This window comes from Streptomyces sp. NPDC090994, from assembly GCF_044768905.1.
Classification (GTDB): Bacteria; Actinomycetota; Actinomycetes; order Streptomycetales; family Streptomycetaceae; genus Streptomyces.
Genome location: NZ_JBIVWS010000002.1, coordinates 225740 through 337651, shown reverse-complemented (window position 1 = coordinate 337651; position 111912 = coordinate 225740). Strand labels below are relative to the sequence as shown.

Below are 111912 nucleotides of genomic sequence, written 5' to 3'. Positions count from 1 at the left end.
GCCGAGGTTGTAGACGTAGAGCGGCCCGGAGCGGCCGGAGTCGTTGGTGATCTGGAGGGGGATCGTCGCGGGGACCGCTGCGTCGGCGGGGGCGGCGGCACCGGTCGCGAGGAGGGCGCCCGCCACGGTGGTGGCCAGGGCGGTCGCCGTCGCGGCGATCCGGTGCCGGAGTCGTCTGTGGAGTCCTCTGAACATGCGCAACCTCCGTACGGGTCCTGGGGACAGGACCGCGGAGACGTGGGGGGAGGGTGGAACGTGTTGGTCCGGACCTGTTGAGAGCGCTCTCAGAGTGCCGGTGGGGTGTGCCCATGTCAACAGTGTGGGCTGGTCCGCGTGCGCGGGCTGCTCCTGATACGTACCGGGACAGGAACGCGGAGCAGCCCGCGCCGCCCTTCTGCCCGGGGACCGGAGCGGCACACCTCGGCGGTGTCCGGAAAAACCGCGGAACGGGCGCGAGTTGCGGCAAGCGAATCGCAAGCGCCCGTTCGCTGCGTATCGTGAGGTGCCGCGGGCTTCTGCTTCCGCTACTCGGCCCCGGACCGGACGGTGAGGCTCTGTATGACTCCGGCGCGCAGACCCGATGCCGCGGGTTCGTCCGTCCTGTCCACGGTGGTGGACTTCAGGGGCGGATCGGCGAGGATCCCCGCCTCCCGCGACATCGTCCAGGGATTCGTCGGACGGCTCGCCGAGGCGGGGGTGACGACGTCCGCCGAGTTCCTGGACGCCGCGCGCCTGGTCACCAGCGAGCTGGTCACCAACGCCCTGCGGCACGCGCCGGGCCCCTGCCGGCTGGTGCTGACCCTGGTGGAGGACCAGGTGGAGATCGCGGTGTCGGACACCGGGGAGGGCTTCCCCACGTTCCTGCCCCGCGACCCGCTGCGGGTCGGGCGGCACGGGCTGGAGATCGTGACCCGGCTGTGCGACGAGGTGATCACCAAGCCGCACGCCCAGGGGAAGACCGTGTACGCGCGGCTTCCCCTGTCGTGAGGGCCGGCCCCGCTGCCGACGTGAGGGCCGCCGGCCCCGCCGCCGTCAGTCGGCGAGTGCCTGCTCGACCGTCGGATAACAGGCGATCAGGATGTCCACGCCGACGAGCTGGAGCACCCGCCGGACGGCCTGCCGGGGGGCGGCCAGCCGCAGCCAGCCGCCGCCGGCCTCCGCCGCCTGGTGCGCCGCTATGAACACGTTGATGCCGCTGGAGTCCATGAAGCCCACGTCCGCCAGATCGACCACCGTGCCCCGGGCACCCTCCAGGCCCGACAGCAGTACGTCGCGCAGCTGGGCGCTGCCGTCGAGATCCACTTCGCCCGCGAGGGTGACGACACAGACGCCGTCGTCCGTGGTGGTACGGGTGATCAGCAGCCGCTCAGGCACCGCCGCTCCCTCGGTGTCCGACACGCTTCCTCACTTCTCGTGCAGGTCCGGCCATGGTTGGTGACCATGATGTTAAGGGTCCGAGGGCCCTTGGTGGGCAACTTGTGGAGGACCGGTTCGACGCGCGCGGGAGTCCCGCCGTGACTAGGGTCTTCTCCCGTGGCGTACACATTCGACGAACTCGTGCACAAGCGGCGCGCGGCGGACCTGGCGCAGAGCCGGGTCGAACAGTTGCGTGACGCGTACGGTCCGCCCACCCAGCAGCAGTGGACCCCGCGGCAGTCCAGTACCTACGAGACCGCCGTCCGGGCCTGGCGCGACCTCGACCGCGACTGGCGCACCGCGCTCGCCGAGTACGTCAGGCGGCACGGGCAGACGCCCCGCGAGGTGGAGGCGGAGGTGGGCCGGGCCCTGCGGCCGGACGGCGGCGACGGGGCGGCCCCGCCCGGCTAGGCCCCTGCCCGGCCAGGACCCCGCCCGCCTTCCGGCACGGACCGCCATGAGAGAACTGTGCGGCACCGTCCGTCAGCCCGGAAGGCACACCGATGCGCCAGTTCACCGCCGTCGTCAACCCGGCCGCGGGCGGGGCCGCGACCCTGCACCGCCTGGCTCCGCTGCTGCGCGCGGCGGGGGCCGGGCTGGAGACGGAGTACAGCCGGGACCTCGCGCACGCCGGGGAACTGGCCCGGCGGGCCGGGCTGCGCGGCAGAGCCGTGCTCGCCGTCGGCGGGGACGGCGTCGTCGGAGCCGTCGGCGGGGCCCTCAGCGGGACCGGCACCCCGCTCGGCCTCGTTCCCTCCGGACGCGGCAACGACTTCGCGCGCGCCCTCCGGCTCCCCGCCTCCCCCGGCGCACTCGCCCGCCTGCTCCTGCACGGCGAGCCGCGCCCCGTCGACACCGTCGAGCTGACCTCCGCCGTCCACGACCGCACCGTGGTGCTGGGCAGCGTCTACGCGGGCGTCGACGCGGTCGCCAACCGGCACGCCAACCGGGCCCGGCTGCTGCGCGGCACCGCCTCGTACTACGCCGGCGCGCTGCGTGCCGTGGCCGGCTGGAGCCCGGCCGGCTACCGCGTCACCGTCGACGGCGAGGAACACCTGTGCCGCGGCTACACGGTGGTGGCCGCCAACTCCGGCTACTACGGCTCGGGCCGCCGCATCGCGCCCGGCGCCCGGGTCGACGACGGCCTGCTGGACGTCGTCATGGTCCGGCACACCCCGCGCAGGCTGTTCTTCGCCCTGATGCGGGAACTGGACGCGGGCACCCACGTCCACCGGCCCCAGGTACGGGTCCTGCGCGGCCGGGAGATACGCATCGAGGCCGACCGGAACGTGCCCTACGGCGCCGACGGCGAGGTCGACGCCGTGCTGCCGGTCACGGCCCGGGTGCTGCCCGGGGCACTGGGCGTCCTGTACTGAGACCCGTACCGGACCCGCCGTGCCCGCCGGACAGCACCCGCCGCCGCTGCCTCAGACCTGCGTGGTGAAGCGTTCCCACACCCGGTGGCTGCCCAGGAGCCCGGTCACCTGCTCCAGGGCCGAGGTCCCGGAGGTGGCCAGGACGACGCCCGGCGCGTCGGCGGGCACCCCGGACGCCTCCAGCGCCGCCTCGCCGCCCGCCCAGACACCGATCGCCTTGCCGTGCCGGAACGCCTCCGACAGCAGCAGCGCCACCCGCGGATCGGTGACGGCCGGACCCGCGGGCGCCGGGTCGGACTTGGCGTCCCGCGCGGTGTACGCGTCGCTGCCCACACCGGGCACCCCGGCCAGCAGCACGGCGTCGAACTCCACCGAACGCGCCGTCACGAAGGTCCGCTGCACGGTCAGCGCGCCGTCGCCGAGCGTGCCGCCGGTGGGCGCGACGACCAGCGGGACCATGCCCGCGCCCAGCACCGCCTCCCGTACGGCCGCGACCCCGTCCAGGTCGTCCCCGCCGGTCACGATGCCGATCACCCGCCCCTCGGTGGGCCAGGTCCGCCCGATCTGGGAGAGGGCCGGGCTGGGCTCCACGTCGGCCAGCGGCACCGTCGGTGCCGGCGCAGGCAGGCCGAGCCCCGTGGCGACCTGCTCGCACAGCTCGGGATCGATGTTGGCCAGCACCTGGAGGGTGCGTTCCCGGACCGCCTGCTCGTAGCACTTGCCCAGTTCGAAGGTGTAGGCGCCGACGATGTGCTCCTTCTCCACCGGGCTCATGCTCAGCCAGAACCGGCGGGGCTGGCTGAAGTGGTCCGCGAACGACTCGGGCGCCTCGCGCACCTTGCGGCTCTCCGGCACCCGCACCGGCGCCTCGACGAACGCCCCGGCGTCCGCTCCGGCCGTGAACGGACAGCCCCCGTCCAGGGAGTTGGGCCGGTAGGGCGCGACGCCCCGGTGGACCGCCGTCTGGTGCATGCCGTCCCGCAGCATGTCGTTGACCGGCGCGTGCGGCCGGTTGATCGGCAGCTGCGGGAAGTTGGGGCCGCCGAGCCGGGTGATCTGCGTGTCCAGGTACGAGAAGAGCCGGCCCGCGAGCAGCGGGTCGTCGGTGACGTCGATGCCGGGGACGAGGTGGCCGACGTGGAAGGCGACCTGCTCGGTCTCGGCGAAGAAGTTCGACGGGTTGCGGTCCAGGGTCAGCAGTCCGACCGGCTGCACCGGCGCCAGCTCCTCGGGCACCAGGTTGGTCGGGTCCAGCAGGTCGATGCCCTCGAAGGTCTGCTCCGGGGTGTCGGGGAAGGTCTGGATGCCCAGCTCCCACTGCGGGTAGGCGCCCGCCTCGATGGCGTCGGCCAGGTCCCGGCGGTGGAAGTCCGGGTCGACGCCGTTGATGAGCTGCGCCTCGTCCCACACCAGGGAGTGCACGCCCAGCTTCGGCTTCCAGTGGAACTTCACCAGCGTCGTCTCGCCCGCGGCGTTCACCAGCCGGAAGGTGTGGACGCCGAAGCCCTCCATCATCCGGTAGGAGCGCGGGATGCCCCGGTCGCCCATGAAGAAGATGGTGTGGTGGGTCGCCTCGGTGTGCAGCGAGACGAAGTCCCAGAACGTGTCGTGCGCGCTCTGCGCCTGCGGGATCTCCCGGTCCGGGTGCGGCTTCGCGGCGTGCACGACGTCCGGGAACTTGATGGCGTCCTGGATGAAGAAGACCGGGATGTTGTTGCCGACCAGGTCGAAGACGCCCTCGCTGGTGTAGAACTTCGTCGCGAAGCCGCGGGTGTCCCGCACGGTGTCGGAGGAGCCCCGCGAACCCACCACCGTGGAGAACCGCGTGAACACCGGCGTCTCCACGTCCGGCCCGAGGAACGCCGCCTTGGTGACGTTCGCCGCGGTGCCGTAGCTGCGGAAGGTGCCGTGCGCGCCCGCGCCCCGGGCGTGGACCACGCGCTCCGGGATGCGCTCGTGGTCGAAGTGCATGATCTTCTCGCGCAGATGGTGGTCCTGGAGCAGCACCGGGCCGCGCGGACCGGCCTTGAGCGAGTGATCGGTGTCGTACAGCCGCGTGCCCTGCGCGTCCGTCAGATACGCCCCGGACTGCGCGTTGCGCGCCTGGTCGGCGCCGGTCGGCTGCCCGGTGGGCGACACGGTGTCCGGGCCGCTCTGGTCGGCCTTGGGCGGCAGCGGCTCGCGGGGCTCGGTGGGTTCGGCGACGGCCGGCGACTCGGGTCCCGGCTTGCCGGGGACGCCGTCTGCCGGTCCGTCGCCCCGCAGGGCGTCGCTGACCTTGCCGGCTACCCGCTTGAGGGGGTTGGCCTCGCTCATACGTCTCATTCCTCCGATGTCGGCCGGCGGCCGGTCGTTGTCGTCACGGCCGGGGCCACGCGTCCCCGGCCGCGCGGCGGGTACCCACGGATGCCGGGATCAGCGCCCCGGTTCGGCGGCGAGCGGGGAGACGGGGCGGGGGACGAGCGTCTCGCCGTCGTGGACGCCGCCCTGGCACCGCCGGGTGAACCCGCCCTGCCCGTCCCACTCCACGAGGAGCGACCCGCCGCCTCGCAGGCACTCGACGGCGGTGACGTCACCGGGGGCGCGCGGCAGCGCGGCGGCGTCCGCCGACGGAACGGGGAAGACGAGGACGACGGCCAGCGCCGCGACCAGCGCGCAGGACGACTTGTGCATGGCAGCTCCCGGCTCCGGTGACCCGTGCCGTACCAGCCTCACGGCCCCGGGCGCGGGCCGCGACCGGACACGGGCGGGCGGGGGACACCCGCCCGCCCGGGGCGGTTCAGCCCGCCTCGTGCGTCACCCGGAGCGGATCGAAGGAGACCTTGGTGCGCCCGCCGCCGTCGGCCCAGGCCAGCTCGACGCCGGTCGTGCCGTCCGCCGTGAACTCCGTGACGGCCTCCGCGAGCGGCCCCGGCCCCGGCGCGGCGGTGAGGGCGGCCAGACAGACGTGCAGGGACGTGCCGACCGCCGGACCGGCGAGGCGGGGCACCCGCGCCCAGCGGGTGTACGCGGTGCCCTGCGGGGCACGCAGCGGCTCGGGCTCCGGGTCGAAGCCGTGCAGCGCGTGCAGCGACGAGACGAGGGGCTCGTCGGGACCGGTGGCCCACCCGGTCTGGGTGACCCGGCTCCCGGCGGGCGCCCCGGCCACCCGGTGCACCCGCAGCTCGTACGCGCCGCGCACGACGGTCACGCTGTCCACCCGCAGCCCCGGCACCATCGGGGGCCCGCTCGCGAAGACCGGCCGGTGCCGGGACGCCGCCCAGCCCCAGCCGTCACCGTGCCCGGCGCCGAGCGGCTCGATACGACGCCGCACGCTCGGCCGGCCGGCCACCTCCACCGACAGGTGGTTGTCGGCGACGTTCCCGGGCGCCGTCGGCCCGGTCCGGGTCGAGTACGCCTGCCGCCCGTAGTGCGGGTCGTCCTCGGCGGCCGACTCGCCCTCGTGCGGCCGGACATGGTCGCTGCCGTGGTTGTGCAGCCGTACGATCCCGTCCGCGCGGGTCGCCTGCACCAGCAGCCCGGGGGAGGGGAGGGCCAGCACCCGGTCGGACACCTCCGCCGGGGCCGGCTCCTCGGCCGCCGTCCACAGCGGGTGGTCCGCCGGCGCCAGCAGCGACACGAACGCCTTCGACGCCCAGTACGGGGAGGCGGGACCGGAGTACGACTGGAGGACGGCCTCGTGCGGGCCGTGCCAGCCCAGGCTCAGCAGCCCGTCGCCGGTCAGCGCCCCGCGGTCCAGGAAGTACCGCAGGCTGCCGCTGGCCAGCCGCCGGGAGACGCCCGGCGCCAGCGGGGTGTGCCCGGTCAGCGCGCCGAGCCCGACGGCCGCCGACGCGGCGAAGCGGTACGTCAGCGACCGGCCGAAGTGCAGCGGCGCCCCGTCCCCGCCGAACAGCAGACAGAAGCCGTCGAGGTGGGCGCGCAGCCGCTCCCCGTACCGCGCGGCGGCCTCCGGGTCGTCGCCGAGGTGGGCGTCGAGCACCGGGTACAGGTGCAGCGCCCAGCCGTTGTAGTGGTCGAAGGCCCGGCCGTCGCCGTCGGCGTACCAGCCGCCGCCCCGGTACCAGCCCTCCAGCAGCTCCAGCGCCCGGCGCCGGGCCGCCGCGGTCTCGGCGTCGCCGCGGCCCACCGACTCCAGGAAACCGGCGACCGTGTACGGGAAGAGGTACCAGTTGTTGGGCGCCGGGGTGTGCCGCAGCGCCCCGCGCAGCCACTCCTCCGCCCGGTCCTGGACGCCCGCGTCGAGGTGCTTCCACAGCCAGGGCGCGGTCAGCCGCAGGCCCAGGGCGACCGAGGCCGACTCGACCATGGGCTGGCCCTGCACGTCGTGGTCGAGGATCAGCGGCCAGGACTCGGCGTCGTCGCGGCCCGGGGTGCGGGTGCCCGAGGCGAGGCCCTCGGCGTAGCGGTCCAGCCAGCCGTGCGGATCGTCGCCGCCCGCGCCCGCCACCCGGAACGCGGCGGCCAGGAACGTACGGGCGTACCCCTCCAGGCCGTCCGAGCGCACCCCCGAGCGGGACGGCCGGCCCGGCAGGTCGAGCAGGGCGCCGCCCGGGCCGGCCCAGCGCCAGGCGGCGGCCAGCAGCCCGTCGGCCACCGCCTCCCAGTGGGCCCGGGTGTAGCCGGTGTACGGGCTGGACGCGCGGTCCTCGGCGGGGAGTTCGAACGGGATGCTCATGCCAGGAAGGCCAGCCTTTCGCGTCGTACGGGGTGGAGGAATCCCTCGCCGGACGCCCAGCGGGCGGTCTCGGCGAGGGCCAGGTCGGCCAGCCGCCGCCACTCGTTGCCGACGGAACCGGCGAGGTGCGGGGTGATGAGCGCGTTCTCGCAGTCCCACAGCGGGTGGTCGGGCGGCAGGGGCTCGGGGTCGGTCACGTCCAGGACGGCCCGGACGCGGCCCGCCCGGACGGCGTCGGTCAGCGCGTCCTGGTCGACGACCGGACCCCGGGAGGTGTTGATGAGCACCGCGTCGTCCGGCATCGCGTCGATCAGGTCCCGGCTCACCAGCCCCCGGGTCTCGGGCAGCAGCGGGGTGTGCACGCTGACCGTGTCGCAGCGCGCGAACAGGTCGGCCAGCCCGACGCGCTCCACGCCCAGTTCGGCCGCGTCGGCGTCGGACACGTACGGGTCGTGCAGCAGCACCTCCAGGTCGTGCGGGCGCAGCAGTTCGATGACGCGGCGGCCGATCAGGGAGGCCGAGAGGATGCCGACGGTACGGCGGTGGTTGCCGACGGTGCGCGGGGTGCGCAGCCAGTCGTCGCGCCGGCGGGCCGCCCGGTAGGCACGGGCCTGTTCCAGCGCCCGCTTGCCGGTGAGCAGGATCATGCCGAGGGTGTACTCGGCCACCGGCACGGCGTTGGCCGCGGCGGCCGAGGACACCTCGACGCCGCGCTCCCAGCAGGCGTCGGTGACGTGCCCGCGGACGCTGCCCGCCGTGTGCACCACCGCCCGCAGCCGTGGCGCCGCCCGCAGCACCTCCGCGTCCAGCGGCGGGCACCCCCAGCCGGTGACCAGCAGGTCGACGCCGGCCAGCACCTCTCTCGCCCGCGGGGTGGACAGGTCGTCCAGGACCGGGAAGGGGGCGAGGTCGCAGAGCGTACCCAGCGCGGCGCGGGACTCCGGATCGAGGACGGCCTCGGCGGCCGCCGGGGACATGGCCACGGCCGCGCGGGGCCGGAAGCCGGGACCAGGGACGTGCGGACTCACTTGACGGCTCCGGCGGTCAGTCCGCTGCGCCAGAAACGCTGGAGCAGCACGAAGGCGAGGATGAGGGGGACGACGGCGAGCAGCGACCCCATGATGACCACGGGGTAGTACTCCGGCGAGACCGAGGCGGAACTGTTCCACTGGTACAGGCCGAGGCTGACGGGATAGAGGTCCTGGTTCGACAGCATCACCATGGGCAGGAAGAAGTTGTTCCAGATCGCGGTGAGCTGGAAGAGGAAGACGGTGACCAGCCCGGGGCCGAGCATCCGCAGCGCCACCCGGGCGTACGTGGTCAGCTCGCCCGCGCCGTCCACCCGCGCCGCCTCCAGCACCTCGTCGGGGACGTAGCCCCGGCTGAAGATCCGGCCGAGGTAGACCCCGAACGGGTTGAACAGCACGGGGACGAACACCGCCCAGAAGGTGTTCACCAGGCCCGCCTCGGAGGCCATCAGGTACAGCGGCAGCGCGAGCACCGTCTGCGGCACCATGACCGCCGCCAGCACCAGGCCGAACAGCTTCTCCTTGTGCCGGAAGCGGTACTTGTCGAAGGCGTAGCCGCAGGCCACGCTCACCAGCGCGCCGACAGCGGCGCCCAGCACCGCGTACAGCAGGCTGTTGAGGTACCAGCGGCCGTACAGCCCGCCGTCCATGGCGAACAGGTCCTCGAGGTTCTGCACGAAGGAGAAGTCGGCGAAGGAGAGCAGGTCGCTGCTGAACAGCGCGTCCCGGGTCTTGGTGGAGGCCAGCAGCAGCCACAGCACCGGCAGCAGCGTGTAGAGGACGGAGACCGCGACGACCACGTTGACGGTGAGGCGGCCCAGCAGGTTCGGGCGCGGCGGGGTGGTGCCGCCGACGGCGCTCATCGGACCTCCTCGGCGGTGTCGGCGCGGCCGGTGAAGCGGGTGACGCCGTAGGACAGGGCGATGGTGCAGGCCAGCAGGACCACGGAGGCGGCCGCCGCCAGGCTGTAGTTGTTGCGGTTGAAGGCCGCGTCGTAGATGTACATGCTCGGCGAGAACCGGGAGTTGATCATCGGGGAGGACTGGCTGAGCAGCATCGGCTCGGTGAAGAGCTGGAGCGCCCAGATGAGGGTGAAGATGGCCACCATCACGATGGAGGCGCGCACCAGCGGGGTCTTGACCTGGAGCGCGGTGCGCACCGGCCCGGCGCCGTCGACGACCGACGCCTCGATCACCTCGCGGGGGACGGCCTGCAGGGCGGCGTAGAAGACCACCATGTTGTAGCCGAGGTTGCTCCACAAGGCGATGTTCACGATCGACGGGATCACGGTGTGCACGCCGAAGAAGTCGATGGTGATGTCGGCGTGGGCGAACAGGTCGATGACCGGGCTGATGCCGGGCGTGTAGAGGTACAGCCAGATCAGCGCCGCGATGATGCCGGGCACGGCGTGCGGCAGGAACAGGCCGAGCTGGGCGAAGGCGCGCAGCCGGGCCATGCCGGAGTCGAGGAGCAGGGCGAGGGCGAGCGCGCCGACGACCATCAGCGGGATGTAGATCAGGCAGTACAGCGCGACCGTGCCGAGCCCGCCGAGGAAGGTCGGGTCGGTGAGGACGGCCGCGTAGGAGCGCAGGCCGACGAAGACGGTGCGTTCGGGGCCGAAGCCGAGGCCGGGCTGGTCGTCGCTGTAGAAACTGAGGTAGACGGCGGTGCCGACCGGGATCAGGAAGACGGTCAGCAGCAGCGCGAAGAACGGCGTCATGAGCACGCCGCAGGCGGCCAGTCGACGGCGCTCGGCCGCCTTGCGGGCGCGCAGGCCGGCGGCGGCGGGGTCCGGGACGGCCGGGCGGGGGGTGCCGGCCGGCACCCGTTCGTGGGTGGTCGCGGTCATGGGGTGTCACCTGCCTCTCGACGGCTCAGGTGCTGTGCTGGGTGGTGGCCAGGCCCAGGGCCTTGAGGTCGGGCATGGTGCCCTCCTGCGCGGTGCGCAGCGACTGGACGAGGCTGCCCTGTCCGCCGCTCACCCGGGCGAAGGAGTCCTGCATGACCTTCTGGGTGGCGGTCATCCGGGGGCCCCACAGCCACTGTTCGCCGATCTTCTCGGCCTCCTGTTCGAACAGGGCGTAGATGTCCTGCCCGCCGTAGTACGAGCGGTCGAACGCCTCCCGGCCGACGGGGACCAGGCCGGGAGCGGCCGGGTACTGGCTGCTGGTGCCGCTGGACAGGCGGGCGCGCAGCGCGTCCGGGTGGGAGACCTGCCAGGCGATGAACTCCATCGCGGCCTCGGGATGCCGGCTGTCCTTGGTGACGGCGAAGGTGGAGCCGCCGTGGGTGCCGACACAGGGGCGGGCGGTGTCCCACTGCGGCAGCGGCGCGATCCGCCACTGCCCCTTCTGCCCGGGGCGCGCGTTCATCTGCGCCCCGGCGTCCCAGGCCCCGCTGAGCCGGGTGAGGACCAGGCCGTTGCCGATCTGCGCGTCCGCCTGACGGCTCTCGACGGCGTTCATGAACACGTCGTCGGCGTCGATGAGCCGCTGCCAGTAGCCGGCGACGCGCCGGGACGGGGCGTCGGCGAGGGAGACGTTCCACGCGCCGCGCGCGGTGTCGAACCACTGGGCACCGGCCTGCCACACATAGGCGGCCATCTGGGTCATGCCGTCGGTCGGGAACAGCACCAGCCGCCGGTCGGCCGCCTTCCGCCGCACGGTGCGCGCCTGCTCGGCGAACTCGTCCCAGGTGCGGGCGGGCGAGAGCCCGTAGCGGTCGAACAGGTCGGCGCGGTAGTGCATCACCATGGGCTCTATGTCCAGCGGCACGCTGAACACCCGGCCCTCGAAGGTGGTCAGCCCGAGCGCCTGCGGCAGCAGTTCGCGCCGCAGCCGGTCGTCGACCAGGTCGGTGATGTCGCGGGCGACGCCGTCGATGGCGTACCCCGGGACCTGCGGATACTCGATGGTGGCGACGTCGGGGGCGTTGCCGGCCCGGGCGGCGTTGCTGAGCTTGGCGTAACCGCCCTGCCCGCCGGAGGGGATCTGCTGGAAATCGACCTGGATGCGGTCGTGGGTGCGGTTGAACGCGTCGACCACCTCCTGGCTGCCGCGCAGGGCGGACCAGAAGGTGATGCGCGTGGTACTGCTCGTGCCGCTCGACCGGCTGCCGCCACTTCCTCCGCTGCAGGCGCCCACGGCTCCTGTCAGCGGCACTGCGGCCATCGCGGCGAGCACGGATCGACGACTGTGTCGACCGGGCATGGCGCCTCCCGCGGCTCCTGCGTGCCGTCGTCCGGCGGCACGACTCTTGGGGACACGGGAATCCTGGACGCCCTGACTCAAACGGTCAATAGATCGATCAGAGGAAACTCAAACGCTCAAACGATCACTCGGTGAAGGCCGGCTCCCGCGTCGAGCCGCGCACCGTCAGCCGGGGCAGCAGTTCCACCCGCCGCGCCGACCGCTCCGGCTCGTCCCGCAGCCGGTGCAGCAGCAGCTCCGCGGCCACCCGCCCGACCTCCGCCTTGGGCGGCGACACGGCCGTCAGCGGCGGCGTGCCGAGGCCGGCCATCACGTCGTCGTACGCCACCACCGAGCAGTCCCCGGGCACCCGCACCCCCTCCTGGGCCAGCCGCTGGACGATCATCAGGGTGTCCTCGTCGCCGTGCCCGACCAGCGCGGTGGCCCCCACCTCGCGCAGCAGCGCGGGCACGTCGGCCGTCTCGTCCGCCGCGTACGGCCCCTCCTGCCCGATCCCCGGCGCGCTCAGCGCCCACGCCCACTCCTCGACCAGGGGGTGGTCGCGGGCTATCCCGGAGAAGGCGGCCCGCAGCGTGCGCGCGGTCGGACTGTCGTCCCGCGTCGCGAACACGATGCGCCGGTGGCCGAGCCCCACCAAGTGCTCCACGGCCAGATGCGCGCCGTACCAGTGGTCGGAGCAGACCGAGTCCAGCGCGTGCGGCGCGCTGCCCGGCCGGGGGCGCCGCTCCATGAGCACCGTCGGCACGTCCAGCGCGGCGAGCCAGCCGTGGTCGGCCTCCTCGTCGGCCAGGCGGAGCCAGCGGGGCGCGAGCAGCAGTCCCCGGGCGCCGTCCGCGAGCGCCCGCTCCACCAGCGGCCGCTCGGCGCCCGCCCCCCGGGGCGCGATGTGCAGGGCGAACGGCACGCCGGCCTCCTCCAGGACCGTCCGGGCGCCGTGCAGGACCTCCGTCAGGTACGCGTGCCGCTCCGGCACCACCAGCGCCACCCGGCCCCCGTCCCGCGCGCCCGCGGCGGGCGCCTCCTCGGCGGGCGCCGTCGAGCGCACCACCCCGTGGCCGCGCCGCAGTCTGCCCTCCCGGGTCAGCTCCTCCACGTCCCGGCGCACCGTCACCACCGAGACCTGCAACTCCTCGGCGAGGTCGCGCACCCGCGCGGTGCCGCGCGCCCGGACCGCCGCCAGGATCCGCTGCCGCCTGGAATCGACCGGCTCCCGCACCTGGGCCTCCCCACCCACCCGAGTCGCACCCGAGAATGTTCGTTTGAGCGTTTCGGGTCATCATAGCGATCGTCCGAGGCGCGCAGCGGCCTCGTCGGGCTGAGCGGTGATCACACGGGCGGGGGCCTCTCCGGGAGCGGAAGCCCGGAGTCCGTCGGCCTCCGTGCCGTGCCGTGCCTCAGCCGGCCGGGAGGGTGTCCGCGCGCCGGCAGTGCAGGAAGAGCTGCGGTTCCGGGACGGCGTCCGGGTGCGCGGGCGTGAACAGCACGTCCTCCCGGCCCAGGACCTCCAGACCGGCCTCCTCCACCACGGCCGTCAGGTCCGCCGCGGCGAAGCTGGTCACCCGTACGGGCTGCCCCATGAAGACGCCCTCGGCGGCCTCCACGTCCAGCGGCACGGTGGCCAGCACCAGGTGCCCGCCCGGCTTCAGCGCCCGCGACAGCCGCCGGACCACGTCCGTCTGCTCGGCCCGGCCCATCTGGAGCAGCGCGAAGTACACGCAGACCGCGTCGAAGGAGCCGTCGGCGAGCGGCAGTTCGCGGATGTCGGCGCACCGGAAGGCGGCGGCGGGCACCTGCCGGGCCGCCAGCTCGACCATGACGGGGGAGACGTCCACCCCCAGCACCTCGTGGCCCGCCCGCACCAGCGTCTGCGCCGTCGGCCGCCCCGTCCCGCTGCCCACGTCCAGCACCCGGCTGCCGGGCGCGAGCCGGCCGAGCAGCCACTCCAGCGACCGGTGGTGCGCCTCGGAACCGGCGAACGCCTGCTCGTAGGCGGCGCCCAGCGCGTCGAACACGGCGGCGGCCCGCGCCCGCTGCTGCTCGTCGGTCACGATCGGCCTTTCGGTGGTCGGTACGGGCATCGTTCCACCAGGGGCGAGGGCGGGCAAGGCCCCTCGAAGTCCGCCTCGGCGCCTGCCGGGACTTCAGCGCGGCGGCCCGTGCGCCGCCGCCCACCACGGCCGCCCCGCCGGCAGCGGCCCGCCGCCGCGTCGCAGCAGCCGGTACGCCGCGCCGACACCGGTACGCCGACGCCGGTACGCCGACGTGGACGAGCGGCGCCCCGGAGGCCTGCTCGTGGTGGGCTTTCGACTCCCTCGTCGTCCAGCCCGACACCCGTGGCCTGCGGCTGGACTGCTCACCGGCCCTCGGCGACACCGTCCGCCCGCCCGGCCGCGCCCGTCCCGGGCCGGCCCCCGTCCCTGGGCGACGCCTTACCCGGCTGCCCGTTCGTGTCCCGCTGCCCGTACGTCGCCCTCGACCCGCGCCTCACCGCCGCCCAGTGCCTGCGCACCACCCCTGCGCCTGCACGGCCGGGACGAGTCCCTCGCCGGGCACCTCCTGGAACGCGTCGGCCTCGGGGAGCGGGAGGCCGGCGCCCGGCCCCGGCGCCTCTCCGGCGGCCGGCGGCAGTGGCTCGCCATCGCACGGGCGCTCGCCGTGGAACCGGGCATCCTTGCCCTGGACGAAGGCGGTGGCCGCCCTGGACGTGTCGATCCAGGCCCGGATCCCCCAACTCCTCGACACCGTCCGCCGGGACACGGGCGTCGCCCTGGCCTTCGTCAGCCACGACCTGGCCGTCGTCCAGCACATCACCGACGAGGTACTGGTCATGCGCCGGGGGAGCGTCGTGAGGCAGGGACCCACCCCCAGGGTCCCCGCCGATCCGGCGCACGCGTACACGCGGCTCCTGCCGGCCGCCGTGCCCCGCGAGGGCCGGGACCCGGAGCGGGCGGTACCGGCGCGTGTCCGAGCCCGGCATCCCCCAGCGCGCCGGGCGTCCCTGAGCGGGAGTGCGGAGCGGGCGCCGGCCCTGCGCGGCCGGACGCCCCTCAGCGAGGCCGCGCCCCGTCCAGCGCCAGTTCCACCAGCCCCGCCACCAGCCCCTCGTCCAGCGGCGCCCCGCTGAGCAGCGCCCGTACGAACAGCGGCCCGCTCACCGCCTCGATCAGCAGACCGGCATCGGTGCCGGGGGCCAGCTCACCGCGCTCGGCACCGCGCCGGACCATCACCACCGCGCGGTCCAGCCGGTCCCGCCAGTACGGGCCGCGCCGGTCGTCCAGCGTGACGTCGCGCTCGACGCTCAGCCGCAGCAGGGCCTGCCCCTGCGGGGTGGCGAGCAGCCGCGCCAACTGGGTGAAGAAGGCCAGCAGGTCGTCCCGCAGCCGCCCGGTGTCGGGGATCGGCAGGGCGGAGTCCAGGCCCTCGGTCAGTGCGTCGAGGATCAGGTTCTCGCGGGTCTTCCAGCGGCGGTAGACCGACGTCTCGTGCACCCCGGCCGCACGGGCGACGGCGGCGACCGTCGCCCCCGCCAGGCCCTCGCTCGACAACAGGTGCACGGCGGCGGCCAGCACCGCCTGCCGCATCGGCTCCCCCCGTCGGCGCAACGGCGGGGCGGCGGAAACGGGGGAGTCCTTCGGCGCGGTCATCACCCCAGCCTAAAGCAACTCGGCTTGCATTGGGTGTACGGTCAACGCAAGACGACCTGCGATACGCGTGGGGTCGCCGCCGTACCGAGGAGGTCCTGTCATGGCGCGGATGCTCGCCGCCCGTCTGCACGTCCCGAGCCGCACCCTGCGGCTGGAGGAGGTGCCCCGCCCCCAGCCCGGTCCGGGTGAGGTGCTGGTCAAGGTGGAGGCGGCCGGGGTCTGCCTCTCCGACGTCCATCTCATCGACGGCACGCTCACCCCGCTGTTCCTCCGGGGCGACACCGTGACCCTCGGCCACGAGGTGTCCGGCACGATCGCAGAGGCCGGCGAGGGCGTCACCGCCTGGACGCCCGGACAGCGCGTGGTCCTGTATGCGGGCGAGGTCCGCGACGGCGTCACCTACACCAGGGGTGTCGACTACGACGGCGGCTGGGCCGAGTACGCCCTGTCCGCCGCGGACGCGCTGACCCTGCTGCCCGACGCCATCCCCTTCGACCAGGGCGCGATCATCCCCGACGCGGTGTCCACGCCGTGGGGCGCGATCACCGAGACCGGCGCGGTCCGGCCCGCCGAGGCGGTCGGCGTCTGGGGGGCCGGCGGGCTCGGTGTGCACGCCGTGCGGTTGCTCCGGGCCGTCGGCGCCTGCCCGGTGATCGCCGTCGACCCCAACCCCGTCGCCCGCGCCCGCGCCCTCGCCGCCGGTGCCGACCTCGCCCTCGACTCCGCCGACCCCGGCCTGCGCGAGGCCGTCGGCAAGGCGACCAGCGGGGCCGGGATCGCCGCCGCCTTCGACTTCGCGGGCGTGCCCGCCGTGCGCGAGCAGGCCGTCTCCGTCCTCGCACCCAAGGGCCGCCTCGTCCTGGCGGGGCTGACGGACAAGCCGCTCACCGTCGCCGACGGCACCCGCTTCAGCTACCTCCAGCAGCGCATCCTCGGTCACTACGGCTCCGACATGCCGGTGGCGCTGCCGCAGTTGCTGCGGCTGATCGAGGGCGGCCGGCTGGACTTCTCCGAGTCCATCAGCGGCGTACTGCCGCTGGCCGAGGCCGCCGAGGCGGTCGCGCGGCTGGAGACGAAGGAAGGTGACCCGATCCGGCTGATCCTGCGCCCCTGAGCCGACCGGACCGCGCCCTGTCGAAAACGCGCGTCGAACACGCCAACGCGTCGCCGGAACTGGCGCAAACGAATGTTGCGGCCGTGTTTCACAGGGCGCAACCTGTGCGTCAGGAGCACATTGGGAGCGCTCCCATGGCGACGCTCCCGCGCTCCCGCACCCCACCCTCCTCATCGGCCCCCCACCCGGAAGAAGGAGATCATGACTTGTCATGAGCCCGACATTAGTGCCGTGTCGCGGACCGGACGGCGCCGCGTCCTGACGCTCGCCCTCAGCGCGTTCGCCGCCGCCCTGCTCGCCCTGATCCCCTGGAGCGGCACCGCCGTCGCACACGGTTCCGTCGTCGACCCCGCCTCCCGCAACTACGGCTGCTGGCTGCGCTGGGGCAGCGACTTCCAGAACCCCGCCATGGCCGAGCAGGACCCCATGTGCTGGCAGGCGTGGCAGGCCGACCCCAACGCCATGTGGAACTGGAACGGCCTGTACCGCAACGGCTCCGCCGGGAACTTCCAGGCGGTGGTCCCCGACGGACAGCTGTGCAGCGGCGGCCGGACCGAGGGCGGGCGGTACAACGCCTTGGACGCGGTGGGCGCCTGGAAGACCACGGACATCGCGACCGGCGACTTCACCGTCCACCTGTACGACCAGGCCAGCCACGGCGCGGACTACTTCCTCGTCTACGTCACCAAGCAGGGCTTCGACCCCGCCACCCAGCCCCTGACCTGGAGCAGCCTCCAACTCGTCGCCCAGACCGGAAAGTACGCCCCCGCCAACACCTACGACATCCCGGTCAGCACCTCGGGCCTGAGCGGCCGGCACGTCGTGTACACGATCTGGCAGGCGTCGCACATGGACCAGACGTACTTCCTGTGCAGTGACGTGAACTTCACCTGAGCCCGGTGCCCGGCGGGCGGGGCCGTACACGATGCGGCGCACTTGTGCCGGAAGACGACGGTCCCGCCCGTGCCGTGCGCTATACGTCCAGCATGGACGACTACTACGACCTGGGAACCCACGGCCGGCCCGTGACGACGACGTCACGCGAGGCCCAGACCTGGTTCGACCGGGGCCTGGTGTGGACGTACGCCTTCCACCACGAGGAGGCCGTCGCCTGCTTCGAGGCCGCCGCGGCGGCCGACCCGGACTGCGCCATGGCGTACTGGGGCATCGCCTACGCGCTCGGGCCCAACTACAACAAGCCCTGGGAGGCGTTCGACGGCCGGGAGCTGGCGCTGACGGTGGAGCGGACCCACGCCGCCGTGGAGCGCGCCCACGCGAAGGCCGGTGCGGCCACCCCCGTCGAGCGCGCCCTGATCGGCGCCCTGCGCGCCCGCTACCCGAGGGCCGAGGCCGTCGAGGACTGCGCGGTGTGGAACCCGCCGTACGCCGACGCCATGCGCGCCGTCCACGAACTCGCCCCCGACGACCTGGACGTCGCCGCCCTCTGCGCCGACGCGCTGATGAACCTGACGCCGTGGCGGCTGTGGGACCTGCGCACCGGCCGCCCGGCCGAGGGGGCCCGCACCCTGGAGGCCAAGGCGGTCCTCGACCGCGCCCTCGCCACCGAGGCCGGCCGCGACCACCCGGGCGTCGTGCACTTCTACGTCCACCTGATGGAGATGTCCCCCACCCCCGAGGCGGCCCTGACCGTCGCCGACCGGCTGCGCCACCTGGTCCCCGACGCCGGGCACCTGCTGCACATGCCCTCGCACCTGGAGGTCCTGTGCGGTGACTACCGGCGCGTGGTCTCGGACAACGCCGCGGCGATCGCCGCCGACGAGAAGTACCGGGCCCGGGCCGGATCGATGAACTTCTACACCCTCTACCGGTCGCACGACTACCACTTCAAGGTCTACGGCGCGATGTTCCTCGGCCGCCTCCAGGACGCCCTGGAGACCGTGGACCGCCTGGAGGCGTCCATTCCGGAGGAGTTGCTGCGGGTGGAGAGCCCGCCGATGGCCGACTGGCTGGAGGGCTTCCTCGCCCTGCGCGCGCACGTACTGATCCGGTTCGGCCGCTGGGCGGACATCCTCGCCCTGCCGCTGCCCGCCGACCCGCGGCTGTACTGCGTGACGACCGCGATGCTGCGCTACGCGCGCGGGGTGGCCCTCTCCGCCACCGGCCGCGTCACCGAGGCCGAGCGCGAGCGGGAGCTGTTCCGGGAGGCCCGCGCGCGCGTGCCCGCCTCCCGCACCCTGTTCAACAACACCTGCGCCGACCTCCTCGCCATCGCCTCCGCGATGCTCGACGGCGAACTGGAGTACCGCAAGGGCGACCACGAGGCCGCGTTCGAAGCCCTGCGGCGCTCCGTAGAACTGGACGACGGCCTCCCGTACGACGAGCCGTGGGGCTGGATGCAGCCCACCCGGCACGCGTACGGCGCCCTGCTCCTGGAACAGGGGCGGGTGGCGGAGGCCGAGGCGGTGTACCGGGCCGACCTGGGCCTGGACGACACCCTGCCGCGCGCCCTCCAGCACCCCGGCAACGTCTGGGCGCTGCACGGGCTGCACGAGTGCCTGGTGCGGCGCGGCAAGGACGGCGAGGCCCGGATCGTGGCCCAGCAGCTGCGGACGGCGACCGCGCTGGCGGACGTGCCGGTCGAGGCGTCCTGCTTCTGCCGCCTCGACCGGAACTCCTGCTGCGCCTGACGGCACCCGTCCGGTGCCCGACGGCAGCCGTCAGTCGTCGAGCGCGTCCTTCACGTCCCCGAGGTCGACGAACTTGAAGTTGGTGACGGCCGTCTCGCCGTCCCCGGGGGCGTCATGGCCGTCCTGCACGACGAGCAGCCCGTCCGGGTAGCGCGACCCGAGCGGCTGGTCGAGCACGGCCGCCCCGTCGCACTCCTCGGAGCCGTCCAGCGCGGCCGAGGCGGCGGTGACCCGGAAGCCGCCCTCGTACTCGTTGCCCTCACCGGTCTCGCGGTCGTACGCGGCGAAGGAGTCGTCGCCCTGGCTGGAGGCGAACAGGTAGCCGTCGCCGTCGTCCTCCTGGAGCAGCGTCAGCCCCTCGACGTCGGCGGAGATCCGGGTGCCGCCGTAGCCGGGGTCGGTGCCCGCGACGCACTCCTCGGTGCTCTCGTCGTACGTGCCCGGTACCCCGTACTCCCGCACCTTGTCCAGCAGCCGGGGCGTGCCGGTGAGGTCGGCGCGCAGCCGCCAGATGCCGACGTCCTCCTGACCGGCGTACAGGACGCCGTCGGCCGGGTCGACGACCATGCCCTCGACCTGGGGGAGTTCGTCGGGTTCCGCGCACGGGGACCAGGCGGTGCCGTCGGGCAGGCGGAAGGAGGACGGCAGGTCGAGGGTGCGCACCTCGCGGTAGCCGACGGTGCCGGAGGCGGTGGGGGTCAGCTCCAGCAGGGCGAGGGTGGTGCGCTCGCGGCGGCTGACCAGGGCGTAGGAGCGGCCGGTGGAGCGGTCGGTCCAGGTGGCCAGGCCGTACGCCGTGCGCTCCTCGTTGATCTCGGCCTGGTCGGCGGAGAACACCGGGGCGGCGGCCGGGTCGGTGACGTCCGTCAGCGGACCGGCGGGGGAGGAGGGGTCGATGCGGTAGATCCGCAGACGGTCGTTGCCGCGGTCGGTGGTGACCGCGAGGTCGGCGCGGCCGGTGCCCAGCTTCACGCCGTGCACCAGGTCCACGTTGTTGAAGCGGCCGGGCGCGTCCTCGGGCGTCGGACCGGCCGGCGCCGCGATCGACTGCACCAGCCGCGCGTCGAGGTCGTAGACCCGCAGCCCGCCCTCCTTGGCCGTGGCGACGACCAGGCTGCGGTCCGGGTCGGCCGCGTTCCGCCAGATCGCGGGGTCGTCCGCGTCGGCGTTGCCGCCGGCCTCGTCGTCGCTCAGCGGGGCCGTCTCGGCGCGGGGGTGTACGGTCGGCAGGGCCGTGGCCTGGCCGTGCCGCGCGACGGCCGGGCCGGCCGGAAGGACGACGGCGGCCGCGGTCAGGACGGAGACGGCCAGCCGTCCGAAGGGGTGCCTCACCGGTACTCCTCGTAGGTCGGAGACATGACAACACGGTACGTCTTGTGATCTTGGTGGCGCAGGGGGTCGGCCGGGCGTTCTCCCGGTGACGGGACGATGTCCGGAGGGGGAACGGAGCGCGTCCCGCCGTGGCGTCTATACGATGGCGCCTCGGGAAACGGACGGCGGCGGAAGGGAGACGGACCGTGGCGGATCACCCGCGTCCCCGCAGGGGGCAGGGCGAACTGGAGGCGCTGGTGCTGTCGGCGCTGGCCGAGGCGGACGGTCCGGCGACGGCCGGCTGGGTGCAGGAGCGCCTGGGCGGCGGCCTCGCCTACACGACCGTCATCACCATCCTGACCCGGCTGCTGGACAAGGGCGCGGTCACCCGGGAACGGGCCGGCCGCTCCTTCGCCTGGACCCCCGCGGCGGACCAGGCGGGCCTGGCCGCCCGCAAGATGCGCAAGGTCCTGGACGGGGAGAGCGACCGCGAGGCCGTCCTGGCCAGCTTCGTCACCGGCCTCGACCCCGACGACGAGCGGCTGCTGCGCGACCTGCTGGGACAGTCCCCGGACGAAGGGGAAGACTGACGCCTCATGGGGCTCTTCGTCTTTCTTCCGCTGGTCCTGCCGCTGACGGCATGGCCGGTCGCCCGCCTGGCCGAACAGCATCTGCACCCCCGGACCGCGACCCGGCTGCTGACCGCCGTGGCCGCGGTGATGGCGCTGTGCAGCACGGTCTGCCTGGGGCTGGTGATGGTGGTCGGCACCGCCCAGCTCCCCGGCAACCCGCTGCCCGACGGCTGGTCCGACCCGGAGGTGCGGGCCGCCGTGCCCTTCGACGAGGTGGCCGGCAAGGCGGCGATCCCCGCGCTGTGCGCCGTCGTCGTGGCCTGCGCACGGGCGCTGTGGCGGCACGGCCGGGTACGCCGCCGCGCTCATGGCGCGCTGGCCGGACTCCCCGGCACCTCGGTGGCCGTCCTGCCGGACGACGTCCCCTACGCCTACGCGCTGCCCGGCGGCCGGCGCGACCGGGTGGTCGTCACCACCGCCCTGCTGGAGCGGCTCGAACCCGCCGAGCGGCGGGCCCTGTTCGCCCACGAACGGGCCCACCTGGCCGGCCGGCACCACCGCTTCCTGCTCGCGGTCCGGCTCGCCGCGCTGGCCAACCCGTTCCTGAGGCCGCTGCGCACGGCGGTGGCGTACACCGCCGAGCGCTGGGCCGACGAGGAGGCCGCCCGGGTCACCGGCAGCCGCCGGGCGGTGGCCACCGCCATCGGCAAGGCGGCCCTCGTCTCCCGCGGCACCCCGGTCGCCACCCTGGCCGGCCTCGCCGCGCCGGGCCCGGTGCCGCGCCGGGTGGCGGCCCTGCTCGGGCCCGCCCCGGTGGCACGCCGCCGCCCGTCGGTCTTCACCTCGGTGGGCCTGGCGGCGTGGGCCGCGGCGGCGGGCACCGCCGCGTCCGTGATGTCGTCCGCGAACGCGACGGTGACGATGTTCCTGATCTTCCGGGCGGCCTTCTGAGGAGGTTCTGACGAGGCCGGTGCCCAGGCGCTCAGTACGCGCGCACGGCGACCACCCGGGCGTGCCGTGCGCCGTGGGTGGCGTCGACCCGTAGCCGCAGGGCACGGACACCGCGCAGGCCGTTCCCGTCGAAGCGATGGACGCGGTGGCGGCGGTTGTCCCGCTCGGTGACCACGGTCCGCCAGACGTCCCGCGCGTCCAGCGCCTGCAGACGGTAGTGGCGCACCAGTTCCGGCATGGGTGAGCAGGCCGGGTCGCCGGCGGGCGAGGAGTCGGGGGGCGGGGGGATGCCGTCGCGGACGCACAGGGCGGCGGCGGTCCCCGCGGCCTCGCCGTAGGTGGCGCAGGTGGCCATGACCCGGGTGGCGCCGAAGGCGATGTGGGTGGCGGAGATGTTGCGGCCGGCGAACAGGAGGTTGTCGACGTCGACGGAGTACAGGCAGCGCAGCGGGATGTGGAAGATGCCGTCGGCGTGCCGCTGGCGTGCTCCGGGGCCCTCGGCGTACATCCCGGCGACGGGGTGCAGGTCGACGGACCAGCGGCCGAAGGCGACCCGGTCCTCGAACTGCCGCTGCTGCAGGATGTCCTGCTGGGGCAGGGTGTGGTCGCCCACGAAGCGGCGGTACTCGCGTTTGCCGGGCAGCGAGCCGACCCGTTCCAGGGTGAGGGTGTCGGCCTCGAACCGGCCGGAGTTCTTGATGTGGTCCCAGATCCCCATGACCAGGGACTGCTGGGCCGGCCGTGGTGGTGCGTCCGGGACCGCCGGGCCGGTCGCGGGGGTGCGTCTAGGCATCGCAGGGCCGGACCGGTGCCGGGTCGGCGGCTGCCGGGACGGCAGCGGTGGTGGGGACCCGGAACACGCCGCGCCCGGCGCGCGCGACGAGCAGCGCCAGCAGTACGAGGGCCCCGCTCGCCCACAGCGGGCCGGATGCCCCGGTGCCGAGGGTGGCCGCGGCGACGACCGGGCCGGTGGCGGCGCCGACGTTGAGCGCGGCGGTCGCGCAGGAGCCGGCCATGGTGGGGGCCGCCGCGGCCTCGTACAGGACCCGGGTGATCAGCGTGCCGCCCAGCGCGAAGGACAGCGCGCCCTGGAGGAAGACGAGGGCGAGCAGCGCGGCCGGCCGCTCGGCCAGCAGGGCCAGGGCGGGCCAGCCGGCGAGCAGCAGGGGGCCGCAGACCGCGACGACCGGGCCGGGGCGGCGGTCGGCGAGCCGCCCGGCGACGGTGATCCCGGCGAAGGAACCGGCGCCGAAGAGGACCAGGGCGACGGAGATCCACAGCTCGCCCAGTCCGGCGGGGCCGGTCACGACGGGGGCGAGGAAGGTGAAGCCGGCGAAGGTGGCGGCGTTCACCAGGGCGCCGAGCAGCATGACCAGGAGCAGCCGCGGACGCGCCAGCTGGGCCAGCTCCGCGCGCAGCGCCGGCCGGCCGGCCGTGTCCTGCCGCACCCGGCGGGCCGGGAGCGCGGTGAGCACACCGACGGCCGCGGGCAGGCAGAGCGCGGCGACGGCCCAGAAGACGGCCCGCCAGCCGAGCAGCGTGCCGAGTGCGGAGCCCCCGGGGACACCGGCGACCATGGCGACCGTGGTGCCGGACAGCAGTACCGCGAGGGCGCGGCCCTTCCGGTCGGGGGAGACCAGGGTGACGGCGGTGGTCAGGGCCACGGCGAGGAACCCGGCGTTCGCGAGGGCCGCGGCCACCCGGGTCGCGAACAGGACCGGGAAGCCGGCGGTGACGGCGCCCACGGCGTGGGCCGCCGCGAACACGAGGACGGACCCGAGCAGGCTGGAGCGTCCGGACCGGTCGCGGGCGAAGGCGGCCATGAGCGGGGCGCCGACGACCATGCCGATCGCGAACGCCGGGGTGAGCATGGCCGCGGTGCCGACGGAGACACCGAGGTCCGAGGCGATGTCCGGCAGCAGGCCGGCGAGCATGAACTCCGAGGTGCCCATGGCGAAGACGGCCAGGGCGAGCAGGTACAGGGCAAGAGGCATCGAGTGGCTCCGAGGTGAGGGCGAGCAGGAGAAGGCCGGCTCGTCACCGCGGTCAGCACCCGACCAGGAGTGCGGTGGTGCGCGTACTCAGTGGTGCAGGGGGCTGACGGCGTGACCGAAAGCCCCCACCTCGTCCGACTCGGGGCTCGACATGGGCCGCACGGTACCCGAGCGGCGCCGCACTGGGCACCTCGGTTTCACGACGACGGTGCGGGGCGGACGGCCAGGACGGCGATGTCGTCGGCGCTGTCGGCGCCCAGGCCGATCAGCAGTTCGTCGCAGAACGTCTCCAGCGGCTCGCGGGCCAGCGCCGCCGCGTGCCGGCGCAGCCGGTCGAGGCCGCGGTCGAGGGGTTCGTCGCGGCGCTCGATCAGGCCGTCGGTGTACAGCAGCAGGGTCGAGCGGGCCGGCAGTGCGGTGCGCGCCGTGCGGCGGGGCATCGTGGGGTCCATGCCGAGCAGCAGACCTGACCCCTCCTCCAGGTAGCGGGCCTCGCCGTTCCAGGTGGTCAGCAGGGGCGGCGGATGACCGGCGGCGGAGTGCTTCAGCTCCCACGGGCCCCGCGCGGGTCCCTTGACGAGACCGTAGAGGCAGGTGGCGGTGGCCTCCCGGTACAGACTGTGGTTGGCCAGGTCAAGCCGGCGCAGCACCACCTCGGGCGGTTCCTGCCGGTCCACGGCGATGCCGCGGAGCATGCTGCGCAGCTGGCTCATGGAGATGGCCGCGTCCAGGTTGTGCCCGGTGACGTCGCCGATGACCACGGCGGTGTCACCGTTGGGGACGACGAAGCTGTCGTACCAGTCGCCGCCGACCTGCGCGGTGGTGGAGGACGCGGCGTAGCGGGCGGCCAGCTGGAGGTTCTCGACCTCCGGCAGCACGGGCAGCAGGGAACGCTGGAGGCGCTGCGCGATGTTGCGGGTCTCCTGGTACAGGCGGGCGTTGTCCACCCCCAGGGCCAGCCCGCGCACCAGGTCGTCGACGAGCACCAGGTCGTCCTCCGTGAACGGCCGCCGCCCGGCCGTACGGGCCACCGTCAGGGCGCCGAAGATCTCCCGGCGGGCCCGCAGCGGCGCGACGACGGCGCTGCCCGCGCCGAGCCCGCGGAACAGCTCCCGGTAGTCGGCGTCCAGCGCGCTGCCGACCTGACCCGCAGGCGGGGCGTCGGCGAGCAGCAGCGGCCCCGCGCCGCGCAGCACCCGGGCCAGCGGGCCCCGGGACGACTCGGACACCGGGGGGAGCCGGCCCTCGTACGCCCCGGGACGCAGCCCGCGGGGGTCGCGGTGGACCACACAGGCCCGTTCCACCCGGGCGTCCTCGGTGAACAGATCCACCGCGCACCAGTCGGCCAGCCGCCGGGTCAGCAGCCGGCCGACCGAGCGCAGCCCCTCGCCCAGGTCCAGCGTGTTGTTCAGCGCGGCTCCCGTGTCGGCCAGCAGGGCGAGCCGTTCCAGCGCGCTCAGGTCCGTCCGCCCGCCGCCCGTGCTCCGGCGGGGCTCCGGGGCGGCCGGCGCGGACGCCCCGCCGTCCTCGGGGAGCGACGGCTGCGCGCTCCGGCCGGGCGGGGCCGGCGCGTCGACGGACGTGGTGGCCCGGGGCGAGAGCTGGGCGACGAAGACGGTCCGGCCGTCGGCCATCTCCTGGGTCTCGATGTACAGCCGTACGGGCACCACCCGGCCGTCGCGGTGCAGCGCCGGCAGCGGCACGGAGCGGCCCACGATGCGTGCCCGTCCGGTGAGCAGCAGCGAGCTGAAGGCCACGCTGTGGCGGCGGCGCAGATGCTCGGGGATGAGTGTGGTGAGCCGCCGTCCGACGAGTTCGTCCGGCTGCCAGCCGAGCAGGTCCGCGGCGGGCCCGTTCACCGCGATGATCCGGTTCCCGGCGTCGGCGGCGATGACCGGGGACCTGCCGGCCCGCACGGCTCCGGGGTCCCAGGGCACCAGCTCCGAGGCGCTGGCGTCCGGCTCGCGGGGCACCACGGTCCACGCCGTGGGGCGTTCCCCGGCGAGCTGGCCCAGGATCTGTTCGAACATCCAGTCCTGGAAGGCCCGGCCGCGCGGCAGCGCCGGCAGGGTGAGCAGACGTTCTTCCCGGGCCGCCTCCTCGGCCAGGTCCAGCACCTGGCGCAGGGTCCGCACCGCCGGCGCGGCGTCGGCCGGCAGCGGCAGGCGCAGGGTGGCCAGATGCGCCTCCTGGGGCGGCCGCTCCGACGCGGCCGCGACACAGGCGCTGAGCACGTGGTCGATGTCGGCGGCGGTGACGAGGTCCTCGGCGCGCACCCCCGGCACGTCACCGGCCGACGCGACGAGGGCCAGTTCGCGCAGCACCGCGTGCCGGTGCTGCTGGGCCGCCGAGCACAGGGCGCTCGGCACGTCGACGAGCGTCACCGTCGTACCGGAGCCGCCGCACGGCTCGGCCGTGACCCATCCGGGCGACGGCGCCGGCGGGCCGTCCGGCCACAGCTCGAACCACACCGTCTTGCGCCGGCCGCCGGTCTCCGCCTCCGCCCCGTGGCGCGACGCCAGCCGCTCCACCAGGGCCAGACCCTGCCCGGTACCGGCGTACGGCGGGTAGCGCCGCGGTACGGGGCCGCGGCCCGGCCGGTCGTCACTGACCCGCACCCTCACCCTGCCGTCGTCGACGCCCACCGCCACCTCGGCGGCCGTGCGCGCGTGCAGCACCGCGTTGGTCACCAGCTCGCCGGTCAGGAACTGGGCGGTGTCGGCCAGCTCCGGCGCTACGCCGTCCAGCGCGGCCCGTACGAACCGCCGGGCCGCCGCCGCGCTCCGGGGCGCCTCGGGGAACCACCGTGACACGCTCTCCGGCCGGTCGACGTCGCCCATGACACCAGTGTGCCGCGCGGTGCCCGGCCCGCACCTCGGGTTCCGGCGCCGCTCGCGGACCCGGCCCGGTTCATTCCATCAGCCCGGCGGCGAGCGCCGCCCCCAGTTCCCAGCAGGCCTCCAGGTCGGCCTTGCCGGGGTCGCCGGTGACGGTCACCGGCGGTGCCGCGCGCCGCCAGCCGAGCCCGGTGGTGACCGTGTCGAGGGCGCGCACCGCGCCCGTGGTGTCGCTGCCGCCGTGCACGTACGCGCCGAACGGCCGGCCGCGCGTCTCGTCCAGGCACGGGTAGTAGACCTGGTCGAAGAAGTGCTTGAGGGCGCCGGACATGTAGCCCAGGTTGGCCGGCGTGCCCAGCAGGTAGGCGTCGGCCGCCAGTGCGTCGGACACGGTGGCCGCCAGCGCCGCCCGCCGCACCACGCGGACGCCCTCGATCTCCGGCGCGGACGCCCCGGCCACCACGGCTTCCAGCAGGGCCTGGCAGTTGGGTGACGGGGTGTGATGCACGATCAGCAAAGTGGCCATCCCCGCAGCCTGCCGCTCCCCACCCGGCGTCGGCAAGGAACGGGGGCATCGCGTCGGGGGCCGGCGTCCGCGTCCGCGGCCGTAGGCCCGGCCTCTCGTACGTTCGTACGCCCTTCCCCTCGGCCCACCGCCCCCTAAACTGACGCGCGCCCGCCCACCGCCCCGAGGAACGGACCGTCTGCCGCATGCCCCAGCACTGGACCACGCGGGTCGAGACCGCCGCCGATGTCCCCGCCGTCCGCGACGTCGTTCTCGACGCCTTTCCCACGGCGGAGGAGGCCGATCTCGTGGACGCGCTCCGGGCCGATCCGGACGCCTGGATCGAGGGACTGTCCCTCGTCGCCGTCGACGGTGACGACCGTCCCGTCGGCTACGCCCTGCTGACCCGCTGCCACATCGGCGGGAGCCCGGCGCTCTGCCTGGCGCCGTGCGCCGTCCGCCCGGAACGGCAGCGCGAGGGCGCCGGGTCGGCGGCCGTCCGGGCGGCCCTCGACGCCGCCCGGCGCGCGGGCGAGGCCCACGTCGTCGTCCTCGGGCATCCGGAGTACTACCCCCGGTTCGGCTTCGGCCGTGCCTCGGCGCACGGCATCGGCCTGAGCATCGAGGTCCCGGACGAGGCGCTCATGGCCCTCACCCTCGACCCCGGCCGGCCGCTGCCCGCGGGGACCGTCCGCTACGCCGCGCCGTTCGGGATCTGACGCCGGCCACACCCCGGAACCCCGGCGTACGAGCGCGCGGGGCCGCACGCCCAGGACGGGCGTGCGGCCCCGCGCGGCGTGTCCGCGGCGGCTCAGTGGACCGGAGCCGCCGGGCCCTTGTCGGTCGGGGCGGCGTCGCCCGCCTCCTCGGCGAGCCGCTCCATACCGCTGGTGGTCTTCAGCGGCTTCTCCTTGATGAAGACCACGGCGACCAGCGCCAGCAGGGCGAACGGCGTGGCGACGAGGAACAGGTCGGCGGTGGCGACCCCGTACGCGTGCTCCACGATCTCCCGCATCGGACCGGCCAGCGTCGACATGTCCGGGAGGCTCTCACCGCCGCCCGACTCGCCGCCGGCCGCGCCGGCGACGCCGGCCTTCTCCAGGCTCTTGGTCATCTCGTCGGTGACCCGGTTGGCCAGGATCGCGCCGAGCACCGAGGTACCGATGGTGCCGCCCATGCTGCGGAAGAAGGACAGCACGGAGGTCGCGGCGCCCAGTTCGGCGGCGGGGACGTCGTTCTGGGCGGCCAGCACCAGGTTCTGCATCAGCATGCCGACGCCGATACCGAGGACCGCCATGTAGAGGCTGAGCAGCCCGAAGTGGGTGTCGGCGCCGATCAGGGAGAGCAGCGCCAGGCCGGCGGTCATGATGACGGCGCCCGCCACCAGGTACCGCTTCCACTTGCCGGTGCGGCTGATGATCTGGCCGGCCACGGTGGACGACACCAGCAGGCCGAGGATCATCGGCAGGCTCATCAGACCGGCCACCGTCGGCGACTTGCCCAGGGATACCTGGAAGTACTGGGAGAGGAAGACCGTACCGCCGAACATGGCGACACCGACCAGGAGGCTGGCGACCGTGGTCAGCGTGACCGTGCGGTTCTTGAAGATGTCCAGCGGGATGACCGGTTCGGCGGCGCGCATCTCCACCAGGACCGCCAGGGCCAGCAGCAGCACACCGCCGATGACGAGCGCGGCGGTCTGCCAGGAGGCCCAGTCGAACTGGTTGCCGGCCAGCGAGACCCAGATGAGCAGCGCGCAGACACCGGCCACGATGAGGAAGGCGCCGAGCCAGTCGATCTTCACCTGGCGCTTGACGGTGGGCAGCTTCAGCGTGTGCTGCAACAGGAAGATGGCGAGCAGCGCGAACGGCACGCCGATGAAGAAGCACCAGCGCCAGCCCAGCCAGTCGGTGTCCACCAGGACTCCGCCGATGAGCGGACCGGCCACCGTGCCGACGGCGAAGACGGCACCGAAGATGCCGGAGTACTTGCCCAGTTCACGGGGCGGGATGACGGAGGCCATGACGACCTGGGCGAGGGCGGTCAGCCCGCCGGCGCCGATGCCCTGCACGACCCGGCTGAAGATCAGCAGCGCGGCGTCGTGGGAGAAGCCCGCGAGCAGCGAGCCGACCACGAACATGCACAGCGAGAGCTGGAGCAGCAGCTTCTTGTTGAACAGGTCGGACAGCTTGCCCCACAGCGGGACCGTCGCGGTCATCGCCAGCAGTTCGGCGGTGACGACCCAGGTGTAGGAGGACTGGCTGGCGCCCAGGTCGGCGATGATCGTCGGCAGCGCGTTGGACACCACGGTGCCCGCGAGGATCGCGACGAACATGCCGGCCATCAGGCCGGACATGGCCTGGAGTATCTGCTTCTGCGTCATGGAACTGGGCGGCGCGGCGGCGGGCGCCTGCGATGCGGTCACGACAACTCTTTCGACGGTGATGAACGGTGATGAACGGTGCTGGACGGTGTGGAACTGTGGTGATCGGTGCTGACGGTGTGGAACGGGGTGGAACGGCCTGGAACGGTGGTCTCGCGCGTACCGGGCCGGCGGCCTGGTGCCGGTGTCGGGGTCGGGGTGCGCGGTCGGACGGTGGGCGGCGGCGGGGGCCGGGCGGGGCGGGGGAGGACTACGCGGGCGGCGCCGGCAGTCCGGCGGCCAGGAGCGCGAAGACCTCCTGGAACACCTCGCGGAAGGCGCGCTCCTCCTGGCGGGCGCACCAGTGGTCGACGCTCACCCGGACGGCGGTGACCGCCACCGCGGCCAGCAGTCGCGGGTACAGGTCCAGCTCCTTGCGGCGTTCCTCGTGGGAGGCGGCCGGGTCCGGCGGGGCGCCGCCGGGGCCGGAGCGGATCCGTTCGGTGAGGGCCTCGGCCAGTTCGGTCTCGTCGGCCAGATGCGCGCCGAGACTGCGGACGAGGAGGTGCGGCGCCGCGCGCAGCACCTCACCGTGCAGCCGCCACAGCTCGTGCTGCTGCTCGGCCTCGGCCAGCTCGGCGGACATGGCGTCGTGCAGCGCCTGGAGGGGGGACAGTGCGGCCGGCGCGGCGAGCAGCGCCCGACGTACGCGGGCGCCGCTCTCGGCGCCCACCAGGACGAAGACGTCGTCGCGGGTGTCGAAGTAGTTGAAGAACGTCCGCACGGACACTCCGGCCGCGGCGCTGATCGCCTCGACGGTGACTTTCTCCGCCCCGTGCTCCGCCGCCAGACGCACCGCGGCCTCGGTGAGAGCGGCCCGTGTGGCCCGCTTCTTCCGCTCGCGCAGTCCGCCCCCCGCGGCACTCCCCTCCGACATAACTTGCATGCTATGCAAAGATGCACGACATGCAAAATTCGTCCTGTCCGGTCGGGTCGGCCGCGGGGGAGTGACCCGAACGGCCCTGTCGGGTACCCGGCCGGTCCGCGCAGGGTGGTGGGATGTGCACCGGGCGCCGCGGCCGGCCGGTCCCGTCGGCCGCGCGGTCCGGCGGCACCGCGGTCCGCCCCCGGCCCGACCGCCGTCCCGACACGGAAAGGACCCCGGATGTCCGCCGACCCGCACGAGGCGCCCGACCGGCCGACCGACGACCAGTTGACCGGCAACGAACCGACCGGCAACGAACCGACCGGCACCGGACCGACCGGCGGCGACCTGGTCGGCACCGAACCGACCGGCACCGAACCGACCGGCGGCGACCTGGTCGGCGACGGCCTGACCGACGAGGAACTGGCCGCCCTGGACGCCCACTGGCGCGCCGCGAACTACCTCTCCGTCGGCCAGATCTACCTGATGGACAACCCCCTGCTCACCGAGGACCTGCGCCCGGAGCACGTCAAGCCCCGGCTGCTCGGCCACTGGGGCACCTCACCCGGCCTCAACCTGGTCCACACCCACCTCAACCGGGTGATCAAGGCCCGTGACCTGGACGCCCTGTGCGTCTGGGGCCCCGGCCACGGCGGCCCCGCCGTGCTGGCCAACTCCTGGCTGGAGGGCACGTACACCGAGACGTACCCGGACATCACCCGGGACGCGGCCGGGATGGCGCGGCTGTTCCGGCAGTTCTCCTTCCCCGGCGGCGTGCCCAGCCACGTCGCCCCCGAGACCCCGGGCTCCATCCACGAGGGCGGTGAGCTGGGCTACTCCCTCTCGCATGCCTACGGCGCCGCCTTCGACCACCCGGACCTGGTGGTCGCCTGTGTCATCGGCGACGGCGAGGCGGAGACGGGTCCGCTGGCCGCCTCCTGGCACTCCAACAAGTTCCTGGACCCCGTGCACGACGGCGCCGTCCTGCCGGTCCTGCACCTCAACGGCTACAAGATCGCCAACCCGACGGTGCTCGCCCGGCTCCCCGAGGCCGAACTCGACGAACTCCTGCGCGGCTACGGCCACGACCCGCTCCACGTCACCGGCGACGACCCGGCCACCGTCCACCGTGCCATGGCCCGCGCCCTGGACACCGCCCTGGACCGCATCGCCGCGATCCAGCGCGCCGCCCGCCACGACGGCGCCACCGGACGCCCCCGCTGGCCGGTGATCGTGCTGCGCACCCCGAAGGGCTGGACCGGCCCCGCCGAGGTCGACGGCCTCCCCGTCGAGGGCACCTGGCGCGCCCACCAGGTCCCGATGGCCGCCGTCCGGGACAACCCCGACCACCTGCGCCGGCTGGAGCGCTGGCTGCGGTCCTACCGGCCCGGGGAACTCTTCGACGCGAACGGCGCCCCGCGCCCCGCCGTGCTGCGCTGCGTCCCCGAGGGCACCCGCCGCCTGGGCGCCACCCCGTACGCCAACGGCGGACTGCTGCTGCGCGAACTCCCGCTGCCGCCGCTGGACACCTACGCCGTCCCCGTCGGCAAACCCGGCGCCACCCTCCACGAACCCACCCGGGTCCTCGGCGACCTGCTGCGCGACGTCATGGCCGCCACCGCCGACCGGCGCGACTTCCGCCTCGTGGGCCCCGACGAGACCGCCTCCAACCGCCTCCAGGCCGTCTACGCCGCCAACGGCAAGGCCTGGCAGGAGCCGGTCCGGCCCGTCGACGAGGACCTCGACCCGCACGGCCGCGTCATGGAGATCCTCTCCGAACACACCTGCCAGGGCTGGCTGGAGGGTTACCTCCTCACCGGCCGGCACGGCCTGTTCTCCTGCTACGAGGCGTTCGTCCACATCGTCGACTCCATGGTCAACCAGCACATCAAGTGGCTGCGCGTCACCCGCCGGCTGCCCTGGCGCGCGCCCATCGCCTCCCTCACCTACCTGCTCACCTCGCACGTGTGGCGCCAGGACCACAACGGCTTCTCCCACCAGGACCCCGGCTTCGTCGACCACATCCTCAACAAGAGCCCCGAGGCCGTACGGGTCTACCTGCCGCCGGACGCCAACACCCTGCTCTCCGTCGCCGACCACGCCCTGCGCAGCCGCGACTACGTCAACGTCGTCGTGGCCGGCAAACAGCCCTGTTTCGACTGGCTGTCGATGGAGGACGCCAAGACGCACTGCGCGCGCGGCGCCGGCATCTGGGAGTGGGCGGGCACCGAGGACGGCAGCCGCGAACCCGACGTGGTGCTCGCCTGCGCCGGCGACGTCCCCACCCAGGAGGTGCTGGCCGCCGCCCAGCTGCTCCGGCAGCACCTGCCCGAACTCGCCGTCCGCGTGGTCAACGTCGTCGACATCGCCCGGCTGCTGCCCAGCGGCGAACACCCGCACGGCATGAGCGACTTCGAGTACGACGGCCTGTTCACCGCCGACAAGCCGGTCGTCTTCGCCTACCACGGCTACCCCTGGCTGATCCACCGGCTGGCCTACCGGCGCAACGGCCACCGGCACCTGCACGTGCGCGGCTACAAGGAGATCGGCACCACGACCACCCCGTTCGACATGGTCGTCGGCAACGACCTGGACCGCTACCGCCTCGTCATGGACGTCATCGACCGGGTGCCCGGCCTCGTCGTGCGGGCCGCCGCCGTCCGCCAGCGGATGGCGGACGTCCGGCTGCGCCACCACGCGTACATCCGCGAGCACGGCGTCGACCTGCCGGAGGTCGCCGACTGGTCCTGGGAAGCCTGACCCGCGCCGACCCGTGTGAAAGGAGCGCCCCGTGACCGCGACCACCGCCTCGACCTGGGAGTACGACGGCTACGACGCCGCCGAGGAACGGCTGCGGGAGTCGCTGTGCACGCTCGGCAACGGCTACTTCGCCACCCGCGGCGCGCTGCCCGAGTGCGCCGCGGACGACGTGCACTACCCGGGCACGTACGTCGCCGGCTGCTACAACCGGCTCACCTCGTCCGTCGCCGGGCGCGAGGTCGAGAACGAGGACATGGTCAACCTGCCCGACTGGCTGTCGCTGCGGTTCCGTACGGCGGGCGGCGCGTGGCTCACGCCCGACACCGCCGAGGTGCTCACCCACCGGCAGGCGGTGCACCTGGACACCGGGCTGCTGGAGCGGCACACCCGGTTCCGGCTCGGCGACTCGGGCGTGCTCGCCGTGCGGCAGCTGCGTCTGGTGCACATGGCCGACCCCCATCTGGCCTGCCTGCGCACCGAGTTCACGGCCGAGACCGCCGCCGTCGACCTCGACGTGGAGGCCGCCCTCGACGGCGGCGTCACCAACTCCGGGGTGCCGCGCTACCGGGACCTGGAGGGCCGGCACCTCACCCACGTGCACACCGGTGACGCCGGACCCGGCACGGTGTGGCTGCGCTGCCGCACCCGTACCTCGGACATCCGGATCGGCCTGGCCTCCCGGGTGACGGCCGACGTACCGGTCGAACCGGAAGCGGCGGAACTGCGGGCCGTCCAGCGGCTGCGGCTGCCGCTGCGCCCCGGCCGCACCGCCGTCGTCGACAAGACCGTCGCCCTGCACACCTCACGCGACCCGGCGATCAGCGACCCGCTCCAGGCCGCCGTCGACCGGGTGGCGTCCGCGCCCCGCTTCGACGCGCTGCTGCGCAGCCACGGCACCGCCTGGGCGCAGCTGTGGCGCCGCGCCGAACTGGACGTGCCGGGGGAGGCGGGCAGCATCCTGCGCCTGCACCTCTTCCACGTCCTGCAGACCCTCTCCCCGCACACCGCCGACCTCGACGTCGGCGTCCCGGCCCGGGGCCTGCACGGGGAGGCGTACCGGGGCCACGTCTTCTGGGACGAGCTGTTCGTGCTGCCCTACCTCAACCTGCACTTCCCCGAGGTCTCCCGGGCCCTGCTGCACTACCGGCACCGCCGGCTGGACCGGGCCCGGGCGGCGGCCCGCGCGATCGGCAGGCGGGGCGCGCTGTACCCGTGGCAGAGCGGCAGCGACGGACGGGAGGAGACCCAGCAGCTCCACCTCAACCCGCGCTCGGGCCGCTGGCTGCCGGACCACTCCCACCTCCAGCACCACGTCGGCTCGGCGATCGCGTACAACGTGTGGCAGTACTGCGAGGCCAGCGGCGACGCCGAGTTCCTGCACACCAAGGGCGCCGAGATGCTCCTCCAGATCGCCCGGTTCTGGGCCGACTCGGCGGTCTGGGACGACGATCTGGGCCGGCACCGGATCCGGGGCGTGGTCGGCCCCGACGAGTACCACGAGGCGTACCCGGACGCGGACCGGCCCGGCCTGGACGACAACGCCTACACCAACGTCACCGCGGCCTGGGTCCTCACCCGCACCCTGGAGGTGCTGCGCGCCCTGCCCGAGCCGCGCCGCCGCGAACTCGTCGAACGCACCGAGCTGGACGACGGCGAACTCCAGCAGTGGGAGGACGTCTCCCGCACCCTGCACGTCCCCTTCCACCGGGGCGTGATCAGCCAGTTCGAGGGCTACGGCGACCTCGCCGAACTCGACTGGCAAGGGCTGCGCGAGCGGCACGGCGACATCCGCCGCCTCGACCGGGTGCTGGAGGCCGAGGGCGACACCGTCAACCGCTACCAGGCGTCCAAACAGGCCGACGTCCTCATGCTCGGCTACCTCTTCTCCCCGGCCGAACTCCGCTCCCTGTTCGCCCGGCTCGGCCACCGCCTGGACGACGACACCTGGCACCGCACGGTCGACTACTACCTGGCCCGCACCAGCCACGGCTCCACCCTCAGCGGCCTGGTCCACGGCTGGATCCTGGCCCGCGCCCGGCGCGGGGCATGGGCCTACGTCCAGGACGCCCTCAAGGGCGACGTCGCCGACCTCCAGGGCGGCACCACCGGCGAGGGCATCCACCTCGGCGCCATGGCCGGCACCCTCGACCTCGTCCAGCGCGGACTGACCGGGCTGGAGACCCGCGCCGGCGCGCTGTGGCTGGACCCGGTGCCGCTGCCGGAGCTGTCGGCGTACGGGTTCTCCCTGCGCTACCAAGGCCACTGGGGCGTACGGCTGCGGCTGGAGCACGAGCTGCTGGAGATCGCCGTACCGGCCTCCGACCGGCTGCCGATCGACGTCCGGCTGCCCGGCCGGACGGTCCAGGTCCAGCCCGGCGACATCTGCCGCCTGGTCCTCCCGGACCGTCCCCGGGGCGGGGCTCAGCCCGGCAGCGGGTAACTCACCACGCGCGGAGCGCCGTCCGGCCGCCCGTCGGTGTACGTCACGCTGATCCGGGTGTAGCGGGGCTCACCCGGGTGCTTCCCGTCCGCCACGGGCGCTTCGAGCCGCACGGTCACCGGGTACGAGCGGAACGTGCCCGCCGCGCAGTACGGGTCGCAGTCGTTGACCAGGTTGACGCCCCGGCCCACCGCCGCGTCGGCGTCCCAGCGCGCCCAGTGCAGGGAGTCCAGCCTGCTGTTGCCGTCGCCGCAGGCGAGCAGGTACTCCCCGGGGCGCACCTCGCCGCGGCCCTGGCAGTCGGCCAGGACGGGGCCGCCGGTTCGATGCCGGTCCGGCTCCGGGGACGGGGTGGTGGCCGAAGCCGCTCCCAGGGGCGCCGCGAGCGCCGCGGCGGCACCGAGTGTGACGGCCGCCCTCATCGCATGTCCGCGCATGTCCGCTCCTGCCGTTCGACTTCCGTTCGACCGAGGACCGTGGTGCTGCGGGTCACGGTCCGTCGTCCGATACGACGCTACGGCGGGGCCCGCCGACGCACCACTCGGACGGAGTACGGCGCGGCGCGCACCGGCGTCGGCGGACCGCGGGCGATCTGCCGGCCCGGCGCGAGGGTGGGACTCGCCGGTCCGGCCTCGCTGGGCGGCGCGGCGGACGCCCTCGGGGCACAGCGGCCGGACGCCGTGGCGCTCAACGCCGGGGTCGTGCTCGACGACCCACCGCGAGGAGACCGGCGCCGGGCACGAGCTGATGTCCGGCACCAACCACCTCGGCCACCTCGCGCTGCCCCGGTGGCTGCTGCCCCTGCTCTCGGCGGCGCCCGCGGGCCGGGTCGTGACCACGGGCAGCTTCGCGGCCGAGACCGAGCGGCTGGACCTGGACGACCTCCAGTCCCGGACCGATCGCGTGTTCGGCCCGCGGGGCAGGCCGCGGCCCGAACCGGGGTGGAGCCACCTGACGGACGCCCCCGTCGCGGCCCGGCTGTGGGCGGAGAGCGTCCGCCTCACCGGCACCGAGCCGGCCACCGCCCCCGGCCCGGCCCGCTCGCCACCCCTGACCTCCCCGGCCCGTGGCGCGACGCGGTGAGCGCCGGGCGTACCGGAGGCCGGGGCGGCCCGGGGACGGGTCCGGGGGGCGCGGGCGGTGCGAAGGCTGTGCCCGGAGCTCCTCGCCGAGGGCCGTGATCATCTCGACGTCGGCCCTGTGCGACAGGGCGTCGCCGCGGGCGTCCCGGTCGGCGGCGGGGAGGTCAGTGCGGTCGGTGTCCGGTGCGCAGGTCGATCCCGTGCCGGGCCAGGGAGAGCACGCCCAGCACGACCAGGGCGACGCCGAGTGCCTGCGGCAGCAGCCACCAGCCGGTCCGCAGGTGTTCGAGGTAGAGGAAGACGCCGAGCAGCAGGCTGACCGTCGCGTCCCCGAGGGTGAGGGCGGGCTGCGAGGCGACCAGCGGACCGCCCTGCATGGAGTGCTCCAGCAGCAGGACGGCGCCCACCCCGGCCGCGGCGAACGCGTACGTCTGCCACGCGGTCAGGAAGCCGGTCACGCCGGCCGTGTCCAGCACCCGCATGGAGTCCTTCATCAGCGCCGCCGTCAGCGCGTAGCACACCGCGGTGGCCGCGCCCAGGCAGCCGGCCCGGGCCTTGCCGACGGGCCGCCGCAGCCCGGCCCCGGCCAGCAGCAGGGCCGCCGCCGCGCCGGCCGCCAGCCCGAACGCCCAGCGCGGGGCGGACACCTCGCCCTGGCCGCCGTACGGCGACGCCGCCCCCAGGGCGATGCCGAGTCCGGCCACCACGGCGGCCACCCCGGCCCACATCACCGGTGGCATCCGGCGCCCGGTCGACAGCGAGGCCAGCAGCAGCGCCAGCGGCAGCTCCAGTACGAACAGGGGCTGGACGAGCGAGAGCGGACCGGTCGCCAGCGCCGCCGCCTGGCCCGCCCCGGCGACCACCACGGCGAGCATCCCGGCGAGCCAGACGGGCCGCCGCAGCAGGTCGAGGACGAGCGAGAGGCGGAACCCCTGGGACTGCGGCACGGTCAGCGCGGCCCGCCGCTGCAGCACGGTGGCCGTGGCGTTGCTGAGCGCGGCGAGGAGCGCGAAGAGGACCGGCACGAGGAAGCCCATCCACCGATCCTCGCCGCGCCCGGCGCCGGGCGCGCGCCGGGACCGCCCGCGGGGTCAGAAGGGGTAGTCGGCGATGTCCGGTCGGACCGTGACCCACTGGGTCTCGGTGAACGCCTCCACGTTGGCCGCCGCGCCGCCGAACCGCGCCCCGGTGCCGGACGCCTTGACCCCGCCGAACGGCGCGTTCGGCTCGTCGTCGACGGTCTGCTCGTTGATGTGCACCTTCCCGGAGTCCACCAGGTCGGCGAGTTTCATCGCCGTGCCGACGTCGCCGAGGATGCCGACGGACAGCCCGTACTCGCAGTCGTCGACGATCCGCGCGGCCTCCTCGACCGTGGAGAAGCCGATGACCGGCGCGACCGGGCCGAAGATCTCCTCCCGCCAGGCCGGCATGTCGGTCGTCAGGTCCGTCAGGACGGTGGCGCGGTAGCAGGCGCCGTCGATCTCGCCGCCCGCGGCCACGGTCGCGCCCGCCGCCACGCTCTCGGTGACGATCGCGTGCACCCGCTCCAGCTGACGCCGGTCGATGATCGGGCCGAGCGCCACGTCCTGCCGGGCCGGGTCGCCGACCGGCAGCGCCTTCGCCTTCGCGGCGAGCGCGGCGGTGTACTCCGCCAGCAGCGACTCGTGCACGATGTGCCGGCCGGTCGTCATGCAGATCTGCCCCTGGTGCAGGTAGGAGCCGAACGCGCCCGCCGAGGCCGCCTTCGCCACGTCCGCGCCGGGCAGCACCACCAGGGCGTTGTTCCCGCCCAGCTCCAGGTGGGCCCGCTTCAGGAGCCGGCCCGCCCGCTCCCCGATGGCCCGGCCGACCGGCGTGGAGCCGGTGAAGGAGACGACCCGCACCTCGGGCGCCTCGACCACCGCCTGGCCCACCGCGCCGTCGCCCGGCAGCAGGTGCAGCACGCCCTCGGGCAGCCCGGCCTCCTCCAGCACGCGGGCTATGACGACGCCGCCGCCGACCGCCGTGCGCGGGTCCGGCTTCAGCAGGACCGCGTTGCCCAGGGCGAGCGCGGGCGCCACCGACCGCAGGCCCAGGATGAGCGGGAAGTTGAAGGGGGCGATGACGCTGACGACCCCGGCGGGGCGGCGCCGGGCCATCGACCAGCGGGCGGTCTCGGAGGTGAGCACCTCGCCCTGCGGATGGCTCGGCAGCCCGGCGCACTCGAAGAACTCGCCGATGGCCAGCCCCACCTCGAAAGCCGCCTTGGCCCGCACCGACCCCGCCTCGCGCACCAGCCAGTCCTCGGCCTCGGCGGCGTGCTCGGTCAGCAGCTCGCCCGCGCGGCGCAGCACGGCAGCCCGTCGCTGCGGCGGGACGGCCGCCCAGGCCCGCTGCGCCTCGGCGGCCCGGGCGGCGGCGCGGCCGACGTCCTCGGGCGTGGCCAGTCCGACCGTACCGAGCTGGTCGCCGGTGGCCGGCTCGATCACCGGCCGCGTCGCGGCGGCGTCCCGCCAGCCGTCGCTGAGGAACCTCTTGCCCCAGACCTCGCTGTCCAGAAGGGTCATCGCGCTGCTTCCTCTCGTCGGAGCCGGGCCGGTCGCCGGGGGACACGCTAGGCAGCGACGCCCCGGACGCCAAGGCACGAATGCCTTTGAACGACTTGTTCACCATAACTGGTTGAACTCTCGCCGTTCATCGGGCACGCTGGCCGTCATGACCTCCAACCCGCCCTCCCCCGACGTCTTCTCCCCGCCGCAGCCGGAGCAGGCCCGCGCACAGCGGGTGTACGCCTCCCTGCTGCGCATCGCCGAACGGCACGCGGCCACCGACGCCCAGCGCCGCCGCCAGACCCACCCCTCGCTGATCGGCCCGCACGAGGCCGTCCGGCTCGTCTCGTTCCTGCTCAGCGGAGCGGCCCTGCCCGACGACGGCGAACCCGAGGTGGACCGGGCCGACATCACCGCCGCGCTGACCCTGGTCCCGCTGGTCCGAGGTGAGCTGGACGAACTGGAGGCCGGCCTCCTGAAGATGGCCCGGGGCCGCGGCATGACCTGGCACGAGATCGCCTTCGGCCTGGGCCTGGGCACCCCGCAGGCCGCCCGCCAGCGCTACGAGCGCCTGTCCGGCCGCGTCGACACCGACCCCGTGGGCTCGGACTGAGACGCGGGCTCAGAAGTGGCTCAAGTGGCTTGCCCGGTACGGCGTACGGCGTCGACCATGGCGGCATGTTCGGACGGAGCAAGCCCCTGGAACTCAACGTCCTCGTGCTGCGGGACGCGGACGTGATCGCCGCCGCGCTGCGCACGGCGCTGGCCGACGCCACGCCGGAGCAGCGGCCCGGACTGGAGCGCGCCGCCGAGCTGGTGGAGCGGGCGGCGGCCGTACCGGACGCCGCGCTGCGCGCCCGCTGGGTCCATGAACGGCTCACCGCCGCCGGCCACCAGGGCCCCGCCGACTCGGTGCGGGCGATCAAGGCCCTGCGGGTGTCGACACCGGGCCTCGGGCTGGCCTCGGCCGTCCAGTTGGCGAAGGAAGCGGCGGCGCACCGGCCGTAGCGCGGCCGGGCGTCGCGGCCGTACCGTTCTCCTGCCGTCAGGTCGTGCGCCCGGCGCAGAAGCGGCGCACGAACCTGCGGCATGAGCCCTGTACGCGCCCCCGAGGGGGTGGGCACAATGCGCCATGCCATCGATCATGTGGCTGAAGGTGCCGAACCTCGGCCACCGAGTTCCGAGGAAGGCAGGTCGGCCGCCGTGCTGTTGCGTCTGCCCACGTCCGTGTCCGAAGCTCAGGAGTACCTCGCCCAGGGAGCGGTTCCCATAGGCGGGGCGACGCTCGTCTGGGCGGGCTGGCAACGGGACGGCTTCCCCGAACTGGCCATGTCGCTGCGGAACCTGCCGGAGGCGAACGAGACGGGCCGCGAGACGCTGGGCGCGGCCGTGCTGCTGCACCAGGTCGACGAACGGGTGCCCGAGGTCCTGCGGCGCGCGGCCGGCACGGTGGGCACCGGAGCCGTGCGGCGCGCGGCCACCGTCGGCGGCAACATAGTGGGCAGCAGCCTGCGCTGCCTGCTGCCCGCCGCACTGGTGCTGGACGCCCGGGCCACGGTGCTGTCCCAGGACCGCGTCTACCAGACCGACCTCACCGAACTCGTCGCCAAGCGTCCGCTGTTGCTCTCCCTGCACTGGCGGTCGCCCCTGGTCAGCGGATACCGCAAGATGCCCGCCGAGGCCGGCGGCCCGCCGCCCCTGGTCGTCGCCACCGCCGTGCACGCCGACGAGAACGGACACCGGCGGCTGCGGGTCGCCGTCCGCGACGGCTACGAGGTCTTCAGCGAGAGCACCGACTGCGGTCCGGACGCCGCCCGGACCGCCGACGCGCTGGACGCCTCCGCCCTCGGCTCCCTCCCCGCCGAGGCCCGGGCCGTGCTCCGCGAGCAGGTCACCGAGATCCTGGACCGCGCGGCCGCGCACTGAACCCTTCCGCCGCCCCGGAAGCCGACACACCGCGCAGGAGACGGACGGCACCCCACGGTCCCGGACGGGCGCGCGGGCGCCAACGTCGGTCAGGAGTGCGCCGATTCGGCGCGCGGGACTTGACGGGCCGGGACGCGCTCGGCCTACTGGAAGGCGCGGTCGGGCGCGTCCGGGGGAGCCGTCCGTGCCCAAGCAGTCGGCCGGCCCCCGCCGAGACGCAGGGGCAGGAGTCCGATGGTGCGGCGTCGATGGGCAGTGGCCTTGGTGCTGCTGCTCGCCTCGGTGCTGCTGAACCTCTGCGCGCCCGAGCCGCCACCGGACGCCTTCGCCTCCGTCTCCGCCCCCGCCGTGGCCGCGGCGGACACCGGGGACGAGAGCCTCACCGAACCGAGCCCGTGCGAGGACGGCACGGCCGTCCGCCGCGCCGCGCTGCGCCCCGCGAGGACCGCGGGCGCGGCCGGCGCCGGATGCGCGGACGGCGGCGCCCCGGTACGGGCGTCCGCGGCGGACCGCGACGCCACGGAACCCCGGGGCGCGGTCACCGCCGTACGGCCGGCCTCCCTCGGCCCGTCCCCGGGCGCCGAACTCCTGCGGACGTATCGCTGCTGAGCGGCGCGAGCGGTAACGGGGCCTGCGCCGTGCGGCCCGCCGACTCCTGAGCCGGGACGCGGTGACGAACAGGCCCGCGTGTGTCCTCGATTCGACCACACGGGAGGCATCAGCCATGCCGGGACAGCGCATTCTCATTCTGCGGCCGGACGAACTGGGACCGGACGACATCAAGATGTGGCGGGAGATCCGCGCCCTGACCGGGGCACCGGCCAACCCCTTCCTCGACCCGGTGTTCACCGCGGCCGTCGGCCGGGTACGGCCCGGCGCCCGCGTCGCGGTCCTCCAGCAGGACGGCACGCCGGTCGGCTACTTCCCCTACGAGAAGGGCCTCCTGGGCCGGGGACGGGCCATCGGACTCGGTGTCTCGGACAGCCAGGGGGCCGTCCTGCGCCCCGGGATCAGGATCGAACCGCGCCGGCTGCTGCGGGCCTGCTCCCTGGCGTCCTGGGAGTTCGACACCCTGGAGGACGGCCAGGGCGCCTTCGCCGCGCACGCCGTCGAGGAACTCGCCTCCCCGGTCGTCGACATCGACGCCGGCTACGACCGCTACCTGGAGCGACTGCGCCGGGACGCTCCCGGGTTCCTCAGACAGACCCTCGCCAAGGAACGCAAGCTGGCCCGGCAGGTCGGCGAGGTCCGGTTCGTCCTGGACTGCCGGGACCCGGCCGTGCTGCGGGAACTGATGCGGTGGAAGTCTGCCCAGTACCGCCGCACGGGCCGGCGGGACCGCTTCGCGCAGGAGTGGATCAACACACTGGTGGGCCTGCTCGCGCAGAGCGGCGAACCGGAGTGCCGCGGGCTGCTCTCCGTCCTCTACGCCGCCGGCCGCCCCGTCGCCGCCCACTTCGGGCTGCGTTCGGCCACCGTGCTCTCCTGGTGGTTCCCGGCGTACGACCGCGCCTACGGCAAGTACTCACCCGGCCTCGTGCTGCACCTGCGGATGCTGGAGGCCGCCGCGGCCGACGGGATCCGGATGGTCGACCTCGGGACCGGACCGGCCCGCTACAAGGACTCGCTCAAGACCCGCGACCTGCGGGTGTACGAGGGCGCGGTGGTACGCCCGGTGCCGGGCGGCGCCGCCCACCTGCTGGCGCGGGAACCGGCCCGCGCCGCCCGGCGGTTCGTGCGCGCCCGGCCCCGGCTGGCGGCCGCCGCCGCGCGGACCCTGGCGGAGGCGGGCAGCCTGCGCGACCGGGTGCGGGGGTCAGCCGGCGGGGGATGAGGAGAAGGTACGGCGGTAGGCGTGCGGGCTGACACCCGTCGTGCGCTTGAACCGCTCCCGGAAGGCGGTGGGGGAGCCGAAGCCGACCTGCGCGGCGATGCGTTCGACGGGATGGCGGGTGGTCTCCAGCAGGTGCTGGGCCTGCCGGACGCGGGCCCGGTGCAGCCACTGGAGCGGCGTGGTGCCGGTCTGTTCGCGGAAGCGCCGGATCAGGGTGCGGGTGCTGGTCCCGGCCCGGGCGGCGATGTCGTTCAGGGTGAGATCGCGGTCCAGGTTCTCCTGGAGCCAGGCGAGCAGCGGTTCCAGCACGGAGCCCTGGGGCCGGGGCGCGTACTCGTGGACGATGAACTGCGCCTGTCCGCCCTCCCGTTCCAGCGGCATGACGGACAGCCGGGCCGCGTCGGCGGCGACGGCCGAGCCGTAGTCGCGCCGGATCAGGTGCAGGCACAGGTCGAGGCCCGCGGCGGCACCGGCCGAGGTGAGGATCTGCCCGTTGTCCACGTACAGCACGTCCGGGTCCACCTCGATCTCGGGATACCGGGCCGCCAGGGCGCCGGCCGCGACCCAGTGTGTGGTGGCCCGCATGCCGTCGAGGAGACCGGTGGCGGCCAGCGGGAAGGTGCCCGAGCAGATCGAGGCGATCCGCGTGCCGCGCTCGGCCGCCGCCCGCAGCGCGTCCCGGACGGCGGCGGGCAGCGGGGCCGAGACGTCGGCCGTGCCGGGCACGATGACCGTGTCGGCGCCCTCCAGCCCCTCCAGCCCCCAGGGGGCGCGCAGGGTGAACATCCCCGCGTCCACCTCCGGCTCCTGGGCGCACACCCGGATCCGGTAACCGGGGCTCCCGTCCGGCAGCCGGGTACGGGTGAACACCTCGATCGGCGTGGACAGGTCGAACGGGATCACCCGGTCCAGGGCGAGTACGGCGATGGTGTGCATGGCGGGATCACCGGAGGGTCGTCAGCCCGAAGGGGCGAGCCAGGGCTGGGGATTGGAGTAGTAGCCGTCGTAGATGACCTCGAAGTGCAGGTGCGGACCGGTGGACAGGCCCGTGGAACCGGCCCGCCCGATCTGCGTCCCCGTCTCCACCGTCTGGCCCACGGCCACGTCGATCGCGGACAGATGACTGTACGTCGTCTGCAGCCGCTTGCCCTCGATGGTGCCGTGGTCGATCACGACGCGGTTGCCGTACGCGCTGGTCGACGCGGCGAACACGACCTGGCCGCCGCGCGCGGCGAAGACCTGGGCGCCCTGCGGGGCGGCGAAGTCGATCCCGGTGTGCAGCTTGGTCACCCCGGTCAGCGGGTGCTGGCGGGAACCGTAGGGCGAGGTGACGGTGAGGCCGCTCACGGGGGCGGCCAGGATCGCGCCCGCCGCGGCGGGGGTCCCGCCCGAACTCTCCTGGTCCAGCGCCTCGTACCGCGGCAGCAGTGCCTTGATCTCGGTGAGGTAGGTCCGCGCGTCGTCGGGCACCTTGCCGGCCCCCGCCACCTGGTCCACACCGGCGGCGTAGGCGGCGAGCGTGAGGTCGACGAGATCGCCGTTGACCAGGCCCTCGGTGCGCAGGTCGGTCACCTCGGCGGCCACGGAGCAGTCCTGCCGGCCGAGGGCCATGATGGCGTCCGCCGGGTCGCGGGGCGAGGAGCGCTTGTTGCCGTCGGCGTCCTTGCCCCAGCGCTTCCACTGGTCGTCGGTGAAGGCGGCGATGCCCTTCTGGCCGGAGAGTTCGCCCGTGTCGTCGCTCCAGCCGGAGAGCTGGTCGATCTGCGCGGCGAGCAGGGAGGGGGTGACGACCTCGCAGCCGTCGGCCGCCTTGCGCAGCCACGGGACGTAGGAGGCGTCGACATCGGCCGACGCGGCCTGCTCCGGGCCGGCCTCCTGCTCCGAGTCGACGGGGAAGCCACCGTTCAGCGCGAAGAAGCCCGCCACCCCGGACAGGGTCAGCAGACCCGGCAGGACCAGCACGACGACGGGTCCGGGCCCCCGGCGCTTACGCCGCTCCTGCTGATCCTTCTGTCCGGGCGGCTGCTCGTCGGGTTCCGGCTGCGTCGGGTCGGGGGGCGCCGACGGGGCGAGAGGTGCCGACGGGCCGGGAAGTTCCGGGTGTGCCGGCGGGGGAGGGGCGAGGTGTCCCTCCTGGGCGGGGACCCGGGGGCCGGGCACGGCCGGTGCCCCCGTCGTGCGCTCGTCGTTCACCGGCCGCCCGCCACGGAGGTGACGGCGCCCTCGCGCGGTGGCCGGACCGTCGCTGCGACGGGTGTGGAACGGCACGCCGGGTACGGCGGCGGGGAAGACGTGATGCTCACGCACGGACGGTACCGTTCCGTCCCGGCGCCGTCAGGAGACACCGAGGCAGGACCGGCTGCCCGGAAGGGCAGCGCACCTGCCCCGCGCCGGGGCGCCGGGGCAGGCCGTCGCCCGCCGTCAGTCCGCCGGCTTCTCCCACACCGACACGTGCCCGGTGCTCTCGCTGGTGAACGGTGCCCGCGACCACCCGTCCCAGCGGTCGCGCAGCCGCAGTCCGGCGAGCCGTGCCATCAGGTCGAGTTCGGCCGGCCACACGTACCGGAACGGAATGGACCAGTGCTCGGCGCGGCCGTCGACGACGGTGACGTAGTGGGAGCTCATGGCCTGGGTCACGACGTCGTAGGTGTCGAACGCCCAGCGCCCGTCGGAGATGTGGAACGGTACGGCGTTCTGCCCGGGCGGCAGGAGGCGCAGGGCGGGCACCCCCACCTCGACCACGAAGTGGCCGCCGGGCCGCAGGTGCCGCGCGGCGTTGCGGAAGCAGTCGACCTGGGCGTCCTGCGTGGTCAGGTTGTTGATGGTGTTGAACACCAGGTAGGCGAGGGAGAAGGTGCCCTCCACCCGGGTCGTCGCGAAGTCGCCGACCGTCACGCCGACAGTGTCCCCGTCGGGCTTGGCACGCAGCCGGTCCAGCATCGCCCGGGACATGTCGATGCCGTGCACCGGAACGCCGCGCGCGGCCAGCGGCAGCGCCAGCCGCCCGGTGCCCACGCCGAACTCCAACGCCCGTCCGTCGCCGGCGAGTCCGGCCAGTACGTCGACCACCGGGTCCACGGCTTCGGGCCGGAACAGGTCCGCCGCCGACTCGTCGTAGGTGGCCGCAATGGGTTCCGAGAAGTATCCGTCGTCATCGACCATCCGGGGACGGTACCGCCGCTCGTACGGTGGGCGCCTCCGGTTTTCCGGCGCGGTCGTCGTGGGCACGGTCGCGCAGCCGCCTGCCGCGCCGCGTCGGCCCCCAGGGCTTGACCACGGAGACGACCGTCATGAAGACGTACGCGGACAGGGAGACGACCGGCCCCGTCAGCACGTCGCCGGAGTCCGGCAGCGGCCCGCCCGCGGCGACGGCGGCCACCGCGGAGTCCACGGCGGGGCGCAGAGCGAACGCCGTCGCGGTGACCGTGGCCAGGGTCAGCCAGAACTTCGTCCACACCCAGCGGTGGCGGGCCAGCCCCCAGGGCGTGCCCAGGGCGAGCAGCACTCCGCTGAGCAGGGTGAGCAGCGCGACGGGGAGCAGCAGCCAGTCGGCGAACAGCTTCATCGCGCGGACGGCGGCCTCCGAGGCCGCCGGGGAGGCGGTGGTGACCCCGGTGACCGCGAGGGCGAGCAGGCCGAGCGTGAGCCCGAGCCGGCCCGCGGAGGAGACGACATGGACACTGAGTGCGGCCCGCCGGGCCGGGCGGTCGAGTTTCATACGGCCCACGGTGCCGGTCGGGCGCCGCGAGGTCGTCCGGCGGCGGGAGCGACCCGGCGTACCGAGGCGGGAGTACGGAACCCGGGGAAATGTACTCGCCCGGCCGCCCGCCCGTCCGGCACCCTCCCCGCATGACCACACCGCCGCCCTTCGTCCCCGGTCTCGAACTCTCCCGCCGCTTCTTCCACGAGGCCGTGCGCCCCCTGGTCGCGGAGGCCGCCCCTGGGGTCGCGTACTCCGCCGCCCGGCTCGGCAGCGGCTCGGAGGTGCTCGGGTTCGACACCGCCCGCTCCCGCGACCACGAATGGGGGCCCCGGCTGGAACTCTTCCTCCGGCCCGGGGACGTCGCCCGGCACGCCCCGGCGATCAGCGAACGGCTCGCCGCCGGGCTGCCCAGGACCTTCCTCGGCCACCCGACCCACCTGGTCCCCACCGACGAGGCGGGCATCCGCGTCATGGCCGCGACCGACGGCCCGGTCCGGCACGCGGTCGACATCACCGACCCCGGCACCTGGTTCACCGGGCGCCTCGGCTTCGACCCGGGCCGGGGCGTGACCCTCCGGGACCGGCTCTCCGCCCCGACGCAGCGGCTCGCCGAGGTGACCTCGGGCGACGTCTTCCACGACGGGCTCGGCGCCCTGACCACCGCCAGGGCCCGGCTCGACTGGTACCCGCACGACCTCTGGCTGTACGTACTGGCCTGCCAGTGGCGCCGCCTCTCCCAGGAGGAGGCCTTCGTGGGCCGCTGCGGCGAGGTGGGCGACGAACTCGGCGCCGCCGTCGTCGCCGCCCGCCTGGTCCGCGACCTGATGCGGCTGAGCCTGCTGATGGACCGCCGCTACCCGCCGTACGCCAAGTGGCTCGGCAGTGCCTTCGCCCGCGTCCCCGGCGCGGCCGGGCTCACCCCGGTGCTCCGCGCGGTCCTCGCCGCGACCGACCCGGACACCCGGGAACGGCACCTGGTCACGGCGTACGAGACCGTCGCGGCCGAGCACAACCGGCTCGGCCTCACCGACCCGGTGGACCCGGCCACCCGTCCCTACCACGGCAGGCCCTTCCGGGTGCTGCGCGCCGAACGGTTCGCCGACGCGCTCACCGCCCGGATCACCGACCCGGCCGTCCGGGCCCTGCCGCCGGCCGGTGCCGTCGACCAGTTCGCCGACAGCACCGAGGTCCTCACCCGGCCCGCGGCGGCCCGTGCGGTGACCCGTGCGGTGACCCGTGCGGTGACCCGTGCGGTGACCCGGCCGTACACGGGCTGAGCGGCCGCCTTCAGGCGCCCAGCACCGCCCGCAGCGACGGCTGGAGCCGGTCCTCGTGCGCGCGGACCATGTCGTCGCACAGCCGCCAGATCTCCTCGACGGGCAGCGCCGCCGCCGTCGCCGGGTCGGTCATCGCCGCGTGCCGGATGTGCCGCGGGTCGTCCTCCGTCGCCGCCCGCACCACCAGGTCGGTCGTGCTGAGGTAGGTCCGGTTCAGGGCCGCCAGCTGGGACGGCAGCGCACCGATCCGGGTGGGCTGCACACCGGCGGAGTCGACCAGACAGGGCACCTCGACCGCGCCGTGGGCGGGGAGGTTGTCGATCAGGCCGCGGTTGGGCACGTTGCCGTACACCGTGCGCGGGGTCCCGGTCACGATGCTGTGGACGATCTGCGGCGCGTACTCCATGGTGCCCTCGACGGTGAGCGGCGCCCCGCAGGCCAGCGCGTCCCGGGTCCGCTCGTACTCGGCCACGTTGTCGTCCACGATGCCGAGGTAGGCCCCGATGGGCAGCCGCAGCCGGTCGACCTCGCCGGGGTGGTGCAGGAACCACGGCACGTACTCGGAGGAGTGCTCGCTGGTCTCGGTCGGGTAGTGGCCCAGGCGCCGGTACATGTCGACCCGGACCCGTCGGCGCAACTGCTCGTCCTCGGCGACGAGCGCGTCGAGGCGGGGGTACAGGTCGCGGCCCTCGTGCTCCCAGCGCAGCACCCACGCCTGGTGGTTGACGCCCGCCGCGTGGTAGGTGACCTCCTCGTAGGGGACCCCGACCAGGTCGCACAGGCCCCGCATCGTCCAGTACACCGAGTGGCACAGGCCGACCACCCGGGTCAGGCCGGTCGCCTCGGCCAGGTACTGGACGTTCATCGCCATCGGGTTGGTGTAGTTGAGCAGCCAGGCGTCGGGGCACACCTCGGTGATGTCCTGGCCGAGCGCCTTCAGCAGCGGGAAGGTGCGCAGCGCGCGGAAGATGCCGCCGATGCCGAGGGTGTCGCCGATGGTCTGGCGCAGCCCGTAGCGGGCCGGCACCTCGAAGTCCGTGCGGGTGGCCTCGCCCATGCCGACCTGCACGATGTTGATGACGAAGTCGGCGTCCACCAGCGCCTCGCGGCGGTCGGCGTGCGCGGTGACCGTCGGACGGGCGCCGCGCTCGGCGGCGATGTACCGGGCCGCCGCCTCGGCCGTGGCCAGGCGCTCGGCGTCGATGTCGTGCAGCGAGATGTGCGCGGTCTTCAGCTCGTCGAACGCGAACAGGTCGGCGAGGAGTCCCTGGGTGAAGACGACACTGCCGGCCCCGATGAAGGTGATCTTGGGGGCGGCCGGGTGAGTGGTGCTCATGCGGAGTTCTTCCGTTCGCGGGCGGGGTTGTGGGAGGGGGCGGGGGTGCGGGAGGGGGTGAGGTCGCGGGCGGGGGTGAGGTCGCGGGAGACCTGGGCGAGGGCCTCGTCCCAGGTCGGCTGTGCGGTGGTGCCGCCGGGCGCCCGGGTGGACAGCGCGCCGCAGACGGCGGCCAGCCGGAGCGCCTCGGGCAGCGGCAGCCCGGCGAGCAGGCCGGCCACGAAACCGGCGTCGAAGCTGTCGCCGGCGCCCACCGTGTCCACCGGCCGGACCGGGAAGGCGGGGGCGCGGGTGACGGTGTGCCCGTCGTGGCAGAGCGCTCCCTCGGCGCCGTCCTTGACGACGGTCACGGGGCCGCGCCCGGCGAGCGCGGCGGCGGCTGCCACGAGGTCCTCGGCGCCGCCCAGCTTCCGGGCCTCGGCGGCGTTGGGCAGCAGGTAGTCGGTGTGCGGGAGGACGGCGGCGAGGCCCGGCGGGTCCCAGTGGCCGGCCGGGTCGTCGTTGGTGTCGAGGGAGGTCGTCGCGCCGTGGGCGCGCGCCGTGCGCATCAGGCCGGGCAGCCCGGCGGCGAGGTGGGGCAGCAGGAAGTAGGAGGCGAAGTGGACGTGCCGGGCGGCGGGCAGCAGTTCGGCCGGGACGTCGGCCGGGGTGGTGGCGCGCAGGGTGCCCGGCGCGGTGACGATGGCCCGGTCGGACTCCGCCCCGTCCCGGGTCAGGACGACGGTGAGCGGGGTCGGCAGCTCCGGGTCGGTGCGCAGACCCCGGGTGTCCACCCCGCGCGCGGTGAGGGTGTCCCGTACGTAGCGTCCGGCGTCGTCGTCGCCGACCCGGCCGGCGAACGCGACCCGCAGACCGAGGCGGGCCGCCCCGCAGGCCATGATCGCGGCCGAGCCGCCGAGGGTGAGGGCGCCGCCGGGCACGAGCTGTTCGTGCTGGCCGAAGGCGAGCGGGGCGTCGAGGGGACCGAGGACGACATCGGGGTTGGCGTCCCCGACGACGAGCAGGTCGAAGGTGTGCGGCATGGGCCTTTCCCTGGGAGTCACTGGCCTTTGAGGCCGCTGGAGGTGATGGACTGGACGAAGGTCTTCTGCGCGCCGAGGAAGGCGAGCAGCACGGGCAGCACGGTGAGCACGTTGCCGGCCATCACCGCGGACCACCTGGTGTGGTGCTGCCCCTGGAAGGTGGTCAGCCCCAGTTGCAGCGTGTACTGCGTGTCGTGGTTGATGGCGATCAGCGGCCAGGTCAGGTCGTTCCAGGTGGTCAGGAAGGTCAGGACGGCCACCGTGCTCAGCGCCGGCCGGGACAGCGGCAGCACGATGCGGAACAGCACCCGCAGCCGCGAACACCCGTCGATCCAGGCGGCCTCCTCCAGTTCCCGGGGCAGCGAGAGGAAGAACTGCCGCAGCAGGAACACCGCGAACGGGGTGACCAGCGACGGCACGATGAGCGCGCCGAGGGTGTCGATCAGACCCAGCTTCCTCATCACCAGGAACGTCGGGATCATGGTCAGCTGGAACGGCACGGCCATCGTGGCCAGCATCAGCCCCAGCAGCACCCGCGAGCCGGCGAACCGCATCCGGGCGAAGGCGTACCCGGCGAGCGCGCCGAACAGCAGGTTGGCGGCGACGGTGACGGCGGAGACGATCACCGAGTTGGCGAACCAGCGCGGGAACATCGCGTTGCCCAGTACGTAGCGGTAGCCGCCGAGGTCGACGCCGGAGGGCCACAGCGCGGGCGGGAAGCGGTTGATCTCCGCGTCGCTCATCACGGAGCTGAGCAGCAGCCACACCAGCGGCACCGCGAAGGTCAGCGCGAGCGGCGCCAGCAGCAGGTGCCAGGGGCTGAACGGCAGCCGCCGGCGGCGCCGTACGGAACCGGCGGACCGGGCCGGGCGGGCGGGGACGGTGTCGGGCCGGGCCGAGGTGGTCGCCGTCATGGACGGGCCCCTTCCGGACGGTGGCGCTCACGGCGCCGGGCGAGGCGTACGGCCCCGGCGGCGAGGCCCAGGGCGACGGCGAGGACGTAGGCGGCCGACGCGCCGTAGCCGGCGGTGGCGTTCTTGAACGCCTGCTCCCAGATGAAGTAGACGATCACGGTGGTGGAACCCAGCGGCCCGCCCTTGGTGGTGACGTACACCAGGTCGAACACCTGGAGGGACTGGATGGTCTGCCACAGCACCAGGAAGACGGTGACCGGGGTGAGCGTGGGCAGGGTGACGTGGCGCAGCAGGTGCAGCCGGCCGGCGCCGTCCAGGCGGGCCGCCTCGACCAGGGACTGCGGGACGTCCTGGAGGGCGGCCAGGTAGACCACGACGCAGAAACCGGTGCCGCTCCACAGGGTGATCGCCACCAGCACCGGCAGGGCCTGCCCGGGATCGGTGAGGAACCCCTGCGGGGAGACGCCGAGTTGGTGCAGGACGGAGTTGGCGGCGCCGAACTCCGGGTCCAGGATGAAGGAGAACAGCACGCCCTGCGCGGTCGCCGACAGCACGAACGGTACGAAGATCAGGGTGCGGTAGAGGCCGACGAGCCGGATGCGGCGGTTCAGCACCAGCGCGAGCAGCAGGCCGCCGAGCAGGCTCAGCGGCACGTACAGCACCGTGTAGAGCAGGGTGTTGCGCACCGCCTGGCCGAAGTGCGGGTCCTGGGCGAGGGCGCGGTAGTTGTCCACGCCGACCCAGCGGCTGGGCGTGACCAGGTCACTGGCCTGGAAGGACAGCAGCAGCGACCAGACGACCGGGACGACGCCGAGGCCCAGGACGATCAGGACCGCGGGGGAGACGTAGGCCCAGGCGGTGGCCGTCTCGGCGCGGCGCTTGCGGACCAGGGCCCGGCGCCGGTCGTCCGGCGGGTGCGCGAGGGTGATGGCTCGGGGCAGTCGCTCCATGGCGTGGTGGCTCCTCAACGCGGTATGAGCAGGGCGGCGTCGGCTTCGTCGGCGCAGGACCGCAGGGCGGCCCCGGGACCGCTGCGGCCGAGCAGCACGGAGACGACGGCCCGGCCGAGCGCCTGCGAGACCTCCGGGTAGGCCGGGTGGACGGGACGGACGCGCGCGCTGTCCAGCGCCTCGGTGAACACCGACAGTCCCTCGGTCTCCTCGACCTCGCGCCGCCAGGCCGGCTGGGCCTCGGTGCGGCGGCTGAGCGGGAGGCTGCCGGCACCGACGGCCCAGCGGACGTCCTGGGCGGGTTGGGTGAGCCAGGTGACGAAGGTGCGGGCGGCCCGGGAACGGGCGGCGCCGTTGTCGAACAGGGTCCAGGTGTCGGGGCCGGAGATGGTGACCGGTCTGCCGCTGAAGCTGGGCAGCGGGACGATGTGGTGGTCGATCCCCGCCTGCCGGATGTCGGGCAGTTGCCAGGGACCGGTGACCACCATGCCCATCCGGCCGGACTGGAAGACCTGGTACATCTGCTCGCTGCCGGGCTTGGGGTCGACGTACACGCTCCGGTCGCGGGCCAGGCCGGCCACCACCTCCAGGGCACGGACCCCGCTGTCGGCGAAGCCGATGCCCTTGCCGCTGTCGTCGACGACGTCGCCGCCGAGGTCCCAGATCATCGGCCACAGCCGCCAGACGGTGTCCTCGTCGCCGGTGCCGGGCCAGCCGGTGCCGAACCGGCCCGCGGCCCGGTCGGTCAGCCGCCGCGCGGTCTCGGTGAAGTCCGCCCAGGTCCAGCCGGCCTCGGGCAGGCCCACGCCCGCCTCGCGGAACAGCCGCTTGTTGCAGACGACGGCGAGCGCGTCGAGCACGGCGGGCGCCGCCCTGACCCGGCCGTTGACGGTGACGGCGTCCCGGGCGGCGGCCCAGTAGTTCTTCCACGGCAGGGGACCGGAGTCCACCGTGTCGGTGAGGTCGACGACCTGCGGGCCGCGGGCGACCCGGGCCAGGTCCGAGCCGAAGACATAGGCGATGTCGGGGTAGGAGCCGGCGGCGAGGGCGGCGGTCACCTTCTGCAGCATCACGTCCGACAGCACCCCGCCGCCCAGGCCGACCCGGATCTTCGGGTGCTCGCGCTCGAAGTCGGCGACGAGTTTCCGCAGAACCTGCTTGGCCGTGTCGGCCTGGCCGTGCCACACCTCGATGGTGACCGTGCCGTCGGCGGCGACCCCGTCGTCCGTCCCGGCCCCGCACCCGGAGACGGCCGCTCCGGCGGCCCCGGCGAGCAGGGCGCCCCCGCCGGCCCGCAGCACCCCGCGGCGCGAGGGCCGAACGCCGCGTCGGACCGCGTCCATCTGTACCTCCAGGCAGGTGCTTGTCGCTCGGCGGGGCGCGGCGGTCGGCAGCCGCGCCCCGGTGTCAGGCGCTGAGGGGGGGAGTGACGGTGTCAGGGAGGAGGGATCCGCTGACGGCTCATGGCACGAGCTCCCGGTCTGGTGGGCACGACCCCGCCTCGGACACCGTGGGCGGTCCTGGCGACTCGGGCCGGACTCCTGGCGCGGGGCCAGCTACCGGCTGGGCGTACCTCTGGCGCCGGCCGGTCTGACGACGTCGGCGCTGACCGGGAGTAAATCGACCGGATCCCGACCGTGTCAAGGGTCCGAAACGCCTGAGTTGGTGATCGGGGCTGATCGGAAGGGCGTAGTTGCAAGCAGATTCGAGCACGCTGTCGGGCTCGGAGCATACGAAATGCCCCCGGAGGCGGGTGGGGCCTCCGGGGGCATTCCGTGCCGGACGGGTCACGTCATGGGATCACCGCGTCATCAGGGAACGATCTTCAGCAGCAGGTTCGGCGAGCCGGTGCCCGCGCTGGTGACCTTGCCGGTCGTCGCGCCGCTCGTCAGGGCCGAGGAGACCTGCGCGGGGGTGGCGGAGGTGTGGCCCGCCAGGTAGACCGCGGCGGCGCCCGCCACGTGCGGCGTGGCCATGGACGTACCGGAGATGGTGTTGGTCGCCGTGTCGCTGGTGTACCAGCCGGCCGTGATGGAGGAGCCGGGCGCGAAGATGTCCAGCACGGAACCGTAGTTGGAGTAGCTGGCCCGGGCGTCCGTGCTGGTGGTGGCGCCGACGGTGATGGCCTCGGTGACCCGGGCGGGGGAGTACGAGGAGGCGTTGGCGGCGCTGTTGCCCGCGGCGATCGCGTAGGTGACGCCGCTGGCGATGGAGTTGCGGACGGCCGTGTCCAGGGTGGTGGAGGCACTGCCGCCGAGCGACAAGTTGGCGACCGAGGGGCCCGAGTGGTTGGCGGTCACCCAGTCGATGCCCGCGATGACACCGGCCGTGGTGCCCGAACCGCTGTTGTTAAGCACGCGGACCGCGACGATCTTCGCCTTCTTGGCGACGCCGTAGGTGCTGCCCGCGATCGTGGTGGCCACGTGCGTGCCGTGGCCGTTGCCGTCGGAGGCGGTGGTGTCGCCGTCGACGGCGTCGTAACCGTAGGAGGCGCGGCCGCTGATGTCGCTGTGGGTGATGCGGACGCCGGTGTCGATGACGTACGCCGTCACGCCGCTGCCCGCGGTGTCCGGGTAGGTGTACGTGCCGGAGAGCGGCAGGGAGGTCTGGTCGACGCGGTCCAGGCCCCACGGGGCGTCGGACTGCGTGGTGTCGGCGAGTGTGACGCGCTGGTCCTGCTCGACGGAGGCGACGGCCGGGTCGGCGGCGAGGCGCTCGGCCTCGGTGGCGGAGAGGGTCGCGGTGTAGCCGTTCAGCGCGCTTTTGAACGTCTTCTTCACCGTGCCGCCGTACTCCTCGACGACGTCCTTGCCGGCCGCCGAGGACGCCTTGAGCCCGCTGTCCTTCTTGAGCGTGACGATGTAGCTGTCCTTGACCGCAGTGGGGGAGCCGGCCGCGAGGACGGTGCCCTCGGCCGGGGCGGCCTGGGCGGGTATCGCGGTGAGCCCGCCGGTCAGGGCGGCGGCCACGACGCCGACGGTCGCGGCGAACTTGAGTCTCTTGCTCCGCAGTTGTGCCATGACGAGGGAGTCCTCCTCTGGGCGGCGTGCGCCCGGGGTGGGGCGCGCGTCTGTGGGGGGTGTGCGCGGGATCGCGCACACGACCCGGGGAGCGTCGCGTTCCGCTCCGGGCCGGGGTACAGCCTTGACCAACCACCGGTGTCCGACAAGGGAGTTGAACACCTGTCAACGAATCTGTCATGAGCACGAAATATGTCAAGGTCGCCGGAAGGACGAGGAGAGCAGGTGAAGACGGGGCGGGCGCGGTCGCGCCCGGCGGCACCGACCGGGTGCGCCGTGCCGTGCCGCTCCGGAAACACCTGGTGAACAGGTGCACCACGAAGTGATAACGGCAGGCAACCGTTCGTACGCGCATCCGGTCTGGTCCCTCATGAAGATCTCTTTCCTCCTGCACAACGCCTACGGGATCGGAGGCACGATCACCACGACGTTCAACCTGGCCCAGGCCCTGGCCGAGCGGCACACCGTGGAGATCGTGTCCGTGCTGCGGCACCGGGAGCGCCCCAACTTCACCCTGGATCCCCGGGTGTCGCTGAGACCCCTGGTGGACCTGCGGCAGGAGAAAGAGCATCCGCAGCACCTGCGGCCGGCGAAGGTCTTCCCGGCCGCCGAGTACCGCCACCACCAGTACAGCGAGCTGACCGACGAGCGGATCGGCGCGTGCCTGGCGGACATCGACGCCGACGTCGTCGTCGGCACCCGCCCCGGACTCAACGTCCACCTCGCGCTCCAGGCACCCGGGCACGTCGCCCGCGTCGGACAGGAACACCTCACCCTGGACAACCACCCCTCCCGGCTGCGCACCGCGCTGCGCCGCGCCTACCGCCGGCTCGACGTGCTCACCACGGTCACGGAGGCGGACGCCGCCGCCTACCGGCGCAAGATGCGGCTGCCCGGCGTCCGGGTCGAGGCCCTGCCCAACAGCGTCCCCGACCCCGTGCTGCCGCCCGCGGACGGCGGCGCCAAGCTGGTCGTCGCGGCCGGCCGGCTGGTCCCGGTCAAGCGGTACGACCTGCTGATCGAGGCGTTCGCCCGGGTCGCCGCCGAACACCCCGACTGGTCCCTGCGCATCTACGGCAAGGGCGAGGAGCACGACCGGCTGCGCGCGCTGATCGAACGGCTCGGCCTGACGGCCAACGTCTTCCTGATGGGCGCCGCCGCTCCCATGGAGGCCGAGTGGGTCAAGGGCTCGATCGGGGCCGCCGCCTCCAACTTCGAGCCCTTCGGCATGACCATCGTGGAGGCCATGCGGTGCGGGCTGCCGGTGGTCAGCACCGACTGCCCCTACGGTCCCGGAGAGATCATCCAGGACGGTGTCGACGGCCGGCTGGTCCCCGTCGGCGACCCCGCGGCCTTCGGTGAGGCGCTCCTCGAACTGGTCCGGGACGACGAGCGCCGCCGCCGGATGGGCCGGGCGGCGCTGGAGAACGCGCGGCGGTTCGCCCCGGACCCCGTGGTACGCCACGCCGAGCGCCTGTTCGAGGAGGCGTGCGCGGCCCGGCGCTCCGGACGGCCCGTCACCCAGGGCCGCGACCCGGTGCGCCAGGTGCTGATCGGGCAGGGCTACGCGGCACGGGACGCCGTGCACGCCACGGGCAGCAGCGCGCTGCACACGATACGAAGGGGACGGCGATGACCACGGAGCGCCTCACGGAGCGCCTCACGGAGCGAGGCACGGGGCACGGCGCGGAGCGCGCCACAGGACACGGCACGGAGCGCGGCACGGAACCGCGCGTCGGCTGCACGGTGGAGGCGGACGGCCGGATCACCTTCGGCCTGCGCCTTCCCCCGGCCGCGTCGGACGCACGGCTGCTGATCCGGCTGCGGCCCAAGAAGGGGAAGCCGGACGAGGGGCAGCCCGGGGAGACTCACCACTCCCTCGCCCTCGACGCGACGGAGGACGGCCACCACACCGCCGTACTGCCGACCGGGACGGCGCTGGCGGAGGGCCGGTGGGACGTGTACCTGCTCGACGGACCGGACGGCGAACGGCGCCGCCTGCGCCCCGGCCTGCGCGACCTGCGCGCCCTCGTGGACGGCCACACCCGCGACCGCCGCGCGCCGGTGGCGGTCCGGATCCCGTACGTCACCAAGGACGGGTTCCTGGCGGTACGGGCCTGGCTGCGCGACGCCCACGCGGAGACCGCCGGCATCACGGCCGCCGAGGGAGCGCTCACGGTCGGGGCCCGGCTGCACGGCGCGGTGTTCGGGGAGGGGGCCGCCGTACGGCTGCGGCTGCGCGGCACCCGCACCGAACGGTCCGTCGAACCCCGGCTCGCCGACGACCGCCAGAACTTCTCCTTCACGGTCGCCCTCGCGGACCTGGTCGCCGGCACCGGCACGGAGACGGACACCGGGACCGGCTCCGGGCAGCGCGTCTGGGACGTCTTCGTCCGGCCCGCCCGGTCCGCACCGCCGGTCCGAGTGGCCCGCCTCCTGGACGACATCGCCGACCGCAAGGACATCCACGTCCAGCCCGCGGTCCCCGTCGGCGAAACGGTCGTACGCCCCTATTACACCGTCGACAACGACCTGGCCGTGGCGGTCACACCGGCGGGCTGACGGTGCCGCTCGTGCCCTGGGCCCGCAGCCGCTCCGTTTCCTCGCCGGTCAGCTTCCGCTCCGCGCCGCAGTACGTGCACTGGGTCGTGTACTTCGTCGACACCGGGAACAGCGGCACGAAGAAGAGGGTGAACTTGGTGACCCGCTTGCGGAGCGTGTGGGCGGCGGGGTTGCCGCAGTGGCCGCACACCAGCGTCAGTACCGCCAGCTGGTAGAGGTACCCCTTGGTGCCAAAAATGATCATGACGGTCCTTCCCCGTGCGGTTCCTGCCGCCAGGGTGCCAGACGACGCCGGGGCGTGCCCCCGTCAGCGGGGCTGCGCCGGGGTGGGGGCGGCACTCCAGTCCGGCGGTTCGGTGGGGCCGGCCGTTTCCGCGGGCCGGAACAGGCCCGGGCAGTCGTCACTGGAGCGGCCCGCCGGCAGGCCGCCGGGCCGCTCCACGGCCACCAGCGCCGTCCCCAGCTCCGGGTCCTGGCTCAGTCGTGCGGCGGCGGCCGTGCAGGCCAGCTGGGCGACGGCCGTGTCGCTCAGCGCCGTGGCCCCGGCCGGCAGCCCGATGGCGACCGTCGCCCCGTCGGTCCGGACGGCCGGCATCGCGACCGCCCGCGGCAGTTCGGTCGTGAGGCCCAGTGCGCGTTCCTCGCTGTCCGGGCCCTGGAACAGCAGCGACACGGCGCTCGCGGGATCGGCGGGGACGGCCGCCGTACGGATGACGGGCACCAGAGTCCCGTTCCTCACGAAGTACAGCGGCACCGCGGCGGCGGAGGTCTCCGGCACCGGGGTCGTCGGCCGGGTCGCGGCGGTCACCGGCTTCCGGACCCCGCTCGCGGGCGCCCCCGCCTCGATCACCCCGGTCGCGGGGATGCCGCAGGCGGTGAGCGGACAGGCGGCACCGAGCAGGACGGACAGCAGGGGCAGCGCGCGGCGGACCGGCCGGGAGGGGCGGGACACCGGCTGACTCGGGGCGGGGTTCATGGCCGACCTCTTTCTCCCGGCCGGTCACGGCCGGATCTCCTCTTCCCGGCTTTCCTCGTCCCGCCGTTCACGGCCGGATCTGTTTCTCCGGGCCGGTCGCCGGCCTCGGTGCGCCGTCCTGCCGCAGCGGGAGGACGACCGTGAAGACGGCGCCGCCGTCCGGATGGTTGGCGGCCCGTACGGTGCCGCCGTGCAGGCGTGCGTTCTCCGCGGTGATCGCCAGCCCGAGCCCGCTGCCCTCGCTGCGGGACCGCGCGTTGTCCGACTTGTAGAACCGGTCGAAGACGTGCGGAAGCACGGTGCCGTCGATGCCCTCCCCGCCGTCCCTGACCTCGATGACCGCGGACCGGCCGCCCTCGCCGCGCAGCCGCACCCGGACCGGCGGCCCGCCGTGCCGCAGGGCGTTGGCGACGAGGTTGGCGACGATCACGTCGAGGCGGCGCGGATCGACCCGGCCGCGCAGCGCCCCGGGCTCCGGCAGTTCGGTCCCCACCGCCTCCTGCCAGCCGCGGGCGGACAGGGTGCGCCGCACCGACTCGGCGAGGTCGATCTCGTCCAGGTGCAGGTCGGCGGCGCCCGCGTCGAACCGGGAGATTTCCATCAAGTCGTTCACCAGACCGGTCAGTTTCGTCGTCTCCTCGCTGATCAGCCGTACGGCCATGGCGGTGTCGTCGTCGAGGCGGACCGCGTCCTCGTCCAGTACGTCGGTCACCGCCGACATCGCGGCCAGCGGTGTGCGCAGCTCGTGCGAGACGTCCGCGGCGAACCGCCGGGCCCCGGCCTCCATGCGCCGCAACTCGGCCACCGACTCCTCCAGCGCGGCGGCGGTCTCGTTGAAACTGTGCGACAGGTCGGCGAGTTCGTCGGAGCCGCGGACGGCGAGCCGGGTGTCCAGCCGGCCCTGCGCGATGCTGCGGGTCGCCCGCCGCAGCTCCCGCACCGGCCGCAGCACCCCGCGCGCGGCCAGCAGGGCGAGTACGACGGCCAGGGCGAGCGCGACCACAGTGGCCCGTTCGATGGCGCTGACCAGGGCCTCCACGTACCCCTGTTCCTCCTGCTGCGACACGGTCAGGTACAGCTCCAGGCCGGACCTCTCCCTGGCGGCGTGCCGCGGTGCGGCGTAGATGACGGGCATGCCGACGACCAGTGAGGAGCGGCCGTCCCGGGACACCCGCTGGAACACCGTGGCGGGCCGGGAGCCCACGGCCGCACGCATCGCCGGGGACAGCTCCTCGAACGCGTCCCCGGGCGAGGAGGTGGCGCTCAGCTCCCGGTAGGCGGCCAGCACCCGCCAGTTGTCCGCGCGCCCGCCGCGCGCCACGTCCGCGGCGAGCGAGGCGAGGTCCGGCCGGGCGGGCGGGAACGGGTAGTTGGGCGCGAGCGCGTCGACCCGTTCCCGGAAGTCCTCGATCACCGTGTCCTGGCTCTGCTGGAGCACGCCGGTCCGCGCCTCGCGGAAGGTCAGCGCGCCGGTGGTCAGCGTGGCCGCGGCGGCGACGACGGCGAAGGCCACCACCAGCCGCACCCGCAGCCCGCCCAGCGGCCGGGGCAGCCGCCGGACGCGCGCCGCGGCGGTCACCGGGACCCCCACCGGGACCCGAAGCGGTAGCCGAAGCCGCGCACGGTCTGGACGTACCGCGGCCGGTCCGAGGTCTCACCGAGCTTCGCGCGCAGCCGCTTGACGCAGGCGTCCACCAGCCGGGCGTCACCGTGGTAGCTGTGCTCCCACACGGCCTCCAGCAGCTGCTGGCGGCTGAAGACCTGGCCGGGGGCGGCGGACAGGGTGAGCAGCAGGCGCAGTTCGGAGGGGCCCAGGGGGACGGGCTCGCCCTGGTGGGTGACGGTCAGTGCGGCCCGGTCCAGGACGAGGTCGCCGTGGTGCTCGGCGGCCGGCGGGCCGTACGCGGCGGGCGGGCCGCCCACACGGCGCAGCACGGCGCGGATACGGGCGTCCAGCACCCGGGCGCGGACCGGTTTGACCACGTAGTCGTCGGCTCCGGCCTCCAGCCCGACGACCACGTCGGCGTCGTCACCGCGGGCGGTGGCCATGATGATCGGTATCTGGTCCCGGTCGCGGATGCGGCGGCACACCTCCAGGCCGGACATGCCGGGCAGCATCAGGTCCAGGACCACCGCGTCGGGCCGGAACGACCGCACCTGTTCCAGCCCGTCCTCACCCGTCGGGGCGGCGGCCACCTCGTGTCCCTGGCGCCGCAGGGCGAGCCGCAGGCCCTCCCGCACGGCGCGGTCGTCTTCGATGATCAGGACGCGTGGCATGGGGCTCAGTATGCGTAAGTGAGGGACTGGGCCGTTCCGGTGGGGGCGGCTGTTACAGAGCGGTCCAAAAGCGGTCCCCGGGCCATCACACAGCCCACGCATGCTGAAGGATCATGAACGCACACCGAACGACACCCCTTCCGTCCGTCGCGCGACCCGTGACCGGGCGCTCGCGCCATGCCCGCGGACGCGGCCGAAAACCGAGGAGACTCTGGGCGGGGCTCGCGGCGGCCGTCGTGCTGTCGGTCCTCGGTGTGCTGGTCGTGCGGGGGCTGACCGGCTCGTCCGGCGGTTCCGACGGCACGGCCGGGGCGGCACCGGTCGCGACGATGGAGGAGGAGCCGTCCGCCGCGGAGGCCACGGAGGAGGCCACGGAGGAGGCCACCGACGAGGCCACCGTGAAGGCCTCGGAGAAGAAGGAGCGGCTCTCGATCCCGGCCACGGGACCCGGAACGTTCACCACGGCCGGCGGAGAGAGCGAGCCCGTCGGCGGTGACCAGCGGTTGCTGACCTACCGGGTCCAGGTCGAGGACGGCATCGGACGGCCGGCGGACGCGGTCGCCGCCGAGGTCGAGAAGATACTCGCCGACCCGCGCGGCTGGACGGCCGACGGCAAGGTGGGGTTCCGGAGGGTGTCCGGCGACAGTTCCGACTTCCGGGTACGGCTCGCCACCGCGGCCACGGTCGACGACATCTGCGGCCAGTACGGACTGGACACCGGCGGCGAGGTCAACTGCCGAGTGGGCCAGGACGTCATGGTCAACCTCAAACGGTGGGAACTGGCCACGAAGTACTACGCGGACGACGTGCCCTCGTACCGCGCCCTGATCATCAACCACGAGGTCGGCCACTTCCTCGGCCACGGCCACGAGACCTGTCCCGGCGAAGGACAGCTCGCCCCGGCGATGATGCAGCAGATCAAGGGACTGCACGGCTGCAGGACCAACGTCTGGCCCTACGACAGCGAGGGCCGGCGCATCACCGGGCCGAGCGTCCCGTGACCCGCCCGTCAGGGCCGATGTCAGTGCCTGGATCTACGGTTCGGTCAGTGGGGTCCGCGGACACGCCTCGGGCCCTGGCCTGGGGAGAGGTCTGCCATGTCGAAGACGTACCTGGAGCTGTCACAGGACGGCGGGGGAGCGCACAAGTTCTACGAGGTGACGGTCGAGGGGACGGTCGTCACCGTGTCCTACGGGCGGATCGGCGCCGCCGGGCAGACCCAGACGTCGACGTTCCCCACGGCCGAGAAGGCACAGGCCGCGGCCGCGAAGAAGATAGGCGAGAAGGTGCGCAAGGGGTACGCCCCGGCGGTGCGGGGGCAGCGCGCGCCGCGGCCGGTCACCCGCCGGCAGATCACCTCTGCGCCGTCCACGGTGCGTTCGGTCGCCCCGGTGCTGTGGCGCTTCCGGACGGGCTCCGCGGCCTTCGGCATCCACATCGACGAGGAGCACTGCTGGGTGGGCAACCAGGCCGGTGACGTCTACACCCTGGCGCACGGCGGTGAGGTCCTCTCCCACTACCGGCTGCCCGACGGCGTCAAGTGCCTGGTCGCCGACGACTTCTGGATCTACGCCGGCTGCGACGACGGCCGGGTCTACGACCTGTCGTCCAAACTGCCCTTCGCGGCCTACGACATCGCGGCCGACGTCGACATCTTCTGGCTCGACATCCACGAGGGCGTGCTGAACGTCGCGGACCGCGCCGGCCGGCTCACTGTCATCGACCACGAGGACGAGCACCAGTGGGCACGCGGCGGCCACGGCGAGCACGCCTGGATGGTCCGCGCCGACGACCGCGCCGTGTACCACGGTGACAGCGGCGGCGTGACGGCCCACGCCCCGGACGGCCGCGCCGAGTTGTGGCACACGCGGACCCGGGGCGCGGTGCTCTTCGGCTGGCAGGAGGACGACGCGGTGTACGCCGGTACGGCCGACCGCGTCGTCCACCGGCTGTCGAAGGAGACCGGCGGCATCGAGGCGACGTACCGCTGCGACAGTTCCGTGTACTCGTGCGCCACCTCGCCCGGCGGGCGGTTCGTGTTCGCCGGGGACGCCGCCTCCTCGGTGTACTGCTTCGACCGGGACGGCACCCGGCTGTGGAAGCTCGGTACGGGCGGCGGCTCGGCGCTGTCGATGCAGTACCGCGACGAGCGGCTCTACCTGGTGACCACGGACGGGTCCCTGGTGTGCGTGGACGCGAGCGAGGCGGCGGTGACGGCCGCCCAGCAGGGTTCGGTGCCGGTCGCCCGGGACGTCAAGCTCGCCGCGGCGCTGCCGACGTACGCGGCGGCGACGGCGGCCGAGTCGGTGACCACGGTCGCCGCGGCCCCGGCCGGGTCGGTGGTCGTGGAGTGCGTGCGCGACGGCGGCCGGACGCGGATCCACGTGGTGTCGGACGGCTACGACTCGTCGTGGAACGTGCAGTTCCCGAGGGCGATCAGGGAACCGGGCGCCCGGTACGTCGTCGACGCGGTGCACGCCGCCGCGGGCGGGTTCTACCGGGTCCGCGGCGACATCAGGAGGCTCGTGTGACGGGCCCGGCCGGGTGGTGACGGACCTGGCCGGGTGGTGACGGACCTGGCCGGGTGGTGACGGACCTGGCCGGGTGGTGACGGACCTGGCCGGGTGGTGACGGACCTGGCCGGGCGGTGCCTTGCCGGGCGGTGACCTGCCCTCTCAGGCGGTGACCTGCCCTTTCAGGCGCCGAGTTGCCCTTTCAGGCGATGGACGCCGAGATGACGGCGGAGACCGCGAGGTTGCAGGAGGCCGTGACCCAGACCGCCGGGTGCGGCTCCGGCTCGACCAGCGTCGCGCCCAGCCGCCCGGGCGTGATCAGGTCCACCACCAGGAACGCCACGGCCATCATCACCAGCCCCAGCAGCCCGAACAGCGCGGTGGACACCAGCCCTTTGCCGAAGTCCTCGTACGTCGTCCAGATCGACGTGAACACGATCGCGCCGATGCCCAGCAGCGCCGAGCTGAGCACCGTGGCGGCGTTGCGGTTGCGCTGCTCCCAGATCTGCCGGCCGAGCTTTCCGGGCGTCAGCACGTCGACCAGGACGATGCCGAGGACCAGCAGGACCAGACCGAGGGCGCCGTAGGCGGTGGCCCGGCCGAGTCCGTTGACGATGTCGCTCATGGGTGTGCCGGCTCCGTAGGTTGAGAGATGTCCATGCAAAGAGATGCAAAATGTAGCGCACCTGTTCGGGCCTGCCGAGGGCAGGTGAGAGCGGAAGGGGAAACGACGGGCACCGGCAATCTCCCTGCGCGCAACCGAACTTGAACCGTTCGTTCTCTTCAACAGTTCAGGTTTGGGGCGTAGGTTCACCGCCATGACCGCCTCCCGGCCCCCGACCACCGCCGAGGAACTGCGCGGCGCCGGCCTGCGGGTGACGGCCGCTCGCGTCGCGCTGCTCGAAACGGTCCGCCGCGGCGACCACCTCGACGTCGAGGCGATCACCGCCGGAGTGCGCGACCGTGTGGGCCACATCTCCGTACCGGCCGTGTACGAAGCACTGCACGCGCTCACCAGGGCCGGACTGGTCCGCCGCGTCGAACCGGCCGGCAGCCCGGCCCGCTTCGAGGGGCGGGTCGGCGACAACCACCACCACGTGGTGTGCCGTGCGTGCGGCGCGGTCGCCGACGTGGACTGCGCGGTCGGCCACGCACCCTGTCTGACCGCCTCCGACGACCACGGATTCACGGTCGACGAGGCCGAGGTCACCTACTGGGGCCTGTGCCCCGCCTGTTCCTCTCACCAGTGATTCCTGAGCACCGAGATCCATGCCCGGAAGGACTCCCATGACCGAGAACCACGACGCGATCGTCACCGACCCGAAGGCCGAGGGCGAGGGCGGCTGCCCGGTCGCGCACGGGCGCGCCGCCCACCCGACGCAGGGCGGCGGGAACCGCCAGTGGTGGCCGGAGCGGCTCAATGTGAAGATCCTCGCGAAGAACCCCGCGGTGTCCAACCCGCTCGACCCGGACTTCGACTACGCCGAGGCGTTCCAGAGCCTGGACCTGCCGGCCGTCAAACGGGACATCGCCGACGTACTGACCACCTCGCAGGACTGGTGGCCCGCCGACTTCGGCCACTACGGCCCGTTCATCGTCCGGATGGCCTGGCACAGCGCGGGCACCTACCGGATCAGCGACGGCCGCGGCGGCGCCGGCGCCGGCCAGCAGCGCTTCGCCCCCCTCAACAGCTGGCCGGACAACGCCAACCTGGACAAGGCCCGCCGCCTGCTGTGGCCGGTGAAGAAGAAGTACGGCCAGAGCCTGTCCTGGGCCGACCTGCTGATCCTCGCGGGCAACGTCGCCCTGGAGTCGATGGGCGTCAAGACCTTCGGCTTCGGCGGCGGACGCGAGGACGTCTGGGAGCCCGAGGAGGACGTGTACTGGGGCCCCGAGACCACCTGGCTCGACGACCGGCGCTACACCGGCGACCGCGAGCTGGAGAACCCGCTCGGCGCCGTCCAGATGGGCCTGATCTACGTCAACCCCGAAGGCCCCAACGGCACCCCGGACCCGCTGGCCGCGGCGCGCGACATCCGTGAGACGTTCGGCCGGATGGCGATGAACGACGAGGAGACCGTCGCCCTGATCGCCGGCGGCCACACCTTCGGCAAGACCCACGGCGCCGGGCCGGCGGACGCCGTCGGCGCCGACCCCGAGGCCGCCTCCATGGAGGAACAGGGCCTGGGCTGGCGCAGCACCTACGGCACCGGCAAGGGCGCGGACGCCATCACCTCCGGCCTGGAGGTCACCTGGACCTCGATGCCCACCCAGTGGGGCAACGGCTTCTTCGACAACCTCTTCGGCTACGAGTGGGAACTGACCCGGAGCCCGGCCGGAGCCCACCAGTGGAAGCCGAAGGACGGCGCGGGCGAGGGCACGGTCCCGCACGCCCACGACGCCACCAAGAAGATCGCGCCGAACATGCTCACCACCGACCTGGCGCTCCGCTTCGACCCGGTCTACGAGCCGATCTCCCGCCGCTTCCACGAGAACCCCGAGGAGTTCCAGGCCGCCTTCGCCCGCGCCTGGTACAAGCTGACCCACCGTGACATGGGCCCGAAGTCGCTCTTCCTCGGCCCCGAGGTCCCGGAGGAGACGCTGCTGTGGCAGGACCCGCTGCCGGAGGCCGAGGGCGAGCCGATCGGCGCCGCCGACGTCGAGGTCCTCAAGGCCAAGCTGCTCGACTCCGGCCTGACCGTCTCCGACCTGGTCTTCACCGCCTGGGCGTCGGCGTCCACCTTCCGCGGCAGCGACAAGCGCGGCGGCGCCAACGGCGCCCGCATCCGCCTGGAGCCGCAGCGCACCTGGGAGGTCAACGAGCCCGGCCGGCTCGCCACCGTGCTGAGCACCCTGGAGAGCGTCCAGCGGGACTTCAACGCGGGCAGCACCCGGCAGGTGTCGCTGGCCGACCTGATCGTCCTCGGCGGCTCGGCCGCCGTCGAACGGGCCGCCAAGGAGGCCGGTTTCCAGATCGAGGTCCCGTTCGCCCCGGGCCGGGTGGACGCCTCGCAGGGGGAGACGGACGCCGAGTCGTTCGCCGCGCTGGAGCCGGCCGCCGACGGGTTCCGCAACTACCTGGGCAAGGGCAACCGGCTGCCCGCCGAGTACCTGCTGCTCGACCGGGCCAACCTGTTGACCCTCAGCGCCCCGGAGATGACGGTGCTCGTCGGCGGTCTGCGCGTGCTCGGCGTGAGCCACCAGCAGTCCCAGCTCGGTGTCCTCACCACGACCCCCGGGGCCCTGACCAACGACTTCTTCGTCAACCTGCTCGACCTGGGCACGACGTGGCAGGCGACGTCAGAGGACCAGAGCGTCTTCGAGGGCCGGGACGCCGCCACCGGCGAGGTCAAGTGGGCGGGCAGCCGCGCCGACCTCGTCTTCGGCTCCAACTCCGAACTGCGCGCGCTCGCCGAGGTGTACGCGAGCGACGACGCCAAGGAGAAGTTCGTGCGCGACTTCGTCGCCGCGTGGGTCAAGGTCATGAACCTGGACCGGTTCGACCTGGTCTGATCCCGGAGCGACCGGCCTGGTCCGGGAGGAACCGGGGCGCCCCGCCCGGCACCGCCGCGGCGGGGCGCCCGTCACCGGCCGGTACCGGCCCGTCACCCGGTCAGATGCCCGAGCACCGCCCGCGTCGCGCGCCGCACCGCCGCGCGAGCCTCCTCGGTCAGGTCGAGGGTCTCGAACCCGTGGTGTCCGTGCGGTACGTCGATCACCTCGACGTCGGTACCGGCCGCCCGCGCCGCGGTGAGGAACTCCTCGACGGTGGCGGCGATCTCGGGCAGCTCCAGCCCGACCCGGGTCAGCACCACGGGCAGTTCGCCCGCGCCCGCCACCGCTTCCGCGGGACGGAAACGGCCGCCGGGCAGGCCCCAGTTCGGCAGCGGGGCGAGGATCGGGTACGTGGCGGCCAGACAGCGCAGCCAGGGCGGGGGAGCGCTCAGCCACTCCGCCGCGAGCGGCCCGCCGCCGGAGAAGAACCACAGCGCCACCCGGTCCGGGTCCACCCGTGGATCGGCCCGCACCCTCTCCACCGCCGCGGCCACGTCGTCGGCGGCGGCCGGGTAGTCGGTGACCGCGTGCAGTCCGTGCTCGACGGTCGCGGCCACCACGCCGCGGGCGGCGGCGTACCCGGCGTACCCCTGGAACAGCGGCCAGTCCCGCGGCCCCGGCCGTGCCCCGGCGGGCAGCGGACCGCCGTGCACGAACAGCACCGCGGGGCGCGGGCCTTCGGCGTCCGGCGGGTACAGATCGACGTGCCCGGTCCGCTCGCGCGCCCGCTCAGGGACGTCCAAGGGGAACGGCCGCAGATGCGCGGGCGGCCGTGCGGCGTCGAACGGGACGAGCTGGTGCCCCTCGCCGGCCGCGGCCCGCACCAGGACCCGGGCCAGATCGGCGGGGCAGGACAGCATCGGCCAGTGCCCGGTGGGCAGTTCGAAGAACGGCACCCCCGCGTCGGCCAGGGCGCCCAGCGCGGGGTCACCGAAGTCGACCTGGAGCTGGAGCATCCCTAGGCCCGCCCCGTTGCCGGTGCACAGCACTCCGGTGGCGGGTACCGAGGCCACCGCCGCGGCCAGCCGCAGCGGCTGGAGCAGCGTGCCCAGGGGCTGCGGGGCGGCGCGCGTGGTGAGCCGGTCCAGCGCGGCGTCCGGGACGCCGGCGGTACTGCCCCAGCGCGGCCACTCGTCCCGGCCCGGCGGCGGCAGCACCCCCTCGAAGCCGTCCCCGCCTTCCGTCCCCCGCGCCGCCAGCCCCTCCCGCAGCGCCGGGTCGGGCACCGCGGCCAGCGCCGGCACCCCGTCCCGCGGCATCCCCGCGTCCAGGTACACGACCCGCGCGACCCGCCCGACGCGCCGGGCGGCGGCCCCCAGCGCCGGATGGATGCCGTAGTCGTGACCGACCAGCACGATCTCCCGGCCGGACCCGCTCGCCCCGCCGGACCCGTCAGCCCCCGCTCCGACCGAGTCGATCACCGCGAGGACGTCCGCGATGTGCGTATCCAGGTCGACCCCGGCGGCACCGGCGGCACCGCCGACACCTCCGGCCCCTGGCGGCCCGTCGAGCCCGGTCAGCGCCACCGGACGCGCCTCGGCACCCGCCTCGGCCAGCCGCGCGGCCGTCTCCTCCCACACCCACGCGCCGGTGAACCAGCCCGGCACCAGAACGAATACGGTCATGACCCTCTCCTCGGCCGTGGTGTCACCGCGGTCCGGCCGCTGACCGGCCCGCGCTCGCCGGTACCGTAGAAACTCCCCCAGAGGGAGGTTCAAGTGCTCGCACCGCACGACGGCCCGCACGACGGCCCGCACGGCAGCGCGCATGACCGCGCGCACGACGGCCGGCTCGGCATCGGAGAACTGGCCGAGCGGGCGGGCGTCACCGTCAAGACCGTCCGCTTCTACTCCGACCGCGGCCTGCTGCCGGAGACCTCCCGCACCGTGGGCGGCCACCGCCGCTACGACCCCGAGGCCCTCGACCGGCTACGGCTGATCCGCTCCCTGCGCTCCCTCGGCCTCGGCGTCCCCGAGATCCGCCGCGTCCTCGACGAGGGGGACGAAGACGACGCGGGCCGCGTCCTGGAGGACGCCGTCGCCGGACACCTGCGCGCCCTCGGCTCCCAGCTCACGGCGTTGCGCTGGCGGGAGGCGGCGCTGCGCCTGGTCCAGGAGTGCCCGCCGGACGAACGGGCCGACCGGCTCCGCCTGATCGGCACGGTGACCGCCCCGCCGAGCACGGCACCGCTGGCCCGCTTCTGGCGTGCCTGGCTGCCGCCGCGCATGCCGGCCCGTTCCGTCACCGCCTTCCTGGAGGCGGCGGTCCCGCAGCCGCCCGACGACCCGGCACCGGCGCAGGTACTGGCCTTCGCCCGGCTCAACGCCCTGACCACCGCCCCCTGTACGCCCTCCGCCCGGCCCCAGCCCGAGGCACACCGCACGGTGGGCGCCCGCGGCGCGGCCGTCCTGTACGCGGCCCTGGCCGAGGCGTACGACCTGGCCGGCGCGCACCTGCGCCGGGACCACGCGCCGCGTCCGGGTGAGGCGCTGGACTGCTTCGTGAGCGCGTACACGGCCGCGTACGGCACCCGGGACACCCCCGGCTTCCGCCGCCTGCTGGCCGGGCAGCTCACGGCCGATCCGCGCATCGACCGCTACTGGGACCTGGTCACCGAGGTGATCACCGCACCGGGCGCCCGTCCGGAACCGACCCCGGGCTCCGCGCACGACTGGCTGCTGGCGGCACTGACCGGCCAGGCGCCCGGCACGGCTGCCTGAGCCGCCCCGCCCCGCCGCCCGGCGCCTCAGAACGAGGTCTCGCTCACCCGCGCCTGGTCGTGCGGCTCCGTCGTCGCCGTGATCTCCGAGCGGTGCCGGTCCGCCGAGAACGTCACCGTGAGCGTCTGCGGCGCGCTCTGGCGCGTACGCACCGTGAAGCCCTGGTCCGGCACGGCCGAGATCAGGCACACCCCGCCGGCGCCGAAGCGCACCGTGGCCTTCCCGCCCTCGGAGGGCACCGTGTACACCCCGGACCCGCCCTCCTCGCACCCCGCCGCCGCACGCCCGGTCGGCTCCGGCTGCCGCGGCGGCGCGGTGCGAGCGGCCGGTGCGGGCGTAGGTGCGGACGTGGGGGTGGGGGAGGGCGCCGGAGCCGTCCACCGGGAGGTCCCGGCCGTGCGCGAAGGGACCGTACCTGGCCGGTCCCGGCTCGGCGACGGCCCCGGGGAGCGCGGCTGGCTCCGGGCGGGCGTGGGGCCCGGCGACGCGGTCGGTTCCTGCGGCGCCGACTGCGCGACCGGCGCCGTCGGCCGGGTCGAACCCAGCACGAAGTGGATGGTGAGGACGACGGCCGTCACACTGGCCGCCGTGCAGCACAGCCAGAGCAGCAGGTAACGCAGGAGACGGGACACGACACCATGGTGACCGACCGGCTAACGTGCCTGCCCATGGCCTCCGTTCTTGTCGTCGAGGACGACCCCGTGATCCGGGCCGCGCTGATCGAGGTCCTCACCGGGCACGGCCACGCGGTGCGGACCGCGCACCAGGGCTTCGAGGGACTGCGCGAGATGACCCGCAACCCGCCGGACGTCGTGGTGCTCGACCTCGGCCTGCCCGACGTCGACGGGCTCGACGTGCTGCGGATGATCCGCGGGATCTCCCGCGTCCCGGTGCTGGTCGCCACCGCCCGCGACGACGAGACCGAGATCATCCGGCTGCTCAACGCCGGGGCCGACGACTACCTGGTCAAGCCGTTCTCCGGCGGTCAGCTCGCCGCCCGCCTCGGCGCCGTACTGCGCCGGTCCGCACCCCCCGACGTCCGGGCGGCGCAGGAGCGGACCCTCCAGGTCGCCGACCTGCGCGTCGACCGCACCGCCCGCACCGCGCACCTGGCGGGCCGCGAACTCCCCCTGACCCGACGCGAGTTCGACCTGCTGGCCTACCTCGCCGCCCACGCCGACCAGGTCATCTCCCGGCAGCGCATCCTCACCGAGGTGTGGCGGCAGCCGTATCTGGAGGACCAGACGGTCGACGTCCACCTCTCCGCGCTCCGCCGGAAAATGGGCGAGAAGGCCCGCGAACCGCGTCTGCTGCACACGGTCCGCGGCATCGGCATCAAGCTGGTCAGCGCGCCATGAGACGCGCCCTCGCCGGGATCGCCCTGGCGGTCACCTCGATGGTGGCGCTCTCCTTCCTCGTCCCGCTCGCCCTGCTGGTGCGGGAACAGGCCCGCGACCGGGCCACCACCGCCGCCGAGCAACGGGCCTCGGCCCTGTCACCGGTGCTCGCCCTCACCACCCGGCGGGCCGACGTGCAGCAGGCCGTCGCCGAACTCGGTTCGGCCGACCAGCTCGCCGTACGGCTGCCCGACGGCGGCCTGGTGGGGGCGCCGCACGCGCCGCGGGACGCGCTGGAGCGGGCCGTGCGTCGGCGCGAGACGCTCGCCCTGGACACGGCGGACGGCTGGGTCCACCTCCAGCCCGTCGTGCTGCCCCGCGACCGTGTCGCCGTGGTGGAGGCGTACGTGCCCGCCGCGGACCTGACCCGGGGCGTGGCCGTGTCCTGGGGTGTGATGGCCCTGCTGGCCCTGGGGCTGGTCGGCGGCTCGGTGCTGGTCGCGGACCGGCTCGGCGCCCGCGTCGTCCGCTCCTCCCGGAGTCTGAAGCGGGCCTCCCTCGCCCTCGGCTCGGGCGATCTCCACGTACGGGTGGAACCGGACGGCCCGCCCGAACTCCAGGAAGCCGGGGCGGCGTTCAACACCATGGCCGACCGGGTCGTCGACCTGCTCGCCGTCGAACGCGAACTGGTCGCCGACCTCTCGCACCGGCTGCGCACCCCGCTGACCGCGCTCTACCTCGAGGCGGACCGGATGGGCGCCACCGCGAGCGCCCGCCGGGTCACCGAGGCCGCCGTACAGCTGGAGACCGAACTGGACTCGATCATCACCGCGGCCCGCACGCCGCTGGCCGCCGCGCAGCCCGGCGGCGCCGCCACGGCCACCGCCAGGCCGTGCGACGTGAGCGAAGTGGTCGCCGCCCGGCTGGAGTTCTGGTCCGTCCTCGCCGCCCAGCAGGACCGCCCCTGCGAGCGGTACCTCACCCCGCGCCCGACGCCCGTCCGCTTCGCCGAGGACGACCTCGCGGCCGTGATCGACGCCCTGATCGGCAACGTGTTCCGGCACACCGCGCAGGGCACCGCCTTCGCCGTACGGGTGGAACGGGAGCGGCGGCACGTCCTGCTCACCGTGGACGACGCCGGTCCGGGCGTCGCGGACCCCGCGGCGGCGCTCACCCGGGGCGTCAGCGTGGGCGGTTCCACGGGGCTCGGCCTGGACATCGTGGCGCGGGCCGCGCGGGCCACGGACGGGGAGCTGACCATAGGCCGGGCACCGCTGGGCGGCGCCCGGGTACGGGTGTCGCTCGCCCTGGTGGGCGGGGGCTGAGGAGGCTCCGGGTCAGCGGCCGGTGCCGAAGTCCTGCGTCCACCAGGGGCCGCCGTCACCGGCGTGGACGCCGATGCCTATCTCCTCGAAGGCGCAGTTGAGTATGTTCGCGCGGTGACCGGAGCTGTTCATCCAGGCGTCCATCACGGCCTCGGCGTCGGCCTGGCCGCGCGCTATGTTCTCGCCCAGCGCCGACCACTGGTATCCGGCCGCCTCGACGCGGGAGGCCATCGTGGAACCGTCGGGACCGGTGTGGGACATCACGCCGCTCGCGGCCATCACGTCGCTGTAGTCGTCCGCGGCCGCGGTCAGCCGGGCGTTCTCGGTGAGCGGGGAGCATCCGGCCGCCGCCCGTTCCTCGTTGACCAGCGCGAGGACCTGGGCCTCGGGACCGCCGGAGACGGACGCGGTGCCCGCGGCCGCCGTGTCCGACCCCGTGTCCGCGTCCGACCCCGACCCCGTGTCGCCGCTGTCACCGCTGTCACCGCTGACGGACGACTGGTCGCCGTCGCCGCCCGTCGCCGCCCGGGAGGACGTCTCGGCGGCGGGCTCGGCCGTCCTGGCCGGGCTCGCCTTCTTCTCCTTCGCGGCGGAGGGGGTGGCGCTCTCGCTCGGCGAGGGGCTCACCGAGGCGCTCGCGGTGGCCGACGGCGACGCGGGGGACGACGTGCTCGCCGGGTCCACGGTGCCGGTGGCGTCGTCGGCGGCGCTCGCGGCGACGTGGTCCGACCGTCCGTCGTCCTCGCCCCCGACGGTCGCCAGCGTGATCCCGACGCCGGCCGTGACGGTGACGGCGCCGAGCACCAGAGCGGTGCCGCGTGCCCGTCGTCCCCCGGACGGGCGGGCGTGGGAGCGGGTCGGACGGACGGCTCGGCGGGAACCCATGCGCAGTGCACCTCGGCTGGTCGTTCGGCGGACAGGGCCCGGTGGACGCGACCGCGTCCACCGGAACTGTGTGGGGGGATGCCGAGAGCCTAGGGCGGGCCCGGTACGGAGACGGGCGCCGGAGGCCGACTTCAGGAACCCTTAAGGAAGCGACCAGACTCCCTTGAGGAACCGGGCAGCCCGGACGGGGCCGCCGGGTCAGCCGTGGTACGTAATGTAGCCGTTGCCGTCCCGGTCATCTGCCTTCTTGGTGTACGAGTGGACGTCGGCCCGGCTGCCGGTGGGCTTGACCAGGTAGATCGTGTCCTTGTCGTTGTTCCACATGAAGTTGCAGTTCTGCCGGTAGACGACGTTCTTGGCGTCGGAGTCGGTGCCGCGCCCGCCGCGCAGCTTCACGGAGTCGCCGGGCTCCAGCTTGTGACTCGTCTTGAACGTGAACTTGTTGCCCGCGGCGTCCTTGACCAGGTACCCCTTCAGGTTCACGGTCTTCGTGCGCGAGTAGTTCTTGATCGTCAGGTACTCGTTCTTCGTGTTGCCCCCGGAGCATTTGTTGGAGTCCTTGCCGGGAGCGTCGTACTGGATCCCCTTGACCTTCAGCGCCGAGGAGTACTCGGCCGCCTGGGCCGGTACGGCGGCGGCGAGGCCGAGGGTGCCGGCCGCGGCGACGGCGGCGGTGGCTGTCAGGGCAGGGCGTATACGCATGAGGAAATCCCCCCTCAGTGGAGCGAACGGAACGACCGGAGCATACCGAGGGGGTGAAGCGGAGTTGACGCAGAGGTGGAGAAAGTGTGTGCCGCGTCCGCTCAGACGGCGAACTCGGTCGGCGGCAGGCCGAGGGCGGTGCACGCCTCGCGGACGGCCTGCTGCTCGGCCGGTTCGAAGACGCCGTCCGCCCCCGCGACCACGATGCCGGTCTGGATGACCGCGCGGGCCTCGGCGGGCTTCTTGGCGGCCTTGGCGATCACCTGGAGAGCCTCCGCCTTGCCCGCGTGGAAGTCGGTGAGCAGCCGGTCCACATGCTGGTTGAACCGCTGGCGGAGCTGGTCTGCGGGGAAGTTCTGCAGCACGTCGTTGGTGACGATCAGCTCCTCCACCCGCTGCCGCTCGGCCGGCTCCACCTGTCCGTCCGCCGCGGCCACCAGCGCGCACATCGCCATGCTCGCGTCCCGGTAGGCACCGCTCTTCAGCTCCGTCTTGACCGACGCCAGCTGCGACTTGAACAGGCCGATCAGCTGCGCCTTGGTGCCGCCGGAGGACGACCCCGAGCCGTGGCCCTGACCCTGGCCGTGACCACCGTACGCACCCTGCCCCTGGCCGCCGTACGGGCTCTGTCCCTGGCCGCCGTACGGGCTCTGCCCCTGCCCCTGCCCGTGCCCACTGCCCGTGCCGCGCGCGCTCTGGGACTGCTGGAGGTTCTTGGCCTGGTCCTTGATCCGGTCCCACATCGCCACTGGTGCCACCTTCTGCCGCTGTCGTGTACATCTGCTGTCGCACGAGGTCCGCTGTTCGTGCGAGGCCTGCTGTGCGCATGCCGTCGAGCACGCTACTGCGTGCCCACCCGATCAAACGTCTCCGGACGGCACGCGGTTCCCGTGGGCAAAGGAAAAGCAAAACGGCCGGCACTCCGCCACGGCGACCGCCGCCCGGGACACGGGCCCAACTCGCGTGCCGGCGAACGCCCTTCTGCCTCTACTCTTCTACATGCACGTAGAAACACCTGTCTGATGAAGGAGTGGACGCCACGATGGTGTTCAAACGACTGCTCGGCTCGCTCGGCGTGGGCGGACCCACGGTCGACACGGTTCTCGCCCCGGGCGCGGCCCGCCCCGGTGCGGCGCTCACCGGCGAGGTCCGGCTCAAGGGCGGCACCGCCGACTTCGACGTCGAGCACATCGCGCTGGAACTGGTGGCCAGGGTCGAGGCCGAGCACGCCGAGGGCGAGAGCGAGGGCGCGGTCGTCTTCGACCGGTTCCTCGTCGGCGGCGGATTCCGGCTCGCCGAGGGCGAGGAGCGCGCCGTGCCGTTCAGCGTGCCGCTGCCGTGGGAGACCCCGGTCACCGAGCTGTACGGGCAGGGCCTGGGCATCGTGCTCGGCGTGCGCACCGAACTGTCGGTGGCGGGCGCCCGCGACAAGGGCGACCTGGACCAGCTCACCGTGGCACCGCTGCCCGCCCAGGAGGCGATCCTGGAGGCGCTCGGCCAGCTCGGCTTCGGCTTCCGCTCCGCCGACCTGGAGTACGGCCGGATCGGCGGCACCGGGCAGCAACTGCCGTTCTACCAGGAGATCGAGCTGGTCCCGGCCCCGCAGTACGCCCACCAGGTCAACGAGATCGAACTGACCTTCCTCGCCCACCCCGGCGGCCTGGAGGTCGTCCTGGAGGCCGACAAGCGCGGCGGGTTCTTCACCGAGGGGCACGACGCCCTCACCCGCTTCACTGTCGGCCACCACGACGCCCGCGACTGGAACGCCGAGGTCGACGGCTGGATCCGGGAGCTGATCGACCACCGGGCCGCCTACGGTTCGCACGCCTCGTATGGGCACCACGGCCACGAGGAGCACCACGGCGGCCACCACGACGGCCACCACTCCGGACCGGGCATCGGCACCGCCGTCGCCGCCGGTGCCGCGGGCCTGGCCGTGGGCGTCGTCGGCGGGATGGTCGCGGCCGAAGTCGTCGACGAGGTCGGTGACTTCTTCGAGGGCGACGACGAAGGGGAAGAGGAGGACGAGGGCTGAGCCCACCGGCCGGCGACGGACGGAACGGAGGGACTGAAGGGCGGTCGGCGGCCCCTTTACGCGCGGGGCGCCCTTCACCCTGAGCGCGACATGGGGCGCCCGAACGCACGTGGCTCGCACGGCAGTTGGCGGAGCGCCCCTGACGTGCTCCGGCTGCCCCGGGGTCTCTCCTGAACCGGCGCTTACCGTTCGGAACGGTCGGAAAGGCTGTCGGCGTGCATCCGGCGGACGCCGGTGCCGTGCCGGAGCGCTCGGGACGGACGGTGCCCCACCGGTCCGTTCCCGGGCGCGTCGCACGCCACGACCAAGGAGGACCTTCCATGCCGCCCACAGCCGACGACCGTGAGCTCTTCGACGAACTGCGGGAACTGCTGGCCGTCACCGTCGAGGACGTGTCCGTCGAGGAGGTCGGCCTCGACAGCGACCTGAAGGACGACCTCGGTGTCGACTCGCTGGCCCTGCTGGAGCTGATCGCCGCGATCGAGGACCGCTGGCAGGTCCAGGTGCCGGTGGACGACGCGGCGCGGCTGACCACGGTCCGCGAGATCGTCGACCATCTCCTCTCCGTGGTCCCCGCCCCGGCCGGTGGCGCCGCGTGAGCCCACTGGACCGGGCCGCGCGGACCCGTGACGAGCCCGCCGCCGTCGTCACGGGGCTGGGCATGACCACGGCCCTGGGCGGTGACGTCCCGTCCACGTGGTCGGCGCTGCTGGACGGCGCCTGCGGGGTCGAGAGCCTCGACTTCGGCTCCCCGGACGGCCCGCCCCAGGTGTATCCGGCGGCGCCCGCCGCCGTGGACCCCGGCTCGGAACTGTCGCCCGCGAAGGCCGCCCACTGCGACCGTTCCGCGCAGTTCGCCCTGGTCGCCGCGCGGGAGGCGCTGCGCGACGCCGGCCTGGAGGGGACGCGCCTGGCGGGCGGCGGCTCCCGGGTCGTCGTCATCGTCGGGGTGGGGCTGGGCGGGCTCATCAGCATCCTGGAGCAGAACCGCAGGCTGGAGGCCGGCGGTCCCGGCCGGGTCAGCCCCCGGGCCATCCCGGTCATGCTGCCCAACCACGCCGCCGCCGAGGTGGGCCTGATGGTCGGCGCCACGGCCGGGGTGCACACCCCGGTCAGTGCCTGCGCGTCCGGCGCCGAGGCCCTCGCCCAGGCCCTCGCCCTGATCCGGGAGGACCGCGCCGACGTGGTGATCGCCGGCGGCGCGGAGGCCGGCCTGCACCCCCTGGTCTTCGCCGGGTTCGCCCGGCTGCGCGCGCTGTCCCGGCGGTGCGACGACCCCGAGCGGGCGTCCCGCCCCTTCGACGCCGACCGAGACGGCTTCGTGATGGGGGAGGGCGCCGGCATGCTGGTGGTGGAGAGCGCCGGGCACGCCGCGGCCCGCGGCGCCCGGGTGCACGGCCGCCTGACCGGCGCGGGCATCACCAACGACAGCCACCACGTCGCCCAGCCGGCGCCCGGTGGCACGGGCTGCGCCGCCGCCGTGACCGCCGCCCTCAACGACGCCGGTCTCTTCCCGGAGGAGGTCCGGCACGTCAACGCGCACGCCACCTCCACACCCGTCGGCGACCTCAGCGAGGCCCAGGCCCTGCACACGGCGTTCGGGAAGGTGCTGGACGACGTGGCGGTCAGCGCGACCAAGGCGGCCCTCGGGCACACCCTGGGCGCCGCCGGCGCCATCGAGGCCGTCACCACCGTCCTCGCCCTGCGGGACAGAACGGCGCCGCCCACCCGCAGCCTCGAACGCGTGGACCCGGCGATCGATCTCCACGTGGTCGGCCGCCGTCCCGAACCGCTGCCCGCCGGACCGCTGGCGGCGGTCAGTACGAGCATGGGTTTCGGCGGGCACAACGTCGCGCTGGCCTTCACCACCGTCCCGTGAACCAGCACCGGCGTCTCACGCATCACCGTGCCGTCGACTCCCGCCCCGCGAGCCCACGTTCCGTGGACCCTCGTCCCGTGAGTCCCCGCCCCGCCGGCGCCGACGGCCCCCCGGCGTGGGCGGCGGACCGGCCGCGCACCGTGCTGATGTGTCCCGGGCAGGGCGCCTACCTCCCAGGCGCCCTGCGTCACCTGCGCGAAGTGCCCGCGGTCGCCGAGGTGCTGGCGACCGTGGACGCCCACACGCCGGACCGCGGCCCCGCCGCCGTGCCGGTCGGCCGGCTCCTCACCGAGGCGGACGCCCCGGGCCCCGAGGAACTCCTGCGCGCGGACCCGCTCGGCTTCGACCTGGCCACCTACGCCGCGGTGGTCGCCGCCGCCACCGTCCTGCTCGACCTCGCCGGCCCCTGGATCGACGCGGTCCTCGGCCACAGCGTCGGGGACCTGGCGGCCCTCACCGCCGCCGGGGCCGTCACCGTGCGCCAGGGCGTCCAGCTGCTGCTCGTACGCGACCGGCTGCTGCGGACCGCCGCGCTCCCGGCGGCCGGCATGGTGGCCACCGACGCCGGCGCCGACCGGGCGGCGGACCTGATCCGTACCTGCGGCACGGAGCGGGTACGGATCGCCGCCCGCAACGCGCCCGCCCAGACGGTCCTCGCCGGTCCCGACGGCCAGCTCGTCCGCCTCCAGCGGGCGCTGCTGGACGACGGGCACCGGGTGACCCGGCTGACCAGCCGCACCGCCTTCCACCATCCGCTGCTCGGGGAGGTCCACCGGTCCTTCCGCCGTCTGCTGCGGGCCCAGCCGATCGCCCGCCCCGCCCTCGCCGTGCACACCACCGCCGGGCACTGGGCGCGGACCCCCGCCCAGCTGCGTACCGCGGCCGCCGCCCACCTCACCGAACCCATGGCCCTGCACCACACCCTGTGCGCCCTGCGCCGGGACGGCTTCACCACCTACCTCGACAGCGGCCCCCGGGCCCTGCTCAGCGCCCTGGTCAAGGCCGGCCTGCCCGGCTGTGCGACCGCCGCGCCGCTGCGCACCCCCGTCGGCGTCGAGCGGATGCGGCAGCGCCTCACCGCTGTCGCCCCGCCGCACCACCCCGGTCGGGGGGCTTGGTAGTCTGCCGAGGCCAGTCACGCCACCTCGGTGGTCAGGGAATCCGGTGGGAATCCGGAACTGACGCGCAGCGGTGAGGGGGACGGGCGGGGCACTGACGCCACTGGGACGGGAACCGCGCGACGGCGGGAACGGTCCTGGGAAGGCGCCTCGTCCGGACGAACCCGAGTCCGAAGACCTGCTGGCACCTCCGCGCTCCGTGCGGAGGTCGATCACAGGCCAGGCTCCGCGTCCAGAGCCCCGACACCCGAGGCATGCCCGTGCTCCGTTCCGTCCCCCGTTCCGCAGCCCTGCTGCTCACCTCCGTCCTGCTGCTCACCGCCTGCGGCACCTCCGGCGGCGACGCCCCGGCCGCGGACGGCTCCCCGTCCGCCGGCCGGCCGGTCACCCTCGAGAACTGCGGACACCGTGTCACCCTGAAGTCGGCGCCGCGGCACGCCGTCTCCCTCAACCAGGGCAGCACCGAGATCCTGCTCTCCCTCGGGCTCGCCGACCGCCTGGCCGGCACCGCGACCTGGACCGACCCCGTGATGAAGGGCCTGGAGAAGGCGAACGCCGGGGTGCCCCGCCTCGCCGACAACGCCCCCTCCTTCGAGAAGGTCCTGGACTCCGGGCCCGACTTCGTCACCGCCTCGTTCGTCTCCACGCTCGGCACGGGCGGCGTCGCCACCCGCGAACAGTTCGAGAAGCTGGGCGTGCCCACCTATGTCTCCCCGTCCGACTGCGCCGCGGGCAAGGACAACGACAGCGGCGGCGACGGCTCCCGCAGCACGCCGCTCACCCTCGACACGGTGTACGGCGAGATACACGACCTGGCGCACGCCTTCCGCGTGGACGAGCGCGGCGACGAACTGGTGAAGCGGCTCAAGGCGCGGGTCCGCGAGGCCACCGACGGCCTCCAGGCGTCCGACGTCTCCCTCATGTACTGGTTCGCCAACGCCCAGTCGCCCTACCTCGCCGGGTGCTGCGGCGCCCCCGGCGCCATCACCCGCGCCCTCGGCGCGCGGAACGTCTTCTCCGACACCCACGACGAGTGGCCCCAGATCAACTGGGAGACCGTCGCCGACCGCGACCCCGACGTCATCGTCCTCGGCGACCTGACCCGCCAGTCCCAGACCGCCGAGACCGCCAAGGCCAAGATCCAGTTCCTGGAGACCAACCCGGCCACCCGCAACCTCACGGCCGTGCGGAAGAAGCGGTACGTCCTGCTGAGCGGACAGGCGATGAACCCGTCCATCCGCACCGTGGAGGGCATCGAAAAGGTGGCGGCCGGCCTGCGGGACCTCGGACTCGCCGAGTGACCGGCATACGGACCCCCTTGCTCACCGCGGCCGGGCTGGCCGCGCTGGCGGTGTCGGTCGCCGTCGCGGTGACCATCGGACCGGCCGACATCTCCACCGCCGACGTATGGACCTCGGTCGCCGCCCACCTCGGGCTGGGACAGACCGGCCTCGCCCCGCTGCGCGACGGCATCGTGTGGGACCTGCGCATGCCGCGCACGATGCTGGCCGCGGTGTGCGGCGCCGGCCTCGCGCTGTGCGGGGCGGTCATGCAGTCCCTGCTGCGCAATCCGCTGGCCGATCCGTTCGTGCTCGGGGTCTCCTCCGGCGCCTCGACCGGGGCGGTCGCCGTGATCGTGCTCGGCGTGGGCGGGGGAGCGGTGTCGCTGTCCGCCGGCGCGTTCTTCGGCGCGCTGTTCTCCTTCGGGCTGGTCCTGCTGCTCAGCCACAGCCTCGGCGGCAGCGTCGACCGGGTGGTGCTGTCCGGGGTGGCCGCCATGCAGCTGTTCTCCGCGCTCACCTCGTTCACCGTGCTGACCTCGGCGGACGCGGAGACCACCCGGGGCGTGATGTTCTGGCTGCTGGGCTCGCTCACCGGCGCCGGCTGGACCGAGGTGCTGCTGTGCGCGGGGGTGCTGGCCGCCGTACTCGTGGTCTGCCTGGTCCACTCCGCCACCCTGGACGCGTTCACCTTCGGCGAGGAGGCCGCGGCGAGCCTCGGTGTGCGCGTGGCCCGCACCCGCCTCGTCCTGCTCTGCGCCACCGCCCTGCTCACCGCCGCCCTGGTCAGCTGCGCCGGGGCGATCGGCTTCGTCGGCCTGGTCCTGCCGCACGCCACCCGCGCGCTCACCGGCGCCGCCCACGCCCGGCTGCTGCCGGTCACCGTGCTGACCGGGGCCGTCTTCCTGGTGTGGGTGGACACCCTCGCCCGTACCGTCCTCGACCCGCAGGAGATCCCGGTGGGAGTGGTGACGTCCCTCATCGGCGTGCCCGCCTTCGTGGCCGTCCTCTACCGGGGCCGGAGGCGGACGTGAACGAGCCCGAGACCGTCGTCTCCGAGACGACCGGTGAGATGGCCGGTGCCGAGACGACCGGCGAGACGGCCGGTGCCGAGACGACCGGCGAGACGGCCGGTCCCGAGACGACCAGTGAGACGGCCGGCCCCGAGACGGTCGGCCAGACGGCCGGCCCCGGGACGGCTGTCCCCGAGACGGCTCGCGAGACGGCCGCTCCCGGGGCCGGGGGCCTGCGCGCCGACCGCGTGGGCCGGCGCGCGGGCGGCCGGCTCGTCGTGGACGGCGTCACCCTCGCCCCCCGCCCGGGCGAGACGGTCGGCCTGCTCGGCCCCAACGGGTCGGGAAAGTCCACGCTGCTCAGACTGCTCGCGGGCGTGCTCCAGCCCGCCGCCGGCGTCGTCACCCTCGACGGCAGGCCGCTGACCGGCGTCGGCCGACGGACCGCGGCCCGCCGTATCGCCACCGTCGAACAGCACGCCCACACCCAGACCGAACTGACCGTCCGGGACGTCGTCGCCCTCGGCCGCATCCCGCACCGCCGCCCCTGGGCGGCCGGGTCGGCCGCGGACGGCCGGGCCGTCGCCGCCGCCCTCGACCGCACCGGCCTCACCGACCGGGCGGACCAGTCCTGGCACACCCTGTCCGGCGGCGAACGCCAGCGCGCCCAGATAGCCCGCGCCCTCGCCCAGGAACCGCGCGAACTGCTGCTGGACGAACCCACCAACCACCTCGACATCCAGCACCAGCTCGACCTGCTGGAACTGGTCGTGAGCCTGCCCGTCACCACGGTCGTCGCCCTGCACGACCTCAATCTCGCGGCGATGTACTGCGACCGCGTCCTCGTCCTCGGCGAGGGCCGGGCCGTCGCCGAGGGAACCCCGGGCGACGTCCTGACCCCCGCCCTGATCGAACGGGTCTACGGCGTCCGCGCCGAGGTCACCGACGACGGCCACGGCCACCCGGTCATCCGCTTCCTGCGCCGCACCGACCGGCCGTCCCCGCCCCTGCCCCCGGCCTGACGCTCACCCCGGGCCGGTGAGGTACCGGTGGAGCATGGCGACGAGTTCGTCCTCCAGGCGCCGGGTGTCCAGCGGGTCGGGAGCCGAGCAGACCTTGTGGACCACCAGCTCCACCGTGGTCACGGCGAGCCGGGCGGCGGCCTCGGTGTCGGCCACCCGGACCTCGGGGTGGTTCTCGAACAACTCCTGGGTGTACCGGAAGCGTTCCGCCTCGTAGTCGTTCACCTTCGCCAGCAGTTCCGGCGACCGCGGTGCCTCCTCGGCCATGATGCGCAGCAGCCGCGGATCGTCGACGTGGTTCTCGATGGCGGCCCGGACGAACACCCGGAGGGTGTCCTCCAGCGATGCGGGCAGCCCCTCGGCCAGGTACCGGGCGACACTGGCCTCCCCGGCTTCCAGGTGCCGGGTCACCAACTCCACCAGGATCGCGTCCTTGTTCGGGTAGTACTGGTAGAGCGAACCGATCGAGACCCGCGCCCGTTCGGCGATCCGGTTGGTGGTGCCCGCCGCGTAGCCGTACTCCTCGAAAATGTGAGCAGCCGCGTCCAGGATGCGCTGCCGGGTCAGCTCGGCGCGGACCTGACGGGGCTGTTTACGTGGGGCGATGGCGCGTCGGCCGGATGTCATGGAACCTCCTGGTCAGGGCCGCGAAAGCGAGTGGCGAACGACCTGAGTAATTGCTCACAATAGTGGCATGACCTGCGGCGGAGCCGTCAAGGACGGCTGCCGATCCTCCTGTTGGGAAGGACCCTTCATGACGCATGTCGCCACGCCTTGCCGGAGCGTTCCCCCGGACGAGGTCCGGGCCCGGCTCGGTGAACCCGACGCCATGACCGCGGCGAAGAAGACCGACCGCCTGGACGCCTACTTCCGCCGGTTCATCGCGCACTCGCCGTTCCTCACCATGGCCACGGCCGACGCCCGGGGCCGCGCCGACTGCTCGCCCCGGGGCGACTACCCCGGCTTCGTCAAGGTCCTCGACGACCGCACGCTCGCCATCCCCGACCGCCCCGGCAACCGGATCGCCGACTCCTTCCGCAACCTCGCCGAGAACGACGGCATCGGGCTGCTCTTCCTCATCCCCGGCATGCGGGAGACGCTGCGCGTCAACGGCCGCGCCCGGCCCACCGACGAGCCCGACGTCCTGGCCCGGATGGAGACCGAGGCCAGGCGGCCGGTGCTGGCCCTCCTGGTCGAGGTGGACGAGGTGTACTTCCACTGCGGCCGCGCGCTCATCCGGTCCCGCCTGTGGGACCCCGCCGCCCAGGCACTCGCCGACGAGATGCCCTCGGTCGGCGAAGTCGCCGTCGCGCAGTCCGGCCTCGACATCGACCCGGAGATCATCGCGAGCCGCCTCGAAGAGGGCTACCGCGAACTGTACTGACCCGGCCCGGACACCGCCGCACACCGAAGGACACCGCCCCATGCCACCGTCGCCGCCTCAAACCCCATCGCCCCAGGCCCCTCCGCCCCTGTCACCACCGCCCCAGGCCCCTCCGCCCCAGGCCCCTCCGCCCCTGTCACCACCGCCCCGGCAGGCCGTCGTCGTCGACCGCATGGCACCCCTCACCGAGGACGTCGTCTCCCTCACCCTCAAGGGCGCCGAAGGCCGCCCGCTCGCCCCCTGGGAGCCGGGCGCCCACATCGACGTCTCCCTGCCCAACTGGCTGACCCGCCAGTACTCGCTGTGCGGGGACCCCGCCGACCGGGACGCCTACCGGATCGCCGTGCGCCACGACCGCCTCAGCCGGGGCGGATCGGAGTACATCCACCGCTTCCTGCGCGCCGGGCGCGGCCTGGAGGTGTCGGCGCCGCGCAACCACTTCCGGCTGCTGCCCGCGCCGGGCTACCTCTTCCTGGCCGGCGGCATCGGCATCACCCCCGTCCTGCCGATGCTGCGGGCGGCGACGGCGGCCGGGACACCCGCCCGGCTGGTGTACGTGGGCCCGTCGACGGACACGATGCCGTTCGCCGACGACCTGCGCGCGCAGTACGGGGACCGGGTGCGCCTCGTCGCCACCCGGGAACAGGGCCGGCCCGACCTGCGCGCCCTGGCCGCGGAGCTGGACGACGCCAGCCTGGTCTACTGCTGCGGCCCCGCGCCCCTGCTGTCCGCCGCCGAGGCCGTCTTCCCCGCCGGGCGTCTGCACGCGGAACGGTTCCGGCCGCTGCGCCGGGAGTTCGGCCCCGACACCGCCTTCGAGGTGGTGTGCGTCCGGTCGGGCGGCACCGTGCAGGTGCCGGAGGGGAAGCCGATGCTCGACGCCCTGGCCCACAGCGGCCGGGCGGTGTCCGCCGGCTGCCGGGAGGGCGTCTGCGGGAGCTGCGAACTCACCGTCCTGGGCGGCGAACCCGACCACCGCGACGACATCGGCGCCCCGGCGGGCCGCATGTATCCGTGCGTCTCCCGCGCACGGTCGGCCCGGCTCGTCGTGGACCTGTGAGCCGTACCACCGAACCACCACGACGAGAGCGAGACAGCGATGAGTCTGCTGCCCAAGACGCGCATGCCCCGGACCCGGCGCATGATCACGCTGGAGGTGCGGGCGACCGAGCGGCTGAGCCCCACCTTCCTGACCGTCACGCTCGGCGGTCCCGAACTGGCCCACCTGGAACCCATGGGACACGACCAGACCGTACGGCTGTTCTTCCCCCGCGCGGGCCAGGAGCGGCTGCGGATGCCGCGCCGCGACAGCGAGGCGTGGATGGCCGAGGTGCTGCTGATGCCGAAGGCGAGCAGGCCCTGGGTGCGCAACTACACCATCCGCCGCATCCGGCCCCGACTCGGGGAACTGGACATCGAGTTCGCCCTGCACGGTGACAGCCCGGCCTCCGCCTGGGCGCGGGGCGCCCGGCCCGGCGACCCGGCCGGCGTCTTCGACATGGGCATCACCTACCTGCCGCCCGAGGACGCCGCGTGGCAGCTGCTCGTCGGTGACGAGAGCGCGCTGCCGGCCATCCTGGCCATCCTGGACGGGGCGCCCGCCTCCCTCACCGGGGACGTGTTCCTGGAGGTGCCGGTCAAGGCCGACTTCCGTACGGACCTCGCCGTTCCCGAGGGCGTCACGGTGCACTGGCTGGCCCGCGACGGCGCCGCACCGGGCGCGGCGGCACTCGACGCGGTGCGGCACGCCGAGCCACGGCCGGGCCGGGGATACGTCTGGGCGGCGGGGGAGTCCCGGCTGGCCACCGGTGTACGCCGCCACCTGGTGCGGGACCGGGCCGTGCCCAAGTCGGACATCGCCTTCCACGGCTACTGGCGCCAGGGCCGGCCCAGCCCCGGCTGAGCCCGGCGCCGACACGCCTCCCACGCCACCCCCTGCTCATTGGTACAGACCAGTACCACGATGCACCCAGGGCGATCAGGTGTGTCAAGGGCGGAGCGGCGACCAGAATTTCTCGAATCGGTGTCAACGCGCGGCCGGGCCACGGGTGTTGACACCGCCGCTTGGTCTAGTCCATTGTGAGGCCTCGTTCGGCGGGTGGCACAGGAGACCGGTGTCCGCCGCCCCGCCCCGCTCCGCCACCCGGCCCCGAGCGGAACCGCAGCCCCTCCCGCGTGCGCACAGTGGCACGCCCTCCGCACAGACCGCCGTCCACGGCAGGTGCGACGGCGACGACTTGGAGCACCACATGGCCACACCCGACCCCTACCTGTACCGAGCCGCCTCGGACATCCCCTACTTCAGCGCGGACGCGGACACCTACCTCGCCCGCACCCAGCTGCGCGACCTGGAGAAGACCCGCCCCCTGCGGGTGCTGACCGAGGAGCAGTTCGCGCACTGGCAGACGTACGGCTACACCGTCGTCGAGCAGGCCGTACCGGCCGAGCACGCCCGGCGCCTGCTGGACTTCGCCTGGGCGTTCCAGGGCCTGGACCCCGACCGCCCGGAGACCTGGTACGAGGAGCGCCCCTACCGCTCCGACCTCGACCGCGAACTGCACATCTACGGCTTCGTCGAGGCCTACCACCACCAGCTCGTCTGGGACAGCCGCCAGACCCGGCGGGTCTACGACGCCTTCGCCGACGTATGGGACTGCGCGGAACTCTGGGTCACCCTGGACCGCCTCAACCTCAACCCGCCCAACGTCAAGAACCGCGACCGCGCCCTGATCGAGCAGCGCGAGCGCGGCTTCGACATCGAACTCCACTGGGACGTCGACACCACCCTCGGCGTCCTGCCCCAGCGGGTCCAGGGCATCATCGCCCTCAATGACACCGAGCCGGACCACGGCGGCTTCCAGTGCTGCCCCGAACTCTTCCGCCGCTTCGACAACTGGAAGGCCCTCCAGCCCGCCGGCCGCGACCCCATCCGGCCCGCGATCGACCGCGCCGAACTGCCCGTCGTACGACCCGACCTGAAGGCCGGCGACCTGCTGATCTGGAACGGCCTGCTCGCCCACGGCGTCGCGCCGAACACCTCGGGCGGCGGGGTGCGCGCCGTGCAGTACCTGTCGATGATGCCCGCGCTGGAGGAGCACGAGGAACTGCGCCGCTCCCGCGTCGAGTCCTGGCGCACCCTCGCCACCCCCGAGTGGAACGCCACCCTCCTCGGCGACGCCCGCCGGCCCGAGTCCGAGCGGTACCCGACCGCCGAACTGAACGACCTGGGCGCCCGCCTGCTCGGCCTGAAGTCCTGGCACGACGGGAGCGACACCGACCGGCCCACCGGGGACACCGCATGCGCCGCATCTGCCTGACCCTGCCCACGAACCGGGCCTGCCCCGAGACCATCACCGCCCTCGGCGCGGAGGCAGCGTACGCCGTCGAGCGGCACACCGACGTCGAGGTCGAGGTACTGATCCTCGACTCCTGCGCCCCCGCCGTGCGCACCGCACACGCCACCGTCGTCCGGCGCCTGCCCGCCCACCCGCGCATCACCGTCCACCACCTCGACGAGGCCGCCCAGCGCGCCTTCCTCACCCGCGTCGTCACCCGCTCCGGCAGCGCCGAACCGGACCTCCTCCTCGACCTGCTCCTCCCCGACGGCCTCTCCTACGGCGCCTGCACGAACCGCGCCTTCCTGGTCGCCGCCGCGCTCGGCTGCGAGTCCGTCCACCGCCGCGACTCCGACAGCCGCTACCAGCGCCTGGACGGCCGTACGGTCTTCCCCGTCCACCACGAACTGGCCGCGCTCGGCAGACCCGCCGGGCAGGCCGACGTCACCGACACCGCGCTGCCGGCGGCGTACGCGGACCGGACGGTGGCGATGGTGGGCGGCTCCTTCATCGGCGAACTCTCCGTCGACATCGCCGACATGCGCCGGGCCGACCCGGACGTCTACCGCGACGTGGTCGGCCTGTGGGCACCGGACCAGTGGCCTGCCGCACGCAAACGCGAACTGGCCGAGGAGTCCTTCCGGGGCGCGGGCACCGAGCCGTTCACCGGGGACCGCTCACTGCTCACCCTCGTCGACCCGATGCGCGTCGACATGTGCAACATCGCCTTCCACGGGGTGCACGAACGCGTGCCGCTGCCACCCGCCCGGGACACCATCGGCAGCGACTACTTCCTGATCCACCTGGTCCACGACGCCCGGCTGCCCGGCGTCCTGCACAACCGGCACATCGTCAACTACCACACCGGTGAACGCCGCACCGACGACGGCTTCCGCGCCTATCAGCTGCGCTTCGTCAAGTTCCTGCTGTCGATGCTCCACTTCCACCACGTCTACGACCGGATGGCGGACGCCGGCGACGCCCTGCTGGACGACACCGGCCGGGTACGTCCCACCGCGATCGCTGCGTTCGCCCGGGAGAGCACGGGCCTCGACCGGACGGAGAACACCCGGCGGCTGGACACGGTCGACGCCGCCTACCGGCGCCTCGGCGGCCGGTACGCCGACGTCGCCGGCCTGCTGGCCGCCCGCCGCGCCCGCCTCCTGGACGAGGCCCGCGACGACATGGCGGACTTCGCGCTGCTGACCGAGGCGTGGGAACCGCTGATGGCCGCCGCCCGATGCACCGAACCGACCGCACCGCCCGGGCAGTTCGCGTGAGCACCCTGACCGGGACGGCCCCGGCGCTCAGCGCGCCGCTCGCCGCGGCCCTCGCCGACGCGGGCCCGGACCGCCTCGTCCTGGACCTCGGCGGCATCGCCCGCGCCCACGCCACGCTGCGCCGCGAACTGCCCGGCGTACACGTCCGGTTCGCCCTGAAGGCGTGCCCGGTGGACGAGGTCGTCGGCACGCTGGCCCGGGCCGGCGCCGGAGCCGACGCGGCGAGCCCCGCCGAGATCGAGCAGGCCCTGCGGGCGGGTGTGCCGGCCGACCGCGTCCACTACGGCAACACCGTCAAATCCGACCGCGACATCGCCGCCGCCCACCGGCTCGGCGTCCGCACCTTCGCCACCGACAGCCTGGAGGACGTGGCCGCCCTCGCCGCGCACGCGCCCGGCGCCCGGGTCTTCTGCCGGGTGGCGGCCCAGGGAGAGGGCGCGGTGTGGGGCCTCTCCCACAAGTTCGGGTGCGCGCCCGCGGACGCGGTCCGCGTCCTGGAACACGCCCGGGAGGCGGGGCTGGTGCCGTCCGGCCTCTCCGTGCACGTCGGCTCCCAGCAGATGACGGCCGAGGCGTGGCGCCTCGCCGTGGACGACCTCGCCGGGGTGCTGCGCGCCCTGCGCCCGCGCGGCATCACCCCCGACCACGTCAACCTCGGCGGCGGCCTCCCGGCCGTGGGCTACCTCGACCGGCACGGCCACCCCCTCGACCCGCCGCTGGACAAGATCTTCGCGGTGCTCCGGGAAGGCATGGACACCCTGCGCCGGGCCCACGGCGGCCCCCTGGACTTCGTCGTCGAACCCGGCCGGTACCTCGTCGCCGACCACGGAGCCGTCCGCGCCCACGTCGCCCGGCTCGCCCGGCGCCGGGAACCGGGCGGGGCGGACCGGTACTGGCTGTACCTGAGCTGCGGCAAGTTCAACGGCCTCTACGAGATGGACGCGCTCCAGTACCGGCTGGTCTTCCCCGGCCGCACCGGCGGCGGCCCCACCGTCCCGGCCGTGGTCGCCGGACCCACCTGCGACAGCGACGACGCCTACTCCCACGAGGACGGCCACGTCCGGGTACCGGCGGACCTGGCGTCCGGCGACCCCGTCTGGGTGCTGTCCAGCGGCGCGTACGCCCTCAGCTACACCACCCGCGGCTTCAACGGCTTCCCCCCGCTGCCGTACACCGTCACGGGCGGCGCCGATGACTGAACCCGTACGGGTCCGCCGTATCACCGGCACCGACTGGGACGCCGTCGCGGCGCTGGAGCACGACGCCTACGCCCCGCTCGGCCTGTCCGAGGGGCGGGCCGCGCTCCAGTCCCGGGCAGCCGCCTCGCCGGAGACCTGCTTCGTCCTCGACGTCGGCGGCCGGACGGCCGGGTACCTGCTGGCCCTGCCGTACCCGGCGCTGAGCGTCCCCGCCCTCGGCCGGATCGAGCGGGCCGCCGCCGCGCCGCCCGGCAACCTCCACCTGCACGACATCGTCGTCGCGCCCGCCCTGCGCCGCCGGGGACTGGCGCGGCACCTGCTGCGCCGGCTCGCCGGCACCGCCCGCGTCCGCGGCGACGAGCGGATCTCCCTGGTCGCCGTGGGCGGCAGCGACCGGTTCTGGACGGCCCGCGGCTTCGTACCGCACCCCGACGTCACCCCGCCCGGCGGCTACGGCCCCGACGCCGTCTACATGTCCCGGCCGGTGCCGGCCCCGCGTGAAGTGAGCTGATGCGCATGCCCCTGCTCCACGATCCGTTCCGCCGCGGCCAGTTGGCGGCCGCCACGCTGTTCTGCTCGCTCGGGTTCCAGTACGCCACCTGGGCGGCGCGGATTCCGGCCCTGAAATCGAACCTGGGGCTGAGCACGGCCGAGGTCGGGGTGCTGCTGATGGCCGCCGGTGTCGGTGCGGCGGTGTCGTTCCCCCTGGTGGCCTGGCTGATGCGGCGGCTGGGCTCCCGGCGGCTCGCCCTGCTCTCCCAGCTCTGCCTGGCCCTGCTCCTGCTCGCCCTGGCGGCGGCGCCGAACTACCACGTGGCCCTGCTGGTCATGTGCGCCGACGGCGTGCTCGTGGGCTGTCTGAACGTCGCCATGAACGCGCAGGGAGCGGCTCTGGAGGCCAGGTTCGAGCGCACCACCATGGCCCGGCTGCACGCCACGTTCAGCGCCGGATCACTGCTCGCCGCCCTGGTCGCCTCCGCCATGACCACGCTGACCGGGTCGGTCGGCGCGCACTTCGGTGTGGCCGTCGCCCTCCTGCTGGCCCTGGGCGCCACCGCCCGCACCGGACTGCTGGACGAGGACAGGGACAGGGACAAGGACAAGGCCAAGGCCAAGGACAAGGCCGGGGACGAGGCCCGGGACGGGAACGGCGGGGCGACGGACGCGCCCGCGCCGGCCGAGCGCCGCCGGAGCTGGACCGTGCCCACCGCGCTCACCCTGTGGATGTGCTGCGCCATGGTCTTCGGCACGGTCGCCGAGGGCGCGATGAACGACTGGTCCGCCCTCTACCTGAAGGACGTCGCCGGGGCGTCGGCCGGGCTGGCGCCGCTCGGCATCGCCGTGGTGTCGGGCGCCATGGTGATCGCCCGGCTCTTCGCCGACGGCTGGCGCGACCGCTGGGGCGACCGGCGGGTCGTCCTGCTCGGCAGCGCGCTGGCCGCCACCGCCCTGACCTGCGCCCTGCTCGGCGGCGGCGTCCTGCCGGCCCTGCTCGGCTTCGCCTGCGTCGGCCTCGGCATCGCCGCCGTGACGCCCTGCGTCTACGCGGCGGCGGCCCGGCAGGGCTCGGACGCGCTCACCCTTGTCGCCGCCATGGGCACCACCGGCCTGCTGGCCGGACCGCCGCTCATCGGGTTCGTCGCGGACGCCGCCTCGCTGGCGTGGGGCATGGGCGCCGTCGCCGGGTCGGCGGCCGTGGTGGCTCTGTGCGGTACGCGGATCAACTGGGAGCCGGTGGGCGCCGCGGCCCCCGCCGCCGTTCCGGTCACTCCCGCAGAGCCGCCTCGGGTCCCATGACGACGACCGGTTTCCGGGCCGGGTCCAGCGCCTTCAGCAGCACCCGCATGTGCTCCTCGCGCAGGGAGACACAGGCGTTGGTCGGCCCGTCGTGGTCGACGTGGATCCACACCCCGCCGCCCTTGTCCTCGCCCAGCGGCCGGGTGTTGTCCAGCGGGGTCGTGCCGGGCACCCGGTTGTAGTCGATGGCGACGACGTAGTCGAACGAGCCCTCCAGCGACTCACCGAGGTGCCCGGTGCCCTCGGCGTCGAAGTCCGGGTGCTGGTCGTAGGGGAGTCGGGCCCAGGGGGCGGGCAGCCGCCCCCCGGCGTCGCTGAGCGTGAACACGCCGATGGGGGTGCGCAGGTCCCCGGCCTCGTGGTCGCGGGTCCAGCCGCGCAGCCCGTTGTGCGCCGGCCACGGACCGGCGACGGCCCGCCAGCCGTGCCCGGCGTCCCGCTCGTACAGCACGACCCGGGCCCGGTTGCCGTCCTCCGTCGTGCCCCGCACCACCACGGCCTGCCGGGAGGCGGCCGGGACCCGGTCGCGCAGGGCGGGCCCGACCCCGGGAAGCGGGCGGGGGGCGGTTCTCGCCGGAGGGGCACCGGGCGCGGGCGAGCCCTGCGCGGACGAGCCGCGCGGCTCCGGGGTACAGCCGGTTCCCAGCAGGCCGGTGCACACCACGGCGCCGAACGCGCACACCAGCACTTTCCTCAGCGTCATACCGAACTCCGCCTCCGTACGTGGACCTAGTCATTGCTTGACCGCTTCCGGTACGGGTTTCCCGCGGGCCGCCCCGCCTCCCCCGTTCGGCGCAGACGGTGCCCCGGTGGCGGGATGAGTTCACCCGGCCGGGACGGACGCCCCCCGCCCGGCCGCCGCACACCCCACCGCCAGGAGGTACCCGCTCGCGGCATCCGGCGGGCAGGCCGGGACATGCCCTGCCGGCCGTCAGGACCGGTACCGCCCGGCCAGCTCCGTGCTCTGCCCGCCGAACGCGGCGAGGTCGGCGTCGAAGACCCGCTGGAGCAGGCTCGCGTCCTCGACACCAGGGGCGCAGACCGTCTCCCCCAGCTCCAGGCCGCGCAGACCGGCGGTGACCACGTCCTCGGCGGACATCCGGGGCACCCCGCTCAGGTCCAGGCCCTGCCGCTCGTGGAACTCCGTCGCCACCACACCGGGACACAGCACCTGCACCGCGACCCCGGTACCGGACAGCTCCGCGGCCAGCACCTGGGACATCGCGACCAGATGGGCCAGCGCACCGGCGTAGACCGCGCGCCGGGGCAGCTGGGACGCCGGGGCCGGGCCGCTGAAGGCGATCATGCCGGCCACGTTGACGATCGCGCCCGCGCCGCGGGCCAGCATGCCGGGGACGGCGGCGCGCGCCAGCAGGGTCGGGGCGGCCACCTTGACCTGGACCAGTTCCCGGGCCTTGGCCGCGGGCAGGTCGGCGAACGGCATGTAGTGGGCCACGCCCGCGTTGTTGACGAGCATCGTCAGGGGCTCGGTGGCACACACGTCCGCGACCGCGTCCACCCCTTCACCGGTGGACAGGTCGGCGATCAGGGGACGGACCTCGACGTCGGGGAACTCGGCGGCGAGCGCCTCCAGCCGGTCGGCGCGGCGGCCGACGGCCACCACGTCGTGTCCCAGTCCGGCCAGCCGCCGGGCGAAGGCCCGGCCGATGCCCGACGAGGCGCCGGTGACGAGTGCGAGCTGGTGCATGACTGCTCCTGTGTACGGGGTGCGAGAGGCTGTACGGGGTGGGTGGGGCCGCGCCTCCCGGAGGGCGGCCGACTCCACGGTGGCCCACTCGTCCGGAGGCAGCCATCGCCCCCGCGGTCCTGGTACCGCCGGTGCCAGGACGGCGGACGGCCGCCCCGCCCCACGGACCCGCGGCGCCGGCCCCGCGCGGTCAGGACGGCGGAGCCGGCAGCGGCAGCGCGGCCAGGGCGCGGGCCGCGTGCACGAGGTTGGACGCCATGGCCTTGCCGGTCGACACCGACCAGTCGTGGCCGCGGTCGTCGTCGAGGAAGTCGGGCCCCGGGCCGGGACCGAGGTGCCAGTACGTCCAGGACTGGCCGGGGACGGTGTAGCCGATGTCGACCAGGGCGCCGTTGATCTCGCTGATGACGTGGTGGGCGCCGTCCTCGTTGCCGGTGACGACCACCCCGGCCACCCGGTTGTAGGCGACGGGCCGTTCCTGGTCGTCGGTCTCGCTCAGCATGGCGTCCATCCGCTCCAGCACCCGCTGGGCGACCGAGGAGGGCCGGCCCAGCCAGGTGGGGGAGGCGATGACGAGGATCTCGGCGGCGAGGAGCTTGTCGTGCACGGCGGGCCAGTCGTCACCGCCGCCCATGTCGGTCTGTACGCCCGGCTTCAGGTCCAGGTCGACCGCCCGGACGGTGTCCACGCTCACCCCGTGTCCCTGGAGCGAGGAGATGACGGTCGCGGCGAGCGCCTCGGTGTTCGACGGCTCGGGCGACGGCTTGAGGGTGCAGTTGATGACGAGTGCGCGCATGTGCCTGAGCCTTCCCCCGACGGCCCGTCACAGGCGGCGCGTTCCCGGCCCTCACCCGCCCGGCGAGTGGGCTGCCTCACATGGCGTAACCGGGGTGCCGCCGCCACCATGGTCTCGTCACGGGCCGGCTGAAGGGATCGCTGATGTTCCGCAAGGTGCTGGTCGCCAACCGCGGTGAGATCGCCATCCGCGCGTTCCGCGCGGGCTACGAACTGGGCGCGCGGACGGTCGCCGTCTTCCCGCACGAGGACCGGGGCTCCCTGCACCGGCTGAAGGCCGACGAGGCCTACGAGATCGGTGAGCCGGGCCACCCGGTGCGGGCCTACCTCTCCATCGAGGAGATCGTGCGGGCGGCACGCGACGCGGGCGCCGACGCCGTCTACCCCGGCTACGGGTTCCTGTCCGAGAACCCCGGCCTGGCCCGGGCCTGCGAGGAGGCCGGCATCACCTTCGTCGGCCCGAGCGCCGGCATCCTGGAACTGACCGGCAACAAGGCCCGCGCCGTGGCCGCCGCCCGGGAGGCCGGCGTACCCGTACTGGGCTCCTCAGCGCCCTCCACCGACGTGGAGGAACTGGTCCGCGCCGCCGACGAGGTCGGTTTCCCCGTGTTCGTCAAGGCGGTCGCGGGCGGCGGCGGGCGCGGCATGCGCCGCGTCGAGGACCCCGCGCACCTGCGGGAGGCCATCGAGGCGGCGTCCCGGGAGGCGGCGTCCGCGTTCGGCGACGCCACCGTCTTCCTGGAGAAGGCGGTGGTCGAACCCCGCCACATCGAGGTGCAGATCCTCGCCGACGGCCACGGCGACGTCATCCACCTCTACGAACGCGACTGCTCGGTCCAGCGCCGCCACCAGAAGGTCATCGAACTCGCCCCCGCACCGAACCTCGACCCGGCCCTGCGCGAGCGGATCTGCGCCGACGCGGTGCGCTTCGCCCGGCGGATCGGCTACCGCAACGCCGGCACCGTGGAGTTCCTCCTCGACCGCGACGGCAACCACGTCTTCATCGAGATGAACCCCCGCATCCAGGTCGAGCACACGGTCACCGAGGAGGTCACCGACGTCGACCTGGTCCAGGCCCAGCTGCGCATCGCCGCCGGCGAGACCCTGGCCGGCCTCGGGCTCTCCCAGGACACGGTGACCCTGCGCGGCGCGGCCCTCCAGTGCCGGATCACCACCGAGGACCCCGCCAACGGCTTCCGCCCGGACACCGGCCGCATCAGCGCCTACCGCTCACCCGGCGGCTCCGGCATCCGCCTGGACGGCGGCACCACCCACGCCGGTACGGAGATCAGCGCGCACTTCGACTCGATGCTGGTCAAACTCACCTGCCGGGGGCGGGACTTCGCCACCGCGGTGAGCCGGGCCCGGCGTGCGGTGGCCGAGTTCCGCATCCGCGGCGTGGCCACCAACATCCCGTTCCTGCAAGCGGTCCTGGACGACCTCGACTTCCGGGCCGGCCGCGTCACCACCTCCTTCATCGAGCGGCGCCCCCACCTGCTGACGTCCCGGCACTCCGCCGACCGCGGCACCAAATTGCTCACCTACCTCGCCGACGTGACGGTCAACAAACCGCACGGCGAACGCCCCGCCCTGACCGACCCGCTGACCAAGCTCCCGCCGCTGCCCGCGGGCGGACCTCCCGCCGGCTCCCGCCAGTCGCTCACCGCACTGGGCCCCGAGGGCTTCGCCCGCCGGCTGCGCGAGTCACCCGTCCTCGGCGTCACCGACACCACCTTCCGCGACGCCCACCAGTCCCTGCTGGCCACCCGGGTCCGCACCAAGGACATGCTCGCCGTCGCCCCGGTGGTGGCCCGCACCCTGCCCGGACTGCTCTCCCTGGAGTGCTGGGGCGGCGCCACCTACGACGTGGCCCTGCGCTTCCTCGCCGAGGACCCCTGGGAGCGGCTGGCCGCGCTGCGCGAGGCGGTGCCCAACATCTGCCTCCAGATGCTGCTGCGCGGCCGCAACACCGTGGGCTACACCCCGTACCCGACCGAGGTGACCGACGCGTTCGTCGAGGAGGCGGCGGCCACCGGCATCGACATCTTCCGCGTCTTCGACGCGCTCAACGACGTCGACCGGATGCGCCCGGCCATCGAGGCCGTACGCGCCACCGGCACGGCCGTCGCCGAGGTCGCCCTCTGCTACACCGCCGACCTCTGCGACCCGTCCGAGAAGCTCTACGCCCTCGACTACTACCTCCGCCTGGCCGAGAAGATCGTCGCCGCCGGGGCCCACGTCCTGGCCGTCAAGGACATGGCGGGCCTGCTGCGCGCCCCCGCGGCCGAGACGCTGGTGTCGGCCCTGCGCCGGGAGTTCGACCTGCCGGTGCACCTGCACACCCACGACACGGCGGGCGGCCAGCTCGCCACCTACCTGGCCGCCGTACGGGCCGGGGCGGACGCGGTCGACGGCGCCGTGGCGTCCATGGCGGGCACCACCTCGCAGCCGTCCCTGTCCGCGATCGTCGCCGCCACCGACCACTCCGAGCGGCCCACCGGCCTGGACCTGAGGGCCGTCGGCGACCTGGAGCCGTACTGGGAGAGCGTCCGCAAGGTCTACGCCCCCTTCGAGGCGGGCCTGGCCGCGCCGACCGGCCGCGTCTACCACCACGAGATCCCCGGCGGCCAGCTCTCCAACCTGCGCACCCAGGCCATCGCCCTCGGCCTCGGCGACCGCTTCGAGGACATCGAGGCGATGTACGCCGCCGCCGACCGGATGCTCGGCCGCCTGGTCAAGGTCACCCCGTCGTCCAAGGTGGTCGGCGACCTGGCCCTGCACCTGGTGGGCTCCGGGGTCGACCCGGCACGGTTCGAGGCGGACCCGGACCGGTACGACATCCCCGACTCCGTCATCGGCTTCCTCCGCGGCGAGCTGGGCACCCCGCCCGGCGGCTGGCCCGAGCCGTTCCGCTCCAAGGCGCTGCGGGGCCGAGCCGAGGCCGTACCGGTCACGGAACTGTCCGCCGAGGACCGCGCCGGCCTGGCCGGGAACCGGCGCACCACCCTCAACCGGCTGCTGTTCCCCGGCCCGTCCCGCGAGTTCGAGACCCACCGGCAGACGTACGGCGACACCGGCGTCCTGGACAGCAAGGACTTCTTCTACGGGCTGCGGCCGGGCACGGAGTACACCGTCGACCTCGAACCCGGCGTACGGCTGCTCATCGAACTCCAGGCGATCGGCGAGGCCGACGAGCGGGGCATGCGGACCGTGATGGCCGGTCTCAACGGGCAGCTGCGGCCGATCCAGGTCCGGGACCGGGCGGCGGCCTCCGACGTCCCGGCGACCGAGAAGGCCGACCGGGGCGACCCCGGGCAGGTCGCGGCGCCGTTCGCGGGTGTGGTGACCCTCGCGGTCGCCGAGGGCGACCAGGTGGCGGCCGGGACCACGGTGGCCACCATCGAGGCGATGAAGATGGAAGCGGCGATCACCGCTCCCCGGGCGGGCACGGTGACCAGGCTGGCCGTCAACCGCGTCCAGCAGGTCGAGGGCGGGGATCTGCTGGTCCAGCTGGGGCCGGAGCCCCGCCGCTAGGCGTCGACGGGTACACCGAGCCGGGCCGCCACGGCGGTGAGGGTCTCGCCCAGCGGGAGCGCGACCCGGGTGACGGCGTGCCGGTCGCCCCGGGTCGGGTCCAGGTTGACGATCAGCACCGGCGTGCCGGCCTCGGCCGCCTGCCGGACGAACCGCAGTCCGGACATCACCGTCAGGGAGGAGCCCAGCACCAGCAGGGAGGCCGCCGAGCGGACCAGCGCACGGCAGTGCTCGACCCGCCGCGGCGGCACCGCCTCCCCGAAGAACACCACGTCGGGCTTGAGGACGCCGCCGCAGACCGCGCACGGCACCACGCGGAAGTCCCCGACCTGGTCGTCGGTGAGGTCGGCGTCCCCGTCGGGGTTGATGTGCGCGGCCACCGGCGCGAAGTCCGGGTTGGCCGCCGCCAGCCGCCGGGCGAGTTCCCGGCGCGGGCCGAGGTCGCCGCAGGACAGGCAGACGACCCGGTCCAGGCTGCCGTGGAGCTCCACGACCCCCTCGCTGCCGGCGGCCTGGTGCAGTCCGTCGACGTTCTGGGTGATCACGCCCGACAGCAGGCCCCGCCGCCCGAACGCGGCCACGGCCCGGTGCCCCGCGTTGGGGCGGGCCCGGCCGAAGGTGCGCCAGCCCAGGTGACTGCGGGCCCAGTACCGGCGCCGGGCTTGAGCGTCGCCGGTGAAGTCCTGGTACGTCATCGGGGTGTGCCGGCTCAGGCTCCCGCCCTCGCCCCGGTAGTCGGGGATGCCCGACTCCGTGGAGATCCCCGCCCCGCTGAGCACCAGCACGCCGCCGGCCCCCAGCGCCTCGGCGACCGGCTCCGGGTCGGTGGTGCCCGGCGGCAGGTCCTCGGTGGGGGTCCAGCTCAGGGTGGGGCGCATGCGCATGCCGCAAGGGTACGGAACCGGCGCGGACGCGTGACGCCGTGCGCAACGACTCCGGCCCGGACCTCGGCGCGGACGCGGCCGCCCGGTCGCGGCCGGCGACCGGACGAGCGGCCGGACGAGCGGCCGGGCCGGCGACCGGGTCAGCGGGCGGGCGGGGCGAACTCCGGCTGGTCCAGCAGCCGCAGCCAGCTCCCGTCGGGCTGCCGCCGGACGACCTGCGCGCGGGCACCGGTCCCGTCCTTCGGCGGCGTGGCGGTGAGGGCGATGTCACCGTCGACGCCGACCAGGGTCGGCAGCGGCGGCTCCGGCTCGAAGCGGGGACGGCCGGACAGCACCTTCTCCCACAGCGCGCGGATCGCCTCCCGGCCCACGGTCACCTCACCGGGCGGGTAGGCCAGCACCGCGTCCTCCTCGTAGAGCGCGGCGACCCCGACGGCGTCACCGGCGTTGGACCGCGCGACGAACAGCCGGGTGATGTCCTCGGGCCGCTCGGCCTTCTCGTACGTCTCGTACGCGTATTTGTACTCGTACTCCGCCACGACTTCCTCCTGACCTCGAACTCCGTGCTGTCCAGCCTGTCCGAGCCGCCGATCAGAAGTCCAACAGATGGTTCTTCTCGAAACTAGAATCAGCACTCATGGAACTGAGGCAGTTGGAGTACTTCGTCGCCGTCGCCGAGGAGCGGAACTTCACCCGGGCCGCCGAGCGCGTGCACATCAGCCAGTCCGGTGTCAGCGCCCAGATCCGCCGGCTGGAACGGGAGCTCGGCGCCGAGCTGTTCGACCGGTCCGCGCGCACCGCCACCCTCACCGTCGCGGGGAAGGCGGCGCTGGAGCACGCCCGCGCCGCACTCGCCGCGGCCGGGGCGGTCGGCCGCGCGGTGGGAGAGGTGACCGGTGTGGTCCGGGGCCGGCTGACCGTCGGCATGGTCATCGGCTGCACCCTCACCCCGCTGTTCGACGCGCTCGCCGCGTTCCACCGGGCCCACCCGGCAGTGGAGATCTCGCTCCTGGAGGACAACTCCGACCGGCTGGTCGAGGGGGTGCGCGACGGCACCCTCGACCTGGCGCTCGTCGGCACCGCGACCGCGACCCCGGACGGCCTGGAGGCCATGACGATCCTCAGCGAGCGGCTCGTCGCGGCGGTCCCGGCCGGACACCCCCTCGCGGACCCGGGCCGGATCACGCTGGACGCCCTGGTCGCCCATCCGATCGTCACCATGCCGCCCGGCACGGGCCTGCGCACCGCGTTCGACCGGGCCTGCGCCGCACACCGCGCCGAGCCCTCGATCGTGCTGGAGGCGGGTGCCGCCGACGCCATCGCCGACCTCGCCGCCCGGGGGCTGGGCGTCGCCGTGCTCAGCGCATCGATGGCCGAGGGCCACCGTGCCCGGCTGACCGCCCGCGCCGTGGACGGCCTCGACACCCCGGCGCTGCTCGCCCTGGTCTGGAAGAAAGCGCCCCATCCCGCGGTGCGGGAGATGCTGGCGCACAGCCGACGCGCTTTCGCCGGGCCGGGGTCCGGCCAGGACTCAATCGTATGAATGTGCGGTTGTGATGTGGAGGTCTTGGGGTGATCGGGCAGCGGAAGCGCCATGAGTTGGCCGGAAAGTGCTCATGCGTTCGCCGTTCTGGTGTTCTGAAAAAACGGTCATCCTCGTGCCCGGCCGCCGTCGGCTCTCCCGCCCGTGCCGCTGAACAGCCAGACAGCACAAGGGATCCGAGTGTCCCGTTCACTACCACGGCAAGATCAGTCGACCGCACCTTCGGGCCGAAATCGAATGCTGGGCGGAGTGCGTGGATAGTCAGATCTCGGAACGCGACGGGTTGACTACCATGTGCCCGTACCTGGTCCGGAAGATCGCCGTCCTCTTGGAGGCCGCTTCCTGACCCGTGACCGCCGTGTGTGTCGGTCGACCGTTTCTCCTGCTCTCCATCCCGAGGGACCGCGGAATGTCAGTGCCTGCACCATCCAGCCAGCGCCGGTCGGCGAAGGCCCCCCGAGCCGTTCCGGTCGTGCCCGCGGCCGTCCTGGTGGTGAGCGCGGCGGCCGCCGGCGCGGCCGTCGCCGCGGCACCGGCCGGAGCCGGCGACTGGCCGCTGGCCGCGATGCTCGGCGCCTGGCTCTGCCTCGCCGTCACGGTCGTGGTCGGCACGCTGTCGATCCGGCGCGCCCGCCGGGCCGGCCTGCGCCAGAACGACGACGTCACCCAGGCCAGGGCGCAGTTGGCGCAGATCGCCGCCGAGTCCGCGCACCTGGTCAGCGTCACCCTCCCCGCCGTCGCCAAGCGGCTGCGGGACGGGACGACCGCGCAGGACGCCCTGGCCCAGGTGACCCACCCGTCCGATCCGCAGCTGCGCCAGCTCGCGCACACCTTCGTCGCCGAGGTGGAGGAGGCCGTACGGCTCGCCGTCGCCTACGACGCCGAACGGCGCCAGGCAGCCGACGAGTCGGGCCGCATGACCGCCGAACTGGAACGGCTGACCGACGAGTTGCTGCCCGCCGCGGTGGCCAGGCTGCGCGAGGGACAGTCCGCCGACACCGTGCTCGGCGAGCTCGACTGGCCGCGCACCCCGGCGGTCCGGGTACCCGCTGAATCGTTCGTCCGCGAACTCGCCCACAGCGAGCGCCGCGCCGCCGCCGCCCAGGCCGCCTCCGCGAAGGCGCTCAGCCGGGTCCAGGCCAAGGCGGTCAGCATGCTCGCCGACCTCCGCGAGATGCAGGAGCGGCACGGCGAGGAGGTCTTCGGCGACCTGCTGAAGCTGGACCACAGCACCTCGCAGCTCGGCCTGATGACCGACCGGCTGGCCCTGCTCATGGGCGGCCGTTCCAGCCGCGCCTGGAACAAGCCGATCGTGATGGAGTCCATCCTGCGCGGCGCGGTCGGCCGGATCGCCGCCTACCAGCGGGTGCGCCTGCACTGCTCCACCACCGCCGCCGTCACCGGGTTCGCGGCCGAGGGCGTGATGCACCTGCTCGCCGAACTGATGGACAACGCCGCCAACTTCTCGCCGCCGATCGACGAGGTCAACGTCTACGTCGAGGAGCGCAGCGCCGGCATCGTCGTCACCATCGAGGACAGCGGCCTGAAGATGGCCGCCGCGGCCATGCGCCGGGCCGAGGAGTCGGTGGCCGGCCGCATGACCGACCTCGCCTCCCTCCAGGGCACCCGGCTCGGCCTCGCGGTCGTGGGGCGGCTGGCCGTCAAGTACGGCATCAGCGTCAACTACCGGCCCTCCTCCCGGGGCGGCACCGGCGTCGTCGTCCTGCTGCCCCGCCAGCTCCTCGCCCAGCAGCGGGAACCCGCCCCCGTCGGAGCCCAGGGCCGCCCCGCCGCGCCGGCCCCCGCGGCCCCGGCCCCGGCCCCGGCCCCCGTCGAGCCCCCGGCACCGCGTCCCGCCCCCGCCGAGCCCGCCGCACCCCGCGCCGGCCTTCCCGGACCGGCGGACGCGCCCGACAACACGCCGAACGGGCTGCCCGTCCGCACCCCCGGCCGCACCATGGCGGAGGCCGAACGCGAGCGGGAGCAGCGCCGCGGCGGCGACAGCGCCGAGGACGGCGCACCGGACCGGGAGCGACCCGCCGTACGCGACGCCGGGTCCCGCTTCGGCGCCTTCCACCGCGCCCGCCGGTCCGGCCGGGAGGCCGCCGGACCCGACGGCCGGCCCGAGCCACCGGCCGCCCCGTAGCGCCCGCCTCCAGGCCTCGGCTCCCTTTACCCCCCCGCTTGAGTACCTGAGATTGGAGGAACGGGCCGGTGACCGGTCAGCCGGGCACCCACCGTCCCATCACCACCATGCAGACCACCGACAACAGCCTCACCTGGCTTCTGCAGAACCTTCTGGAGCGCACCCCCGGAACCCGGCACGCCCTCGTCCTGTCCCGGGACGGGCTGAAGCTGTGCTGGTCCGACCACCTCACCCTGGACCGGGCGGACCAGCTCGCGGCGATCTGTTCCGGCATCCAGGCGCTCGCCCAGGGCGCCTCCGTGGAGTTCGGCGACGGAACCGGGGGAGTGCGCCACTCCATGACCGAGTTCCACGGCGGCCTGCTCTTCATCGTCGAGGCCGGGGAGGGCGCCCACCTCGCGGTCGTCGCCGAGGAGAACGCCGACCCCGGCGTGGTCGGCCACCAGATGACCGAACTGGTCGAGCAGATCGGCGAACACCTGCGGGCCGAGCCCCGCCAGCCCCTCCCAGGGGGTGCCGCCTCATGACGCCCCGCAAGCCCGTGGACACCGGCGACCCCGACCGGCTCTACACGGTCACCGGCGGACGCAGCCGCGCCGACGACGCCTTCGACCTGGTCACCCTGGTGGTCAGCGAGAGCGAACCGTCGGCCGGGATGCAGTCGGAACACGTCCGCATCCTGGAGATGTGCCGGCACCCGACCGCCGTGGTCGAGATCGCCGCGGAACTGAGGCTGCCGATCACGGTGGTACGCATCCTGCTCGGCGACCTCCTCGCCATGGGCCGGATCACCGCCCGGCACCCGCGCGCGGCCGAGTCCGTCGCCTCGCTCCCCGACTCCGCCCTTCTCAAGGAGGTGCTCCATGGGCTCCGCAACCTCTGAACTGCCCGTCGGCCGTACGCCCTTGGCCGACGCCGCCGAGACCGGCCTGAAGATAGTCATCGTGGGCGGGTTCGGGGTGGGCAAGACCACCCTGGTCCGCTCGGTCAGCGAGATCCGCCCCCTCAACACCGAGGAGGTGATGACCCAGGCCGGCGTCGGGGTCGACGAGACCAGCGGCGTGGCCGGCAAGACCACCACCACGGTGGCGTTCGACTTCGGCCGGATCAGCCTCAACGAGCGCATGGTGCTCTACTTGTTCGGCGCGCCCGGACAGGAGCGCTTCTGGTTCCTGTGGGACCGGCTGTTCTCCGGCACCCTCGGCGCGGTCGTCCTGGTCGACACCCGCCGCATGAACGACTCCTGGTACGCCATCGACCGGCTGGAACACCACGGCACGCCGTTCGTGGTGGCCGTCAACCGGTTCGACGACGACTCCGCCGGCCACTCTCTGGAGGAGATCCGCCAGGCGCTCGCCCTGCCGCAGCACGTGCCGCTGATCGAGTGCGACGCGCGGGTCAGACGCTCCGGGAAGGACGTGCTGATCACCCTCGTGGACCACCTGTACGACCTCGCCATGGCCCGGGAGACGACACCGTGACCGAGAACCCCACGCCCGACGGGCCGCCCCCGGGCTGCCCCGCCCACGGCGGCGACGGCGCGCTGCGCCTGGCCGGGCTGGAGTACCAGCAGACGCCGTCACAGCTGTACCGGTCACTGCGCCGGGAGCACGGCGCGGTGGCACCGGTGCTGCTGGACGGGGACATCCCCGCCTGGCTGGTCCTCGGCTACTCCGAGCTGAGCTACGTGACCAACCACGACGAGCTGTTCGCGCGGGACTGCCGCCGCTGGAACCAGTGGCCCAACATCCCCCCGGACTGGCCCCTGATGCCGTTCGTCGGGTACCAGCCGTCGGTGCTGTTCACCGAGGGCGAGGAGCACCAGCGGCGGGCCGGGGTGATCACCGAGGCGCTGGAGGGCGTCGACCAGTTCGAACTGGCCCGGCAGTGCCGGGAGATCGCCGACGGGCTCATCGCCGCCTTCGCGGGCAGCGGCGAGGCCGAGCTGATGAGCATCTACGCGCACGCCCTGCCGATGATCGCCGTGGTCCAGATGTGCGGCATGCCGCACTCGGGCACCGACACCGAGCGGCTCGTGGACGATCTGCGGATCTCCCTGGACGCGGCCGAGGGCGACGACCCGGTGGCCGCGTACGCGCGCGTGGGCGAGCGGATCGCGCAGCTGGTGAAGGAGAAGCGGGAGCGGCCCGGCCCGGACATCACCTCGCGGATGCTGCTGCACCCGGCCGGGCTGACCGACGAGGAGATCGTGCAGGACCTGATCTCCATCATCGCCGCGGCCCAGCAGCCGACGGCCAACTGGATCTGCAACACCCTCAGGCTGCTGCTCACCGACGAGCGGTTCGCCATCAACGTCTCCGGCGGCCGGCTCAGCGTCGGCGAGGCGCTCAACGAGGTGCTGTGGCTGGACACGCCGACGCAGAACTTCATCGGCCGCTGGGCGGTGCGCGACACCCAGCTCGGCGGACGGCTGATCCGGGCCGGTGACTGCGTGGTGCTGGGCATCGCCGCGGCCAACACCGACCCGCAGATCTGGCCGGAGTCGCACGTCGGCGCCGAGAACTCCGCGCACCTGTCGTTCAGCAACGGCGAGCACCGCTGCCCCTACCCGGCGCCGCTGCTCGCGGACGTGATGGCGCGTACGGCGGTGGAGACGCTGCTGGAGCGGCTGCCGGACCTGGTGCTGGCGGTCGAGCCGGAGGAGCTGACCTGGCGGGACTCGATCTGGATGCGGGGCCTCACGGCGCTCCCGGTGCGGTTCACGCCGGTCGTGCAGTGACCGGCGGGGCCCCTCGCGGGGCCCCGTGCCCCCGTGCGTCGCGTTCCCCCGTACCCCCGTGCCCCGCTCAGGCCGCGGCAGGGGTGAAGCGCACCGGGACCGACTGCGGGCCCCGGGTGAACACGCCCTGTTCCACCGGGTCGTAGCCCTCGGCGAGCCGTGCGTCGGGCATGGCGTCCAGGAGCTGGTTCACCCCGATCTCGACCTCGGCCTTGGCCAGCAGGGCGCCGACGCAGAAGTGCCGGCCCAGCGCGAAGGCGAGGTGGTCGGCGGCGGCGGAGAACGCGGTGGTCGTGGTCAGGTCGTCGCGGAAGATGTCGAAGCGGTCCGGGTCCCGGTAACGGTCGCCGTCCCGGTTGGCCGCGCCGATCAGGCAGGTCACGGTGGCACCCGCGGGGACGGTTCCGCCGGTCAGCTCCACCTCGGCCGCCGACTGCCGCATGATCATCTGGACCGGCGGGGTGAACCGCAGCGTCTCGGCGAAGGCGCGCGCGATCAGGGAGCGGTCCTCGCGGACGGCCGCGAGCTGCTCGGGGTTGAGCAGCAGGTTGACGAAGATGCTGGCGATCGCCTTGTCGGTGGTCTCGCCGCCGGCGGCGAGCAGCAGGCTGCAGAACGCCTTGATGTCCTCGTCGCTCATCTTCACGCCGTCGACCTCGGCGGCGCACAGCGTGGAGAGCAGGTCGTCCCCGAGGCGGTCGCGCCGCTCCCGGATGATCGGCAGCATGTACTCGGCGAACTCGGCCCGGGTCCGCTCCCCGGCCGCGGTGACCTCCGGGTCGCCGGACAGGTTGCCGAGGAAGGCGATGACGGCCGTGTACCAGCGGTGGAACCGGTCGTGGTCGGCCTTGTCGAGACCGAGCATGTCGGCTATCACGTTGACGGGGAAACGGGTGGCGTAGTCGCTGACCAGGTCGGCGGAGCCGGTGTGCCGGAAGGCGTCGATCAGCTCGCGGGAGTTGCGCTCGATGACGGGCAGGAACTTCTCCTGGAGGTCGGCGCCGCGGAACGCCGGCGCGACCAGCGCCCGGCGTACGGCGTGTTCCCGGCCGCTGAGCTGGAGGATGGTCTTGCCGTGCACCGGTTCGAGCTGCCAGTCGTAGTTGTCGGTGGTGAACTGGCCGGCCTTGTCCTTGAAGACGCGCTCGACGTCCTCGTAGCGGGAGACGATGTAGCTCTGCGTCGCCTCGTGCCAGATGAGCGGCGCGCTCTCCCGCATCACGCGGTAGGCGGGGTAGGGGTCCGCCGCGAACTCGGGCGAGAGGATGTCGGGGACCTGCTGAGCCGTGGACATGGGGCTCCCTGGGGGCGGTAACGGGCGTACGCCCCAAGGCTATTGATCATCTCCCGGGCACGACAGGGGGTCTTGGACAGCTGTTCGGTCCCGGGCGCTCGTTGGCCGAAAAGAGCCGCTCCGCGCCGGCCCCGCCCGCTCAGCCCCTGGCCAGGGCGGCCAGTTGGTCCAGGGTCCCGTCGAACCGGTCGTGGTCGCCGACGATCGGACCGGTCGAGGTGTACTGCCACATCGTGTACCGGGACCAGCCGGCCGGCAGGGCGCCGGGAGTCGCGGCGTACCGGGCGATCCACAGCGGGTTGGCGGCGCCGAACCCGTCGGCGTCGCCGGTGCACTGCTTCCACCAGCTGGTGGAGGTGTAGATCACCGCGTGCCGTCCGGTCCGGGCCCGGTACCGGTCGACGAAGTCACGGATCCAGGACACCATCTGCGCCGGCGTCTTGCCGTAGCAGGCGGAACCGTACGGGTTCCACTCGATGTCCAGCACACCCGGCAGCGTCCGGCCGTCCGCCGACCAGGCCCCGCCGTGGTCGACGAACCAGTCAGCCTGCGCGCCGCCGCCGGAGGTGTCCGGCGTCCCGAAGTGGTAGGCACCGCGGACCATGCCGACGTCGTACGAACCGTTGTACTGCTGGCTGTACTTGGGGTTGATGTAGGACGTGCCCTCGGTGGCCTTCACGTAGGCCCACTTGACCCCGCTGTCCCACAGGCTCTGCCAGGCGACGTCTCCCTGGTGGCTGGAGACGTCCACGCCCTCCGTCTGGACGGCGCGGGTGCCGGCGGGGCTCCCGTCCACGCCGTCGTGGGCCAGGACGCCGATGCCCATGTAGGCGGAGCCGCGGACCGGGGTGTCGTCGGCCGCCGACGGGGCGGCGGCCGGAGGGAACAGGATCGACAGGGCGGCGAGCAGGCTGCCCGACGCGAGCAGGCGGAAACGGCCGTCCGCCACGGCTATGGGTCTGCGCACGCCTCCCATCCGACCGTCCGGGCCACCCGCCCGCATCCCGCGCGCGTCCGGACGGCTGGCCCCGGCGGCGGCCGGCGGGTGTCAGCGCGTCACTTCGGCGTCCACGTCGCCCGCCGACCTGAACTCCACGGCCACCACCCCGTCCACGCGCCCGCACAGCTCCTCCAGCGCGGAGACCGGCACGTGTTCCGGGAGCCGGCCGGTGAGCACGACATGTCCGTGTGTCACGTCCACCTGGAGGGCCGAGGGTGCCAGTCCGAGCGTCTGGACCAGGGCCTCCTCGATGATCTCGGTGCGGATCTCCCGGTCCTTGCGCAGGAAGACCCGCAGCAGGTCGCTGCGGCTGACCACCCCGATCAGCCGCTCGTCCGCGCCGACCACCAGCAGCCGCTTGATGCCGTGACGGGCCATCACCCGGGCGGCGTCCACGACGCTCCACTCCTCCCGGGCGCAGACCGCCGGCGAGGTCATCAGCCCCGCCGCGTCCGTGGCCGACGCCTTGGCGCCGCCGGGCGGCGCGGTGTCCCCGCCCCAGATCTTCTGCAGGAGGTCCGCCTCCGACACCACCCCCACGGGACGGTCGTCCGCGTCCACGACGGGCACGGCGGTGATGTCGTACTCCTGCAGCAGGTGGGCGATCTCCTTGAACGGCGTGCCGCGCTGGACGCGGACGACGGCGTCGCTCATCAGATCGCGCACCCTGAGGTGGTTCATGTAAGGATCTTCCTCTCCGCTGCCGGCCCCCTGCGGCCGGCATCCGACCTTCCGCAGGTGAGAACGGACGGCGGGGCCCAGGGGTGCCCCGGTGTCACGCGGAAGGGCCACCCGGCCGCGGCGCGGCGTCCGCGTGGTCGCTCACGCGTCCGCCGGGATGCAGCCGGTCTCACCTGTTCCGGGCCGACCAGTCCGGGCCGACCAGTCTGCCCGGCCTCGACCGAGTGTCTACCGGGGCCCGGACGAGGTACCCGGTGAGCCCGCCGCGCAACGAGGAGTGGTCGCATGCCGGTGAAAGTGAGCCCGCTCGACGGCAGGACGGCCGTCGTGACCGGTGCGGCGCGGGGCGTCGGCGAGGCCCTGGCCCACGAGCTGTCCCGGCGGGGGATGAGGCTGGCCCTGCTGGGCCGTGAGGAGGCGACGCTGGTCCGGGTGCGGGACGCGCTGCCCGGGGAGTCCTGGTGCTGGGAGGCCGACGTCACGGACGACGCCGCCATGGCCCGGGCCGCCGCCGGGGTCCGGGAGCGGCTCGGGGCGCCGTCCGTGCTGGTGGCCAACGCGGGCGTGGCCGAGGCGGGACCGTTCGCCGAGTCCGACCCCGCGACCTGGCGCCGCGTCGTCGAGGTGAACCTCGTCGGCAGCGCCGTGACCGCGCGGACCTTCCTGCCGGACCTGTGCACCACCCGCGGCTACTACCTCCAGGTGGCCTCGCTCGCCTCCATCGGGGCGGTTCCCCTGATGAGCGCGTACTGCGCCTCCAAGGCCGGTGTGGAGGCGTTCGCCCAGTCGCTGCGGGCCGAGGTGGCGCACCGGCGGGTGGGCGTCGGCATCGCCTACATCAACTGGACCGACACCGACATGATCCGCGACGCCGGCCGGTACGCGGTACTGCGCGAGCTGCGCGGCCATCTGCCGCCGCCGGCCCGCAAGGTCCACCCGGTGGCCCACGTGGCCGGCCGGCTGGCCGACGCGGTCGAACGGCGCCGGCCGGCCGTGTACGTACCCGGCTGGCTGCGCGCGGCCCAGCTGGTGCGCGCCGCCATACCGCCCGTCGTCACCGCGGTCTCCCGACGGGAACTGTCCCGCCTGGCCGCCGAGGAGCCGTTGGAGCCGACGGGGCTGCTGGGCGCGGGCGGCCGGGCCGCCCGCGCCGAGTCCCGGGCGCTCGGGCGGCTCGGCGAGCCGGAGGAGTGAGGCGGGGGTCGCGACGCCCCTCGTACGGCCGTCGGCTCGGCGCGTGCGGTAGCGGCGGCGGGGCCCGCCTGATGCCGGCGCGCGGCGCGGGGCATCGTTCGAGAAGTGACGGACCGCCCCCGGTGCCGGCCCCCGGTGTCAGGCATCGGCGAGCCGCGCGGACGACGGGACCCGCGGCGGCACGTCCCGGGCGCCGCGCCACTCGCGGGGGGACATCCCGTAGGCGGCCCGGAAGACCCGGCTGAAATGCGCCGCGCTGGCGAAGCCCCATCGGTGTGCCACCGCGGCGATCGTGGCGTTCCCGTGGAGCGCCAGGTCCCGTCGGCACGCCTCCAGGCGGCGCCGCTGGATCCACCGGCCGACCGTGGCCTCCTCGCCCTCGAACAGCTTGTGCAGATAGCGCAGGGATATGTGATGGGCCTGGGCGATGGTCTGCGGAGTCATGCCGGGGTCCGCGAGATGCCGGTCGATGAACGCCCGGATCCGCAGCAGCAGCGCCAGGTTCCCACCGGGCGTCCCCCCGGTGCTCCGGCGGGTCCGGCCCATGACTTCGTCGGCCAGCACACCCAGCAGATCCACGACGTTGCGCGCCATCAGCTCGCTGGTGCGCGGCAGGTGGTTTCCGGCGCTGTCCACGATCCCGGAGATGCAGGGCGAAAGCAGACCGCCGAGAGGCGTGTCGGAGCCGAGCGGACAGGCGGTGATGTGCGCCACGTCGGACTCGCTCAGGCCCAGGACGTCTCGGGGCAGGACGAGGGACTTGGTCCGGAAGGACTGGGGGAATTCGAGCTGGAGGGGGCGTGCCATGTCGTAGACGAAGACGTCCCCGGGCCCGAGGAGTGCGTCACGGCCGTCCTGCTCCAGCCGTCCGACTCCTCTGACCAGCAGGTTGACCACCACGTCCTCGTCCTGGCCGTACTGCGTGACGAGCCGGCGCGTGCGCGGGGCGGACAGGCCGTCGCCGTCCACGGTGACGGCCTGGAGGGGGCCGAGCGGCGTCGCACGGATCATGCCGGAGTACACCTCGTCGGGGACGACGACGTCCACGGCGCCGAATGTCCGGGACAGGGCCTCGCGCCGGTGGGCCTGTCTGTCTCGGGCGGGCAGCGGATCGGTGGTGTGGAAGCTGCCGGCGGCGCTTCTTTCCTGGACATCCGGCGCCATGATCTCCGCCCTTCGACTGGTGTCTGCCTTCAGCGACACCGTGCCGGCCGGACAGGGGGCGGCACATCGCGTGAACCCGCTGGATCGGCGGCCCGGTCAGGGCGATCACCGGCGCCGGAGCGATCGGCGGACCGGTCAGTCACTGGTCGCGATCTGTTGCGCACGTCCGAGAGCTTCCTCCGGTGTCTGCTCCCCGGTCAGCGCGGACTGGATCGCGGTATAGATCCCGGTCGCCGCCTTGGGCCACCGGACGCCGAGTTCGCCGGTACGGACGCGCGCTCCTCGCGTGCTCTTGACGAAGACCGCCATCGCCGGGTCCTGTGCGGCATACCGGGCGGCGACCGCGGTACGGGACGGCACGGTGAAGTGCTGCTCGGCCAGGGTGAGCGTGTTGGAGGCGCTGTTCAGGCAGGTGAGGACCTCGGCGGCCTTCTTCTGCCGTTCCTCGGAGGAGTTCTGCGGGACGGTCCACACCTCACCGCCGAGCGGCGTGACCGGCGCCCGTCCCGCCCGGGGGACGGGGATCGGGGCCACTCCCCAGCGCAGGTCCTCGTCGTCGTCCAGGGCGGCGATCCGCCAGGGACCGTTGATCATCATGGCCGTGCGGCCGGCGGCGAACTGGTCGTGGACGTCGGCCTGCGTCCAGTTCAGCACCGACTTCGACATGGACCCGTTGGTCACCAGGTCGACCCACAGCTGGAGGGCCTGTGCGGCCTGCGGGGAGTCCAGATGCCTCTCGTGCCCGCCGTTGGACCACAGGAAGGGCAGAAACTGCCAGCTGCTCTCGAAAGTGGGGCTCGCGTCGACCGCCATGCCGTAGCGCCCGGGCCGGGTCAGCTCCGCGGCCGCCTGCTTCAGCTCGCCCCAGGTCCTCGGTACCGCGACACCGGCCTCGGCGAGCATGTCCTTGTTGTAGAAGAGGGCGACCGTGCTGACGTAAGGGGCCAGCCCGTACACCTTTCCGTCGTACGTGCCCGCCGACAGGATGGGCTCGGCGAAGCCGCTGGTGTCGACGCCGTACTGGTCCAGCGGGGTCAGCGCGCCGGTCCGCGCGACCTGCTGGAGGTCGGCGTTGTCCAGCATCAGCAGGTCGGGAAGGGTCCGGGACGAGGCCTGCCGCAGGACCCTGGGGACCAGGGACGCCGGCGGGACGCTCGTGTGCTCGACCCTGACCCCGGCGGTCTTGCCGCACGCGGTGAGCACCTGGTTCCACTGGGTGTGCTCGGAGCGCTGGGTGTAGTAGTCGAGCACGGTGATGGAGGCGACCTCGCCGGTGGCGGACCCGGCACCGGTTCCTCCGGCACACCCGGTGGTCGTCAGGGCCAGGGCCAGTGACAGGGCCGCGGCCGAGCGGACGGCGGTGCGCCGCGTCGGCCGTCCAGCCGGTGAGATCATGCGGGTGCCTTTGCGGAGTGACGGTCCGCGGACCGGGGCCGATGTCGCGAGGCCGGCGGACTCCACGAGCCGTCAGGGTGGTCCGCACGGGTGTCTTCTGTTCGCACGCATCTTAGACACCCTCGATGGGCTCATGACACGCGGCACTCGGCGGGTCCGCTCGCCGCCGTGGTCATCGTCCCTGTCCGGCGGCTTCCCGGATCATCGCCACCACGGCAGCGGGCTGCGACAGCACCACGGCGTGCGACGCGTCCAGCACGTGCTCGGTGGCCGCCATG

105 protein-coding genes, 1 pseudogene and 1 riboswitch (2 of these 107 only partly in view) are annotated in these 111912 nt (G+C 74.0%); of the genes and pseudogenes, 52 read left to right on the top strand and 54 right to left on the bottom strand.

What is annotated here, in order from left to right; translation table 11 throughout:
• Positions 1–195: the beginning of a glycoside hydrolase family 64 protein gene (locus tag ACIQR3_RS06070; RefSeq protein WP_403534762.1), read on the bottom strand. 1023 nt of this gene lie to the left of the window's left edge; only the first 195 of its 1218 coding nucleotides appear in the window; its start codon is at positions 193–195; its stop codon lies beyond the left edge, outside the window.
• Between the two features lie 414 nt (positions 196–609).
• On the opposite strand from ACIQR3_RS06070, the gene ACIQR3_RS06065 reads away from it, so the two are divergent.
• The gene (locus ACIQR3_RS06065; RefSeq protein WP_403534759.1) at positions 610–987 is read left to right on the top strand and encodes an ATP-binding protein; all 378 of its coding nucleotides are present in this window, start codon (positions 610–612) and stop codon (positions 985–987) included.
• A 45-nt stretch (positions 988–1032) separates the two neighbouring features.
• On the opposite strand, the gene ACIQR3_RS06060 is transcribed toward ACIQR3_RS06065, so the two are convergent.
• Positions 1033–1398, bottom strand: coding sequence for an STAS domain-containing protein (locus ACIQR3_RS06060; RefSeq protein WP_403534757.1), 366 nt, complete (start codon positions 1396–1398; stop codon positions 1033–1035).
• 135 nt (positions 1399–1533) lie between these two features.
• Between ACIQR3_RS06060 and ACIQR3_RS06055 the strand changes: the two genes are divergently transcribed.
• Both ACIQR3_RS06055 and ACIQR3_RS06050 read left to right on the top strand, forming a co-directional pair.
• Positions 1534–1827, top strand: a complete 294-nt coding sequence (locus tag ACIQR3_RS06055) for a hypothetical protein (RefSeq protein WP_403534754.1) — start codon at positions 1534–1536, stop codon at positions 1825–1827.
• A gap of 92 nt (positions 1828–1919) precedes the next feature.
• Positions 1920–2792 (top strand): diacylglycerol kinase family protein, encoded by an 873-nt coding sequence (locus ACIQR3_RS06050; RefSeq protein ID WP_403534751.1) that lies wholly within the window; start codon positions 1920–1922, stop codon positions 2790–2792.
• 51 nt (positions 2793–2843) lie between these two features.
• On the opposite strand, the gene ACIQR3_RS06045 is transcribed toward ACIQR3_RS06050, so the two are convergent.
• The 9 genes from ACIQR3_RS06045 to ACIQR3_RS06005 all read right to left on the bottom strand — a co-directional run bounded on the left by ACIQR3_RS06045 (position 2844) and on the right by ACIQR3_RS06005 (position 13785).
• Positions 2844–5108 (bottom strand): catalase, encoded by a 2265-nt coding sequence (locus ACIQR3_RS06045; protein ID WP_403534748.1) that lies wholly within the window; start codon positions 5106–5108, stop codon positions 2844–2846.
• A 99-nt stretch (positions 5109–5207) separates the two neighbouring features.
• Complete coding sequence (locus ACIQR3_RS06040) at positions 5208–5465, bottom strand: hypothetical protein (RefSeq protein ID WP_403534745.1); 258 nt, start codon at positions 5463–5465, stop codon at positions 5208–5210.
• A gap of 106 nt (positions 5466–5571) precedes the next feature.
• A complete protein-coding gene (locus ACIQR3_RS06035; protein ID WP_403534742.1) occupies positions 5572–7470 on the bottom strand; it encodes a DUF2264 domain-containing protein in 1899 nt (632 codons plus the stop codon).
• On the bottom strand, positions 7467–8447 hold the full coding sequence (locus ACIQR3_RS06030; protein ID WP_403535456.1) for a hydroxyacid dehydrogenase: 981 nt from the start codon (positions 8445–8447) through the stop codon (positions 7467–7469). Before ACIQR3_RS06030 ends, ACIQR3_RS06035 begins: the two co-directional genes overlap by 4 nt.
• A 47-nt stretch (positions 8448–8494) precedes the next feature.
• Complete coding sequence (locus ACIQR3_RS06025) at positions 8495–9361, bottom strand: carbohydrate ABC transporter permease (protein ID WP_403534739.1); 867 nt, start codon at positions 9359–9361, stop codon at positions 8495–8497.
• Positions 9358–10347, bottom strand: a complete 990-nt coding sequence (locus tag ACIQR3_RS06020) for a carbohydrate ABC transporter permease (protein ID WP_403534737.1) — start codon at positions 10345–10347, stop codon at positions 9358–9360. Before ACIQR3_RS06020 ends, ACIQR3_RS06025 begins: the two co-directional genes overlap by 4 nt.
• A gap of 25 nt (positions 10348–10372) precedes the next feature.
• On the bottom strand, positions 10373–11707 hold the full coding sequence (locus ACIQR3_RS06015; protein WP_403534734.1) for an extracellular solute-binding protein: 1335 nt from the start codon (positions 11705–11707) through the stop codon (positions 10373–10375).
• A 124-nt stretch (positions 11708–11831) separates the two neighbouring features.
• Positions 11832–12923 (bottom strand): substrate-binding domain-containing protein, encoded by a 1092-nt coding sequence (locus ACIQR3_RS06010; RefSeq protein ID WP_403534731.1) that lies wholly within the window; start codon positions 12921–12923, stop codon positions 11832–11834.
• Between the two features lie 178 nt (positions 12924–13101).
• Positions 13102–13785 (bottom strand): class I SAM-dependent methyltransferase, encoded by a 684-nt coding sequence (locus ACIQR3_RS06005; RefSeq protein ID WP_403534729.1) that lies wholly within the window; start codon positions 13783–13785, stop codon positions 13102–13104.
• Between ACIQR3_RS06005 and ACIQR3_RS06000 the strand changes: the two are divergent.
• Positions 13741–14669 (top strand): annotated as a pseudogene (locus ACIQR3_RS06000) (ATP-binding cassette domain-containing protein); the annotation flags it as partial. The gene ACIQR3_RS06005 and the pseudogene ACIQR3_RS06000 sit on opposite strands and share 45 nt — an antisense overlap.
• An 85-nt stretch (positions 14670–14754) precedes the next feature.
• Here ACIQR3_RS06000 and ACIQR3_RS05995 read toward each other — a convergent pair.
• Positions 14755–15288: a TetR-like C-terminal domain-containing protein gene (locus tag ACIQR3_RS05995; RefSeq protein ID WP_403535454.1), complete on the bottom strand. Its 534-nt coding sequence runs from the start codon at positions 15286–15288 to the stop codon at positions 14755–14757.
• Positions 15289–15451: 163 nt separating this feature from the next.
• Here ACIQR3_RS05995 and ACIQR3_RS05990 point away from each other — a divergent pair, with 163 nt between their 5' ends.
• The 3 genes from ACIQR3_RS05990 (at position 15452) to ACIQR3_RS05980 (ending at position 19113) form a co-directional block, all read left to right on the top strand.
• Complete coding sequence (locus tag ACIQR3_RS05990) at positions 15452–16465, top strand: zinc-binding dehydrogenase (protein ID WP_403534727.1); 1014 nt, start codon at positions 15452–15454, stop codon at positions 16463–16465.
• Positions 16466–16666: 201 nt separating this feature from the next.
• A complete protein-coding gene (locus ACIQR3_RS05985) occupies positions 16667–17359 on the top strand; it encodes a lytic polysaccharide monooxygenase (protein WP_403534724.1) in 693 nt (230 codons plus the stop codon).
• A gap of 92 nt (positions 17360–17451) precedes the next feature.
• Complete coding sequence (locus tag ACIQR3_RS05980) at positions 17452–19113, top strand: hypothetical protein (RefSeq protein ID WP_403534721.1); 1662 nt, start codon at positions 17452–17454, stop codon at positions 19111–19113.
• A gap of 30 nt (positions 19114–19143) precedes the next feature.
• Here the strand turns inward: ACIQR3_RS05980 and ACIQR3_RS05975 are convergent, their stop codons facing one another.
• On the bottom strand, positions 19144–20445 hold the full coding sequence (locus tag ACIQR3_RS05975) for a phytase (protein WP_403534718.1): 1302 nt from the start codon (positions 20443–20445) through the stop codon (positions 19144–19146).
• A gap of 185 nt (positions 20446–20630) precedes the next feature.
• On the opposite strand from ACIQR3_RS05975, the gene ACIQR3_RS05970 reads away from it, so the two are divergent.
• Both ACIQR3_RS05970 and ACIQR3_RS05965 read left to right on the top strand, forming a co-directional pair.
• A complete protein-coding gene (locus tag ACIQR3_RS05970) occupies positions 20631–21014 on the top strand; it encodes a BlaI/MecI/CopY family transcriptional regulator (protein ID WP_403534715.1) in 384 nt (127 codons plus the stop codon).
• Between the two features lie 6 nt (positions 21015–21020).
• Positions 21021–21947 carry a M56 family metallopeptidase gene (locus tag ACIQR3_RS05965; RefSeq protein WP_403534712.1) on the top strand — a complete coding sequence of 309 codons (927 nt, stop codon included), beginning with the start codon at positions 21021–21023 and terminating at the stop codon, positions 21945–21947.
• Positions 21948–21978: 31 nt separating this feature from the next.
• Here ACIQR3_RS05965 and ACIQR3_RS05960 read toward each other — a convergent pair whose 3' ends face one another.
• From ACIQR3_RS05960 to ACIQR3_RS05945, 4 genes are all read right to left on the bottom strand, one after another.
• Positions 21979–22740, bottom strand: coding sequence for an FAD-dependent oxidoreductase (locus ACIQR3_RS05960; RefSeq protein ID WP_403534709.1), 762 nt, complete (start codon positions 22738–22740; stop codon positions 21979–21981).
• The gene (locus ACIQR3_RS05955) at positions 22733–23941 is read right to left on the bottom strand and encodes a Cmx/CmrA family chloramphenicol efflux MFS transporter (protein WP_403534706.1); all 1209 of its coding nucleotides are present in this window, start codon (positions 23939–23941) and stop codon (positions 22733–22735) included. The genes ACIQR3_RS05960 and ACIQR3_RS05955 overlap by 8 nt, the downstream gene beginning before the upstream one ends.
• Before the next feature lie 197 nt (positions 23942–24138).
• Positions 24139–26781 (bottom strand): SpoIIE family protein phosphatase, encoded by a 2643-nt coding sequence (locus ACIQR3_RS05950; protein WP_403534702.1) that lies wholly within the window; start codon positions 26779–26781, stop codon positions 24139–24141.
• A gap of 70 nt (positions 26782–26851) precedes the next feature.
• Positions 26852–27304 carry a flavodoxin family protein gene (locus ACIQR3_RS05945; RefSeq protein ID WP_403534700.1) on the bottom strand — a complete coding sequence of 151 codons (453 nt, stop codon included), beginning with the start codon at positions 27302–27304 and terminating at the stop codon, positions 26852–26854.
• A 185-nt stretch (positions 27305–27489) separates the two neighbouring features.
• Between ACIQR3_RS05945 and ACIQR3_RS05940 the strand changes: the two genes are divergently transcribed.
• On the top strand, positions 27490–28002 hold the full coding sequence (locus ACIQR3_RS05940; RefSeq protein WP_403534697.1) for a GNAT family N-acetyltransferase: 513 nt from the start codon (positions 27490–27492) through the stop codon (positions 28000–28002).
• 92 nt (positions 28003–28094) lie between these two features.
• Here the strand turns inward: ACIQR3_RS05940 and ACIQR3_RS05935 are convergent, their stop codons facing one another.
• Both ACIQR3_RS05935 and ACIQR3_RS05930 read right to left on the bottom strand, forming a co-directional pair.
• Entirely contained in the window at positions 28095–29666 is a 1572-nt protein-coding gene (locus tag ACIQR3_RS05935) for an MDR family MFS transporter (protein ID WP_403535452.1), read from the bottom strand.
• 250 nt (positions 29667–29916) lie between these two features.
• A complete protein-coding gene (locus ACIQR3_RS05930) occupies positions 29917–30591 on the bottom strand; it encodes a TetR/AcrR family transcriptional regulator (RefSeq protein WP_403534694.1) in 675 nt (224 codons plus the stop codon).
• Positions 30592–30810: 219 nt separating this feature from the next.
• On the opposite strand from ACIQR3_RS05930, the gene ACIQR3_RS05925 reads away from it, so the two are divergent.
• Both ACIQR3_RS05925 and ACIQR3_RS05920 read left to right on the top strand, forming a co-directional pair.
• Positions 30811–33330 carry a phosphoketolase gene (locus ACIQR3_RS05925; protein WP_403534691.1) on the top strand — a complete coding sequence of 840 codons (2520 nt, stop codon included), beginning with the start codon at positions 30811–30813 and terminating at the stop codon, positions 33328–33330.
• A gap of 31 nt (positions 33331–33361) precedes the next feature.
• Entirely contained in the window at positions 33362–35770 is a 2409-nt protein-coding gene (locus ACIQR3_RS05920) for a glycoside hydrolase family 65 protein (RefSeq protein WP_403534688.1), read from the top strand.
• Here ACIQR3_RS05920 and ACIQR3_RS05915 read toward each other — a convergent pair.
• A complete protein-coding gene (locus ACIQR3_RS05915) occupies positions 35752–36207 on the bottom strand; it encodes a hypothetical protein (RefSeq protein ID WP_403534686.1) in 456 nt (151 codons plus the stop codon). The two genes, ACIQR3_RS05920 and ACIQR3_RS05915, sit on opposite strands and share 19 nt — an antisense overlap.
• A gap of 310 nt (positions 36208–36517) precedes the next feature.
• Between ACIQR3_RS05915 and ACIQR3_RS05910 the strand changes: the two genes are divergently transcribed.
• Positions 36518–36853 (top strand): hypothetical protein, encoded by a 336-nt coding sequence (locus ACIQR3_RS05910; RefSeq protein WP_403534683.1) that lies wholly within the window; start codon positions 36518–36520, stop codon positions 36851–36853.
• A gap of 163 nt (positions 36854–37016) precedes the next feature.
• On the opposite strand, the gene ACIQR3_RS05905 is transcribed toward ACIQR3_RS05910, so the two are convergent.
• Complete coding sequence (locus ACIQR3_RS05905; protein WP_403534681.1) at positions 37017–37889, bottom strand: DMT family transporter; 873 nt, start codon at positions 37887–37889, stop codon at positions 37017–37019.
• Between the two features lie 54 nt (positions 37890–37943).
• On the bottom strand, positions 37944–39398 hold the full coding sequence (locus ACIQR3_RS05900) for a benzaldehyde dehydrogenase (RefSeq protein ID WP_403534679.1): 1455 nt from the start codon (positions 39396–39398) through the stop codon (positions 37944–37946).
• A gap of 148 nt (positions 39399–39546) precedes the next feature.
• On the opposite strand from ACIQR3_RS05900, the gene ACIQR3_RS05895 reads away from it, so the two are divergent.
• The 5 genes from ACIQR3_RS05895 (at position 39547) to ACIQR3_RS05875 (ending at position 43140) form a co-directional block, all read left to right on the top strand.
• Positions 39547–39993, top strand: a complete 447-nt coding sequence (locus ACIQR3_RS05895) for a DNA-binding protein (protein WP_403534676.1) — start codon at positions 39547–39549, stop codon at positions 39991–39993.
• A 65-nt stretch (positions 39994–40058) separates the two neighbouring features.
• Positions 40059–40388, top strand: a complete 330-nt coding sequence (locus ACIQR3_RS05890; protein ID WP_403534673.1) for a hypothetical protein — start codon at positions 40059–40061, stop codon at positions 40386–40388.
• A 195-nt stretch (positions 40389–40583) separates the two neighbouring features.
• The gene (locus ACIQR3_RS05885; protein WP_403534670.1) at positions 40584–41306 is read left to right on the top strand and encodes an FAD binding domain-containing protein; all 723 of its coding nucleotides are present in this window, start codon (positions 40584–40586) and stop codon (positions 41304–41306) included.
• A 234-nt stretch (positions 41307–41540) separates the two neighbouring features.
• On the top strand, positions 41541–41915 hold the full coding sequence (locus ACIQR3_RS05880) for a hypothetical protein (protein ID WP_403534668.1): 375 nt from the start codon (positions 41541–41543) through the stop codon (positions 41913–41915).
• A gap of 115 nt (positions 41916–42030) precedes the next feature.
• Positions 42031–43140: a GNAT family N-acetyltransferase gene (locus ACIQR3_RS05875; protein ID WP_403534665.1), complete on the top strand. Its 1110-nt coding sequence runs from the start codon at positions 42031–42033 to the stop codon at positions 43138–43140.
• On the opposite strand, the gene ACIQR3_RS05870 is transcribed toward ACIQR3_RS05875, so the two are convergent.
• The 4 genes from ACIQR3_RS05870 to ACIQR3_RS05855 all read right to left on the bottom strand — a co-directional run bounded on the left by ACIQR3_RS05870 (position 43123) and on the right by ACIQR3_RS05855 (position 46858).
• Positions 43123–44076: a GlxA family transcriptional regulator gene (locus ACIQR3_RS05870; RefSeq protein ID WP_403534663.1), complete on the bottom strand. Its 954-nt coding sequence runs from the start codon at positions 44074–44076 to the stop codon at positions 43123–43125. The genes ACIQR3_RS05875 and ACIQR3_RS05870 overlap by 18 nt on opposite strands.
• A 21-nt stretch (positions 44077–44097) precedes the next feature.
• Positions 44098–45333: a M23 family metallopeptidase gene (locus ACIQR3_RS05865; protein ID WP_403535450.1), complete on the bottom strand. Its 1236-nt coding sequence runs from the start codon at positions 45331–45333 to the stop codon at positions 44098–44100.
• 228 nt (positions 45334–45561) lie between these two features.
• Entirely contained in the window at positions 45562–46302 is a 741-nt protein-coding gene (locus tag ACIQR3_RS05860; protein WP_403534660.1) for a class I SAM-dependent DNA methyltransferase, read from the bottom strand.
• Positions 46292–46858, bottom strand: coding sequence for a DUF2269 domain-containing protein (locus ACIQR3_RS05855; RefSeq protein WP_403534658.1), 567 nt, complete (start codon positions 46856–46858; stop codon positions 46292–46294). The genes ACIQR3_RS05860 and ACIQR3_RS05855 overlap by 11 nt, the downstream gene beginning before the upstream one ends.
• Positions 46859–46989: 131 nt before the next feature.
• Between ACIQR3_RS05855 and ACIQR3_RS05850 the strand changes: the two genes are divergently transcribed.
• On the top strand, positions 46990–48120 hold the full coding sequence (locus ACIQR3_RS05850; protein WP_403534655.1) for a DUF4037 domain-containing protein: 1131 nt from the start codon (positions 46990–46992) through the stop codon (positions 48118–48120).
• A gap of 10 nt (positions 48121–48130) precedes the next feature.
• Here the strand turns inward: ACIQR3_RS05850 and ACIQR3_RS05845 are convergent, their stop codons facing one another.
• The 6 genes from ACIQR3_RS05845 to ACIQR3_RS05820 form a co-directional block, all read right to left on the bottom strand.
• Entirely contained in the window at positions 48131–49456 is a 1326-nt protein-coding gene (locus ACIQR3_RS05845; RefSeq protein WP_403534652.1) for an alpha-glucosidase/alpha-galactosidase, read from the bottom strand.
• Positions 49453–50478, bottom strand: coding sequence for a carbohydrate kinase family protein (locus tag ACIQR3_RS05840; RefSeq protein WP_403534649.1), 1026 nt, complete (start codon positions 50476–50478; stop codon positions 49453–49455). Before ACIQR3_RS05840 ends, ACIQR3_RS05845 begins: the two co-directional genes overlap by 4 nt.
• Before the next feature lie 17 nt (positions 50479–50495).
• Positions 50496–51392, bottom strand: coding sequence for a carbohydrate ABC transporter permease (locus ACIQR3_RS05835; protein ID WP_403534646.1), 897 nt, complete (start codon positions 51390–51392; stop codon positions 50496–50498).
• Complete coding sequence (locus tag ACIQR3_RS05830) at positions 51389–52342, bottom strand: carbohydrate ABC transporter permease (protein ID WP_403534643.1); 954 nt, start codon at positions 52340–52342, stop codon at positions 51389–51391. Before ACIQR3_RS05830 ends, ACIQR3_RS05835 begins: the two co-directional genes overlap by 4 nt.
• A gap of 14 nt (positions 52343–52356) precedes the next feature.
• Positions 52357–53685 (bottom strand): ABC transporter substrate-binding protein, encoded by a 1329-nt coding sequence (locus tag ACIQR3_RS05825; protein WP_403534641.1) that lies wholly within the window; start codon positions 53683–53685, stop codon positions 52357–52359.
• Between the two features lie 468 nt (positions 53686–54153).
• Positions 54154–55362 carry a S8 family peptidase gene (locus ACIQR3_RS05820; protein WP_403534638.1) on the bottom strand — a complete coding sequence of 403 codons (1209 nt, stop codon included), beginning with the start codon at positions 55360–55362 and terminating at the stop codon, positions 54154–54156.
• 370 nt (positions 55363–55732) lie between these two features.
• Here ACIQR3_RS05820 and ACIQR3_RS05815 point away from each other — a divergent pair, with 370 nt between their 5' ends.
• Positions 55733–56998 carry a glycosyltransferase family 4 protein gene (locus ACIQR3_RS05815; protein WP_403534635.1) on the top strand — a complete coding sequence of 422 codons (1266 nt, stop codon included), beginning with the start codon at positions 55733–55735 and terminating at the stop codon, positions 56996–56998.
• Positions 56995–57924: a transferase gene (locus ACIQR3_RS05810; protein ID WP_403534632.1), complete on the top strand. Its 930-nt coding sequence runs from the start codon at positions 56995–56997 to the stop codon at positions 57922–57924. Before ACIQR3_RS05815 ends, ACIQR3_RS05810 begins: the two co-directional genes overlap by 4 nt.
• Here ACIQR3_RS05810 and ACIQR3_RS05805 read toward each other — a convergent pair.
• From ACIQR3_RS05805 to ACIQR3_RS05790, 4 genes are all read right to left on the bottom strand, one after another.
• Positions 57908–58168, bottom strand: a complete 261-nt coding sequence (locus ACIQR3_RS05805; protein ID WP_403534629.1) for a zinc-ribbon domain-containing protein — start codon at positions 58166–58168, stop codon at positions 57908–57910. The two genes, ACIQR3_RS05810 and ACIQR3_RS05805, sit on opposite strands and share 17 nt — an antisense overlap.
• A gap of 63 nt (positions 58169–58231) precedes the next feature.
• Positions 58232–58900 carry a hypothetical protein gene (locus tag ACIQR3_RS05800; RefSeq protein WP_403534626.1) on the bottom strand — a complete coding sequence of 223 codons (669 nt, stop codon included), beginning with the start codon at positions 58898–58900 and terminating at the stop codon, positions 58232–58234.
• A 67-nt stretch (positions 58901–58967) separates the two neighbouring features.
• A complete protein-coding gene (locus ACIQR3_RS05795; RefSeq protein WP_403535447.1) occupies positions 58968–60452 on the bottom strand; it encodes an ATP-binding protein in 1485 nt (494 codons plus the stop codon).
• 23 nt (positions 60453–60475) lie between these two features.
• Positions 60476–61177 carry a response regulator gene (locus tag ACIQR3_RS05790; RefSeq protein WP_403534623.1) on the bottom strand — a complete coding sequence of 234 codons (702 nt, stop codon included), beginning with the start codon at positions 61175–61177 and terminating at the stop codon, positions 60476–60478.
• 239 nt (positions 61178–61416) lie between these two features.
• Between ACIQR3_RS05790 and ACIQR3_RS05785 the strand changes: the two genes are divergently transcribed.
• Both ACIQR3_RS05785 and ACIQR3_RS05780 read left to right on the top strand, forming a co-directional pair.
• Positions 61417–62178 carry a DUF3152 domain-containing protein gene (locus ACIQR3_RS05785; protein ID WP_403535444.1) on the top strand — a complete coding sequence of 254 codons (762 nt, stop codon included), beginning with the start codon at positions 61417–61419 and terminating at the stop codon, positions 62176–62178.
• A 96-nt stretch (positions 62179–62274) separates the two neighbouring features.
• The gene (locus ACIQR3_RS05780) at positions 62275–63708 is read left to right on the top strand and encodes a WGR domain-containing protein (protein WP_403534620.1); all 1434 of its coding nucleotides are present in this window, start codon (positions 62275–62277) and stop codon (positions 63706–63708) included.
• A gap of 184 nt (positions 63709–63892) precedes the next feature.
• Here ACIQR3_RS05780 and ACIQR3_RS05775 read toward each other — a convergent pair whose 3' ends face one another.
• The gene (locus ACIQR3_RS05775; protein ID WP_215166278.1) at positions 63893–64315 is read right to left on the bottom strand and encodes a DUF350 domain-containing protein; all 423 of its coding nucleotides are present in this window, start codon (positions 64313–64315) and stop codon (positions 63893–63895) included.
• A 193-nt stretch (positions 64316–64508) separates the two neighbouring features.
• Here ACIQR3_RS05775 and ACIQR3_RS05770 point away from each other — a divergent pair, with 193 nt between their 5' ends.
• Both ACIQR3_RS05770 and katG read left to right on the top strand, forming a co-directional pair.
• Entirely contained in the window at positions 64509–64940 is a 432-nt protein-coding gene (locus ACIQR3_RS05770; protein WP_215166279.1) for a Fur family transcriptional regulator, read from the top strand.
• A 37-nt stretch (positions 64941–64977) separates the two neighbouring features.
• On the top strand, positions 64978–67203 hold the full coding sequence (katG, locus tag ACIQR3_RS05765; RefSeq protein ID WP_403534616.1) for a catalase/peroxidase HPI: 2226 nt from the start codon (positions 64978–64980) through the stop codon (positions 67201–67203).
• Between the two features lie 92 nt (positions 67204–67295).
• Here the strand turns inward: katG and ACIQR3_RS05760 are convergent, their stop codons facing one another.
• Entirely contained in the window at positions 67296–68870 is a 1575-nt protein-coding gene (locus ACIQR3_RS05760) for an alpha/beta hydrolase family protein (protein ID WP_403534613.1), read from the bottom strand.
• Positions 68871–69041: 171 nt separating this feature from the next.
• On the opposite strand from ACIQR3_RS05760, the gene ACIQR3_RS05755 reads away from it, so the two are divergent.
• Positions 69042–69965: a MerR family transcriptional regulator gene (locus ACIQR3_RS05755; protein ID WP_403535442.1), complete on the top strand. Its 924-nt coding sequence runs from the start codon at positions 69042–69044 to the stop codon at positions 69963–69965.
• A 26-nt stretch (positions 69966–69991) separates the two neighbouring features.
• Here ACIQR3_RS05755 and ACIQR3_RS05750 read toward each other — a convergent pair whose 3' ends face one another.
• Complete coding sequence (locus ACIQR3_RS05750) at positions 69992–70213, bottom strand: hypothetical protein (RefSeq protein WP_215166284.1); 222 nt, start codon at positions 70211–70213, stop codon at positions 69992–69994.
• Here ACIQR3_RS05750 and ACIQR3_RS05745 point away from each other — a divergent pair.
• The 3 genes from ACIQR3_RS05745 to ACIQR3_RS05735 are packed head-to-tail and all read left to right on the top strand — an operon-like array spanning position 70206 to position 72627.
• Positions 70206–70580 carry a hypothetical protein gene (locus tag ACIQR3_RS05745; RefSeq protein WP_403534610.1) on the top strand — a complete coding sequence of 125 codons (375 nt, stop codon included), beginning with the start codon at positions 70206–70208 and terminating at the stop codon, positions 70578–70580. The genes ACIQR3_RS05750 and ACIQR3_RS05745 overlap by 8 nt on opposite strands.
• Before the next feature lie 53 nt (positions 70581–70633).
• Positions 70634–71323 (top strand): response regulator transcription factor, encoded by a 690-nt coding sequence (locus ACIQR3_RS05740; RefSeq protein ID WP_403534607.1) that lies wholly within the window; start codon positions 70634–70636, stop codon positions 71321–71323.
• Positions 71320–72627, top strand: coding sequence for an ATP-binding protein (locus tag ACIQR3_RS05735; RefSeq protein ID WP_403534604.1), 1308 nt, complete (start codon positions 71320–71322; stop codon positions 72625–72627). Before ACIQR3_RS05740 ends, ACIQR3_RS05735 begins: the two co-directional genes overlap by 4 nt.
• A gap of 12 nt (positions 72628–72639) precedes the next feature.
• Here ACIQR3_RS05735 and ACIQR3_RS05730 read toward each other — a convergent pair whose 3' ends face one another.
• The 3 genes from ACIQR3_RS05730 to ACIQR3_RS05720 form a co-directional block, all read right to left on the bottom strand.
• Positions 72640–73512 (bottom strand): CAP domain-containing protein, encoded by an 873-nt coding sequence (locus tag ACIQR3_RS05730; protein ID WP_403534601.1) that lies wholly within the window; start codon positions 73510–73512, stop codon positions 72640–72642.
• A 198-nt stretch (positions 73513–73710) separates the two neighbouring features.
• Positions 73711–74214 (bottom strand): lamin tail domain-containing protein, encoded by a 504-nt coding sequence (locus ACIQR3_RS05725; protein WP_215166290.1) that lies wholly within the window; start codon positions 74212–74214, stop codon positions 73711–73713.
• Positions 74215–74315: 101 nt separating this feature from the next.
• A complete protein-coding gene (locus tag ACIQR3_RS05720; RefSeq protein WP_403534598.1) occupies positions 74316–74963 on the bottom strand; it encodes a tellurite resistance TerB family protein in 648 nt (215 codons plus the stop codon).
• Between the two features lie 293 nt (positions 74964–75256).
• Between ACIQR3_RS05720 and ACIQR3_RS05715 the strand changes: the two genes are divergently transcribed.
• The 7 genes from ACIQR3_RS05715 to ACIQR3_RS05685 all read left to right on the top strand — a co-directional run bounded on the left by ACIQR3_RS05715 (position 75257) and on the right by ACIQR3_RS05685 (position 82561).
• Positions 75257–76249: a sporulation protein gene (locus tag ACIQR3_RS05715; RefSeq protein WP_403534595.1), complete on the top strand. Its 993-nt coding sequence runs from the start codon at positions 75257–75259 to the stop codon at positions 76247–76249.
• A gap of 320 nt (positions 76250–76569) precedes the next feature.
• Entirely contained in the window at positions 76570–76848 is a 279-nt protein-coding gene (locus ACIQR3_RS05710; RefSeq protein ID WP_403534592.1) for an acyl carrier protein, read from the top strand.
• Entirely contained in the window at positions 76845–78128 is a 1284-nt protein-coding gene (locus tag ACIQR3_RS05705; protein WP_403534589.1) for a beta-ketoacyl-[acyl-carrier-protein] synthase family protein, read from the top strand. Before ACIQR3_RS05710 ends, ACIQR3_RS05705 begins: the two co-directional genes overlap by 4 nt.
• Before the next feature lie 77 nt (positions 78129–78205).
• Complete coding sequence (locus ACIQR3_RS05700; RefSeq protein ID WP_403534586.1) at positions 78206–79249, top strand: ACP S-malonyltransferase; 1044 nt, start codon at positions 78206–78208, stop codon at positions 79247–79249.
• Positions 79244–79447: riboswitch (cobalamin riboswitch) on the top strand. (Overlaps the previous gene by 6 nt.)
• A gap of 53 nt (positions 79448–79500) precedes the next feature.
• Complete coding sequence (locus ACIQR3_RS05695) at positions 79501–80547, top strand: ABC transporter substrate-binding protein (protein WP_403534583.1); 1047 nt, start codon at positions 79501–79503, stop codon at positions 80545–80547.
• Positions 80544–81560: a FecCD family ABC transporter permease gene (locus ACIQR3_RS05690; protein ID WP_403534581.1), complete on the top strand. Its 1017-nt coding sequence runs from the start codon at positions 80544–80546 to the stop codon at positions 81558–81560. The genes ACIQR3_RS05695 and ACIQR3_RS05690 overlap by 4 nt, the downstream gene beginning before the upstream one ends.
• A complete protein-coding gene (locus tag ACIQR3_RS05685) occupies positions 81557–82561 on the top strand; it encodes an ABC transporter ATP-binding protein (RefSeq protein WP_403534578.1) in 1005 nt (334 codons plus the stop codon). The genes ACIQR3_RS05690 and ACIQR3_RS05685 overlap by 4 nt, the downstream gene beginning before the upstream one ends.
• Positions 82562–82564: 3 nt before the next feature.
• On the opposite strand, the gene ACIQR3_RS05680 is transcribed toward ACIQR3_RS05685, so the two are convergent.
• On the bottom strand, positions 82565–83188 hold the full coding sequence (locus ACIQR3_RS05680; RefSeq protein ID WP_403534575.1) for a TetR/AcrR family transcriptional regulator: 624 nt from the start codon (positions 83186–83188) through the stop codon (positions 82565–82567).
• A 127-nt stretch (positions 83189–83315) separates the two neighbouring features.
• On the opposite strand from ACIQR3_RS05680, the gene ACIQR3_RS05675 reads away from it, so the two are divergent.
• The 8 genes from ACIQR3_RS05675 to ACIQR3_RS05640 all read left to right on the top strand — a co-directional run bounded on the left by ACIQR3_RS05675 (position 83316) and on the right by ACIQR3_RS05640 (position 91556).
• Positions 83316–83945, top strand: coding sequence for an MSMEG_1061 family FMN-dependent PPOX-type flavoprotein (locus tag ACIQR3_RS05675; RefSeq protein WP_403534572.1), 630 nt, complete (start codon positions 83316–83318; stop codon positions 83943–83945).
• A gap of 172 nt (positions 83946–84117) precedes the next feature.
• On the top strand, positions 84118–85005 hold the full coding sequence (locus tag ACIQR3_RS05670; protein WP_403534570.1) for a PDR/VanB family oxidoreductase: 888 nt from the start codon (positions 84118–84120) through the stop codon (positions 85003–85005).
• A 39-nt stretch (positions 85006–85044) separates the two neighbouring features.
• A complete protein-coding gene (locus ACIQR3_RS05665) occupies positions 85045–85848 on the top strand; it encodes a siderophore-interacting protein (protein WP_403534567.1) in 804 nt (267 codons plus the stop codon).
• Positions 85849–86194: 346 nt separating this feature from the next.
• Complete coding sequence (locus tag ACIQR3_RS05660) at positions 86195–87262, top strand: phytanoyl-CoA dioxygenase family protein (protein WP_403534565.1); 1068 nt, start codon at positions 86195–86197, stop codon at positions 87260–87262.
• Positions 87244–88560, top strand: coding sequence for a DUF6271 family protein (locus ACIQR3_RS05655; protein WP_403534562.1), 1317 nt, complete (start codon positions 87244–87246; stop codon positions 88558–88560). Before ACIQR3_RS05660 ends, ACIQR3_RS05655 begins: the two co-directional genes overlap by 19 nt.
• A complete protein-coding gene (locus tag ACIQR3_RS05650; protein WP_403534559.1) occupies positions 88521–89759 on the top strand; it encodes a type III PLP-dependent enzyme in 1239 nt (412 codons plus the stop codon). Before ACIQR3_RS05655 ends, ACIQR3_RS05650 begins: the two co-directional genes overlap by 40 nt.
• Complete coding sequence (locus ACIQR3_RS05645) at positions 89752–90270, top strand: GNAT family N-acetyltransferase (RefSeq protein WP_403534556.1); 519 nt, start codon at positions 89752–89754, stop codon at positions 90268–90270. Before ACIQR3_RS05650 ends, ACIQR3_RS05645 begins: the two co-directional genes overlap by 8 nt.
• A 5-nt stretch (positions 90271–90275) precedes the next feature.
• On the top strand, positions 90276–91556 hold the full coding sequence (locus tag ACIQR3_RS05640; protein WP_403535439.1) for an MFS transporter: 1281 nt from the start codon (positions 90276–90278) through the stop codon (positions 91554–91556).
• Here ACIQR3_RS05640 and ACIQR3_RS05635 read toward each other — a convergent pair.
• The 3 genes from ACIQR3_RS05635 to ACIQR3_RS05625 all read right to left on the bottom strand — a co-directional run bounded on the left by ACIQR3_RS05635 (position 91525) and on the right by ACIQR3_RS05625 (position 94060).
• A complete protein-coding gene (locus ACIQR3_RS05635; RefSeq protein ID WP_403534553.1) occupies positions 91525–92259 on the bottom strand; it encodes a L,D-transpeptidase family protein in 735 nt (244 codons plus the stop codon). The genes ACIQR3_RS05640 and ACIQR3_RS05635 overlap by 32 nt on opposite strands.
• A gap of 228 nt (positions 92260–92487) precedes the next feature.
• Complete coding sequence (locus ACIQR3_RS05630) at positions 92488–93264, bottom strand: SDR family NAD(P)-dependent oxidoreductase (protein ID WP_403534550.1); 777 nt, start codon at positions 93262–93264, stop codon at positions 92488–92490.
• Positions 93265–93454: 190 nt separating this feature from the next.
• Positions 93455–94060, bottom strand: a complete 606-nt coding sequence (locus ACIQR3_RS05625; RefSeq protein WP_403534548.1) for a flavodoxin family protein — start codon at positions 94058–94060, stop codon at positions 93455–93457.
• Between the two features lie 143 nt (positions 94061–94203).
• Between ACIQR3_RS05625 and ACIQR3_RS05620 the strand changes: the two genes are divergently transcribed.
• Positions 94204–97593: a pyruvate carboxylase gene (locus ACIQR3_RS05620; RefSeq protein WP_403534545.1), complete on the top strand. Its 3390-nt coding sequence runs from the start codon at positions 94204–94206 to the stop codon at positions 97591–97593.
• On the opposite strand, the gene ACIQR3_RS05615 is transcribed toward ACIQR3_RS05620, so the two are convergent.
• Both ACIQR3_RS05615 and ACIQR3_RS05610 read right to left on the bottom strand, forming a co-directional pair.
• On the bottom strand, positions 97590–98477 hold the full coding sequence (locus ACIQR3_RS05615) for an NAD-dependent protein deacetylase (RefSeq protein WP_403534543.1): 888 nt from the start codon (positions 98475–98477) through the stop codon (positions 97590–97592). The genes ACIQR3_RS05620 and ACIQR3_RS05615 overlap by 4 nt on opposite strands.
• A gap of 140 nt (positions 98478–98617) precedes the next feature.
• Positions 98618–99016, bottom strand: coding sequence for a YybH family protein (locus ACIQR3_RS05610; protein WP_403534540.1), 399 nt, complete (start codon positions 99014–99016; stop codon positions 98618–98620).
• 98 nt (positions 99017–99114) lie between these two features.
• Between ACIQR3_RS05610 and ACIQR3_RS05605 the strand changes: the two genes are divergently transcribed.
• The 6 genes from ACIQR3_RS05605 (at position 99115) to ACIQR3_RS05580 (ending at position 104906) form a co-directional block, all read left to right on the top strand.
• Positions 99115–100020 (top strand): LysR family transcriptional regulator, encoded by a 906-nt coding sequence (locus ACIQR3_RS05605; protein WP_403534538.1) that lies wholly within the window; start codon positions 99115–99117, stop codon positions 100018–100020.
• A gap of 409 nt (positions 100021–100429) precedes the next feature.
• Positions 100430–102166, top strand: coding sequence for an ATP-binding protein (locus tag ACIQR3_RS05600; protein WP_403534536.1), 1737 nt, complete (start codon positions 100430–100432; stop codon positions 102164–102166).
• Between the two features lie 107 nt (positions 102167–102273).
• A complete protein-coding gene (locus ACIQR3_RS05595; RefSeq protein ID WP_403535436.1) occupies positions 102274–102693 on the top strand; it encodes a roadblock/LC7 domain-containing protein in 420 nt (139 codons plus the stop codon).
• Positions 102690–103049 carry a DUF742 domain-containing protein gene (locus ACIQR3_RS05590; protein ID WP_403534533.1) on the top strand — a complete coding sequence of 120 codons (360 nt, stop codon included), beginning with the start codon at positions 102690–102692 and terminating at the stop codon, positions 103047–103049. Before ACIQR3_RS05595 ends, ACIQR3_RS05590 begins: the two co-directional genes overlap by 4 nt.
• Complete coding sequence (locus ACIQR3_RS05585; protein ID WP_215166318.1) at positions 103030–103647, top strand: ATP/GTP-binding protein; 618 nt, start codon at positions 103030–103032, stop codon at positions 103645–103647. The genes ACIQR3_RS05590 and ACIQR3_RS05585 overlap by 20 nt, the downstream gene beginning before the upstream one ends.
• Complete coding sequence (locus tag ACIQR3_RS05580; protein WP_403534530.1) at positions 103644–104906, top strand: cytochrome P450; 1263 nt, start codon at positions 103644–103646, stop codon at positions 104904–104906. Before ACIQR3_RS05585 ends, ACIQR3_RS05580 begins: the two co-directional genes overlap by 4 nt.
• Positions 104907–104973: 67 nt before the next feature.
• Here ACIQR3_RS05580 and ACIQR3_RS05575 read toward each other — a convergent pair whose 3' ends face one another.
• The 3 genes from ACIQR3_RS05575 to ACIQR3_RS05565 form a co-directional block, all read right to left on the bottom strand.
• On the bottom strand, positions 104974–106200 hold the full coding sequence (locus tag ACIQR3_RS05575; protein ID WP_403534527.1) for a cytochrome P450: 1227 nt from the start codon (positions 106198–106200) through the stop codon (positions 104974–104976).
• A gap of 139 nt (positions 106201–106339) precedes the next feature.
• Complete coding sequence (locus tag ACIQR3_RS05570; RefSeq protein WP_403534524.1) at positions 106340–107176, bottom strand: lysozyme; 837 nt, start codon at positions 107174–107176, stop codon at positions 106340–106342.
• A 72-nt stretch (positions 107177–107248) separates the two neighbouring features.
• The gene (locus ACIQR3_RS05565; RefSeq protein WP_403534521.1) at positions 107249–107881 is read right to left on the bottom strand and encodes a CBS domain-containing protein; all 633 of its coding nucleotides are present in this window, start codon (positions 107879–107881) and stop codon (positions 107249–107251) included.
• 285 nt (positions 107882–108166) lie between these two features.
• Between ACIQR3_RS05565 and ACIQR3_RS05560 the strand changes: the two genes are divergently transcribed.
• The gene (locus ACIQR3_RS05560; RefSeq protein ID WP_403534519.1) at positions 108167–109075 is read left to right on the top strand and encodes an SDR family oxidoreductase; all 909 of its coding nucleotides are present in this window, start codon (positions 108167–108169) and stop codon (positions 109073–109075) included.
• A 138-nt stretch (positions 109076–109213) separates the two neighbouring features.
• Here the strand turns inward: ACIQR3_RS05560 and ACIQR3_RS05555 are convergent, their stop codons facing one another.
• From ACIQR3_RS05555 to ACIQR3_RS05545, 3 genes are all read right to left on the bottom strand, one after another.
• Entirely contained in the window at positions 109214–110239 is a 1026-nt protein-coding gene (locus ACIQR3_RS05555; protein WP_403534516.1) for a helix-turn-helix domain-containing protein, read from the bottom strand.
• Positions 110240–110374: 135 nt separating this feature from the next.
• Positions 110375–111634 (bottom strand): ABC transporter substrate-binding protein, encoded by a 1260-nt coding sequence (locus ACIQR3_RS05550; RefSeq protein ID WP_403534513.1) that lies wholly within the window; start codon positions 111632–111634, stop codon positions 110375–110377.
• A 172-nt stretch (positions 111635–111806) separates the two neighbouring features.
• Positions 111807–111912, bottom strand: partial view of an alpha/beta hydrolase gene (locus tag ACIQR3_RS05545; RefSeq protein WP_403534509.1) — the 3' end only. It continues 626 nt past the right edge of the window; only the last 106 of its 732 coding nucleotides appear in the window; its start codon lies beyond the right edge, outside the window; it ends in the stop codon at positions 111807–111809.

Coding starts and splice junctions, on each gene's coding strand:
- ACIQR3_RS05940 (WP_403534697.1), top strand. CDS start 27,490: ATGCCCCAGCACTGGACCACGCGGGTCGAGACCGCCGCCGATGTCCCC.
- ACIQR3_RS05830 (WP_403534643.1), bottom strand. CDS start 52,342: ATGGAGCGACTGCCCCGAGCCATCACCCTCGCGCACCCGCCGGACGAC.
- ACIQR3_RS05840 (WP_403534649.1), bottom strand. CDS start 50,478: ATGCCGCACACCTTCGACCTGCTCGTCGTCGGGGACGCCAACCCCGAT.
- ACIQR3_RS05910 (WP_403534683.1), top strand. CDS start 36,518: ATGTCCGGCACCAACCACCTCGGCCACCTCGCGCTGCCCCGGTGGCTG.
- ACIQR3_RS05875 (WP_403534665.1), top strand. CDS start 42,031: ATGCCGGGACAGCGCATTCTCATTCTGCGGCCGGACGAACTGGGACCG.
- ACIQR3_RS05605 (WP_403534538.1), top strand. CDS start 99,115: ATGGAACTGAGGCAGTTGGAGTACTTCGTCGCCGTCGCCGAGGAGCGG.
- ACIQR3_RS05935 (WP_403535452.1), bottom strand. CDS start 29,666: ATGACGCAGAAGCAGATACTCCAGGCCATGTCCGGCCTGATGGCCGGC.
- ACIQR3_RS05930 (WP_403534694.1), bottom strand. CDS start 30,591: ATGCAAGTTATGTCGGAGGGGAGTGCCGCGGGGGGCGGACTGCGCGAG.
- ACIQR3_RS05905 (WP_403534681.1), bottom strand. CDS start 37,889: ATGGGCTTCCTCGTGCCGGTCCTCTTCGCGCTCCTCGCCGCGCTCAGC.
- ACIQR3_RS05965 (WP_403534712.1), top strand. CDS start 21,021: ATGGGGCTCTTCGTCTTTCTTCCGCTGGTCCTGCCGCTGACGGCATGG.
- ACIQR3_RS06030 (WP_403535456.1), bottom strand. CDS start 8,447: ATGTCCCCGGCGGCCGCCGAGGCCGTCCTCGATCCGGAGTCCCGCGCC.
- ACIQR3_RS05895 (WP_403534676.1), top strand. CDS start 39,547: ATGACCTCCAACCCGCCCTCCCCCGACGTCTTCTCCCCGCCGCAGCCG.
- ACIQR3_RS05645 (WP_403534556.1), top strand. CDS start 89,752: ATGACTGAACCCGTACGGGTCCGCCGTATCACCGGCACCGACTGGGAC.
- ACIQR3_RS05715 (WP_403534595.1), top strand. CDS start 75,257: ATGGTGTTCAAACGACTGCTCGGCTCGCTCGGCGTGGGCGGACCCACG.
- ACIQR3_RS05760 (WP_403534613.1), bottom strand. CDS start 68,870: ATGACCGTATTCGTTCTGGTGCCGGGCTGGTTCACCGGCGCGTGGGTG.
- ACIQR3_RS05900 (WP_403534679.1), bottom strand. CDS start 39,398: ATGACCCTTCTGGACAGCGAGGTCTGGGGCAAGAGGTTCCTCAGCGAC.
- ACIQR3_RS05860 (WP_403534660.1), bottom strand. CDS start 46,302: ATGGTCGATGACGACGGATACTTCTCGGAACCCATTGCGGCCACCTAC.
- ACIQR3_RS05655 (WP_403534562.1), top strand. CDS start 87,244: ATGCGCCGCATCTGCCTGACCCTGCCCACGAACCGGGCCTGCCCCGAG.
- ACIQR3_RS05800 (WP_403534626.1), bottom strand. CDS start 58,900: ATGAACCCCGCCCCGAGTCAGCCGGTGTCCCGCCCCTCCCGGCCGGTC.
- ACIQR3_RS06045 (WP_403534748.1), bottom strand. CDS start 5,108: ATGAGCGAGGCCAACCCCCTCAAGCGGGTAGCCGGCAAGGTCAGCGAC.
- ACIQR3_RS05805 (WP_403534629.1), bottom strand. CDS start 58,168: ATGATCATTTTTGGCACCAAGGGGTACCTCTACCAGCTGGCGGTACTG.
- ACIQR3_RS06050 (WP_403534751.1), top strand. CDS start 1,920: ATGCGCCAGTTCACCGCCGTCGTCAACCCGGCCGCGGGCGGGGCCGCG.
- ACIQR3_RS05955 (WP_403534706.1), bottom strand. CDS start 23,941: ATGCCTCTTGCCCTGTACCTGCTCGCCCTGGCCGTCTTCGCCATGGGC.
- ACIQR3_RS05835 (WP_403534646.1), bottom strand. CDS start 51,392: ATGACGGCGACCACCTCGGCCCGGCCCGACACCGTCCCCGCCCGCCCG.
- ACIQR3_RS05660 (WP_403534565.1), top strand. CDS start 86,195: ATGGCCACACCCGACCCCTACCTGTACCGAGCCGCCTCGGACATCCCC.
- ACIQR3_RS05780 (WP_403534620.1), top strand. CDS start 62,275: ATGTCGAAGACGTACCTGGAGCTGTCACAGGACGGCGGGGGAGCGCAC.
- ACIQR3_RS05710 (WP_403534592.1), top strand. CDS start 76,570: ATGCCGCCCACAGCCGACGACCGTGAGCTCTTCGACGAACTGCGGGAA.
- ACIQR3_RS05650 (WP_403534559.1), top strand. CDS start 88,521: ATGCACCGAACCGACCGCACCGCCCGGGCAGTTCGCGTGAGCACCCTG.
- ACIQR3_RS05590 (WP_403534533.1), top strand. CDS start 102,690: ATGACGCCCCGCAAGCCCGTGGACACCGGCGACCCCGACCGGCTCTAC.
- ACIQR3_RS05665 (WP_403534567.1), top strand. CDS start 85,045: ATGAGTCTGCTGCCCAAGACGCGCATGCCCCGGACCCGGCGCATGATC.
- ACIQR3_RS05630 (WP_403534550.1), bottom strand. CDS start 93,264: ATGCACCAGCTCGCACTCGTCACCGGCGCCTCGTCGGGCATCGGCCGG.
- ACIQR3_RS06035 (WP_403534742.1), bottom strand. CDS start 7,470: ATGAGCATCCCGTTCGAACTCCCCGCCGAGGACCGCGCGTCCAGCCCG.
- ACIQR3_RS05855 (WP_403534658.1), bottom strand. CDS start 46,858: ATGAAACTCGACCGCCCGGCCCGGCGGGCCGCACTCAGTGTCCATGTC.
- ACIQR3_RS05850 (WP_403534655.1), top strand. CDS start 46,990: ATGACCACACCGCCGCCCTTCGTCCCCGGTCTCGAACTCTCCCGCCGC.
- ACIQR3_RS05635 (WP_403534553.1), bottom strand. CDS start 92,259: ATGACGCTGAGGAAAGTGCTGGTGTGCGCGTTCGGCGCCGTGGTGTGC.
- ACIQR3_RS05595 (WP_403535436.1), top strand. CDS start 102,274: ATGCAGACCACCGACAACAGCCTCACCTGGCTTCTGCAGAACCTTCTG.
- ACIQR3_RS05565 (WP_403534521.1), bottom strand. CDS start 107,881: ATGAACCACCTCAGGGTGCGCGATCTGATGAGCGACGCCGTCGTCCGC.
- ACIQR3_RS05560 (WP_403534519.1), top strand. CDS start 108,167: ATGCCGGTGAAAGTGAGCCCGCTCGACGGCAGGACGGCCGTCGTGACC.
- ACIQR3_RS05950 (WP_403534702.1), bottom strand. CDS start 26,781: ATGGGCGACGTCGACCGGCCGGAGAGCGTGTCACGGTGGTTCCCCGAG.
- ACIQR3_RS05680 (WP_403534575.1), bottom strand. CDS start 83,188: ATGACATCCGGCCGACGCGCCATCGCCCCACGTAAACAGCCCCGTCAG.
- ACIQR3_RS05810 (WP_403534632.1), top strand. CDS start 56,995: ATGACCACGGAGCGCCTCACGGAGCGCCTCACGGAGCGAGGCACGGGG.
- ACIQR3_RS06005 (WP_403534729.1), bottom strand. CDS start 13,785: ATGCCCGTACCGACCACCGAAAGGCCGATCGTGACCGACGAGCAGCAG.
- ACIQR3_RS05960 (WP_403534709.1), bottom strand. CDS start 22,740: ATGCCTAGACGCACCCCCGCGACCGGCCCGGCGGTCCCGGACGCACCA.
- ACIQR3_RS05640 (WP_403535439.1), top strand. CDS start 90,276: ATGCCCCTGCTCCACGATCCGTTCCGCCGCGGCCAGTTGGCGGCCGCC.
- ACIQR3_RS05730 (WP_403534601.1), bottom strand. CDS start 73,512: ATGGGTTCCCGCCGAGCCGTCCGTCCGACCCGCTCCCACGCCCGCCCG.
- ACIQR3_RS05770 (WP_215166279.1), top strand. CDS start 64,509: ATGACCGCCTCCCGGCCCCCGACCACCGCCGAGGAACTGCGCGGCGCC.
- ACIQR3_RS05870 (WP_403534663.1), bottom strand. CDS start 44,076: ATGCACACCATCGCCGTACTCGCCCTGGACCGGGTGATCCCGTTCGAC.
- ACIQR3_RS06020 (WP_403534737.1), bottom strand. CDS start 10,347: ATGACCGCGACCACCCACGAACGGGTGCCGGCCGGCACCCCCCGCCCG.
- ACIQR3_RS05980 (WP_403534721.1), top strand. CDS start 17,452: ATGGACGACTACTACGACCTGGGAACCCACGGCCGGCCCGTGACGACG.
- ACIQR3_RS06040 (WP_403534745.1), bottom strand. CDS start 5,465: ATGCACAAGTCGTCCTGCGCGCTGGTCGCGGCGCTGGCCGTCGTCCTC.
- ACIQR3_RS05790 (WP_403534623.1), bottom strand. CDS start 61,177: ATGCCACGCGTCCTGATCATCGAAGACGACCGCGCCGTGCGGGAGGGC.
- ACIQR3_RS05880 (WP_403534668.1), top strand. CDS start 41,541: ATGGTGCGGCGTCGATGGGCAGTGGCCTTGGTGCTGCTGCTCGCCTCG.
- ACIQR3_RS05985 (WP_403534724.1), top strand. CDS start 16,667: ATGACTTGTCATGAGCCCGACATTAGTGCCGTGTCGCGGACCGGACGG.
- ACIQR3_RS05735 (WP_403534604.1), top strand. CDS start 71,320: ATGAGACGCGCCCTCGCCGGGATCGCCCTGGCGGTCACCTCGATGGTG.
- ACIQR3_RS05675 (WP_403534572.1), top strand. CDS start 83,316: ATGACGCATGTCGCCACGCCTTGCCGGAGCGTTCCCCCGGACGAGGTC.
- ACIQR3_RS05990 (WP_403534727.1), top strand. CDS start 15,452: ATGGCGCGGATGCTCGCCGCCCGTCTGCACGTCCCGAGCCGCACCCTG.
- katG (WP_403534616.1), top strand. CDS start 64,978: ATGACCGAGAACCACGACGCGATCGTCACCGACCCGAAGGCCGAGGGC.
- ACIQR3_RS05695 (WP_403534583.1), top strand. CDS start 79,501: ATGCCCGTGCTCCGTTCCGTCCCCCGTTCCGCAGCCCTGCTGCTCACC.
- ACIQR3_RS05600 (WP_403534536.1), top strand. CDS start 100,430: ATGTCAGTGCCTGCACCATCCAGCCAGCGCCGGTCGGCGAAGGCCCCC.
- ACIQR3_RS05775 (WP_215166278.1), bottom strand. CDS start 64,315: ATGAGCGACATCGTCAACGGACTCGGCCGGGCCACCGCCTACGGCGCC.
- ACIQR3_RS05995 (WP_403535454.1), bottom strand. CDS start 15,288: ATGCGGCAGGCGGTGCTGGCCGCCGCCGTGCACCTGTTGTCGAGCGAG.
- ACIQR3_RS05845 (WP_403534652.1), bottom strand. CDS start 49,456: ATGAGCACCACTCACCCGGCCGCCCCCAAGATCACCTTCATCGGGGCC.
- ACIQR3_RS05625 (WP_403534548.1), bottom strand. CDS start 94,060: ATGCGCGCACTCGTCATCAACTGCACCCTCAAGCCGTCGCCCGAGCCG.
- ACIQR3_RS05620 (WP_403534545.1), top strand. CDS start 94,204: ATGTTCCGCAAGGTGCTGGTCGCCAACCGCGGTGAGATCGCCATCCGC.
- ACIQR3_RS05615 (WP_403534543.1), bottom strand. CDS start 98,477: ATGCGCATGCGCCCCACCCTGAGCTGGACCCCCACCGAGGACCTGCCG.
- ACIQR3_RS06015 (WP_403534734.1), bottom strand. CDS start 11,707: ATGCCCGGTCGACACAGTCGTCGATCCGTGCTCGCCGCGATGGCCGCA.
- ACIQR3_RS05825 (WP_403534641.1), bottom strand. CDS start 53,685: ATGGACGCGGTCCGACGCGGCGTTCGGCCCTCGCGCCGCGGGGTGCTG.
- ACIQR3_RS05915 (WP_403534686.1), bottom strand. CDS start 36,207: ATGCGCGGACATGCGATGAGGGCGGCCGTCACACTCGGTGCCGCCGCG.
- ACIQR3_RS05890 (WP_403534673.1), top strand. CDS start 40,059: ATGTTCGGACGGAGCAAGCCCCTGGAACTCAACGTCCTCGTGCTGCGG.
- ACIQR3_RS05925 (WP_403534691.1), top strand. CDS start 30,811: ATGTCCGCCGACCCGCACGAGGCGCCCGACCGGCCGACCGACGACCAG.
- ACIQR3_RS05575 (WP_403534527.1), bottom strand. CDS start 106,200: ATGTCCACGGCTCAGCAGGTCCCCGACATCCTCTCGCCCGAGTTCGCG.
- ACIQR3_RS05815 (WP_403534635.1), top strand. CDS start 55,733: ATGAAGATCTCTTTCCTCCTGCACAACGCCTACGGGATCGGAGGCACG.
- ACIQR3_RS05550 (WP_403534513.1), bottom strand. CDS start 111,634: ATGATCTCACCGGCTGGACGGCCGACGCGGCGCACCGCCGTCCGCTCG.
- ACIQR3_RS05670 (WP_403534570.1), top strand. CDS start 84,118: ATGGCACCCCTCACCGAGGACGTCGTCTCCCTCACCCTCAAGGGCGCC.
- ACIQR3_RS05725 (WP_215166290.1), bottom strand. CDS start 74,214: ATGCGTATACGCCCTGCCCTGACAGCCACCGCCGCCGTCGCCGCGGCC.
- ACIQR3_RS06025 (WP_403534739.1), bottom strand. CDS start 9,361: ATGAGCGCCGTCGGCGGCACCACCCCGCCGCGCCCGAACCTGCTGGGC.
- ACIQR3_RS05740 (WP_403534607.1), top strand. CDS start 70,634: ATGGCCTCCGTTCTTGTCGTCGAGGACGACCCCGTGATCCGGGCCGCG.
- ACIQR3_RS05945 (WP_403534700.1), bottom strand. CDS start 27,304: ATGGCCACTTTGCTGATCGTGCATCACACCCCGTCACCCAACTGCCAG.
- ACIQR3_RS05570 (WP_403534524.1), bottom strand. CDS start 107,176: ATGGGAGGCGTGCGCAGACCCATAGCCGTGGCGGACGGCCGTTTCCGC.
- ACIQR3_RS05820 (WP_403534638.1), bottom strand. CDS start 55,362: ATGGCACAACTGCGGAGCAAGAGACTCAAGTTCGCCGCGACCGTCGGC.
- ACIQR3_RS05585 (WP_215166318.1), top strand. CDS start 103,030: ATGGGCTCCGCAACCTCTGAACTGCCCGTCGGCCGTACGCCCTTGGCC.
- ACIQR3_RS05555 (WP_403534516.1), bottom strand. CDS start 110,239: ATGGCGCCGGATGTCCAGGAAAGAAGCGCCGCCGGCAGCTTCCACACC.